The organism is Dethiosulfatarculus sandiegensis (assembly GCF_000931935.2).
GTDB classification, from domain to species: domain Bacteria; phylum Desulfobacterota; class Desulfarculia; order Desulfarculales; family Desulfarculaceae; genus Dethiosulfatarculus; species Dethiosulfatarculus sandiegensis.
The window spans coordinates 115,344-230,686 of the sequence record NZ_AZAC01000001.1; the positions used below are offsets into that span (position 1 = coordinate 115,344).

Sequence of the window (115,343 nt, forward strand, 5' to 3'; positions counted from 1 at the left end):
ATACCCTACTAATTCCAGTATACCGCAATGTTGAAGGCCGCGCCTTTAATCGCAGCTTATCCCCTTACGACCAGGATTTATTATTCATCAAAATAATGTTCCACTTTCCAGACACCCGGCTCAATAACGGTTTTGGTGTATTTACCCAGTTTGGCAAAAACGGCCAGCATGGATTTGTTCCTGCCGAAGCTGATGGCCCAGAACCCCTTGATGCCCTTGGTCAGGGCATATTCAGCCAGGTGGGACTGCAACACCGTTCCCAGGCCCTGACCGGCGTAATCTTCATGCACAGTGTAGGCAACCTCGGCCAGGTCCCTTTCCTCCTCACGGTCATAGCGACCCACCCCCACTATTCTTTCCGCGCCTATGGGCCCGGTCGTGGCCACCAGGGCCATTTTACGGTCATAGTCCAGGTTAACCATGCCCTGGGCGCTGGCGTGTGGCATGGCCCTCACCGGGCGGAAATAGCGGTTGTACACGGTCTCTTCGGAATGGGAATAGAAGAACCTCTGTAAAAGCACCTCATCGGTGGGCTTGATAGGCCTGATCTGAACCTCGGAACCGTCCTTCAAGGTGGCGGTGGTTTCCATGAATTCGGGATAAAGGTGCTGGTTCGCTTCTATGAGGATCTGATCGGGATAGACATAGGCCTTTTCCTTGGCCTGCTCCAGGAGCTCTGCCCTGAAACGGGGGTGGGCAATACTGATGAGCGCCATGGTTCTTTCCCGAATGGATTTTCCATGCAGATAGGCAACCCCGTATTCAGTCACCACGTAGTGAACATCGCCCCTGGTGGCTATGATACTGGCGCCTTCGGCCAGCTTGTGCACAATGCGGCTTGCCGTTCCGTCTTTGGTGGTGGAAGGCAACACTATGATGGGCCTGCCGCTTTTGCTCATGGCGGCCCCGCGCAGAAAGTCCAGCCTGCCGCCGATGCCGGAATAAAATCTCATGCCTTCGGATTCACTGGATACCTGGCCGGTCAGATCCACTTCCATGGCGCTGCCGATGCTGGTGAGGTTATCGTTTTTGGCGATTTCCTTGGGATCATAGACCTGGGAACTGGGTAAAAACAGAAAATTCGGGTTCAGATCTACAAAGTCATAGACTTTTTTGCTGCCCACACAAAAAGTGCAGACCGCCCTGCCGGGGAAATGGGTTTTTTTCTGGCAGGTGATGACTCCTTTTTCCACCAGTTCGATTATATTGTCGGTTATGGCCTCGGTATGCAGGCCCAGGTCTTTTTTCCCCTCGAGGTGTTTTAAAATTTCATTGGGCAGGTGCCCGTAGCCCACATGCAGGGTGTCCCCGTCCCGGACAAGTTTGGCGGCCTCTTCGGCTATTTTTTGACCCACTTCGCTAGTCTGGGGAAAGCGGTATTCCAAAAGGGGTTCGTCATGCTCCACAAAGGCGTCTATTTTGCTCACAGGCAGGTAGGTGTTGCCCATGGTGCGGGGCATGTAACGGTTCACCTGGGCAATAACGTAATCTGCGTTTATGGCAGCGGAACGGGCCACATCCACACCAATGCCCAGAGACACCCAGCCGTGTTTGTCCGGTGGGCTCACTTGAATCAGGGCCACATCCAGGTGCATATAGCCCAGGGCAAAGAGCTCTTCCACCTCGTGCATGAAAAGAGGGGTGTAGTCCGCCCTGGCCTGGGTCACTGCCTCACGGGTGTTTGGACCGATGAAAAGGGCGTTGTGGCGGAACCTGCGGTCAAAGCGGCTTTCAGTGAAATCGGCCCTTCCCAGGGTTACAAAGTGCAGGAGTTCCACGTCATGAAGCTCGTCTGCCCGGTTCATGAGGCCCTTCACCAGGGCGAGCGGCTCTGCGCAGGCAGTGCCCACAAACACCCTTTGACCTCGCTTAACCCTTTTGAGGGCCCTTTTCAGCGGCATGACCCTTTGTTCGTACAGTTTCAGCGGATCCACCTTCCACCTCCGTTATAGGCCTGATTATCAATGTATCATCTGTGAGTCTTTCTTCCAAACCGGGATTGGGTCATGTTTTTCTTAAAAAATTGTAACTAGCTAAAAAATAATCTATTTTTCAAAGGTTGGCCGGTATGGGGGGCGTAATCTCGAGAGGTGGTCGGAGCAAGCTTCCCGAAGCGGTCCGGAAGAACACCAAAAAATGACAGGGCGTTTTTGGGCTCTCGGAATGAAATATTTTTTTATATTCAAATAAATTGATAGGGTCTGTTGTTCTATAAGGAATATTAATGACATATCCCTCAATTTACCCCTAAAAGCTGGAAAAATCAGGACCTTGGCCGGGATGCAAAGCTTGAGTTCATAGTCTTCCGAAGAGTGACAGGACAGACGGTGGCCTGTAAGAAAAACGCAGGATAAATCGTTGATTATTCCAGGCCTTGCCCAAGGCCTGCTTGTAGTGGGTTGTTAAAACCCGTCTTCTTAGTCACAATGCCAACACAAACAGGCGGTCGGGATGATAACTTGCCCGATCCCTTAAAAGCAGTTTAAAATTGATAATAACCAAGCTCAAATCACTAAACTGGGTATTGCTATCGTGGATAAACAGAACAAGAGGGCTATTTCCGAAATCTCCTTTGACGGCACACTGCCGGACAAACCGGCCGACCTTTACCGCCTGCACAGGCTTTGCCTGCGCATGTTCGGCATGATGACCAGGGATGTGCCTCTCCAGGCAAATAACCTGGCCGAGGCCGTGTCTTATTCCCTAAGCAAAAAGGAACGAAAAAACCTGGCTCAGCTTTTAGAGGAGGAGTTGCCGGTTTTCATAGCCCTTTACGCCCTTGAGCATCTATCTTCCATGTCCGAGTTCAGCGAAGAGGGACCGGCAGAGTTGATCCGCTCTCTTTTACTGCCTTGCTTTTCCCTGAGCTATCTTGATTTATATGATCAGCACCAGGATCCTTTGAAGCATGTATTGGCCCGGGTGGACTGGTACCTGGACGGTGACAAGGGCGAGCCCCTATCCGCTTTCATTGACTATGCCATTACCTTGGTTGGTGAAAAATTAGGAGATGGTGAACCCCTGCTCAACTACATCAAGGATAATCTCCAGCCGGAGATGGATAAGCGCCTTGAACTTGCTGTTCGCTATGAGTTCGCCCTTGATTCTTAGGGTATAATCCACACATCGTAAGACCTCTGTTGCTGTTTTGCCGCCGGTAAGCTTGGGCGGCGATGGCCCATGGTCCTCTGCATGATGCATGCTTAATTGACGTGAAGCAAAAAAACTCGTAAAATTAAATCTTTATAAGATTGGTCTGATTTAAGGGGCAATAATTTTCATACGAAGATTCGGCCTTTTGCATATGGTTCTTGTTTGAGTTAAGGAGTGACTCCTGTGAAACCCACCATTGCACTAACCCTGGGGGATCCGGCCGGAGTAGGGCCTGAGATTGTAGCCAGAATCTGCCATGATGAGGAAGTCCGCGCGGCTTGCCGCCTTTTGGTTATCGGGCGCTCCATGCTTCTCAGCGCCGGGGCGCTGGCCTGCAATCTGCCTGAACCGGAAGTGGATATGGTGGAGGCCGGCCAAGGTGCGGAGATAAAGCCCGGTTTACCCTCTGCCGCCAGCGGCCGCCAGGCCGGGGCCTTTATCGAAAAGGCTTGCGAATTATGCTTGAACGGGCAGGCCCAGGCTATGGTGACCGCGCCGATAAGCAAAGAAGCCCTGCAAAAGGGCGGTTATGCAGATACGGGTCACACCACCATGCTGGCCAGGCTCACCGGGGTGAAAAGGCCGGTGATGATGTTGGCCGGATCTCACCTCAAAGTGATTCCGGTGACGGTGCATGTGGCAATCAAAGATGTTCCCGGCTTGTTGACCAGGGAGCTGATAATTGAAACCGCCCAGGTCGCCATGGCCGACATAATAAAATTTTTCGGTATCAAAAACCCCAGGCTGGCTGTGGCCGCCCTGAACCCCCACGCCGGGGAACAGGGGCTTTTCGGTGATGAGGAGTCCCGGGTTATTGAGCCTGCGGTTCAGTATCTGAGGGAAAAGGGGATAAATGCCCAGGGTCCTTTTTCGCCGGATACGGTTTTTTTCAGGGCCAGTAAGGGCGAGTTTGATTTTGTGCTGTGCATGTATCACGATCAGGGCCTTATTCCCATGAAGCTGTTGAATTTTTATGACGGTGTCAATGTGACCCTGGGGTTGCCTCTGATTCGCACCAGTGTGGACCACGGCACGGCCTATGATATAGCCGGCACAGGCAAGGCACGGGCGGACAGTCTGAAATCAGCGGTTATGCTGGCCGCTAAAATGGCGAAAAAGGCCTTTCCCGACTGAAAATTTCAAAAAAATCGGTTTTTGCACCCCGGCATGTGGATTTCCCACTACCGGGGTTTGCTTATTTGAAGTTGGGTGTATACTATACATGTATTGAGTTTGGTCTCTTAGGGCACAGTCCTGGTAAGCAGGTATATTTAGTTGCCATAAGATGTTTTTTTCGGCTGATTGATACACCCGGCCCAGGTGGTTATTTGGGGCGTAGTCCGCTTCCGGTTTTGAACTTCAGGCGCCGGTGGAAGAAAGAAAATCAAAAGACGATGCTTAAAGATATAGAGGTTCGTGGAGCCAGGCAACACAATCTGAAAAATATAAACGTGACCATGCCCAGAGACCAGCTGGTGGTGGTCACCGGGCTCTCCGGGTCGGGTAAATCCACCCTGGCCTTTGATACTATCTACGCCGAAGGGCAAAGGCGCTATGTGGAATCACTCTCCGCCTATGCCCGCCAGTTTCTGGAGCGTATGGATAAACCCGAGGTGGAATCCATTGAAGGGCTCTCGCCCGCCATCTCCATAGAACAGAAGACCACCAGCAAGAACCCTCGCTCCACCGTGGCTACGGTAACGGAGATATACGATTATTTAAGGCTGTTGTATGCCAGGGCAGGGACTCCCCATTGCCCCAAATGCGGCAAGGTGATTCGTTCCCGTTCGGCCCAGGAGATAGTGGACCAGCTTATTGCCCTGGGTCAAGGTGTCCGGCTCACTCTGCTGGCTCCGGTGGTTAAATCCAGAAAGGGTGAGCACAAACAGGTATTCGCCCGCCTTATGAAAGACGGCTTTGTACGGGCGAGGGTTGATGGCGAATTGGAGGATCTCTCCGAGCCACCTTCTTTGGAGAAAAACAAAAAGCATAATATAGAAGCGGTGATAGACCGGATCATCATTAAGGAAGGCATCACCAGAAGGCTGACCGACAGTGTTGAGCTGGGCCTCAGCATGGGCGAAGGCATTATTCTGGCCTGGCTGCACGGAAAAGACGGTGAGCCGGATAGAGAAGAGCTTTTCAGTGAGCGCCTGGCCTGTGATGAATGCGGGATCAGCCTGCCGGAGCTGACTCCGCAGATGTTTTCCTTTAACTCCCCTCAAGGGGCCTGTCCTTCCTGCGACGGTTTGGGGCAAAGGATCTTTTTCGATCCCGACCTGGTGGTGCCGGATAGTTCCCTGAGCATAAAGGGGGGAGCCTTGGCGCCATGGCAGAACAGGGATTCCGATTATTACCTGCAGACCCTGGATGCCCTGGCCTCCCATTTAGGTTTCGACCTCACCACACCCTGGCAGGATTTGCCTGATGAGGTGCGGCATCAGCTTTTGTTCGGCACCGAAGACGAGATTGAGTTCAACCTGGACAAGGGCACCAGGGGACACTATTTCAAGCGTCGCTGGGAAGGGTTTGTGCGCCATCTGGAGCGTCGCTACCGGGAGACCACCAGCCAGGTCATACGCGATGATTTGGGCAAGTACATGAATTCCCAGCCATGCCCGACCTGCAAGGGCGCCAGGCTTGTTGCTACTTCCCTGTCCGTGCTGGTGGGCGGCCTGGATATTTACAGCCTCACCCGCATGGCCGTGAGGGACGCTTTGAAATTTTTCGCCGATCTCAAGCTCGGTGAGCGTGAGATGTTGATTGCCGACAAAATTTTAAAAGAAATAAAAGAACGTCTCAGGTTCATGGCCGATGTGGGGTTGGATTATCTGACCCTGGACAGGGCCGCCGGCACCCTTTCCGGTGGAGAGGCCCAGCGCATCCGCTTGGCCACCCAGATAGGCTCCGCCCTGGTGGGTGTGTTGTATGTGTTGGATGAACCCAGCATTGGCCTGCACCAAAGAGACAATATGCGTCTATTGGACACCTTGAAGCGTATGCGCGACCTGGGCAACACGGTTTTGGTGGTGGAGCATGATGAAGACACCATCCGGGCCGCGGATTATGTGGTGGATATGGGGCCCGGAGCAGGCAGGCACGGGGGGGAAGTGGTCTTTGCCGGAACCCCGGCCGAGCTTTTGAAGAGCGAAAAAAGCCTTACCGGTCAATATCTCTCGGGCCGCAGAGGTATTGCCGTTCCGGAGAAACGTCGAAAGGCAAAAAAGGGTTTTATAGAACTCAAGGGATGCAGGGAGCATAACCTGAAAAATGTGGATGTGAAGATTCCCTTGGGACTCTTTACCTGCGTTACCGGAGTGTCAGGCTCCGGCAAATCCACTTTGGTTTTAGACACCCTTTACCGCGCCCTGGCAGCCAGATTGTTCCGCGCCAAGGAAAAACCAGGCGCTCACAGCAGAGTGCTGGGCCTGGAAAAGCTGGACAAGGTGATTGACATTGACCAGTCTCCCATAGGACGCACCCCGCGTTCCAATCCAGCCACTTACACCGGGCTTTTCACCCCCATAAGGGAGCTTTTCGCCCAAGTGCCCGAGGCCAGGGCCAGGGGTTATAAGATGGGGCGTTTTTCCTTTAACGTAAAGGGAGGGCGCTGCCCTGCCTGCGACGGGGACGGCATTATCAAGATAGAGATGCATTTCTTGCCGGATGTTTATGTAAAATGCGAGGTCTGCGGAGGCAGGCGCTATAACAGGGACACCCTTGAGATCACCTACAAGGGCAAGAACATCTCTCAGGTACTGGATATGACCTGCAACCAGGCGCTCAAGTTCTTTGAAAACGTCCCCAAGGTGCGCAATAAGCTGGAAACCCTGGTGGATGTGGGCCTGGGCTATATAAAATTGGGCCAGGCCGCCACCACCCTAAGCGGCGGCGAGGCCCAAAGGGTGAAGTTAAGCAAAGAGCTGGGTAAACGGGCCACGGGCCGCACCCTGTATATTTTGGATGAGCCCACAACCGGCCTTCATTTTGCTGATATTGAAAAGCTCCTGGAGGTATTGAGGCGTCTAGTGGAAAAGGGCAACACCGTGGTTGTTATTGAACATAACCTGGAAGTGATCAAGACTGCGGACCATGTTATTGATCTCGGTCCTGAAGGCGGTGATCAGGGGGGCACAATCGTGGCCCAGGGCACTCCCGAGGAGCTTACCGGGATTGAGGCCAGCTATACGGGCCTTTTTTTGAAGCAGGTTTTGCCTGATTGTAATTAAAGAGCTGTTTGAAAGACCGTTTATTATTTTCAAGAATTGCGTTATTAAAAGTGAACTTAAGCAACTTGTTAATATTATATGTTTTTTCATGACACAGGGATCAGGGACATCTGTGCCTTTAGTGCAGAGCTTTTATTAACATCTGCTACGCTCCAATCTTGGACTTGACAATAAACCAGGGCTTGTATTAATTTTTACCCCTGCCCCGCATAGTTGATATAGTTTTTATGGGTCAAGAAGCCCGGTCGACATCTTCTAAGATGCCGGTCGGGCTTTTATATTTTGAGGTGAAGATGTTTGGGGTGACTACAAAGAAATACGCGTTTCCCTGGGTAATAATCTTAAAAGTAGTTCAGATCGTCTTCATTATACTATTGAGTATTTTTATTTGTAATTCGCTTGATAGCTTGGCAACGGATGGATATGTGACCGAGCTGAATTGGAATGGTAATTATGAAAAAATAAAAGATTCAACAAAGGAAAAGCCGAAAACAGATGACAGCTCTTCTTGGGTAGCCATTTTATTTGTAACCCCGCTTTTTTTACGATTTATCGGTAATTTGTTTTTCCTGGGCAGGTGCTCTATTCAAACAAAAGGTGATAAGAGGGACAAAGATATAGATGGTTACTCATTAATATTGCGATTTTTGGGAGTGGATCTTCCTTGGGTGGCTTATATATTGATAGTCATAGTGCTTGTGTATATTCCAATAAAGCCTTTGTGTGCCAAATTAAATTTTCTGGGATATAGTGCATTTATTATCGGTGTGATTTCAGTGGGCTCAATATTGACTACCGTTGGTTTTTTCTTTGATACAAAAATTAGTACGGGAAGAATGGCTAAGTTTGGGCTGTTGTTTTTTGGACTTGGATCCTTTATAGGCACTGCCAACCTTATGGGTATAGCCTTGATGGTGCATGATCATAAAACCAGATTTAGTTGTAAAGATAATTACTGCCTTGCCATAGTTAAAAATGTTCCGGAAAATTATATCCAAAAAATGGATTCTAGACTGGGGGTCAAGCTTGAAAATGAAAATAATGGACAGACAGGTGCTAAGAGAATAGGTGGGAAAGATGAATCCAACCAAGTAGATTCGAAGGGAAATGCGGAAGAAAGGGCTTTAAATTTTGATGAATCCTACTCCATTTTTTTTCAGGAGAAGAAAAGCGAGGTCATATATTCTAAAGAAAAATATCAAAAAATTTTATATGCTCCATATCAGGAAATGGTATTAAAACCTGAAGATTATTTCAAAGATGATAAAGTTGTGAAATTAAATGCTTTGGCTTTGGCAAAAATAGTTAGGAAAATCCATTACCACTATAGTAAAGGATATCAGGTCAGTCTATATGTCGAGGGAAGGACAGACGATAAGCCTATATCGACTAATGATGCCAATTATTCGAATAATCAGCATTTATCTGAGACAAGAGCCAAGGCCTGTGTAATGAGGATAAGAACCCTGGTAGCTAATTATTGTTTAAATAACCGGAAAAAGAATGATAAGCACTTTATTGATTTTGATCCGATAGTTAGGGATGTTACATATGGAGCAGGCAATGACTATCATGATCTTGGAAAGCAAAAAAAAGAAGGCCAGCATTATCGAAAGGCTGAAATAAAAATAGTGCCTGGAAGAATGCTAACTAAGAATGCAATAGATGATTCACTTAATAAGCAGGGCTTTCCTTTACTAACGGAACAGATAAAATTTTTAGATTACTTTTATTTCTCAATGTATACCATAACTACAACTGGTTATGGTGATATGGCTCCGGTTTCACCCTGGTCCAAATTTATAACGGTTTTTCTGAATATTTACGAATTGATTTATATCGTGATTTTTTTCAATGTGCTTTTGAGCCTTACTAAACAAGCTCCATCTCCTGAATTTAAGGAGATCAAAGATGAGACTGATAAGCGCATTAATCGGTTATTAGATAAAATAGATAGGTTGGCTAGATATAGGAGGGTTGCGGGAAGACAGCAGCATCGACGCTCCCCTGATGAGACTGTTTCCATATCACAAGAAGGAGAAGAGTCGGTTACTGTCAAGCAGCACGAATAAGTACCCTCAGATTTGGGTCCCCAAATCTATGGATTTATAGATTTGAATAGCTATATGAGGTTGATGCATAGCCGACGAACGGCTATGCATCAACCTCATACATTTTTTTATAGCACCCCCGGATTAAATCAGGCGCTGGTTATATGGTAAGCCAGATTGTCTAATTTAACCGTAAAGTCCACATTTTCCACCTTGCAAGTAGGCGGAACCTGTAGTTGAGTGGGAGCGAAATTCAGGATTCCCGCAATGGGAACCTGTTGGAAACGATTGGCAATATCCTGAGCCCGATCAGGAGGTGTGCAGATAACCCCTATCTCGGCGCCGGTTTGGCGGCAAATCTCTTCCAGTTCGTCCACATGATGTATCATAAGCCCGGTGGCCAGCTTGTGGCCGACTTTGATGGGGTCTACATCAAAGGCGCAGGTGAATATGTAGCCCTGCTGGGTGAAGTTTTCATGGGCCACCAAGGCGCAACCCAGGTTGCCTGTGCCGACCAGGGCCAGCTTCCATTGGCGGTTAAGCCCAAGGATCTTTTTAATATCAAACAAAAGTTCCTTGACGAAATATCCCACCCCGCGGACCCCGAATTGTCCGAAATAAGCCAGATCCTTACGTATCTGAGCTGGGTTTACTCCGCAGATTTCTGCGAGTTTTTTACTGGAGACCACTGTCTCCGAGCTCTGAGCCAGTTCTTCCAGGGCGCGGGAATAGATGGAAAGACGGCTGATGGTGGCTGCTGGTATCTTAAGGAACTTCATATTCGGCCTCGGCTTTTGTGCGCTCAAGCACATGCACGACCATGAGAAGGCCGGGTCCCCCTACGGGTGACCCGGCCATTCCAACGTAACTACATACCCAGGAACTTGGCTACAGGCTCTGCCATGGGATAGGCGTAAAGCAGGATCAGGCTGACGACCAGCGAGTAAATACAAAGAGACTCGATCATGGCCAGACCGATCAGCATGGTCACGGTGATTTTACCAGAGGCCTCGGGGTTTCTGGCGGTGCCTTCCACCGCACCCTTGACCGCGATGCCCTGGGCGATGCCGGTGAAGGAAGCTGCGATGCCCAGACCGAAACCGGCGGCGGTAACGGTGGCGGCGAACAGCTTGGCGGCTTCGGTCATGGCGCCGGGATCAGCGGCCATGGCCACAGCGCTCAGCCCCAGTACGAACAGGCCGGTCAGAGCTGCGGTCAACGAGAATTTTTTCATTGCTAATTCCTCCTAAAACGTTTCTCTTAGTGCCTTCTTCCAAGTATTTAGTGTGCCTTAAGCAACTTGAAATTAATTTTCGATCAGTGAGCCTCTTCAATGGCTCCGGCGATATAGAGCATGGTCAGCAGGCTGAAGATAAAGGCCTGTACAAAGCTGGTGAAGATTCCCAGGAACATCATCGGTAAAGGCGCAAAGAACATACCGGCCAGCATGAACAGAATCGCAACCACCAGGTCTTCGCCAAGGATGTTTCCGAACAAACGGAAGGTCAGACTGAGCACCCTGGCGAAGTGACCGATGATCTCGATCGGTAACATGATCGGCGCAATGGCCCACATGGGACCGGTGAAATGCTTGATGTATTTAAAGCCATGCTCCTTGACGCCGATGGCCTGGGTCACAATGAAGACCACAATAGCCATGGAAAGGGGCGTATTCACATTGGAAGTGGGAGCGTAGAGCCCGGGCACCAATCCGGACCAGTTCATGATCAGGATATAAAGGAAAAGGGTGGCCACCAGAGGAATATAGGGCCTGCCTTCCTCTCCCATGACATCGATGGCGAAATCCTCATACCCGCCGATAACGGCTTCCATGAAGTTTTGTCCGCCTGAGGGGATCATTTTAACGGTGCCAACCGCGAGTTTGGCTGTCACGCACAAAAGCAACGCGACAAAGGCGGAATATGTGATCTGGGGATAATGATGCGCGAATTCACCCAATCCCACGAAATCCAGAAGCCACGGTAAGATTAGAAACGGGTGTTCCATGCTTTAATAGGCCTCCTTATAAAGCCTGCGCGCCTTAACGGCACCGAAGATAATGACCGACACAACCACCACCGAGAGCCCCACCAGAAGACCCAGCGGCTCCACCAGTTCCTGGCTGACCAGAATCCAGAGGCTGAGCGCGGTCGCTATGAACCTCAGATAATACTTGAACAGGACAACGCCCATGGCGCCTTTAGTGTCGCGAGGCAAAAAGGCCTTGCACAGGGTTTTTTCCAGCAGACGGAAGTTAATGACCGCAACCACTCCCCCCACCACCACGCTGATGGCGCTTAGCAGGGGTGCTACGAAAAAGGCTCCCAGGGAGACCACGGAAAATACCGTCAGGTTTGTGATCCAAAGGTCGCGGACAATGCCCGCCTCCCGAGGGGCCAGTCGTGTGGAGTTGCCTGCCAACCGATTTGCCTCACAAAAATTTCGCCCTTTTGGCGATTATATACAAGTTCCGGAATCCGGCTATGATGCCCACCCCCAAGCCAATGAAAAAACCCCAGGGTGCAGTGCCGAATTTTTTGTCAATCCAATACCCTACGCCAAGGCCCAAAACTATTGCCAGCACCATGGCCAGCCCCATGGAGCTGACCCTGGCCAGGAGTTTAAGGTTTTCCCTTGTCTGGTCATTTATAAAACGGCCCAACTGGGTTGCCTCGTAAAAATTGAGATAAAGCCGTGGGAAACGGCCACCCAAATCTCTGGTGAAATGCACCGGCGAACCTAGTATCCATCACACCCTTGAGGTCCTGAAATAATCCCCTTAGCCGAGTGGGGCATTTCCGGTCAATCCCTGGTTGTGCCTTCAATCACATGGGTTCTGGACATAGCTAACATGACGCACTAAGGGAGTCAAGATTTTTTGAACCAGGATCTCTCACAAAGGCGCAAGCTCAGTCTTATTTATAGATAACCGGCGTAGGTGACAAGTCAAAAATGCATTTATCCGCCAAATGAAGTTTTTTCCCCGGAGCCAACGCTCCGGGGTTGAAATGACGATCAGGACGTGATCTCTTCCAGGGCCTGGTTGCAGACTCCCAGAATCTGGTCAATATCGTCTTCCTGGTGAGCCAGGGAGACAAATGTGGCCTCAAAGGGGCTGGGAGCCATGTAGACTCCTTTGGCCAAAAGGGCGCGATAATACCGGGCAAACAGCTCTGTATCGCTTTTGGCGGCCGATGCGTAGTCTGTTACCGGGCCTTTTTGGAAAAAGACGGTGAACATGGAGCCCACCCGGTTGCCGGTGTGATCCAGGCCTTTTTCTTCAAAAAGCTCCAGCATGCCGCTAAACAGCCGGGCGGCTTTCTCTTCCAGCTGGTCATAGACCCCGTAACCCTGCAGAAGTTCAAGGACAGCCAGTCCGGCGGCAGTGGCCAGGGGATTTCCCGAAAGGGTGCCGGCCTGATACACGGGTCCGCAGGGGGCAATTTGGCTCATGATGTCTTTTTTGCCGCCATAGGCCGCCACAGGCAGGCCGCCGCCTATAATTTTGCCCAAGCAGGTCAGGTCCGGAGTGATTCCGAAGTGTTCCTGCGCACCGCCCAAGGCCAGACGGAAACCGGTGATCACCTCGTCAAATATCAGGATGGTCCCGTATTTGTCGCACAGGGCGCGCAGCCCCTCCAGGAAGCCGGGAGCCGGCGGGACCACACCCATGTTCCCCGCAACCGGTTCGACGATCACGGCCGCGATTTCCCGGGAGTGCTGCTCAAAGGCCTGGGTTATGGCATCCAGATCATTATAGGGCAGGTTGAGGGTCAGACTGGTCATCTCCTCCGGAACGCCCGGAGATGAAGGTATGCCGAGGGTGATCAGCCCGGATCCTGCGGCGACCAATAACCCGTCCGAATGGCCGTGATAGCAGCCCTCGAACTTGATGATTTTATTTCTGCCGGTGGCTCCCCTGGCCAGCCTGATTGCGCTCATGGTGGCCTCGGTGCCCGAGCTTACCAGGCGGACCTGTTCCAGACTGGGAACCGATGCGCACAGTTTTTCGGCAAACTCCACTTCCGCCTGGGTGGAAGCTCCAAAGCTGGTGCCTTTTTCAGCCGCTTTGGTCACCGCCTCCACCACTTCGGGGTGAGCGTGCCCTAAGATCAAGGGGCCCCAGGAACCCACGCAATCAATATACTTGTTGCCATCCACATCCATGACCCGGCAACCCTGGGCGCTTTTGATAAAAGGAGGTGTGAGCCCCACCGAGGCCATGGCCCTGACAGGGCTGTTCACCCCGCCCGGAATAACTTTTTGGGCCCGCGTCCAAAGCTCTTGGGAGCGGATGTTGGTCATGAGTCGTCTCCTGCTAGAATTTGTTATGCGCCCGTAGCCTTCTGGTCAGGTCGGCTAAGGTGTACTCAGCTTTCAAAATAACTCATTGATGTCTTTTTAAGTTCTTTTTTGGAGAATAAAAGGGCGTAGTCTTCTGCACAGACGGCCTTTGCCATCTCCTTAACCAGCTCCAGGCACTCTTCCTTACTGCGGCCGTGGACCATGGTGTAGAGATTATAGGGGAAATCCTCCGGATTTGGGGTCTCCCTTTCATAGCAATGACTCACAAAGCGGTAGGCAGCCAGCTTTTCTCCCGTTTCTTCTGTTTTATCGGGTTTTATCTGCCAGGCAACCATTACATTGGCGCTGAAACCGGATTGCTGGTGGCGCAGGGTTGCACCAAAGCGGCGCATGATTCCCTTATCCGAGAGATCCCTGATGCGCTCGACCACCTGGGCTTCGCTCAGCCCCAGCTTCTTGGCCATGGCGGCAAAAGGCCTGGGGGTCAGTTCAAGATCACCCTGCAGGCGGGCGATTATTTTTTTATCTATTTCGGCGATCACGTACGCCTCCTTTTCGATCCTGAATTCTAGGGGTGGAACTCTGATCCTGTCAAGCTATCCCTAGGGGCCGAGCCAGTAAAATTCCGCTTCTGCGGCCCGGCAATGGTTTTAAGAGACTCTTTGCTGCGCTTGTGAAAAAAACCTTGAGATTGTCTGGGGTTCAATGCCTGGGAATCACAAGCTTCTGGCCGGGATGCACCAAAGATCCCCTAATTTGGTTGGCCCTTTTCAGGGATTGCAATCTCACCCCGTTCTGACGGGCAATGGACGAGAGGGTCTCGCCAGACTTCACCACCCAGGTTCCTCTGGAAGGCCTTTTCTCCCCCTTTAAACGGGGGATCCGGGCCTTGAGTCCGGCTCCTTTTCCCTTGGGCACCCGGATGGTGTGAGTGCCCGGCGGCAGCAGATAGCGCCTCATCGCCGGGTTAAGGCTTTTCAGTGCCCGCACCGTGGAGCCCGTGGCCAGGGCCAGGGTGCGCAGGTGCAGGGTGCGTTTAAGCCTCAACACCACCTTGTCCGACGGGATCGGTTTATACAGGCGGTTTTCCCCCAGGGTGTAGCCGTAACGGGAAGGGTCTGTGAGCACTGCCTTAACCGCCAGTATGCGGTAGACATAGCGCATGGTTTCATCGGGCAGGTAAAGGTGAAAATAATCCTTTACACCCTGTTCCTTTATTTCTCTTCTCACCCTGGCTTCTCCGCAGTTGTAGGCCGCCATGGCCAGAGGCCAGGAGTGAAATTCATCGTGTAGGTCTTTAAGGTAGGCCAGAGCCGCGGTGGTGGCTCTCTCCGGGTCCAGGCGATAGTCGAACCAGCGGTTCTTGGTAAGTCCGTAACGCTTGCCTGTGCCTGCTATGAACTGCCAGAGCCCCAAAGCTCCGGCCGGGCTTCTGGCTTTTCTTATCAAGGCGCTTTCAGCCACAGCCAGATACTTAAGGTCATCGGGCATGCCCTTGGCCAAAAGTCTCCTGCTTATATAGGGGAAATAACGCGAAGCCCTTTTCATCCACATCACCACCTGAGCCTGGTCATGGACCGAGATATTGAATTCACGGTCCATTTGTTCTGCCACAAAGGGTAGTTCCAAGGGGACTTTGTGACCGCAGAGAGTCATTTTTTTGGGGGGGGCGGGAAGATAGCGTTGGGGCGGCACCGGTGCGGAGACAGAGGATTTGGATGCTTCGCTTTTTACGGCGGAGGAGGCGGCCCATGCCTCGGGCCAAAGGATATTCCCGGTAAAGGGTGGGCCGGCGCCTAGGAGCAGGGTCAGAAAAAAGGCTGTCCATGCCAGTAAATAGTGTTGTGTGCGGTTCATCTAGGCCGGCTCCTGTTTGAAATGGTCAAAACCTGTGAGACTGATTTCCCTTGTCTCCCCTTGAGGCAGTTCCAGGAAAACCCCGTTCTCCTGCGTTATCTCCCCCACTTGGGTTATGGCAAGCCCGGGCTCCGCCTTTTGGGCTTTTTCTTTTATTTCAACTAGATTACCAGGTGGGCAGGTGAAGAGCAGCTCAAAATCCTCCCCACCGGTAAGGGCCCAGTCCAGGGGATCTTGAGCCGCCTGGGCGGCCAGCCCTCTGGTGATCTGCGCCATGGGTATGTGGTCTGACCAGACCGAGGCGCCAACTCCGGAGGCCCTGCACAGACGGGCCAGGTCTGTGGCCAGGCCGTCTGATATATCCATCATGGAGTTGACCAGGCCGTTTTGGGCCAGAGTCAGGCCCAGATTCACCCTTGGCAAGGGGCGCAAGTGGGCGGCTATGGCCTTTTGGGCCGTGGAGTCATGGGGCGAGCCTCCATTTTGCAGCCAGAAGAGTCCGGCCCTGGAGGCGCCCAGATTGCCGCTGACGCATATTGCGTCGCCCTTTTGGGCGGTTGCGCGCAGAATCGGTTCATAGCCCTTACAATAGCCTATGAGACAGATGTTCAGGGTGACCATGGGAGAGCGCACCGTATCCCCTCCGGCCAGGATAAGGCCGTGGTCTTGCCCCAGACGGTTCAAACCCTGTAAGAGTTCCTGCACAAATTTCCTGGCGGGGCTTTTCGGCAGGCCGAGAGAGAGAAAGGCAAAGGCGGGTTTGGCCCCCATTGCACCCAGATCGCTTAAGTTTGCCGCCATGGCCCTTAGCCCCAGGTCATGGGGTGTTATGTAGGCAAGGTCAAAATGGACCTTTTCCACTAAAAGGTCTGTGGTGACACAGGCCTTGCCCAAACCGGGCTCCAGCACCGCGGCGTCGTCTCCTATGCCCATGGAAAGGCCCGGGGCCTGTTTGGCCGAGGCGGCTCCCACCATGGCGATAATCTGTTCTTCGGTCAAGGTTTCCGAGGTGTTGGAATTGGAGAGCGCCAAAGGGGTGAACTCCTTTCGGGAGTGGATGAAAAAGGCCGGGGCTTAAAAGACCGTCAGGCAGGCCGGACAGCGGGCCGGCCCGCTGTCCGGCACAGGCTTATTTGCGCTCGTCAGAGGCATACAGGTAGTTCAGCAGCGCCGGATCATATTCAAAAAGTTCTTCTGCGCTGAAGAAACGGGCCACTTCGGCCTTGCCGTTTTCCACAGAATCGCTGGCATGGACCAGGTTGGCCTGCATGCTCATGCCAAAGTCGCCCCTGATGGTGCCGGGATCGGCATTCCTGCTGTTGGTCACACCGCAGAGCTTTCTGCACACATCCACGGCCTCCAGGCCCTCAAGGCACATGGCGATGACCGGGGTGCGGCTCATGAACTCGGTGATGGTGGGGAAGAAGGGCTTATCCACCAAATGGCTGTAGTGCTCTTTCAACAGGGCGTCGGTAAGGGCGATCATCTTGATGCCCGCGATCTTAAGGCCTTTTTGCTCAAAACGTTTCAGAACCGTGCCGGCCAGGCCGCGGCTGATGGCATCGGGTTTGATAAGTATAAGGGTGCGTTCCACGATATTTCCTTTCAATACATTTAAATAATAAGATTTACCGAACCTTGCACGTCCGGTGTTTGACTTTGATCAAAGGGGCCCGGTCCGCTTCGGCCCGGAGGCCCAGGCGTGAATTTTGACAAAATAATTGGGTAATCACAAGTGGTTTGCCTTGTAAAATCTCCGTTACCGCCACAGGGAGTCGACAATACAGTCGGCAGGCGGGCAAAAACGGTCGGTATTCCCCTTTCAAAACTGTTGGGTTAATTACTCCATGAGGACAAGGGGCTTGTCAAGGAGACTGCTTGCCCGGTCATGGGCGGCAAGATAGACTGATTTCTATATCCTTGCCGAATCATTTAAAGACAAGGTGAAAAAACTATGAAACTGTATAGGTGGTTTTTGGTTTTGGTTGCCCTGATCCTCCTGTGGAGCCTGGGGTGGCTGCCTCTGCCCCCTTGAATCGCCACAGTATGCCAGGCGCCCGGGTAGGCGCCTTGGGCCGTATAACCTCATTATGTCGTTTAACAGTTAACTTCCGGGGGAGATTACAGCATGGCAATGGTCAAGTTAAGGATTATGGTGGATCGTTTTCAGGCCGATATCTGGGAACAGGCCCTGGCAAGCGAAAATATCCCCTACCAGATGAAGGGCCTGGAGATGGATGTGTTTGGCGGCACATCCGGACTGGCCAAGGGATACGGGGTTCTTTATGTGGATGAAAGGTCTTATGAACAGGCCAAGGAGCTGGATAAGGGGCTTATGGATCAGCTTCCCTTAAACGGCAGCGCCGGGCGTCTGGTAAGAATGATAGACCACACCCTGCTTGATCCCGCCGCCGGTATGAAGCGCCTGGACGAGTTTTTGGAGCAGGCGCTCGGTATGAGCTGCGCTTCGGTCTGCGTGTTGCCCTGGATGGTTAAATACGCGGATTCCAGGTTAAGGGATTCGGACGTGGGCGTGGGCACGGTGGTGGATTTCCCCCTGGGCGGGGAGACGGCCATGGGCAAAAAGGCCGGGGCGCTCAGGGCCATGCGGGAAGGGGCCACGGAGGTTGATGTGGTTCTGAACCGTGGGCTTGCTCTGCACGGAGAGCTGGATCAGGCTGTGGAAGAGATTCTGGATACAGCCGAGGCTGTCCCGGATCTGGTGGTCAAGGTCATCCTGGAAATCAGGGAATTGGGGCTGGACCTTTCCCGCCGGGCGGCAGAGGCCTTTATCAATACCGGCGTGGATTATCTCAAGACCGGAACCGGTTTTTACGGCTCAACCTCGGTTGAACAGGTGAAGCTTCTAAAAGAAGCGGTCGGGGATCAAATGGGCATCAAGGCTGCCGGCGGCATCCGCACCCTTGATCAGGCCCTGGACCTGGCAGAGGCCGGGGCCGACCGCCTGGGCACCAGCAAGGGGCATGAAATCTGGCTGGAGGTTACGGGGAGTTGAGTCCGGGTAAACTCATGGTGATCGGCCTGGACGGGGTGGGGCTGGACCTGGCCCGTCACTTGGCCGATAAAGGCGTGATGCCGAATCTGCGCGGGCTGATGGCGCAAGGCAAGACCTTTGGCTGTGCTTCTCCCTTGCCCGAGGTCTCTCCGGTCTGCTGGACCAGTATGTTCAGCGGGACCGGTCCCGGCGTTCACGGTATATTCGGCTTTGCCGAGCACAAACCAGGCACCTATGATCTGAAACCCGTTGATTCCTCCATGGTCAGGGCCCCGAGAATTTGGCAGGATATGCACATAAGGAACCAAAGTTCCGTGGTCTTGAACGTGCCCCTGACCTATCCGGCCGAAGAGGTTAAAGGTGTTATGGTAAGCGGTTTTGTGACCCCGGATCTAAGGCGCGGGGTGCGTCCGCTTTTGCTTTTGCCGTCTTTGGTGCAAAAAGACTATCGCCCGGAGGCTGACCTGGATATGGCCTCTGAAAATCCGGTTGAACTGGCTCGGGACCTGGAGAAAGCCCTTTCCGTGCGCCTGGCTGTCTTTGAAGAGATGATGGCCAGGGAATGGGATCTTTTTGTGGGAGTGGTCACAGACACCGACCGGGTCAACCATTTTATGTGGCCCGCCCTGTTTGACCAAGCGCATCCCCTTTCTGAAAATGCCCTGGGCCTTTATGCCCTGGTGGATGCTTTTCTGGGCCGGGTTTGGCAAAGGGTCAGGGGGAGGGTAGAGTCAGGCGAACTCAGTTTGATGATCTTAGCGGATCACGGCTTTGGGCCGGTAAAGTCAGAGGTTTATTTAAACGCCTGGTTGCGGGAAAAGGGATACCTCAAGATAGCCGGTGAGCCGGGTAATGAGGTTATCCTGCCTGAAACCCTGGCCCTGGCCCTGGACCCGGGCCGGATTTACCTGCACACGGCTTCCCGGTTTCCCAATGGAAAGCTGGTTCCGGGGGCCTATGCGGATTCTCTTTTGGCTGAGATCGCAAAGGGGCTTAAGGAGCTTTGTCACGGCTCCTTTGGCAGACAGGAGCCGGTGGTGGAGGCGGTGCATTGGGGCAGGGAGTTGTTTTCAGGGCCATACGCCCATATGGGACCTGATCTGGCGGCAGTGGGGGCCAGGGGGTATTCCCTGCGGGCCGGACTGGATAAACCAGAGGTTTTCGGGCTGAGTCACATAACAGGCACCCACCGCCCCCATGATGCTTTGGCCCTGGTTCTGGGACGTGATATCAGCGGCCGACCGCCGACTGAGGTGGCCGGGTTGCATGGTTTGATGAAACAGGCCCTGGGCATGGCGGATTCCGGGACTTTTGAAACTTAAAACCTGTCGGGGGAGAATATGAAAAAGGGCCGTCTTGGTCTGGGTGTGGTTCTCGCGCTTTTGGGGCTGGCCCTTTTGTGGGGCTCCTCAAACGCGGTGATAAAGGTGGGGGGCAGGGAAATGTCCCCTCTTTTCATGGCCGGAATGAGGTCTGTGCTGGCCTCTTTTTGCCTGTGGATCTGGCTCAAGCTCAAGGGCATATCCCTGTTTCCAAGCCTTGTCATAGTGGGACACGGCATAATGGTGGGTTTTTTGTTTGGCCTGGAGTTTGGTCTGGTTTACAAGGCCCTGGAGCAGATCATGGCCTCCCGGGCCTATATCCTCACCTACACCGCTCCCTTTTTCGTGGCCCTGGGCGCGCATTTTTTCCTTAAGGACGACCGTCTGGACCTGATCAAGGTATTGGGGCTGATGCTGGCTTTTGTGGGGGTGGTGGTGCTTTTTCTGGGTGATCTTTCCGGTTTCGCCCTGGCTGTATTGCCCGGTGATTTTTTGGCCCTGGCCGCCGCGGCCTCCTGGGCCGCCACCACGGTGTATCTGAAACGCTTTTTAGTCGGCAAGGTAGAGCCCTTGCGCACCCTGTTTTACCAGGTTTTCTTTTCAATCCCCTTTTTACTCGGCATGAGCCTTTTATGGGAAGACCCCATGGTAACGGACCTGACCTGGGTGGGGGTCGGCTCCCTTTTGTTCCAGGGAGTGGTGATAGCCTTTTTGAGTTACCTGGCTTGGTTTGAGCTGGTTCATCGCCATCCGGTGAGCCTTTTACACGCCTTTTCTTTTTTGACTCCCATCTGCGGAGTTTTTCTTTCGGGCTGGCTTTTCATGGGTGAGCCCATTGGCTACCAGACGATTCTGGCCCTGGGCCTGGTGGCAGGCGGCCTGGCCCTTATCAACCGAGGCCCAAGGGTAAAACCCGGTGTCGACGCCTCTGTTGTAAATACCGGTGATTTGCCAGCCAAGGGGCGCAGAGGTTAAAATTTAGCTTGCCACCTGCCCGGCCCAGGTTTGGCCGGGCAATATAAAATCAAGGAAGACCCCGGTTCTTGCCTTTCAGGCCCGGGGATGCCGATAAATTTACGAGGAAAGAGGAGACTATGCTGGACCCGGCCGCGCCGAGCGCCTTGGATCTGACGAATTTTTCCACTTATATTCAGTCTTGTGTGGATTTGGCCAATCAAAGGCTTACAAACACCCAAACCCCTGAGGAGGCGGCGGGGCTTGAGGATGAGCTCAACTCCTATCCCAGGTTGAATATGCTTTCCGAGCCCAGGGATATTTTTGTGGTGGATGAAAGCTCCGTGGGTGAAGAGGAAAAGAAAACAGCGGTCAGCGCCCTGTTAAACGGCGAGGTGCTTTTGGAGCATACCTGCGCCGGTGAGGCGACCCGCCTGGGTCTGGGAACCAAATACCTGATAAATCCGTTGAAAGACCTGACATCAGAGGTGATGGAGCGGCTCTTGCCCCGGGGAGCGGACTGCCCGGTGAGGCCCGGGGATCTGCATGACATGAGCCTGGGGCGCAGACACATGCTTCAGCTTACCTGGGATCTTTCCGCCCTGGCCCGGATAAACAGCCTTGATCCCGATGAGGTTTTGAAAAAACAAAAACTCCTGGTGATTGTGAATGAGGCGGCCGGGGAAAAGGTTTTGGAGGATTTTCAGGAGGCGGCTTATTACGGTTTTGAGCGGGAAAAAGTTTTCTTCATGGTTCAGAAGTCGTTCCACGGCCTGAGCCGCGGGGACCAGGGCTGGTTCTATGATGATCACAGCCCCAAGCGCTTGCACAATCACGGCCAGATGTTCATGCAGACCACCATGGATCATCAGTTGTTCAGGTTGGATGAAAAAGGCTCCCCCAAAACCCTGCCCTGGGCCGAATACCAGGAGGTTCTCTCCGGTTGCATTGACAAGGTGTCCTTTAATATCGAGGATTTGGACTACCTTGACACCTCTTTGGACCTGACCGGCCTGGCCGCGGCCCTTAAGCTGGCCGAAGAAGGGGTGGGCATGATCATGGAGGTGGTGGCCAATAACCCCGCCAACCCCCAAAAGGGCGGCCTTTGCGCCTGGGACGCGGGCCTGGACCGAAACGTGATGATAGAGTCATTTCAATTGGCGGGCCTGCCCAATTCCGAGATCAAGTTTCTCAATAAAAACATAAATCACTACCCCAACCCGCTCACCGCCGCCAAGGCGGCCAGGGAAAAGGGCCTGGCCATGTCCATGACCGTAAAGGGCGGATTCTTGTATTTCCAGCCGGTGCAGGGGGACGTTAATTTCCTGGTGCCGACCGCCTATGTGCGCCGGGCCAAACTGAACCCCATAAGCTCCTGGAAATCCGGGGCCAACACCATTGACGCACTCAAGGCCATGGCCGCACAGGAGGCCAGGCCCGGCTTTATGGCCTGGGCCAGGGACTTGTTGGGCCTGGGGGTGTAGTTGCCCGCAAAAGAAAACCATAACGGCCTTACTGTGGATGTGGCAGTGGCCAGGCCCCTTTGGCAGCCCTTGAGCTATATGGTCGGCCCTGAGCTGGCAAAGCTGATTCGCCCCCTCACCAGGCTTGTGGTGCCGGTGAGGGGCAAAAACGTGCTTGGCTTTGCCTTGAGCCGTCCGGAAGAACGTTCAACCAAGGGGTTGAAACCCATAAAGGACGTGTTGGACGATCCCCGGAACGGTTCAGCCTGGCCCGAGGGGCTTCTACGTTTTTTCCAAAGGGCTTCAGCCTATTACCAGACTCCTTTGGGCCAGGTTCTGGCCTGGGCTCTGCCTGCCGGGCTCGGCGGGCTGGGCAAGGCTTCCGGATCTTCTCCCAGGGCAAAGGAAGAGGTGGTGATAAGCCTGCGCCAGGGCAGGGAAGAGGATTTACCCCGAAAAAACACCCAGGCCGCTCAGTTGCTGGAAAAAATTGGCCAGGCTGATTCCCTGGCTTTGTCCGAGCTGCGCAGTGAGTTTCCCCGGGTCTCCCAACTGGCCCGCCAACTGGAGCAAAGGGGCTGGGCCGTCTTGAGTCACCGGCTGGTGGTGAAGGATCTATGCGGAAGGGAGTTGTTCCCCGAGCCCAGGCCGGAGAAATTGACCGAGGAACAGGCCAATGCCTTGGACCGCCTGGAACCAGCCGTCAAGGCTGCTGAATTTAAATCTTTTCTGATCCACGGGGTTACCGGCAGCGGTAAGACGGAGTTGTATCTGCGGGCAGTTGAGGCTGCCTTGGAAAAGGGCAGGCAGGCCCTGGTTCTGACCCCTGAGATAGGGCTTTGTTTAAGGTTGGAGGGCCTTTTCAGGGCCAGGCTGGGTCAGGGCAATGTGGCTGTGTTGCATTCCGGCCTCACTCCGGCCGCTCGCAGGGGACAGTGGATGGCGATCAGTTCGGGACGGGTCAAGGTGGTGGTCGGGGCCAGGAGCGCTGTTTTTGCCCCGCTTTCGGATCCGGGTGTGATCTGCGTGGATGAGGAACAGGACGAGGCCTATAAACAGGAAGACCGCATGGGCTACCACGCCAGGGATCTGGCCCTGTTGCGGGGCCAGGAACAGAAATGCCCGGTTGTTCTCGGTACGGCCACGCCCGCGGTGGTGACCAGGCATCGCGCCCAGTCCGGAGCCATGGAGCTGATAAGCCTTAAGAAAAGAGTTAAGGATGTTCCTTTGCCCGCCATGCAGGTGGTGGATATGCGCAAGGCGGGCGTGCTGGCCGGGGGATTTTTAAGCCCGGTGCTCTATGCCACCCTAAAAAAAACCGTGGCTAAAAATGGGCAGGTGCTTTTGTTTTTAAACCGCAGGGGGTTTGCTCCCGCCCTGATCTGCCAGGACTGCGGTAAACCGTTGGGCTGCCCTCATTGCTCCTTGAGCCTTACCTATCACAGGCAGTCCAATTCCCTTAAATGCCATACCTGCGGCTTTCAGCGCTCGGTGCCTGAAAAGTGCCCCCAGTGCGGGGCGGGAATCGAGGCCTTTAAGCCCATAGGCCTGGGAACCGAGTCCGTAGCCCGGAAATTGGCGGAGATGGAGCCTGACCTGCGTCTGGCCCGCCTGGATACCGATACCGCAGGCGATCACCGAAAACTCTCCAAAATGCTCAAATTGATTTTGGATCATGAAGTGGATGTGGTGATCGGCACCCAGATGATCAGCAAAGGCCATCATTTTCCGGATCTTAAGCTGGTGGGAGTGCTCATGGCGGACCAGGCCTTGAGCCTGCCTGATTTCAGGGCCGCTGAAAGGGCCTACACCCTTTTGAGCCAGGTGGCGGGCAGGGCCGGCAGGGAAGGCGGTGGGGGCAAGGTGATTGTCCAGACCTATGACCCTGAGCATCACGCCCTGGTCGGGGCCCTGAACCATGAGCCCGATTGGTTTTACGAGACGGAGATCGCAGAGAGAAAGGCCCTTAATTACCCGCCCTTCACCCGCTTGGTAAGTTTAAGGCTGGAAGGGGAAAAAGAAGAGCGGGTGGCAAAGGCCGCTGGGTTTTTGGCGGGGCATCTCAGAAAGGCCCAGGCCCGGCTGGAGCCCGGCGCAATGGTTTTGGGGCCTGCGCCCGCCCCGGTGGTCAAGGTGCAGGACAGGTTCCGCTATCTGCTTTTGCTCAAGGCCTTAAGCGCAGGCGGTGCGGCCAGGATAATGAGGCTGGCTCTGCACAATACGGGTCCATTGCCTTTTGGCGTGCGCCTCAGGGTGGATGTGGACCCGGTGAACCTGCTTTAAGAACTTGGCGGAAGTCCCTGTTAAGAGGTTTTCGATCAGGACCCGATTAAAAGCCTGTACCAGGTTCCCGAGGGGTCGCTCATTACCATCTTAACCGTAATGGCCAGTGAAATTACTATGATCAAAGGCCTGATCAGTTTGGCGCCGTGGTTCACCACCAGGTTGGAACCAAGTCTGGCCCCCAGGAATTGACCACAGGCCATGACCAAGCCCAGCCCCCAGACCACTGTCCCGCCCGCGATGAAAAGGGCCAGGGCGGAAAGGTTGCTGACCAAGTTCAGGATTTTGGAGTGGGCCGTGGCCTGCGTCAGGTTAAGCCCCAGAAACCAGACATAGGCCAGGGCGAAAAATGAGCCTGATCCAGGCCCGAAAAAGCCGTCGTAAAAGCCCAGGCCCGCCCCTGCGGTCAGGGCAAAGGCCCGGTGGCTGATCCGCCGACGAGCCTCCACTTCACCGGCTCTAGGCGAAAAAATGAAAAAAAGCGCTGTCATGACCAGCAAAACCGGGATAAGGTCGGCCAGAAAGCGGGCACGACTCACCTGTACTAAAACAGCGCCCAAAGCCGAGCCCAGGAAGGTGCAGAAAATGGCCTCCTTCATTTGACTGAGGTCTGCCTGGCCTTTTTTAAGGTAGTTGAAAGAAGAGCTGAAGGTGCCAAAGGTGCCTTGCAGTTTGGTGGTGCCCAGGGCCTGGGCCGGAGACATGCCGGTCCAGAGCAGGGCGGGCAGGGCCAGAAGGCCTCCTCCACCGGCTATGGAGTCCACAAAACCGGCGGCCGTGGCCACCAAAAACAGGAAAACAGCGGTTTCCCAGGTAAAGAATTCCAATTGCTCAGCTCCTGCGGGACAAGGGTGCTTCCGCCCGCACGTCAGGGTGCCTGAAGAGTGCCAAAATCAGGGGATGCGGGTAACCGGAACAGGTTTTTTAAAGACAGTCTATGTGGGTGAGAGAAAGATTTCCAGCTTATAATTTTTAAGGGGTTCCATATAAACCATGTCCATGCTTTTACGGACTTTTTTACATATATCAGGGATTGGGGCCAAGCGGGAATTGATGCTGTGGCAGGCAGGCATAAACACCTGGCGGGATTTTATGCAAAAGGGGCCGGAGCTTTTGTCGCCGCGTATTTTCGGCCTGGGTAAACCAGTGATAAAAAGATCCCTGGCCGCACTGGCAAGCCCCGCCGGGTTGAGCGAACTGGCCAAAATGATCCCCGCCAGGGAGCAATGGCGTTTTTATCCCCATTTTGCGAAAGTTGTTTTTTTGGATATAGAAACCGGTTTTAATGCCCTGGAATGGGGAGGTATCACTGTGGTGGGGCTTTATGACGGCAACAAGGTGGAGCAGTTCATAAGCGGCCGTAACCTGAATGAGGTTCGGCACGCCCTGCGCGGTTATGATATTGTCTGCACCTTCAGCGGCACCAGTTTTGATCTGCCGGTTTTGAAAAAGGTTTTCTCTGATATTTATCTGCCGCCGGCCCACATTGATTTGAGGTGGGTCTTGAAAAGGCTGGGTTACACCGGCGGGCTTAAGCGCATAGAAAAGGAATTTGGTCTGGACAGGCCCGCTGATGTCCGGGATATGGACGGCCTGGAGGCGGTGAGGCTGTGGCAGGCCCATGAAAAGGGCGACCCAGATGCCCTGGCCTTGCTCTGCGAATACAATGCCTGTGATATCCTGAATTTAAAACCTTTGCTCGAGTTCAGCGTGAGTGAGCTGGAAAAAAGGCTTATGGCAAGGGCCGGTCTGACAGGCTAAACTGCCAATACGTTGTTAAACAACAGGTTTTACTTAATTGCATATTATTTCATCTTTTGGGTCAAGCGGCCAAAAGGCGGATTTTCATGGAGGAGATAAATTGGATTTGATTCAGGGTGTTAAAGTCAAGGAGCTTAAGGTCATACCTGATGAGCGCGGCCGCCTGATGGAGATGCTGAGGGTTGACGACGAAATCTTCGCCGGTTTTGGCCAGGTTTACCTGACCACAACCAACCCAGGTGTGGTCAAGGCATGGCATTTACACAAACAGCAGACCGACAATGTGGTCTGCGTGGCCGGTATGATCAGGCTTGGGCTTTATGACGATCGCAAGGACTCCCCGACTTTTGGTATGGTGAACCAGTTTTTCATGGGGGTGCACAAGCCCCTTTTGGTGCAGATCCCCGCCTTTGTCTATCACGGCTGGAAATGCGTAAGCCAAGAGGAAGCCTTGATCGTAAATACGGTTACTAAACCATATAACCCCGAAAATCCTGATGAATTCAGGTTGGATCCCCATGATAATCATATTCCCTTAAACTGGGAGCGTAAAGACGGGTAAAGGCTGCCCGGCCTTTACACTCCAATTGGCCTTGGTCAAAAGTGGCGGGACACGGCAGGGGGTGCGTTTTTCTTGAGCATTGGCTTTGTTTGTATTGGCGGACCGCACCGCAGGCCTGCTGACGCTCCCTTTGCCTTTCCGATAAAAAACCGATGCAGGACAGGTTGTTTGACTTTGCCTGCCCCGCCGGGATACATAGGAGTCAGTAAAAGCCCAGGTAAAAGGAAAAGACATGAAATCTGATTGCTTGCACTTCACAGGCAGCCAAAATAAACGGTTGGGGAGGTATGCTTACAAACTCAGCCTGCTTCTTTTTTTGTGCCTTTTTCTTGCAACCGCCTGCAATTCCTCCAAGCCCCCTCAAGATTCCAAGACTCGGGCTTTTGTGCGCCATATCCAGAATGTTTACCAAAAAGCCTCTGAAAAACTGGCTTCTCCCCTGGCGGACCGGGACAGGGGGCGGGTTATACTGGCCTTGGCCGACATTTTTAGGAATCAGGCTGGTTCTGAGGCCTCCTTTCAGTTCAGCCTGGGGGTGGTGGATGAAAAGGGGCGGGTTATTGCTTCTCGCGTGCCCTCGCCTGATGAACCCTCTGGAATTTGCGGAAAAGGGCTGAATCAGGATTACAGTAAATACAAGGTTTTTAGCAAGGCCCTTTCTGGAGGCAGGCTCAGCACGGGCAGGCTTTATATTGAAAACGCCTCCTTTTTCGTGGTCTGCGGGCCTGTAAAGGAAAAGGGCAAGGTTGTGGGGGCCTTGGGCATCATGATAAACGTAGAGTTGGCCAGTGAAAGATCCGGAGTTTCGGTCGAGGAACTTCTTGAAATAAATATGAATTTCTGAAGACAAGGCAAGAGGCGTGAAGCTGGAGACCTCCCAACTGGAAACAGAGATCCAAACCACTTCCCAAGGCGGTTTGAACTGGCGACTCAGAGGCTGCCTGGACCTGACCACCATGGAAAAGGCCCTGACAGGTTTTGATCGCCTGATAGAGGAACACCACCCCTCGTCCATATCAATTGATTGCCGGGATCTCTCCTATCTGGACAGCGCCGGGGCCATGACCCTTTTAATGCTGGAGCAAAAGGCCGGGAAAAAAGCTATAAGCGTTTCCCTTGAATATTTAAGCCCCGACGCAGCCGCGCTCAAATCTCTTATTGAACTGGATCAGGTGGAGAAAACCGCCTTAAAGCCGGTGGCCAAATCCGCGGGGTTTGTGGAAAACCTGGGCCGGGCCACCCTTGACCTCAAGAGCGATCTGGCTCAATCCGTTTCCTTTTTAGGCGAGTTTTTTATCAGTATCGGCAAGATATTCAAAAGGCCCGGGCTTCTGCGTTTGGGAGATGTGGCCTTTTACATGGAGCAGGTGGGGGTTAACGGGCTGCCCATAATAGGTCTGATCGGCTTTCTTTTGGGTATGATCATGGCCTTTATGTCTTCTTTGCAGCTTAAGGACTTCGGGGCCAATATCTATGTGGCCTCCCTGGTCGCCGTGGCCATGGTCCGCGAGCTGGGGCCGATAATGACAGCTATTTTGGTGGCCGGACGTTCCGGGTCTTCTTTTGCCGCCGAGATAGGCACCATGAAGGTGAACGAGGAGGTGGACGCATTATCGGTGATGGGATTTGATCCCATGATTTTCCTGGCCATGCCCAAGGTGCTGGCAGCGATAATCATGGTGCCTATTCTTACGGTGTACGCCAATATCATGGCCATCATAGGAGGGCTTTTGGTGGGCGTAATCGGCCTTGACCTGACTGCCTATGCCTATTTGAATCAAACAATCAGCAGCCTTGACCCCTTTTGGATCGGCAGCGGAATAGTAAAATCCGGTGTATTCGCCCTGATTATCTCCGGAGTGGGATGTCAGCAGGGATTTTTGGTAAGGGGAGGGGCCCAGTCGGTGGGGCAGGCCACCACCAAAGCGGTTGTGGCCGCCATGTTTTTGATAATTGTGGCTGATTCGGCTTTTGCCGTGATTTTGCATTATGTGGAGTGAATGTGCCTGATTCTTCGGCTCAAAACCAGGTTCTCATGGAAAGGTCCATAATAAAAGTAAAGGGACTTACTGCCAGATTTGGTGAGAGCACCATTTTGCAAAATGTCAGCTTTGAGGTGGAGAAGGGTGAGATTGTGATCATAGCCGGGGGCAGCGGCTGTGGAAAATCAACCCTGGTGAGGCATATGATAGGCATTCATCAGCCCGCCGCCGGCAGCGTGGTTATAGCCGGAGTGGACGTGGTGAACGCATCGAGCCGGGATCTCTCTTATTTCAGGCGCAATATCGGGGTGTTGTTCCAGTCCGGGGCCCTTTTGGGGTCATACACCATCTTGGAGAACGTAATGCTGCCCTTGCAGGAGTTCTCCGGGCTCAGCCTGGAAAATGTTGAACAGGTGGCCAGGCTTAAGCTCTCTTTAGTGGGGCTTTCAGGCTATGGCAATCACCTGCCGTCAGAGGTTTCCGGCGGTATGCTCAAAAGGGCCGGTTTGGCCAGGGCCATGGTCCTGGACCCCAAGGTGCTGTTTTTTGACGAGCCCTCGGCGGGCTTGGACCCCATAACCTCGGCAGAACTGGATCGCCTGCTCTTGAGCATCAATCAGGGCCTGGGCACCACCATGGTTGTGATCACCCATGAACTGCCTAGTATCTTCAACCTTGCGCACAGGGTTATTATGTTGGATAAGGAGCCCAAGGGAATCATAGCCATCGGCAGCCCGGTTGAGCTGCGGGACAAGTCAAAAGATCCCAGGGTGATTAATTTCTTTCGCCGCGAACCTCTGGGACAGGAGTAAAAGGCATGCCTAAAAAGGCGTCTTCCTTTAAAGTGGGCCTGTTTGTTTTGCTGGGTCTGGCGTTAATGCTGGGCGGTATGTTTTTTCTTGGAATTTCCAGGTATTTTGACCGTTCTCCCTATTATTCCACTTTTTTTAACGAATCGGTCCAGGGGCTTTCCCGGGATTCGGTGGTGAAATACCTGGGTGTTTCGGTGGGCCGGGTGGTTGAGATAAGGGTGGCCCCGGATTATGAGTTGATCGAGGTGGTCATGGAGGTTAAGTTCGCCGGAGATCCCAGTCAGGAACTGGTGGCCCAGTTAAAGGCCGTGGGCATAACCGGGCTTTCCTTTGTGGAGCTGACCCGTCGCCAGCCGGGCGACGCAGATGAATCGCCTGTGATCAATTTTGCGGCCGAGTATCCGATTATCCCTTCCAAGCCTTCGGAAACAGCAAGGATTTTTTCCAGTCTTGAATCCATAACCAGCCAATTGCGCAAGATTAATTTTGCCGAAATGGCAACCACTGTTCAGGATATTTTAGACGCGACCAAGGAGATGGTCACTGATAAGCGTCTGGCCAAGAGCCTGGAACACATGGAAAAGGCTGCCGACAACCTGGAAAAGATCAGTACGGAAGCCAAACGCCAGCTCATGGAGTTCAAGGGCGGAAGACTGGGCAAGGATTTGAGGGCGCTCAGCAAGGACGCCAGGGATATGGTGGCCAAGGGCCGGGAGCTGATCGCGACTGTTGAAAATGAAGTCAAGTCCATGAAACTGGGTGCGACCAGCGAACAGGTGCGGAATCTGGTGGACAAGGATGTCAGGCGCATGATCAACACCCTGGATCAGGACAGCCAGGAGTTGATGAATCAGCTTATCAATACCAGCCAGGGACTTGAACAGGCGGCCAACGAGCTTAACCAATTGTTGCGCAGGCTCAAACAGAGTCCTTCTCAGGCCATTTTGGGTAAACCGGTTCCGCCAAGGGTGATCAAGTAACAGAAAGGCTGCTGAATTATGAACTTAGTGAAACAGAAAAAAAATGGCCTTTTATGTCTTGGTCTGGTCCTTTTGTTTTTTTGCGGGGGGTGCTTGGGCTCTCAGGCCCCGATAATGGTTCGTCAATGGTCCTTGGAGTACGATCCCCCGGCCAAGCCCGGTGATGTGAATCCCCTGGCAGACCAGACTATCTCCCTTAAGCGCTTTACCGCCAGCATGGATTTCATTACCGATGACATGGTCTATCGCCCGGATGATTATGAAAGGGGGGTTTATCCCTACAACCGTTGGCGGGTGCGCCCGGCGGAGATGGTGGGGGATATGCTTCTGCGCGATATCAAGGCCGCAGATATGTTCAAGGCGGCCTTTGGACCGGAAAGGGCCGATGATGCCAGGTTTGTGTTGGAAGGCGGAGTGAGCCGCTTTTTGGAGGTGGACGCAAAGGAAAACTGGCAGGCAGAGCTTGAGCTGAGCCTGACCCTTTTGGACAGGCAGGAAAAGCACCTGCCCCAGAGAATTCTTTTTCAAAAACAATATGAGGCCATGATCCCCATAAAGGAAAAAGGCGCTGCCGGCCTGGCCAAGGCCATGAGTCTGGCCATGAGTCGAATCTCGGAAAAGGTGCTGGTTGATCTCAAGCTGGCCTGCGAAAAGGCGGTCTTGAAAAAACAGGAAGATTAAGCAGAGAGCACCCCTAAAATCGGAGATTTTTGGGGACCGGGGTGGTGGGGTGTTGAATTGCGAGGTTTACTCGAGCCGAGGGATTCGAGGCAATTGGCGGCAGAGAAAGTCCGATTTGTTCAGTAAAAAAAGCCCCGGCCGGGGTTTGAATTCCGGCCGGGGCTTTTATTCACCGCGATTCAATGAAAAGGGATCAAAATTCTTCAAAGCCGTCAAGAGTGTCGGTCTGGAAAAATTCGTCTTCCATCATGTTTGATGCCTGTGATTTTTGGGCGACAGCGGCGTTTTTCACCGGCTGCCTGGACTGGGGAGCGGGCAAGGGCCTTCGGGCGGCAGGTGAAGAGTCCTGTTTGGCCCCCTGTTCCCTTACCTTGAACTGGCTGATCTGGTTGCGCAGGTTTTCAGCCGCACTGGCCATCTCCTCGGCCGCGCTGGCGGATTCTTCCACCAAAGCGGCGTTTTGCTGAACGCCTTCGTCCATCTGAGCCACGGCCCGGTTCACCTCTTCAATACCCTGGGCCTGTTCCTGGCTGCTGGCGGCCATTTCGCCTATGGTGCGGGCCACTCCCTGGACATTGGTGATGATTTCCTTCAAAAGCTCCCCGCTCTCATTGACCAGCTCATTGCCCAAGTCCACCTTGCTTACGCTGTCTGAGATGAGATGCTGAATTTCCTTGGCCGCAGTTGCCGAGCGCCCGGCCAGGTTGCGCACTTCACCGGCCACCACGGCAAAGCCGCGCCCGGCCTCTCCCGCCCGGGCCGCCTCAACTGCCGCGTTAAGGGCCAGCAGGTTGGTCTGGAAGGCTATTTCATTTACCACGTTAATGATTTCTGCGATTTTGTGGCTGCTCTCGGTCACGGCCTTCATGGCTTCAGTGGTGCGGGCCACACTCTCCCCACCGTTTTTGGCCATCTCGGAAGTCTGGTCGGCCAGGCGGCTGGCGTCTTCGGCATTGGCGGCATTTGTCTTGACCAGGCTGGTCAGTTCCTCCATGGCGCTGGCTGTTTCCTCCACGGCGCTGGCTTGCTGTTGGGTGCGGTCGTTTAAGTCCTGGTTGCCCTGGCTGATCTCACCGGCTGAGCCGCCGACCACCTCTGAGCTGAGTTTTACTTCGGAGATAATATCATGCAGCTTGACCAAAAAGCCGTTGAACTCACCGGCCAGCTCGCCTATTTCATCACGGGAGTTGACCTTGATGCGCTTTGTAAGGTCCCCCTTACCTTGGGCAATATCCTTCAGGCGTTCCAATACTTCCCTAAGCGGTCCGCTGATGGCCTTGGCAATGAGATAGCTGATCAAAAATCCCAGGATGACGCTGATTACGGAGACTGCGAGAATTATCGTAAGTATGCGGTCATTTTCCGCCTGCAACCTGGGGCCAAGCTCATCCTGTTCCGCTTTTACCGACTGTTGGATTTGAACCAGAAGATCAACAACCGCCGGTCCCAGGCGGTCCAGTTTCTGGTTATAAACCCGGTTTGATTCCCGGGTCAGATCAAGCAGATTTTTCACCCCTTCCGTATAAACCCGGCGGTCGGCCTGGATGGAACTCATGATTTGTTTTTGTTGTGCGTCTATAAGATGCTGATTCAGGCTGGTCAGGCTGTCGGCCAGGCTTGCCAGTGCGGATTCCATTTTTTCGGCATCTGCCTGGTCACTGGTTTTCAGGAAGGTGAGAGCCGCATGCCTGGCCAGCAAAAGATGCCTTAGGGCAAGTCCGGAATTAACAGAGGCCGCAGTGTTGTTTCTTTCTTCTGAAATGCGCAGGAGCCGGGCCAGATTTTGGTCCAGGAGAGCGCCTTTGGGGACCAGCACCTCTGCCAGGAGTTTTTCTCGTTTGACTGTCAGGTCAACAATCTTGTCAAAACTGGACTCATATTGTTTAACATGTTTCCTTACCTGATCTAAAAGGGCTCTTCTTTGTTTGCTGCCGGTTTTTTGTTCATAGCTGTCCAGATAATCATGCATCTTTTTAATATAGGCCGCGAATTCCTCTTGATCCTTTATTTGGCCCTTGAGGACAAAATCCTTGACCTGCATGCGCACCATGAGCACGTCAGTTTCCAAAGAACCAGCCAGGTTGGTCTCCAGGGCCAGGGACCGATAGGTTCTGAAACCTTGGGAAGAACTGTTAAGTGCATACCAGCTGACCGTAGCCACGGTTATGAGCAATATTAAAACCAGGCTGAAACCAAGCAGGGTTTTGGTTCCCAACCGCATGTTCCGGAACATCTTTTTTCTCCAGGTATAAATAAAACCAAATCGCGAGTCTTAACCTGATCCTAAAAATCAGTATAAATCAGAAAGGCTGCGAATCCTATTATGATCCCTCTTATTAGTTAGTCAACCTGTCAATTAATTTGTCGAATATGCCAATTTCCTGCCCTGTATTTCAGATCTGCATCAACTTGTACACTTTTATTGCAAAGCTTTTCCAGCGGGCGGCAATGAGCTATTATAGTTTCCAAATCCGTATTTTTACGGGACTGTATATTCCGGATATTCTCCCTTGAGTTAGCGCCTTCTATGCAAAGAAAACATGTTTTTTGGCGAGGGGCGGCTGGAATACTTTTGTTCCTGGGAGTGGTTTCCATGGGTCTTAACGGCATAATCGATTCTTTTGTTTTTTTCCCGGACAAACAATTGATAGGTACACCCAATGACCTGGAGATGGATTATCGGAATTTGTGGATAACTGTGGAAAAGGAAAAAATAATTCATGCCTGGTGGGTGCCCGCTCCGGATCCGGGGGCCGTGGTTTTGTTTTGTCATGGAAACGCGGGCAATATCTCTCACCGTCTGGATAACCTGGCGGGGCTTTATCGCCTGGGGCTGAGTGTGCTTATTTTCGATTACAGAGGCTATGGCAAGAGCCGTGGATCGGCAAGCGAAGAGGCCTTATACGCAGATGCGCGGGCGGCCTGCGCCAGGGCCGGGGAGTTGGCTCGACAGGCCGCGGTTCCCCTGGTGGTTTTCGGCAGGTCCCTCGGCGGGGCGGCGGCAGTCGGACTGGTGGAAGAACCGGGAATTTCCGGAATGATATTGGAATCCACCTTTACCAATTTAGCCGACATGGCCAAGGTGCAATACCATTTGCCCTGGACCGGCTCATGGTTGGCCGGACGATTCAACTCCCTGGACAGAATCAAAAACGCCAGAACGCCCCTACTGTTCATTCACGGAAATCAGGACTATATTGTACCCTTTGAACTGGGGAAGAGGCTTTTTCAGGCAGCCCCTGAACCCAAAGAGTTCATTGCCATTGAAGGAGCCGGTCACAATGACACCATAGAAACGGCAGGTCAGGCTTACTATGAGAAACTTGCCCAATTTATAAACAGCTTGAAAATGGTTGAATCATGAATTCCGCTGCCAAGGAAACACAATACCGGGCAGGACGCAGGGTGGTCCTGGTCGGGGCCTGGGTTAACCTGTTTTTGATTTTTGCCAAATTCCTGGCCGGTCATTTTGGCAACAGCCAGGCCCTGATAGCAGACGCAGTACATTCATTTTCTGATTTATTCACTGATTTCGCAGTTATAATCGGCCTCAAGCTGGGCAAGGCCCCGCCGGATAAGGTTCACCATTTTGGTCACGGCAGGCTGGAGACCCTCATTTCGGCTTTAGTCGGCCTGGCCCTGATAATAGTAGCTGGATTCATGGGCTGGGATGCGGCGGATAACGCCTGGCACGGAGTTTCCTGCAATCCCACCTGGCTGGCGATTGTGGCGGCCTTGGCCTCCCTGGTGGCCAAGGAGGCTTTGTTTCAATACACCATGATTCAGGGCAAACGGACCAACAGCCCGGCCTTAAAGGCAAACGCCTGGCATCACCGCACCGACGCCATGTCTTCGCTGGCCGTAATGGTGGGGGTGACGGCAGCCTGGTGGAAGCCGGAATGGGCGGTTCTCGATGCCTATGCGGCCCTGGTGGTTTCAGTCTTAATTTTTGCCGCCGGGGTGGGCGTAATCTGGGATGCGGTAAAGGAATTCACCGACTCGGCTCCGGATCAAAAGACCCAAAACGAAATTTTGGATTGCGCCTTGAGGGTCCCGGGTGTGGAGCGGGTGCATGATTTAAGGGTGCGCACCACTGGGGGGCGCCTTATTATGGAGCTGCACGTAGTGGTTGACGGTGAAATCAGCGTAAGACAGGGGCATGATATTGCCAATGAGGTGGAAAAATGCCTGTTGGCCGAGGTTCCCCGCATGGAAAGGGCCCTTATCCATGTGGACCCTGCTAAGGGGAAACCGGACAAGCCCCTTTAAGCCTCCTTGTGAGCCCGGCAGGAGGGTGATATCCTTGCCCGCAGGCAGGCAATAAGGAAAAGAAGTGACATATTACCCGGCATTTTTGGATTTGAGCGAACGTCTGGTGCTCCTGGTGGGGGCGGGGCAGGTGGCCGCCCGTAAACTGAGCGCCTTATTGGAGGCTGGAGCCAGGGTCCGTCTGGTGGCTCCGGAGCTGCATCCAAAGACCGGAAAGCTTTTAAACGATCGGGTTGAATTACTTGTTCGGCCTTTTATGGATGCCGACCTTTTGGGGGTGAGCCTGGTCATAGCCGCCACTGACAATGAGGCGGTGAATCAAAAGGTGGCTCATCTGGCCAAGGATAAAGGGCTGTTTGTAAATGTGATCAAAAGCCCTGAGCTGGGTGATTTCCAGGTCCCCGCGGCTTTGAGGCGGGGCAGCCTGACTATAGCGGTGAGCACCGGAGGGGCGTCGCCTGCGGCGGCCCGAAGGCTGCGTAAAGAACTCTCGGAAAGCTATGGCCCTGAATGGGAGCCTTATCTTTTATTATTGTCCAGGCTGAGAAAACGGATTACGGAAAAAGGGTTGTCTGCGGAAAAAAACCGGCCCCTGTTTTACCGGCTGGTGGAGTCCGATCTTCTAACTCTGGTAAAAAAGCGGAGCGCCCCTGAAGTGGACGTTCTTTTGAACGATATTTTGGGACCGGGATTCAGTCTGGCCGATTTGGAGTTGGCCGATCTGTTTAATTAGGGCGTGGTCTCCAATAAAGCCGCTTGAGCGGGTCAGGCACGGAGTTTTAAAACGAAACTGCCGACATAGAATCTGCGGGATTTTGCCGCGTTTCGGTTCATCCAAGGAACACTTGAAAAGGCAGGAGGATTGAATTGAGCACCTGGCTTCATTGGGCCACCCTGGCGCTTTACCTGGCGGGAACGGGAATATATCTTTCTTTTCTGCTTTGGCAAAAGCCACGCCTTGCCGATCTGGGCAAAGTGGTTCTTTGGCTGGGCTTTTCCCTGCATACTCTGGGCCTGGGCGCGGCCTGGCTGGATCTGGGCGCCTTTCCGGCCCTGAACTTGAGGCAGGCCCTGGATGTTTTCGCCTGGGCCGTAATGGGGGGCGGACTTTTAATCAACCTGCGAACTCAGGTGTTGATTCTGGGGGCTTTTACCGCGCCACTCGCCGCGATCATGCTTTCCGCGGCTTCGGTTATGCCTCAAATGGCCGGGCCGACTTCGCCTTTAATGAAAAGCCTGTGGGTGGTCTCTCATGTCCTGACCATGTTGGCCGGGTATGGGCTTTACACCCTTAATTTTTTAGGCAGCGTGCTTTATCTGGTCCAGGACGGCATGATCAGGAAAAAACATCTCGGACCGGCTTTTCGCAGGCTGCCTTCTTTGAGCAGGTTGGATAATTTAAACGCCGCCACCTTGATGGGCGGTTTTATCCTTTTCACCCTGGGCATGACCTTTGGGGTGGTCTATGGCCATCTTGCCTTGGGCACCTATTGGCAATGGGACCCCAAGGAGGCCTGGACCCTGGCCACCTGGTTTTTATACGCCGCCCTCACCCACACCAGACTGGTGCAGGGATGGCGGGGCAGACGGGGGGCCTGGTTCGCGGTTCTTGCCTATGGGGTTTTGCTTTTCACTTTTTTGGGGGGAGGGCTTTTGTTCTCCAGCTACCATAGCTTTGAAGGTCTGCAGCAGTTGAAGGGGGTGCCCCGGTGAACCTCTTATTGGTGGGGGTGAATCATAAAACCGCTCCGGTGAAGGTGCGGGAATGCCTGGCCCCGGAACCGGAAAAAGTGCCGGATATGGTGACGGACGCCCTTATGCTCCCCGGGGTGAACGAGGCGCTTTTGGTCTCCACCTGTAACCGGGTTGAGATGCTGGTGGCCTGCGATTGTCTGCAAGACACAGAAGATAACCTTTGTGCATGGCTCACCAACGGCAAGGGTCTGGACAGCCGTAAACTAGTCAAATCCCTTTATCTGCATAAAGACCAGGAGGCGGTGCGTCACCTTTTCCGGGTGGCAAGCAGCCTGGACTCAATGGTCATAGGCGAACCCCAGATTCTGGGTCAGATCAAAGACGCCTATCGCATCGCCTCAGAGGCCGGAACCACCCGCACAGTCCTTAATCGGCTGATGCACAAGACTTTTCATGTAGCCAAAAGGGTGCGCACCGAGACCCTGATCGGCGGCGCGGCGGTTAGCGTGTCCTATGCCGCTGTGGAGTTGGCCAAAAAAATATTTGATGAACTGACCGGCCTCAACGCCCTTTTAATCGGCGCGGGAGAGATGGCCGAACTGGCGGCCGAGCACCTTTTGGCCCAAGGGGTGGCTTCTGTGACCGTGGCCAACCGAACCCTGGAAAGGGCCATGGAGCTGGCCCGCAACCTGGGGGGAGGCAAGGCCTATCGTTTGGACGACCTGCCTCTGATCTTAGGTGAGGTTGATATTGTGATCACCTCCACCGGCTCGCCGGTGCCGGTTATCACCCCCGAGCTGGCTAAAAAGGCGGTGCGTCAGCGCAAGGGGAACCCCCTGTTTTTCATTGATATAGCCGTGCCCAGGGATGTGGACCCCAAAGTTGGTGGCTTTGACGGCTGTTTTATCTTTGATATAGATGATTTGAGTCAAGTGGTCCAGGGTAACCTGCGCATCAGGCTAAAAGAGGCCCAAAAGGCGGAGTATATTGTGGACCAGGAGGTGGTGAAGTTCAACCATTGGCTGAGTTCACTGGACGTGGTGCCCACCATAACCGACCTTACAGCAAAAGCCGAAGATATAAGGCAGACTGAACTGGCCAGAACATTAAAGGATCTTAAGGGGTTGAGTCCAGAGGATTCCGAAGCCCTGGAACGTCTCACCCGTTCATTGGTGAAAAAGCTCATACACGATCCTATATTATTCCTCAAGGAACAGGCTCACGAGAAAAAGCCCGAAACCAAAAAAGAGCATACAGCCCTGTTCCGCCGCATTTTTTATTTGGGTGAAAAATAAAAAACCATTTTCCCAGTTTTTTAAAGCAGTTGGAAAGCGAATTGTCTGTTCCTGCCTCACTTGGAAAGCCGGGAGAAGGAGATACAAGCTATGCGTATGAAAAAGGCTGTTTTCTGGCTGGTAATGGCAGTGATTCTGGCTGCCGCGCCGGCTTTGGCCAAGCCTGAAAGGCATAAACTTCCTTCCGGCCTCACCATCATCACCGAGGAGAACCACGAAGCCCCGGTGGTGAGTTTTCAGGTCTGGGTGCGGGCCGGGGCGGCTTTTGAGAGAACCCATGAATACGGCATCACCCATCTTATAGAGCATATGATCTTCAAGGGCAGCCCCAAGGACCCCAAGGGGGAAATGGCCGGCAAGATAGAGGCTCTGGGCGGACAGGTGAATGCCTACACCACCTTGGACCACACTAATTATCATGCCACGGCGGCCAGCCGCTTTGCTCCCCAGGTGTTGGAACTTTTAGCCGATGCCGTGGTGAACGCCAATTTTGATGAAGGCGAGTTGGCCAGGGAAAAAGAGGTGGTGATCGAAGAGATTCGCATGAATCAGGATGATCCGGCCCGCCGCCGTTTTAAAAAGGCGCTGGCGGCTTCTTTTGGGGATCATCCCTATGGCAGACCGGTTTTGGGAACCGTGGATTCGGTCAAGGCCATTTCCCGTCAGGATATACTTGAATACAGAAAACGCTGGTACCGCGCACCCAATGTGGTGGTGGTGGCAGTGGGGGATTTTAAAACCCGGACCATCCTGCCGTTATTGGAAAAGGCCTTTAAAAACCTGCCCCAAGGTCCCAGTCCCGATTTCAAACTGCCGCCGGTGACCTTGCCCCAGGGCCCCCGCCTGGAGCTGATGAAGGAAAAGGTGCGTCAGGCGTCGGTGATTTTGACCTGGCGCATTCCGGGCATGCCCTCTCCCAAGGTTTTTCCCCTGGATGTTACCGCCTCCGTACTGGGTGAAGGTGAGACCAGCCGGCTTTACGCCAAGGTAAAGGAGAAATTGGGCCTGGTCGACGGGGTTTCCTCCTTTGCCTATACCCTACGCGGTCAGGGTGTATTCATGATCATTGCAAGCATGAGTCCTGACAAGGTGGATCAGGCGCTGCCCGCCCTTTTAAAAGAGACCTATTCTCTTTTGAAAAGGCCGCCGAGCGGGGAAGAGCTTAAGATCGCCAATGTAAACCTGTCGGCTTCTTTTGTAAGAGACCGTCAGACCATGGACGGACAGGCCAACACCTTGGGATACTTTGAAATGTTCTGGGGCGGTTATGAAAAGGCCGCCACTTACCTGGAAAAATTCAAAGATGTTGCACCTGAAAACGTGGATTTGGTGGTCCGGGATTACTTTGACGCAGATGGGCTCATGGTTTTGGTCCAGAGCCCTGTGATCAAGGGCCTGCCTGATAAGGCCCGGCTTTCCGAGATGGTTAAAAAGGCCAGGCAAGAGGCCATAAAAGCAGAGGACCTCCCGGACAAGGTTGAAAAATTCACTTTAAAGAACGGGCTCACCCTGGTTGTTCAGCCCCGCCGGGCAATTCCCCTGGTTTCGTTCGACCTGGCCACCTTTGGGGGCCAGGCCCTGGATACCAAAAAAACCGCAGGGCTTTATCAGCTTTGGTCCCGCACCCTTACCAGGGGAACCGAAAACCACACCTACTGGGAACTGACCCGGGAACTGGAATCCATGGCCGGGAGCCTATCGGCTTTCAGCGGTAAGAGCACCTGCGGAGTTTCCGGTTCTTTTCTTTCTGCAGACTGGGCTCGGGGACTGGGGCTTTTGGCCGAGGTCTGGCAGCGGCCCATTTTCCCGGAAAAAGAGCTGAATAAGGCCAAGGCTGAGCAACGGGCAGCTCTGCGCGCCCAGTTGGATTCACCTCCGGGCCGCACCTTTATGGCTTTCAGGAAACTGTTTTACGGAGACCATCCCTATGGGTTGAACCGCCTGGGCACCCAGGAGACCCTGGCCGGATTCACCAGTGCCGATCTTAAAAAGGCCCATGAAAGGGTAAACGGTCTGGACGGGGCGGTTCTCACTGTGGTGGGGGATGTTGATCCGTCCGAGGTCCTGGCCAGGGTGCGCCGCCTGCTCGGCGGCAAGACAAAAAAAGCGCCTCAACTGAATTTGGCCTCACCCAAGCCTCACAACAAGCCTGCCCATGAGGAACTGGCCGATCCCAAGGCCAAGCAGACCCAGATAGTCGTGGGCTTTGCCGCGCCTTCGGCCACAGATCCCAAACGACATGAAGCTGCGCTCTTGCAGGCTATTCTGGGCGGTATGGGCGGCAGGTTATTCAGGGATTTAAGGGACATACAATCCTTAGCCTATACAGTGCAACCATTTTATTCCGATAGTTTGAAGGCGGGTGTTTTTGGGGTCTATATGGCCGTGGGTGCCGGTAAAGAAGAACAGGCCATGGCGGGATTGCATAAAAAACTTGTTGAAATCGCACAAAATCCGCCGACTGACCAGGAAGTAAAAAGGGCCAAGGCCTATATTCTGGGAGCCAGGGATATTGGCTTGCAGACCAATATGGCCCTGGCCGGGACCATGGCGATTGATGAGCTTTTGGGGCTGGGTTTTGATTATTACAAGAAAATGCCCCGGGAGCTGATGGCTATCAACGCTAAAGATATTAGTGACGCAGCCCGTAAGATCCTTGACTTTAATCAGTTGGTCAAGGTGACAATGGGACGAAATTCTCAGAAATAGAAGATTAAATCCCTGAGCCCTGGGCTTGTGGTTATGGGGGGCCAGGCAACCGTGACAGGTAGAACCTCAGGAGGAAATTGTGAAGACAAATAACCTGTTAGACAGGCAGGATTGCTTTTTGGTGGTGGTGGACGCACAGGAAAGGCTGATGCCCGCTATTTCCGAAAAACAGGCCATCACCGACAACTTGGACCGGTTGGTGAAGTTCGCCGGCATTGTGGGGATGCCGGTAATTTTTACAGAACAGCAGAAATTGGGCTCCACTCTCCAGCCTTTGTTGGACATCAATTCGGAACCACAGGTGGTGAGCAAGATAACTTTTGATTGCTTTGCCTGCCCCGAGTTTGCGGAAAAGGTCAGTGCCCTGGGTAAAAAAACCATGTTGCTGGCCGGCGTGGAGTCTCATATCTGCGTTGCCCAGACCGCATTGAGCGCCTTGGCTGATTATAAGGTGCATGTCATCTCTGATGCGGTGGGGTCCAGGGCACCGGCCAATCGCCAGGTCGCTCTTGATCGCCTGGCCAGGGCCGGAGCGGTTATATCAAGCACTGAGATGGCCATGTATGAGATATTGGGCCGCGCCGGAACAGACGAGTTTAAAAAGGTGCTGCCCCTGGTCAAGTAAGGGCTTATTTGCCTCTTTGAAGCTCAGTCAATCCGGGCGAGCCAAGTGGCAAGATATATTAAACTTGGTTTAATAAAATAATGGGATCAGCTCCGGCCGATCCCATTATTTTATAAAGTGTATTTCATTTGTACTACTCTGAAATTAAAAACTTTTTAGAGTAAGAGGCCTTGCCTTGCCCTGATTTTTAAAAAAGTTCAGGTGATTGGTTTTACTCTAAATAGGGCGAAGTTAAATTATGAAGCTTGGTTTCATATGCTTAAAAGGGCAGGAGGCCAACTGCAAAGGAGAAAGGTCCCTATTCTTGTTTTAAATTTGCTATGGTGTTTTTTTACGATTTAAATAATGGCTAAAGGTTGAGACTCGAAAAAACAGGGACCAAGGCATGCTCTCAAAGATTGGAAATCAAGGTTTGGCCGGTAATTCTGAAGTGAAATTGTTGCTCGGGCTGAAATTCCAGTTTTGGGTTTGTCTGGTGTTCCTCCTGTGTTTTGGCCTTGAGGCTGCGGCTGAAACCAAGCCTGATCAGGGTTTGATATCCCCTGATAAAGAGGCGGTTGTCCTGAGTCGGGCTTCCTCTGAGCCTGCCCCCACCAAGAAGGTTGATTACAGCTTTTTCAAGAGCTCTGAGATGGCCTTCACCTGCTTGATGCCCGAGAACTGGCAAACCCGTAAGATGGGAAACGGCGACCTTTTGATTTTGCCGGAGGCCTCGGAAAACGGGTTGAAATTTTCCATCAAGATCAGGCTGCAAAAAATAAAAGGCCAGGGGCGGCCAGCTCTTAAACGAAAGATTGAAGATTCCGGCAAGCAGTTTCTCAGGGCTCCCAAGGGCCAAATATTAAAAGAAAATAAAACCATGATCGCCGGTAAGGAAGCCCCCTATCTGGTGGCCGCCTATCGGGCCCTGGACAAACAGGGTCAAACCAGGGTCTTTGCCCATGCTTTGGTGGCTTTTTTGCGCCAAGACCGCATCATGCAGATTGATTATTTTGCCCCCTATCGGGTCTACCAGGAAAAATTGCCTTATTTCCAGGGTGTTCTGGATTCGCTTCGTTTGTTGCCCCTGAAGCCTTAAGGTTTTTTTGCGGCCAGCCATTCGGCTCTTTTGCGAGCGGCCCGGCTGTCCTCGGCCGAGGGAGCCAATTCGGCGTATTTAAGATAAGAGCGGGCGGCTTTTTTATAGTCTTTTTGCTTTTCACAGGCTACTGCCAGGTTTTTGTAGGCCAGGGCATAACCTGGATCAACCTGAATAGCCCTTTCATAGGCTGCTATGGCCTGTTCTATTTTTTCCTGCTTACGCCTTATCAGTCCCAGGTTGTTCCAGAGCTTGGCATTGCCCTGGTCGTTAAAGGCGGCCCGGGCGAAGAGGGCTTCCGCCTTGGCCAGGTTCCCTTTTTTGTAGAATTCCATAGCCTGGGCCACGTATTTCTCAGAAATTTCCGTTGGGGTCGGCTCCCTTGACTTAGGCGGCTCAGAGACGTTTTCTTGGGTGTTCAGGGGGGCAGCCTTGGTTGATTGCTCTGGCTGATCTGTATTTTTTGGTGAAACGGAGCCTTTTGCCTCTACGTTTTCCTGGCGTTGCTTATTGGTCGGCGAATTTCCCGAAGAAGCGGCCTCAATTGCACTGGGGTCAAAATCAGCAGGCAGGGAAAAGGGAGAATCAACCTGGGGCAGTTGTTCGCCATATACAGAATCAACAGGCGGAAAAACCATGAGGAAAAGGAAAAAAGATAAGCATAAATAGTTAATTGTCTGCTTGGTTAAAGGTAGGTTAAAGGTCTTCAAACAAAGCGATCGGGGCATTTGGGGTTCCTTTGCCAAAATACATGAAACATTTTGCCTGTTGATAAGGCGTTCCTATGAATAATGCATACCCTGCCCCACAAATCAAAGAGTTTTTAAGACAAAATTTCCTATACTCCGGTTTAAAGGAGGTTCATAGTTGTACAACCAAGGCATTACCTGCATTTATGGGGGCCCGGCGAGAGGGGCGGCTCTTAGGTTATGATTTTTTGAATAAGATGCGTATTTCTAATTAGTTTTCAAGATTACGCTCTGCCGGGCGACTCCCGGCAAAGTCCAGGGGGACAGGTAAGAAAAAAGGCAGACTGTGCTTTGGCGCACAGTCTGCCATGATTAACCCGGACCCAAGGCTCAGCCCAGGCTTTCCTGTTCTCTTTGGGCCTGCTGGTAGTTCTGCACCGCTTTTAAAGCCCGATCAGCTTCTTTGGCGGTTGTACTGCCCTTGGCAGCCCTTTTGCGGGCCAAGCTAAAGGCTGATTCAGCCTTTTTTAGCTGCTCCATCTGCATGGCGCAATATCCGGCCATGAGACTGTATTTTCCCTTGGGGTCTTTCAGCTTGGCTGCGGCCATGAAGGAATCGTAGGCCTGTTTATATTTTTTTCTTTGTAAAAGAATTCTGCCGATCAAGGCCATTCTTTTGTGAGTGGGGGCTGCCAGGTAGGCTTTTTGGGCAGTTGCCAAAGCCTTTTCATGGTAATTGCCCTGTAGATAAACACTTGTCAGGGTGTCCAGTTGCTTGGCCGTGGGTTTGGGGCCAAAGGCCTTCTCATAATAGCAGGCCGCCTTTAAAGGAACATTGGCAGCTCGGTAAAGACCGGCAAGGTTGCGCCAGCCTGCCTTTTGGGGTGGTTTCAGCCGATAGGCCACCTCCAGGGCGGCGGCCGCCTTATCCTGCTTTTTCAGACTAAGCTGAAGGCTGGCCAACAGACGCCAAAGCATTTCGTCTTGGGGAGCCATGGCCAAAAGTCTCTCCACAACCGGTTTGGCCTTTTTGGGCTTTTTGAGTTCCATGTAAACCCTGGCCAGGGCGGTCAGCCATGCTTTTTTAGGCTTGGCCCTTTGACTTAACTTTTCCAGAAGAGCTATGGACTTTTCCGGCTTTTTGGCGGAAAGGTAAAAAACCGCAGCCTCATAAAGAAGTTCCGGTTGTTCGGGTTTTATCCAGTGATGGGCCTTTAAGGCCAGCTCGGCAGCCTTTACGGGGTTGCCTTTTTCATACATAACCGCAGCAAGGTTGCGCAGGCCGGGTCCGTGGCAGGGCCGTAACTGCACGGTTTTTTGGAAATCGGCTGCCGCCCGGTCTATTTTTTTGAGCTGATAGCAAAGTACGCCGCGCATAAAGAAAAATTGGTAATGGCCTTTATCGGGATGATCCGAGGCGTATTTGTCCAATTGAGCCAAGGCCTTTTTTTGTTCGCCTTTTTCCAGCAACTGGTGGGCCTTGTGCATTACGCGGTGCATGCTTCTGGGCAGGCGTGGCTCAGGTCCGCATTTTTCAGCGGCCAGGGCCGGGGAGAGTAAGAGAATTCCGCAGACCCAAAGCGAGCACAGGGTGATCAGCGATTTTTTCATTTTTATCTCTCCAACTTGAACCTGATTGTAGTTTCAACCCAGGTTTCCACCGGCTCGCCTTCCTTCATCCCTGGCTTAAACCTCCAGCGGCTCACAGTTTTTAAGACCGCATCTTCGAAGATACCGGACGGTTTGGCGTTAACCACCTCCAGGTGGTTAACCTTGCCTTTGAGGTCAACCAAAAACCTGATAGTCACCGCACCTTCAAGCCCGCGTCTGCGGGCCAGATAGGGATAGGGCGGGGGAATGCGGGCCGTTACCAAAGGGGCCCGATCCACATCACCCATCTCGAAACGGCTGGGGCCCAGGGCAGGTATGGCCACCCCGGTGGTGAGCTTGGGGTTGATCTCCAAGTCCAGTTGCGGAGTCTCCAGGCGAACCTGGGGCGTCTGCATGGGAGCCATGTTCAGCTTTTTAAGCTTCATTTTGGGCGGCTCTTTTTTGGGCGGTGGAGGCTTTTCCTCTTCTATGGGCGGAGGTGTGGGGCGCACAGGTAAGAAGGCGGTCAAAAGGTCTTCTTTGGGGCCTTTTTGCAGACCAGCCGTGTGTATCAATAGCGGAGCCAGGCAGAAAATGGCGAGGTTCAGGGCCAAGGCCAGGATAAAGGCCCCGGTCTTGCCGATTCTGCCCAGCATTTTTACAGCGGAAGGGCTCATTGAGCGGACCTCTTGGCAGCCACGGCCACATCCTTGGCCCCGGCCAGCCTGCATTGGTCAAGCACCCGAATTAATTTGCCGGTGTGGCTTTTTTTGTCCGCCACGATCATCACGGCGCCCTCCGGGTCTTCGGCCAGAAAACGTTCCACCAGGCCCCTGACCGAGCGCAAGTCAACCTTACGGTGATCGATATATATATTACCTGCCTGATTCACCCCGACCATCATGGCGCCTTTTTGTCTGGCCGCGGCGGTTGCTGCCTGGGGCCTTTGCACCTCAACCCCTGATTCTCTTACAAAACTGGTGGTGACCATAAAGAAAATCAGCAGGATGAAGACCATGTCGATCAAGGGCGCCATGTCAATGGTGGGCTCATCGCCGTTACCGTTTCCTGCGACCCCGCCCAAGCGTCCTCTTAAGCGTAGCATTTATAGGCCTCCTTGCTTTTCAACCAGCGGGTCACCGCCTGCTGGAAGGAGACAAGCTGCATTTGGTTTTTTTTGATCTGCCTGCGCAGGGCATGGCCAGCCAACAGGCCCGGAATGGCAACCAAGAGTCCGGTCTGGGTGGTGATGAGGGCCTCGCTTATTCCCGAGGCCATGGCCTGGGCATTGCCGGTTCCGAAAATGCGGATTACGTCAAAGGTCTGGATCATGCCGCTGACTGTGCCCAACAGCCCCAAAAGGGGGGCTATGACAGATAAAATGATGATGGAGGTCAAATATCGCCACATGGTGGGCATTTGCCTTTTTATGGACACCTCCCACAGTAGAAGATCCGCTTTTTGGTCTCCGGTCCGCAGGGTCAGAAAATGTTTCAAGGCCCGCCCCCTGGGACCGCCGTTGGTCGGCGGCTTCTCACCCGAGGAAAGGCAGAAGCGGGCTGTATTTATGTCCGTATTGTCCCTTTTGATGCGAAGCACCCAGCTCAGCTTAAGGATGATGAGAGTCCAGAGCCAGATGGACACCGCCATCAAGGGGAACATCACCGGCCCTCCGGCCAGGATGAAATCCAGGGCTGTTTCCAGGGCTTGGTTCATGCTTTTTCCCCTTGCCTGATAAGGGCCGCAGACAAAGAAACCGCTTTTTCTTCCATGTCTCCGGCTATGCGCTGGGCTCTCCTGCCAAGGAGACCTGCGGCAACCAAAACCGGAATGGCCACCATCAGACCCAACTGGGTGGTCACCAGGGCCTCGCTGATGCCTCCGGCCATGAGCCTGGGGTCGCCGGTTCCAAAGACGGTGATAACCTGGAAGGTCTTGATCATACCGGTGACTGTACCCAAAAGTCCCAGAAGGGGGGCCACCGCGGCCAGCACCTTAAGTGGGGTGATGAAACGCTCCAGGCGGGGCAGCTCTCTGAGCATGGCCTCGCTGAGTCCGTTTTCAATAACTTCGCCCGAGCATTCACGCAGGCTCAGTCCGGCCTTTATCACATTGCTGGTCGGCCTGCCGCTTTGGGCGTCGGCCACCTTGTATGCCTCATCCATGTCTCCGGCCAGCACCAGGTCGTTGACCTTGGACATCAAGGCGTCTGTGTTGGAGCGGACCCTTTGCAGGAAAATAAGTCTTTCTATAATCAACAGCACCGCAATCGCACCCACTAGAAGTATGGGCCAGATCAAGTAGCCGCCGCTTTGCACCTGCTCCCAGAAGGTCACCCTGCGCGCCAGCTGACGCAAGGCTGCGCCGCCGCTGATGTCCATGGGGGCCATGGCCGTTTTGCCGTCAAAATAATCGGTAAGTTCGTTTTCCAGAAACCAGTCCGGTTCTCCGCTGGTGGCCAGAAGGCTGCCGGTGCCCGGTCCAAGGGTGAGGTAGCCCATTTCCTGCCCGTTTCTGTACAGGGCGCAGAAACCGCCGAGCCTTACCACTCCTGCCTGGGCTTCCTCTCCTTTGCGGTTGACTATCTTGGTTTCCCGTTCCTTAACCTCCGCAGAGCTTTTCATCTCTGTGAAGTAGTGGGCCACCAGCCTGGTGATGTCATCCAGGCCCGGAAAACGGCTTTTATTTAAGTAGGCCCTGAGGTCTCCCAGCCGCTCTGGGTACTCGGCAGTGATGGGGGAGCGCTCAAATTGGGCCAGAAGATCCCTGGCCGCGGCCCTTACGTGCCCGGCGAGTTCATTTAAGTCGCCGCTGGACTCCTCCACCTTGAGGCTTAACTCAGCCTTTTTGCGGCTTGTTTCGGCCAGGTCCTCGGTGGCCTTCTGAAGCCTTGCCTTTTCCCGGGTCAGGTTTTGCTTGAGCTCAGCCAACTTGTTTTTCAGGTCTGCCTTTTTATGGGCAATATCCTTTTGGGTTACTTCTTTTTCCTGGGCTGCGTTTTGCAGGTCTTTGGCCACATCCCGGCTTACCTTGGGGTAGTTTTCAGCCTGAGCCAGGGAAAAGGCCGCAAAGCAAAGGCAGACTGCGAGGATTAATTTTTTCATTTGGCCACCTCACCCTCTGAAACCTGCCCGGAGGCAGAGCTCTTGGCTGGTTGGCCCACCGGCACTTTGACCAGGCTTACAACCCTTCTGCGGTCCGCAATGTCGGCAGCCTGGATAAGGCCGCGAATATTGCCTTCTACCGGTTCAAAGGATTGGGTTTTTTTGTCAAAGGTCCAGGCACTGTGACCATCGGCGCTCAAGGCGAAAAGCCCCAGGCGACCGAGGCGCAACATCCTGACCCTCTTCAATTTGTCATTCACCCTGATTTCACCTTCTTCGGTTTCCACAGTGGATCCATATCTGGCTTCAATGGCCAGGGCCTCCAAAAGGCGTCTGGTCTTGTCCGCCAAACTGGCATCGTAATCATTTAAGTTGTCGCTGAGTGAAGCCAGCCTTTGAGCACGTTCTTCTTTTAAAAACGGCAGGTCCTGGGCCACAAATTCCTGCAGATTGGCATAAGTGGCGTCCAGATATGGTTCCAGTTCAGCCCGGATGCGGTCCATTTCATCAAGTCGTCTTTGCAACTCGGCCACCTTGGCCTGTTGACCCCTTAAGTAGGCCTCGGTTTTTTTTCTTTCCCTGGTTACTGTCTTAAGCTCGTTTTCCAGCTGTTCCACCTGGTCCATGAGCTCTGCTTCCTGACCTGCAAAATGGTCTATCTTCTTTTGGGCTTGCTGGCGCAGGCCAACCGCCTTTTCCGCCTGGTTCTTAACTACAGAAGCCTTGGGAAGTGGTTGCGGTTTTGTCTCGGGCTTTTTTTGGGCCAGGCTCGCCGTAGCTGTCATTGTCAGAAGAGCAGATAATGTGATGCCCCAACAAACAAGTGCCCGGAATCGGTGAAAAGTTAGCATATTATAACTCTTTTTGTTTGTATTAATATGAATGAGCAAAAAAACAGCCCACCACCATATCCCTGGCTGGGGGACTGCACCCATTTTTCTCTGATCGCCCCAGAGACCCTTCTGGAGATTCATCTCCACGCCGAATTCCACGTCAGCATGGGAAAGGTCAATGTTACCGGCAGGTATTCTGGCTTCCGGATCTTCCTACTAACCGCGCCTTCCCACATTCCCGATGGGCTTGCAGTGGCGACCAGCTTGGCCAGGATGGCTACAAACCTGGTCTGGTCATCAAGGCCTTCAGGCCTTGTTTGCTGCGGTTTTCGTTCCCGGTTACAGCGGCGGGACCGCGACGGAATTTCACCGTCTTCCCTTTACTGCCCCTACAGGGCACCGGCTATTGAAATATGCAGTTTTTGGCATGGGATGTCAAGCCGTGGAAAGTGCTTAAGTGCTAAATGTTTGTAATAAATGATTGCTAGGTGAGAATTTGCTCTTTAAAATAGGGTAAAAGTTGCTTTGGGTCGTTTGTACGGATGGGGTGCCGAATTAACCGCACACGGCCTTATTCTTTGATTATTAAAAGTAAAAAGTAGATTCTTACTCTCCCGGTAAAGGCTTGGATCTTTTTTTACCGAGGTTGCAATTGCCCTGGCTCAAGGCAGCCTGCCAGGAACCCTTCGGGAAAAAATATCCAGAAAAAGGCCAGGGTACATACTGGAAAATGCCTTGAATCCTCGGGGAGTGTGAAAATAGGTTCCCAAAAATCCATAATAGCTTAGGGAATTTTGAGAACCTATTGATTGGCTCAAGAAAAAACCGACATTGTGGACTCGTTTCTGAGTCCATGCCGGAAATATTATTTTATTATTAACAGCCACGGTTGCGCACCTGATCGTATTATGAATAAAAAAAATATCCTACTTAAATGCCTGTTGGCCTCACTCTGCTGTATTTGGGCGTTTTTACCCTGGGGTGATTCATACGCCGCACCCAACAAAGATACGGATTTGAGAGGCCGTGCCGAAGATCTCTATGAAAAAAGGGACGATCCGCAAAACGCCCAGAAGGCGATCGAATCGTATCGAAAGATTGTCTCCGAAAACCCCCAAGATGAGAAGGCCGCCTGCCGTCTGGCCCAATTACTGGTTTGGGATGGGGCTCTCTCCTCGGATGAAAAGGCCATTGCCTGTTATAAGGAAGCCGCTTCCCTTTCGGAAAAGGTGTTGAAGCAGAACCCGAAAAGTACGGGCGGGCTGTATTGGCTTGGCGTGTCTTATGGCTTGTGGGCCTCCACGGCAGGCCCTATCAAAAGCATCTCTTTGGTGGGAGAAGTCAAGTCTGTGATGGAGCGCCTGGCCGAACTTGATCCCTCCTATGAAGGCGGAGGAGCTTATCGGGTATTGGGAAGGCTCTATAATAAATTGCCCTTTTTCCTGGGAGGCGACGATGCAAAGGCTGAGGAGCTTTTGCGCAAGGCCGTGTCAATGGGTCCCAGGTATTGGCTGAATCATCTTTACCTTGCCGATTTGTTGCAAAAGTGCGGGCGGGAAAAAGAAGCGCGGCAACTGGTTACCCAAGTGCGGGACACCAAGGCCGCTGAACCCGGCCTGGAGCCTGAGACCAGGCTTTGGAAGGATCTGGCCGGGAAATATTTGCGAGGCGAGGCCGACCCGGACGACAGCCTGGCCGACACTTCCTGCACCGCCACCAAGCCTGGAGATGGCCAATAACTTTTCTTCAGGTTCTTGAGATGTTTTCTGGCAGGAAAATTAAAGACGGATGCCTTTGGGGGGGAGGGGCTGCGCTGCTTCTTTTGATACCTATATAGTTACTGCCATGAATCGGATTGAAATTAAATAACCGCATTTTCCCGGTTAATTATCTTATGCCGAGAGGTGTGGGTTCGGGGAACTATTGTTTACCTTGGTGTGACTTTTCAAGCTTTTTTGTTCCTTTTAAAAAAAGAACATTTCTTTATACGCTATCTCTTAGCTTGGTTTTTAATGGAAAACACGCCTTGCTCCATGAGAAGGCCGCCTGATTTCCTTGCCTGACAAATGCATAGAAGTGATGATTTGTATATAGTTCTTCGCTGATAATTCAGGCAGGTAATGGAACGTATTATTTTTTGCCTAATTAAAAAGGCCGGAGGAACGTCTCCTCCGGCCTTGCCTTATCTTCCGCCTGGGGCGGAAATAATCAGAACTTGTAGGAGAAGGAAACACCAAACAGGTTAGCGTCTCCGTCCTCAAATTCAGAGGCCAGCACACCGTCTGCGACCTGACGGGAAGCAACGGTGCGGTCTTTTTGCATTAAGTAGGAGTAGTTGACGTCAATGGCCAGGTTATCGGTGACCATGAAGCCCGCGCCGACACCAAAGATGTTTCTGTCGCTGGTGGGCAGCAGGTAGTCGGCCAATGAGCCGTCAATGGGGGATTCATCGTATACGTAATTTGCCCGCAGAGCCAGCCAGTCAAGCGCCTTGTATTCAACGCCAAACTGGAAGCGCCACACGTCGCTCCAGTTCTTTTCACTGGTCTTGGAGGGCAGGCCGATGGCGCGCAGGTTCTGGAACTCAACCGTCAGGGCGTCGTAGGAACTCCACATGGTGTGGATGGCGCTCACACCCAGGTTCCATTTCTCGGTGGGTTTGTAGTTCACGCCGACCAGGATCTGGGCGGGTAAATCTATGGTGCCGGTGACGTCTGAGAACTGGAACAGGTTGTTGCCGAAGATGGCTTTGACCAGGGGAGCGCGTTCATACTGAGAACTACCGGTTACCTTCTGGTGAACCTCGCTGCGATAGGTCAAACCAAAACCCAGGTTTTTCTTGGGCATCCAGCTTAAGGAGATGTTGTACCCGTAACCCTTGCTGTCGCCTTCAAGTTTCTGGTTGACATCCATGGCGTTGGTACGGGGGTCGTTGACCGTGGGAGGAATGATCCCGGCTGCGATCGGCCCGGTATTGCCGGTGGCATAGAGATATTTGGTGGCGTCTATGGTCTGGCTCAGCTTGAGGTCAAAATACATGAACTCAAGTCCACCGGCGATGGCCAGCTGGTCATTGATCTTGAAGGAGAAGACCGGAGTCACGCTGAATGATTCGATCTGCGCCAGGTAGCTGTTGTAACGGCCGGGCCAATTTTTCTCATATTCCGCGGCCAGACCGAAACGGCTGAACATACCCAAGCCGAAATAGACCTGCTTGAAAAGCGGGGTCGATACATAGGCGTGGGGAACTAGGTGGTATTTTTCATCCATGGCAGTGGTGGTCCTGCCCCTGTCATACATGTTTGTAGTCTTGACATCCGCCGAGGGGTTGACCACACAAACACCCACCTTGGCCTGAACCCGGTCCAACCAGGCAATGGCGGCGGGGTTGACTGACAGGGCCTCGGGTCCTTCGGGCATACCCACCACTGCGCCGCCCATACCCATGGCGCGGTTATCCCACTCATAAAGGCCAAAGCCTGCGGCATAACCTGTTGTGGCGGCAAAACACATCAGGCCGGCCACAAATAATGCGGCCAATATGCGTTTGATACCTTTGCTCATTTCTCCCTCTCTCCTTTCAGTTCCCAATAGAGCCTGTTCCTTCCCCGCCTTATTTGAAGGTTTGATTGCTTGGATAATTTTTAGTCAGGATTTTTACAAGGTTCACCCCTGCGTAAGATTTGCACAAGGAACCTGGTTTGGTCAAGAAATCTTTGCCGGAATAACTATTCAGTTTCTGAATAATCTCTTCGAGTTGACGCGTTTTGGCAATGCGTAAAGTTTAGGACGCAGACTGTTGATTGGTAGATTAAGCCGCTGGCTTAATAGACTTATAAGTCAACATTATAAGGGGTTGATAAGGGTAATCAAGGTTAGTTGTGTGGCAATGAGATGAATTTTTTCCAGCTGAAAATATGTATTCTTATACAGAAAAGAGGTGTGAAATCAATTATGATTTAATCTACCTTTTCGGGAATGGAATTTCTTTGGCTTCCCGTGGCTTAGCGTTGAAAGGGGTTTTTGGTATACTTCCGGCCATTACGGGCTTTTCCCAAAAGGGTTTTGTTTGCCGAAAAGCAGTGTTTGTAAGAGAAACCAACCTGCCGTTACGGGCTGGCTGGCGATACCGGCGTCAAGGTTGTCTTGCCGGGCCCGAACAGGTGTTAAAGGCCCCGGCATAAAAGGAGCTGATCAGATGCGGATTGGGATAATGCTCCGCCATATCCAGGAAAAGGGCGGTATAGTCACCTATACGCAGAATATGCTGAAGGGTTTCCTGGCCGATTCCAATCAGCACCATTTTGCCCTGATATATGCATCGGACCAGATGTTGGGAACCTATGCCGAAGACCCCAGGGTGAGCGAACATGTTCTCAGCGGGAAAAACCGTTTTGCCTGGGATCACCTTTCCGTGCCCCGCCTGGCCAATAGCCTGGACTTGGATATCATCTACAATCCCAAACTCAGTGTGCCGCTTTGGGCCAGGCAGAAAAGAATCCTTACCCTGCGGCCTGAGCAGTTTGTACATCCCGAGTTGTTCCCCTTTGTGGACAGGCAGTATTTCAAGCTTTTCATGCCCCTTTACTGCCGGGCTGCGGCCCGCATACTGGCGCCGGCCGAGAGTTCAAGGCTGGACATCATCAATTTTGTGGGCGCAGACCCGAAAAAAGTGGTGACAGTGCATGAAGGGGCTGGGGATCATTTTTTCGAGCCCGCGCCAACCCGGGAGGTTCTGGAGGAGGTGAGGCGGAAATACCAGCTGCCTGAAAAGTACATCCTTTTTGTGGGGGGCCTTACACCACTTAAGAATTTTGAGCGCCTGGTGGAGGCTTTTTCCAGGGTTCAGCCAAAACACAAGATTCCCTTGGTGGTGGTTGGCTTCAAGCGCTGGAAATTCGATCAGGACCTGGCTTTTGCGGAAAAAAACCCGGCTGCCGCCCATATTCATTTCCCCGGCTTTGTGGATGACCTGGATATGCCCCATATCTACCGCATGGCCCAGACGCTTTTCTTCCCCAGTATCTATGAAGGATTCGGTATTCCGGTCTGCGAGGGCTTTGCCACCGGTTGCCCGGTGATTGCCTCCAGCCAGGGGGCCAGCCCCGAGGTTGCCGGGGGGGCTGCTCTTTTGGTGGATCCCCTGGACGTGGAGGACATGACCCGGGGATTGGACCGCATGCTTTCAGACTTGGAGGTCAGGGAAGAATACCGGCAAAAGGGCTATGAGCGGTCCGGTTATTTCCGTTTTTCCAGGGCCGCCCGCCAGACCCTGGAGGTCTTTGAGCAGGCCCTGGCGGATTAAGGATTGCCGCCCGCTTATTTGTTATTGGGCTCATCCTGTAATTCCTGAATTTTAAAAAGCCGGGCCTGATACTTGCGGTTAAGCGGGTCCAGGGAAACGGCCTTTTTCAGGTCCGCCTCGGCTCGCTTCGGTTTGTTCAGTTTGATTAGGGGAAAGCTGCGGTTGAAATAAGCAGCGGCGTAGTCTGGGTCCAGCTCTATAGCCTTATTGAAATCCTTTAGGGAATCCTTGTAGCGTTTAAGCTGGTAATTTAGTATGCCCCGGTTGTAAAGGGCTTGGGTGAAGTTGGGGCTGGCGGAGATGGCTCGATTATAGTCTCCGGCGGCCTTGCCCACGTTTCCCTTGTCCAGATAGGCATTTGCCCGGTTGTTGTAGGCAATCGCCAGGTTGTCGGGCGAGAGTCTGCCGGAGTTGATGGCCCTGGTGAAACGCTTTATGGCTTCGTCGTAGCGCCCGCTTTGATTCATGGCCAGCCCGCTGGCAATGTCGTCCAAGGCCAGGTGGGCGGCCAAGTCGTCAAAGGCGTTTTCAGTGGCCGCGGCACAGCTGCCAAAAGAAAAGACCACCGCGCAAATCAGGGCCGCAATAATAAACGGCTTCTTTTTGATCATGTTCCTTGAGCGCACCTGAAAGGGATCTGATCCGGCCTTGTCTCAGGCGGACTTGAAGTTTTCTTCGATTTCCAAATCCTGATCCTGGTCCGGTTCCTCTTCTTGCCCCGGGTTTTCGGGTACGTAGCAAAGGCCCTCGTCCGTTACCTTGATAACCCCGGCGGAAACCAGCGCCTTTAATGCCTTGGGGCGGTAATCCCTGACCCCCATCTGCAAAAGGTTTTTTTTCCCGAAATCTATCTCGATAGCCGTTTCCGGAGAGACCGCGCCTTTTTCTTTCATGCCGTTCACGATTTTTTCGGCTGCGGCCCGGTATTTTCTGGCCATGAAGAACTGGGTCAGGAAAAAGACCCCTATCAAAAAAACTATGGATACTATAATTTGTGTTGTCTCATTCATAATGGGCCAACTCTACCACAATCCGGGCGTTTTTGTTACTCATCAAGTCCCTTCAAACCGAGCTTAAAAAATACCCAGGCCGCAACCCGCGGCCATGGCTCCGCCCAACTCAAAACAGGCCTTCAGGTCTTCTGCACCGGGCTCGCCCTTTATGATCACCGGGGCGGCCACCTTTTTAAAAGGATAACCCAGGCAGATGCGCTCAATGGAAAGCGCCGCCTGGGCGCCGTCGTTTCCGGCGGAGATGAAAAGGGCATAGGGTTTTTTAAAGATTTCTTGGTGTTTTCTGGCATCCTCATAGGTGCGGTCAAAAAAATCTTTTATAATTCCGGCCATATAACCAAAGTACTCGGGAGATCCTATCAAAATGCCGTCGCAATGAAGCAGATCTTCAAGTCCGGCTTGGGAAGCATGCTTGGCCAGGCAGACCGCGCCCTCAATGGAGCGCACCCCCCTGGCCGTTTCTTCAGCCAGGCGGGCGGTTTTGCCGGATTGAGAGTGGTGAATGACAAGTATGCGGCTCATGGGGTTTGCTCCCTTTGCGGTAACGGGAAAACGGGCCGAACCACCATAACATTTTTGTGAACTCCGGGGAAATTGTCGGATTTCGAGGACCCGACAATAATTTGCACTTAAAAAGACCAAAGTCTCGCGGTAGTATGGAAAAAGTAATAATATCAAATAATAAACTCATAAAATCCCTGGTGTAAACCTAGATATCTGAATGGGAAAACAAGTTTTTTTCTTGCACTAAAAAAACAACCCGGTTATTACCAGTTGTGACAATAATCACGCATTGCCTGATTGGGTTTACCGGTAATCTAAGATTACCCAAAACCCTCCGCCGGGCCCGGGACCCCAGGCCGGAGGGTTGCAGGGTAGGTGTTTCTAAGCGAAACATATTGATAATAAGGTAAAAAGAGGAAACTGTTTAAAAAAGTCAACCCAAGAAAAAATCATGGAATGGAGGCGCTTTAACCTTTAGGGGCGGAGGCCCGGACATGATTATGTCACGGGCTTGACCGACCTGTCGTCCGGGGTTTTGCGGGGGTAGCGGCCCCAGGCGGAATTCTTGTCCACCCTAAAACCCGGGGAAGGATACCTTATGGCCTTGGCAGACATTCTTAGATCCAAAGACTTCCTGGTGCTGGCCGAAATGGAGACGCCCAAGGGCGTTAATCTCTCGGATTTCGTGGAGAACGCAAGACACATCAAGGGCCGGGTGGATGCGGTCCTGATACCGGACATGGCCTATGCCATCATGCGTCTTTCGGCCATGGCCGGGGCAGTGGTGCTCAAGGAGCAGGGACTTGAGGCCATTGTGCAATTCTCCTGTAGGGATCGAAACAGGCTGGCCCTGCAGGGCGATCTTCTTGGTGCGCAGGTTCTGGGGCTCGGTGCGGTGATGGCCGTGGAGGGACGTCCCATTGAAATGGGCGACCACTTAAAGGCCAAGCCGGTCCATGATCTGGATGTGCCGGGGTTTATGGAGGCTGTGGCGGCCTTGAACCAGGGGCAGGACCTGGGAGGCAAAGAGCTGAATGGAACACCCCGCATCTTGGCGGGGGTGAGGCTGGAACCCTGGGTGGATAAGGCCCAGGCCAAGGTTCGCCTGGCCGAAGCCAAGCAGGCCGTGGACAAGGGTGCGGCCTTTGTAATTACTCCGCCGGTTTTTGACCCGGGAGATTTCGCGTCCTTTATGGAAGAGGCAAAAGAGCTTGGGGTGCCGGTTTTTGCTTCCGTTATGCTCTTGAAATCAGTGGGCATGGCCAGGTATATGAATCAGAACCTTCCCGGGGTGAATATAAGTGAAGATGTGATCAGAAGAATTCGCATGGCCTCGGACCGCACCGGCGAGTGTGTAAAAATTGCCGGAGAAACGGTGGCAGAGCTTAGAAAGGCCTGTCAGGGCGTTCTTTTGGTCACCACCGGCTGGGAAAATCGCATGCCGGAGATTTTGAGCAGCGCGGGCATGTAGCGCGCGGCCGGGGTTTTAGGTAAAAAAAAGAAGATTATTTCAGGGCGGTAAGGGTTTTTTCCCCGCCTAACCCCAGGTTGTGGCTTGACGAAAGCGACAAATGGGGCAATCTTCCCCTTGGGTATGGGGCGTCGGAGATATTGAAGGCGGCTTTGCGTTGTCATGGATTTTTGGCAAATCGCCTGTAAAGTTATAATCCGGAAGGACTTAGGTAATAATTGGCCAAGGGTTTTTCCCTCCAGGGAAAAGACTCCTTTCGGCCGTAATGCAACCGGCTTTTAACAAACGCTCAACACCTGTTACAGTGGAGCGGCCGCAAAAACGCCGGTCGGCCGGCTGGAGCCGTGTCAAGTTTCATCACCTTGACGGGCCCAGGGTGGTTTGTCGTGAACGGAAAGGATGGGGCTATCCCATGTCGAATCAAGAATCAATCGACCGCGCCAACTCGGTCCTCATAGTAGGCGGCGGTATAGCGGGCATAAAGGCTTCGCTGGATCTGGCCGAGACCGGCCGTAAAGTATATGTGGTGGATAAATCACCTGCCTTGGGTGGTTACTTACCTCTGTTGGACCGGCAGTTCCCCACAAATGACTGTCAAATTTGCTATTTGGCCCCGGAACTGGCCAAGAGCGGCCATTCCCTGGATATTGAGGTTCTGCCTCTGACCAAGGTGACCGGCCTTATCGGCGCTCCCGGCGATTTCAAGGTCAGCGTCAAGACCGAACCTCGCTATATCGACCTCAATCGCTGCACCGCCTGCGGTGAATGCTTGAAGGCCGCTCCGGAAGGGGCTGTCTCTTTTACTCCGGGGCTGGATCATCGTGCGCCGACCTGCATGCGTTATCCCCAGGCCGTGCCCATGGCCTATTCCATTAATAAGGATCAGCTCACCGACGACAACAGCTGGACCGAGGTCTGCGAGCAGGATGCCATTGACCTGAATATGCAGCCCGAAGACAAGATCCTGGAAGTGGGCGCGGTGATCGTGGCCACAGGGGCCGAGCTTTTCGACCCCATCAGCCTGCAGGGCATCCTGGGCTATGGCCGCAACCCGGATGTGGTCACAAGCCTTGAATTTGAGCGCATCTTAAGCGCCTCCGGCCCCACCGGCGGTGTCTTCTCCCGCCCCAGCGACGGCAAAAAGCCTAAGAAAATCGGCTGGATTCAGTGTGTAGGCTCCAGGACAACCAAAGAGCCCGGCAAGCCTTACTGCTCCTCCATCTGCTGTATGTTCGCCATGAAAGAGGCGGTCTGGGCCTTGGAGCACTTTGCCGATGATTTGGACGCTACCATTTTCTACATGGATATGCGTCCCATGGGCAAGGACTACGAGCAGTACTACCAGAGGGTCAAAAACGAAAACGGGGTCAACTTTGTGCGTTGCCGCCCCCACACCGTGTTCAGGGATGAAAAGACCGGCGATTCGGTGCTCTCCTACATGGACGAGGACGGCAAGGCCCAGGAAGCCAGGCTGGACATGGTGGTCCTGGCCACCGGATTCCACGCCCCCTGCGACGCCAAGGAACTGGCCGAAAATCTGGGTGTGGAACTCGATCCCTATAACTTCATGGCGGCCCATGACTTTTCACCCGTCTCCACCAGCCGTCCGGGCGTGTATGCCTGCGGTATGGCCCTGGGCCCCCGGGATATCCCGGATTCGGTGATTCAGGGTTCGGCCGCGGCCTGCCAGGCGGCCAAACACTTGAACCCCGCCCCCGGCTTGGTCCCCGAGCAGGATATGCCGCCTGAGCGGGATGTGACCAAAGAAGAGCCCAAGGTCGGCGTTTATATTTGTGATTTCGGGGCCAGCGTAAAGCGTGTGGTGGATTTCAAGGCCCTGGCCGATTATATGGAGAAGATGCCCGAGGTGGCCCATGTGGAAGAAGTCGAACTTCTTTGGACTTCGGCCGGCTTGGACCGCATGACTGAAAGCATCAAGGAAAACGGCATCAACCGGGTGGTTGTGGCAGGTTACAGCCCCAGAAGCCATCTGACCCTGTTTGCCGATAGTGTGCGCAAGGCCGGTTTGAACAAGGCCTACCTGGATATGGCCAATATCCGCGAGCAGGCCGCCTGGGTGCATCAGAATAATCCCGCGGCCGCGACAACCAAGGCCATTGACTTGGTCCGTATGTCTGTGGCCGGTGTGCGGGCCGCCCGTCCCATTTATTCTCATTTCCAGCCTGTTGAGCAGACCGCTTTGGTGGTCGGCGGCGGTGTCTCCGGCATGGCCTCGGCCTTGAGCCTGGCCGAGCAGGGAACCAAGGTCTACCTGGTTGAAAAATCCAAGGAGTTGGGCGGCATGGCCAGGAAGCTGGCCCGCAGCTTAGACGGCAGCCCGGTGCCTCCCCAGGTGGAGGAAATGGTTAAAAAGGTCGAGGCCAGTGACAAGATCGAGGTCATCAAAGAGGCTTTGATCGTGGATCACCAGGGTGAGATGGGAGCCTTTAAGACCTCCATCCAGTCCGGTCCGGCCATGTACTACCAGGAGGTTGAACACGGTGTAACCGTGATCGCCACCGGTGCTTCCGAGTACAAGCCCACTGAATATCTCTATGGCCAGGACCAGAGGGTTCTGACCCAGCTGGAGCTGGAAAAACGCCTGTCCGACGGTGAAACCGATGATCTGAACACCGTTGTCATGATTCAGTGCGTGGGGTCCAGGAACGAAACCAACCCGGCCTGCGGCAGGGTCTGCTGCCGTTCCGCGGTCAAGAACGCCTTGTGGCTCAAGGAGCAGAAGCCAGGCTCCAGGCTGGTTGTGCTTTACCGCGACATGCGCATGCCCTACACTGCCGAGGAATCCTATCGTGCGGCCCGTGAAAAGGGCGTCTTGTTTGTGCGTTATAATCCGGAAGACCTTCCCCAGGTGCGTCAGGATGACGGCGATCTTAAACTGCGCTTTACCGATCCGGTTCTGGGCAGGCCCATTGAGATGGCCACCGACGCCCTGGTGCTCTCCGTGCCCCAGGTGGCGGTGGACGAGGAGACCGAGGAGCTTGCCTCCATCTTCCGCCTGCAGCGCAGTGAAACCGGTTTCCTTATGGAACAGCATGCCAAGTATCTGCCTGTGGACTCTCCGGTTCCCGGACTGTTCCTGGCCGGTTCCGCCTTGGCTCCCAAGTCCCTGAACGAGGCTGTGACCCAGGGTCAGGCGGCCGCCGGTCGTGCGCTTGCCATCCTGGCCCAGGAGAAACAGGCAGTGGAAGGCGGCGTGGCCAAGGTCATGATCGAACGTTGCGCGGCCTGCCTGGTCTGCGTGCGCGCCTGCCCCTTTGAGGTGCCTTTTATCAATGCGGACGGTTTTTCGGAGATCGACCCGGCCAAGTGCCAGGGATGCGGCATCTGCGCCTCAGTCTGCCCGGCCAAGGCCATTCACCTGCAGGGCTACTATGACGAGCAGATAATGGATCGCACTGACGCCCTTTTGGAAGGAGTACTGTAATGGCTGCCTTTGAGCCCATTGTGGTGGCATTTGCCTGCCACTACTGCGCCTATACAGCGGCGGATATGGCCGGAACCATGCGGCTGGAGTATCCCGCTAACGTAAATATCATAAAAGTCCCCTGCACCGGCAAGGTGGACACCATTCATATCATGCGCGCCCTGCAGAAAGGGGCCGACGGTGTGCTGGTGGCCGGTTGCCTGGTGGGGGATTGTCACTTTAAAAACGGCAACGTGCAAGCCAACAACCGTGTCACTTACGTCCAGGAGCTCCTGAAGGATATCGGGATTGAAAGCGAGCGGGTTGAGATGGTGCATATGAGCGCCGGGCAGGGTAGGCAGTTTGCCGAAATCGCCACGGAGTTCACCGAGAAAATTCGCCAGTTGGGTCCCAATCCCATAAAGGAAGGTTCCAAAAAGGCTGCGGCCTAGGGGGAAGCTGAACATGATCACTGCTGTTAGAAAGCCGATAGAAGAGATCATGGACTATGTTGCCCCATTCAACAAGATTCTGTTGATTGGATGCAATGAGTGCGTGACCGTGTGCTACGCCGGTGGCCGTAAGGAGGTGGGGATTCTCGCCTCGGCCTTGAGCATGGCCTTTTTGAAGCAGGGCAAGAAACTTGAAATCGACGAACTGACCCTGGAGCGCCAGTGCGACCCTGAGTACGTCGAAGAAATTGCCAAAAATATTGATAAATACGATGCCGTCTGTTCCATGGCCTGCGGGTGCGGCGTGCAGACCATCAGCGGCCGCTACAAGGACATGCCGGTTTTCCCCATGGTGAACACCACCTTTATGGGCGCCAGCGAGAGCCAGGGCATCTGGGCTGAGCGCTGCCAGGGCTGCGGCGACTGCGTGTTGGGATACACCGGAGGAATCTGTCCGGTTTCAAGGTGCAGTAAAAAATTGTTCAATGGTCCTTGCGGTGGTTCCGACCACGGCAAGTGTGAAATTTCAGAAGATGTGGATTGCGCCTGGCAGCTCATTTGGGACAGGCTGGTCGCCCTGGGCCGTACTGATCTGTACAAAAAGCTTATGGAGCCCAAGGATTGGCGTCCGGCCGGCGGCGGTGGCCCGCGTAAGATAGTGAGGGAGGACTTGTTCTCATGAAAAGTGACAGCAGACTGGAAAAAGTCCTGGAGGCCGGTCATTTTGCGGTTACCGGAGAGTTGGGTCCGCCTCGCGGTTGCGACATAGAGGTGGTGCACAAAAAAGCCGGCTATCTCAAAGGCATAGTTGACGCGGTCAATATCACCGACAACCAGACCGCCATGGTGCGCATGTCTTCCTGGGCCACATCTTTGATTGCCAAGGAAATGGGACTGGAGCCCAACTACCAGATGGTCTGCAGGGACAGGAACCGCCTGGCCATGCAGTCCGACATCCTGGGTGCGGCCGCCTTGGGCATCAACACCATGCTCTGCCTTTCCGGCGACCATCCCAAGTTCGGCGACCATCCCGAGGCCCATGGAGTCTTTGATATTGACTCCGTTCAGCTTCTTTCCATGGTCAAAAAAATGCGGGACGAAGAGAAATTCCTGGGCGGCGCAGATCTGAAGGGCTCTCCCAAGATGTTTATCGGTGCGGCGGCCAACCCCTTTGGAGATCCCTTCGAATTGAGGGTGTTCCGCCTGGCTAAAAAGGTTGCCGCCGGAGCGGACTTTATCCAGACCCAGTGTATCTACAACATGGATAAGTTCCGTGAGTACATGAAGATGGCAGTGGATATGGGCTTGACTGAAAAAACCGCTGTTTTGGCGGGTGTCACCCCCTTGAAATCCGCCCCCATGGCCCGTTACATGGCCAACAAGGTTCCCGGTATGGATGTTCCGGATGATGTGGTGAAACGCATTTCCGGAGTGCCCAAGGAAAACGCGGCTGACGAAGGCATCAAGATGCTCTGTGAGCAGATTGAAGAGTTCAAGGAAATTCCTGGAGTGAAGGGCGTGCATATCATGGCCATCGAGTGGGAGCACAAGATGCCTGAAATTATGGAGCGCTCCGGGCTTTTGCCCCGCCCAGAAGTTTAGAGAGTCGCCATAAGCCGGCAAAGAAAAAGTCCTACTCACTAACCAAGGAGGAGACAATGGCCGATGCCAAGTACGTCCTTATTGTGGACGATGATCCTGATCTGGTGGAGACAGTAGCCATTAATCTGGAGGCCAAGGGTTACAGAGTGGGCAAAGCTTATGACGGGGTGGAGGCCTTTGAGAGCATCAAGGCAGAGAAGCCCGACCTTTTGGTCTTGGACGTCATGATGCCGCGCAAAAACGGCTATGAACTCTGCGAGGAACTGAAACAGGATTCAAACTACAAAAATATTCCCGTCGTGATGTTGACCGCAGTGGGTTCGGCAGTGAACTCAACTACCTATACACATCAGGATGGTATGCAGCTTTTGGCCGATGAATATTTGGCCAAACCGGTTGATATGGGCAAGCTGGCCGAGATGGTCGGAGACTTGATCGGCTGAAAGCCTTTTATCACCCCATCTGCGACCCGAAAAATTTAAGGCCCGGAACGGTTCGCCCTTTTTGAGGGCGGGCCGTTCCGGCCCCTTATGTTTATGGGTGTTTTTGGCGGACTTACAAACAGGCCGCCCCAAGGATTAAAAGACTACCGACTAAGTATTTGAAAAACCGAAGGGTTTTTCAAATTAAGACTTGTCAGGTCCGCATGCCGCCTATAAGTCGCGGCATGCGGCGCATACCGCCTGCAGTAAAAGGTAAATGCTTTTTGATTTACCTTTAAGGAGGTTAGTGTCTTTTGACATGTGGGGCCAGATGATAAGCGGGTTAAAACAATGCGGGGGCTTGCATCTTTTAAGGTGGCCGCGTGATCCAAGTTACGCCCTTGCCGAACTCTTGGCCGATCTGGCCGCCCATCACATCAATATCGTTTTTGCCACCACGGCCTTTGACTCTTCATCATCCCAACAAGTTATTTTAGCCGTTCCTGCCCAGGCCGGGCCCTTGGCCCTTAAACTCGCTGCATTAAGGGCCCAGATGCTGGGGCTCAAAAGGCCTGTTTTGGAACGGGATGCCACCGCCTTGAACCTTTACCCCAGGGGGCGGGGACTCATGCTTCCGGCCAGGATCTGGCAGGTTTTAAAAAAGAAAAACGTCTTTCCCTTGGGGCTGGGCACCTCTCTGGCCGCCCTTACCCTGGTTTTACAGGAAGAACACTTGATGGAGGCCTTGGACACCTTGCCCCTGGCCCTGGGCCTGCCCAGCGGGGCTTCTCCGTCTGACGCAGGGCTTGAAAGCCCGTTGCCCGGGAAAGATAAAACAACCCCATCGCCCGAGATAAGCACCAGGTATGCGGAAAAACCCATAATGGTGTATCACCTCGACCCGGAGACCGGAACCGCACTCCTCTCAGGGATCTGTGAAGAACCTTTGGATGCCTTTGCCTGTGTAAAAGGGGAGCTGACGGCCAGGACGGTGTTTTTCAGCGGATTCAAGGATAACGGTTGTTTCCGCTTTTTGGCCTGCGCTCCTTTTCAGGATCTGCATCTTCTGCAAAATGAGTTTAAGGATTCAGGCCTTTTGCCCGAGGAAAATCCCCAACCTGTTTCCCTGTTTCACCTGCAAGGGCCCCATTTCGGGGACAGGCCGGGAATTGCATCCACTGCCTTTGCCGCCCTGGAGCAGGTGGGGGTGCGGCCCCTGGCTTTTGCCGCAGTAATGCATTCTTTATTTTTGTTTATAAATCCGCAAAAAACATCCCATGCCCTTAAAGGGCTCTCCCATTATTTTTGCACTCCTTGAGAGAAAAGCATGACTGATGCCTTAAAATATCCTGTGCCTTCGGAAGCGGAATTTTATTTAAGTGTCTTTCAGTGTTTTCCATTTCCCACAGTAGTGCTTAAACCGGACATGCTGATCTGGGAAGTCAATACCAGCTTTTTAAAACGCTTTGGCATTGACCGAGAAGACGCGGTGGGCAAGCCCTGCTATGAGGTTTTCCACGGCAGGACCACTCCGTGCCCGGAGAGCTACTGCAATTTCAGACAGGCTTTTAACAGCGGGCTTGAATGCTGTATTTTGCATGAGTCAAAGGACAGGCTGGGCAAACCAATGATGGAAGAGGTGCGTCTTACTCCTTTGCTTGACAAAAAGGGGCATGTCTGGGGTGTGCTTGAATCCTTGAATGATGTTACCGAGGCCAAGCGCCTGCATGACATCCAGGTGGAGACCAATGAATTCTTGAACCGCCTTTTGGACTCCCTGGTGGGGGTGGTGGTGGCTGCGGACTTAAAAGGCAAGATTCTTTTTGTGAACAGGAGTGTGGAAAGGGTATTGGGTTTCAAGGTGGAAGAGCTGGTGGGCAAGCCACTTTGGAAGATTTCCACTGACGAAGAACTCAAAAAGGTGCGCAAGACCATGCAGGCCAACCAGGGCAGAGCCCTTATGATCCGCACCAAGGTGCGCACCAAAAGCGGAGAGGAGATACCGGGGCGCATAAATTCGGCCTTGGTTTACAGGGAAGGTAAACCAGTGGCCACAGTCGGTATTTTTACTGACTTGAGAGAGCAGATGAAAATGGAAGACGAGGTGGCCCAGGCCAGGATGCAGGTTTTGCAGTCAGACAAACTGGCAGGACTGGGGCGCATGGCCGCCGGCATTGCCCATGAACTCAATAATCCCCTGACCGGCATTACCATCATAGCCGAGCTGTTAAAAGAGTCCCTGGACCCTGAGAGCCCTGCTCAGGATGATCTTTCAGGTATATTGGAAGATGCGGAAAGATGCCGCGAAATTGTAAAAGGGCTTCTGGATTACAGCCGCCAGAGCGACTTGAAGGTTAAGAACGTTGATTTGAGCCAGGTGGTGGAGGACGCTTTTAACCTCATAAGGGATGATTCTATTTTTCTGAATGTGGAAGTGATACGCCATTACGCAAGAGAACCGCTTTTAATCCAGGGCGATCCCAAGCTGTTGCGGCAGGTTTTTATCAACCTTCTCATGAACGCGGTTGATGCCATGGAAGGTCACGGAAGGCTCACGGTCACAACCGTAATGGGTCCCGACGGCTGGCGGCATGCGGAAATTTCTGACACCGGTCCCGGGATTTCCATTGATTATGTAAACAAAATATTTGATCCTTTTTTTACGACCAAGTCGGTGGGCAAGGGAACCGGTCTGGGACTCAGCGTTGTATTCGGGGTGCTGGAAAGGCATGGCGGCATGATTTCCGTAAAAGAGACCGGCCCCCAGGGAACCACCTTTTTGGTGCGCTTGCCGCCTGAGGCTCCGGATGAGTTCCTGGCTCTGATCCGGGAGATGGAGCCTGTCATTATGGAAGACGAGGAGATATCGTGACCGCGGAAATCCCCTACCGAATACTCATCGTGGATGATGAAAAGCGTCTGCGCGATGCCTGCCGCAGGGTTTTGGAACCCCAGGGCTTTATTATAACCGATGCCGAGGACGGCTTGGACGGGTTAAAGGCCATTGAAAAAGACCAGCCTGATCTGGCTTTGGTTGACCTGATGATGCCCAACATGGGCGGTATGGAGATGTTGGCCGAAGCGCGTAAAAAGCACCCGAATATGGCCTTTGTGGTGATTACCGGCTATGCCACCCTGGACAAGGCGGTGGAAGCCATGAAACAGGGTGCGGATGATTTTCTGGCCAAACCTTTCAAACCGCAGGATCTCAGGCTGGTGGTGGAAAAGGTGCTGAAAAGGGTTCGCACCTTAAAGGACATGGCCCTGGAAAAGAGCCGCAACCGGGTGTTGGTGGATAGCCTTACCAACGGGGTGCTTCTGGTGGATAAGGAGGGCTTGATTGCGGTGATGAACCCGGCCCTGCGTCGGCTTTCCACCTGGCAGGGGGATGATCCCCAGGGGCTAAGGCCTGACCAGGTGCTGGACTGCCCGGAGGTGAACCGGGCGTTGGATGCGGTCTTAAGCGGGGAAGAGATTGACTCTGACGGGATTACCTGCACGATATCATTAAATAATCAGGGGCCTCCCACCCATCTGCAAGTTACCTGCGCACCTTTCAGGGATGGCCGGGGGGTCCTTTTGGGCGCCATGGCCATTTTTGAGGATGTCACTGCCTGGATAAGCCTGGATCAATTGAAAAATGAATATGTATCCACTGTGGCCCATGAGATAGCCAGTCCCTTAAGCTCGGTATTGAGCCAGTTGCAGACCCTGCAAAGAGGTCTGGCCGGAGAGCTGAATGAGAAACAGACCCACTTGATAGACCGGGCCGCGGCCAGGGTGGGAGGCATAGTAAAGCTTAGCAAGGAGCTCCTGGACCTGGCCAAAATAGAGGCCGGGGCCATGGGCGAAAAGGAAGAGATCAGTTTAGGCGAGCTGATCAGCGAGGCAGTGGATATTGTCTCGGTAAAGGCAGATGAAAAAGAACAGAAATTAAAGGCGGAGATTCCCCCGGATCTGCCTTCTGTTTTGGGAATAAGGCCTGCGGTGCTGGAGGTTTTCATCAACCTGTTGAGCAATGCGGTGCGCTACACCCCGGAAAAGGGAGATATTTCCGTGACCGCCCGAGCCTTGGAAAGCGGGGTGGAGACAGCCGTGAAGGATAACGGATTTGGCATACCGCCGGAAGATCATGAAAAGATTTTTGAGCGTTTTTACAGGGTGAAGGACGCTAACACCCGCATGATCGTGGGAACCGGACTGGGGCTGCCCATAGTGAAAAAGGTGGTGCGGGAGCATGGGGGCAATATTAAACTCGAGAGCGCTCCAGGTGAGGGCAGCACCTTTTATGTTTTTCTTCCCTTTACTTAGGCTCCTGACCGGATAAACCGGCTTCTTTTTGCCCGGAAAAAGTACGGGCAAAACAAGCCAGCTCATTTGTATTTAGCAATTGGTTGAATTCCCGGTAAGTCAAAGCCCGGACAAGAGGCCCCTGCGGGGTCCATACCTGGGGATCGCTGGCCTTGAAAACAACAGCCGAGGGCGCACCCAAGGCCCCGGCCAAGTGACTCACCCCACTGTCTGCTCCCAGGTAAAAACAGGCCCTGTACAGATAACCGGCCAGAGCGGGCAGGGTGGGGTTTTGTTTTATCCTGGCCTTGGTTTGGGCCAGGGCGAGGCGAATCTCCGCCACATAGGCCGGGTCTTCGGCCGGACCCAGGAGGATAAGGCACTCAGGCCAGGTTTTTTCGAGTTCCAAAACGGTTTTCAACACTTCCCCACAGGAAAGGCGCTTTTTTCTGCCCCCGCTCCCCGGGGCCACCACCGGTCTGGGTTGGGGCAGGTTTTGGGGGAGGCAGCAGGGCGGAGCGAGGGCCTTGGTGGCGAGCCCTTTTTCTTTTAAGGCTTTTATCTGGAAAATAGAGCTGTTCTGTGGCCGGCCAAGTTCTGGACGGGTGGTTATGCGCCAGCACTCTTGGGGCATGACAGTATTTAGATGTTGTTCCAGTTCCGATCGGGGGTTTTGGGAAAAAATAACCGCCAAGTCATAATTTTTTAAAAAGGCATCTGTGGCTGAATGAGGCTTGGATAGAAAAAGGGGGGCAAATCTGCCGGATTCGCGATCCATGATACATTCAGGAGCAAGGATCAGCCTGGCCCAGGATGGGTTGCCGAACAAACCTAGTCTTTTAGTGGTGCAGGCCAGGCGCAGCATGCCCAGGGCGGGCCAGCTGGTTATAAAGTCGCCTAATGCTCCAAAGTGAAATACTAAAATTGATTTAAACCTGGCCATGGCCCGTTACCTTGAAACTCAATCCAAATACAGGATGAACCCTGCAAATGTAATGAGAGATAAGCGATCCTGCGATGCGGGTTTTTACTTGCGTGTTGCAATCTTGCCGACTAAAGGTATCTCCCAGCCTGTGCCTAACTTAAAAGCTGACGCTTAGCACCCCACAGGTTATATTGAATGGTGCTTTAGCGGTGTTTTGTCAACCCATTCCTGTTCAGGGGATTTGAGCTTCATGAATTCATATCTCCTTAGCTTTCACCCCGCCCTGGAAGGGGATGAGAACCGGCTTTTGGACCCGGCACTGTCCCTGGGCCCTCTGGAAGAAAGATTGGTGGCAAATGCCGGGGTCGTGATATTGCCCCAAGTCTGTAGGCAGGATCTTTATTGCCTGGTCAAAAAATACCAGAAACCCTGTTTTCCCCGGCCCGGCCTGCAAATGCACCTGGACGGCAAGGTGGGCAATGCCGCCCTTTTTACGGCCCTTGATTTACCCCACCCTTTAACCTTGATCTTTTCCTCCTTGGATGAGGCGGTTAAACACTGGCAAAAAGGAGGGGTCATCGGGGCCGGTCTGACTCCCCCCCTGCTGGCCAAGGGCGCAGGCGGAGGAGAAGGCACCAATGTTTTTCTGGTGGGGTCGGTCCGGGAGCTTGAGGGCTTGAAAAATCGCCTGGACACCAGATGCGGCCATGGCCCTGATGGAATGGTGCTTCAGCAGTACGTTGAATGCGGGGCCAGGGATATAAGGGTGGTCTTTATTGGCGAGGTGCTGGATTGTTTTTGGCGGGTGGGCAAGCAAGGCGAATTCAGGTCCAACTTGAGCCAGGGGGGCAGGGTGGACCGGGTTTCTGAGCCGGGATGCCTGGCCAAGGCAACCGGGCTGGCCAAAAGGCTCAGGCAGAGGACAGGGCTGGACCTGGCCGCCGTGGACCTGATTTTGGACCCGGATCAGAACCCCCTGCTTTTGGAAATAAATCCCTACTTCGGACGCAAGGCCCTGGGCGGAGGGAATAGTTATTTAAGGCTTTTGCTTCAAGGCGCCAGGAACTGGCTTGAAAAACAGGGTGTGGAGCCCGAACGCCTTAATCTGGCCTGCTAGGTAACCACTTGAAAACCCCGGTTTAAAATTCAATGCCCTTTCTGGCATCCTGGCCCTGGTTGTAAGGGTGTTTTCTCATTACAAATTCAGTGGCATAGTCAGCCTGTTCCAGTATTTCCGCCGGTGTGTCCGCTCCCGAGAGAACCAGTTCGCATCTGCCCCGGCAAAGAGAAATAAGTTCAAGAACGTGCCTGGGCTCCAGGATACTGAAAAGAAGGGTGTTGAGGATTTCATCCAGGATAAGCACGTCGCAGCCGGCCTGAACGGCATCTCGGGCCATTTCGAGGGCCTTGCGGGCATGCTCTATATGCACAGGTCCGGGCCCGCTTTTACTGATAAAGGGATGCTTGCCCGGGCACTGGTAGCTTATGTTGGGCAACAGGGCGAAACTGTTGGTTTCGCTTGAACCGCCCTCTTTCATGAACTGGACCCAATGCACCTTGTAGCCTGCGCCTGCCGCTCTCACCGCAAGGCCGACGCACCTGGAGGTTTTACCCACACCCTGCCCATAGCAAAGATGAACCAGACCCGTTCCTTTGATGCTTTTTCCTTGATCGCCTTTTTCCGGGTACAGGTTCATTTCCATCTTTTTTGCTTTCCCCCTTGTTCGGGCATGTGAATGTTGTGAATTCTTAGCAAATACAAACTGCCGGCGCGTCCCCTTGGAGTCAGCGCACCACCAGGCAGGAGCAGGGAGCGTTGCGGCTTACCCTTTCAGCCACGGAGCCCAAAACATAGAGCCCCACTCCCTCGAGTCCCTCCGAGCCCAGTATCACAAGGTCGTTTTCATTTTTTTTGATGTGTTCCAGTATCTCCACCATGGGATGGCCCCGCCTGAGAGCCAGGTTGAATTCATAGCCGCAGGCTTTGGGGCGATAATTCTCTTCCACAAAATCAGTGATTCTTTGAGCGATCTCCGGAAACGGGGTTTTTTTATGGGGCTTGATATGGTTCCCCGGCAAAAGAGGAGTATTAGGGACTACAACATGTAAAAGAGTCAGGCGCGCATCTTCCCTTTGGGCCAGGGCCAAAGCCTTGTCAAAGGCCGTCTCGGACCGTCCGGAAAAGTCTGTGCAGCAAAGGATATTGCCGAATATTGTCACTTTTTCGCCTCTTTCCTTTTTTTATGGCGCCAGAAAAACTTGGTCTTGGAACTTTTTGGCCAAATCCAGTTTCAGGGCCTCGATTTCCCTCTCATCTTCACTCTCTACCATAAGTTGTCCCTTGGAACCCACCACAAGTTTCGCCCGGGCCCGGATAATTTTCGCCACTTGCGAGGGTTCTACAGTCCACCATCCCCTTGTCCGCATTAAAAGTTCCTCACCTTTAAGCCTTCTGGGGGTGACCAAGTCTATTTTTCTGAACCAGGCCTCCCAGCCCACCTGGGCCGGAGCTATCAGCACCGGGGAGACCGGGTCGTGATATATGCGGCAACGGCCAAAAAGTCTGAGTCTTATCATTTGATCACCTTTCCCGGGAGCGTGTGGGACAATCAGACCATGAATTCCCCTCTTTGGAGGAAGTAAGTGGGCCTGTAAATTTGCATGATTTCAAGGAGACGATTGGCCCTTTCCGGAAGCCCTCTTGAGAACGCGTTCCAGTAAATCCTGCATGGGCCCGGCTTCCGGAGGCAGGCTCGCAGCCGGATCAATGCCTTCGGCCAGGAGGGCCTGCTTAAGGCACAGAAGATAGAGCGCCGAGGCTTGGTCTGGCTCCCGCGCCTGCCCCCGTTCCAGGGCCATCGGCCAGGCCCTTTCAAACCAGTCCCTGGCCCGGAACCTGATCCGGTCCAGACTCTGCATCCAGGGGTCAATGCCTGCCTGGGAGAGAAAGGCTTCCTGGGCCTGTTCCAGGGCTGCGAAAATAAAGCGCATGGCCCTGACCTGCGGATCGCGGCCCCAATCGTCTGAAAAGGGCATAAGAGTTCCTCCTCGGGCAAGATGAAGGTATGTTTGTAATAGCACGAGTCCCGGGGCCGTGGAAAGCTCTGTGGGGTCAGGCCTGGATGACCTTTTCGTAAATATTCAGCATTTTGGGAATGATATTTTGTAGTTGATACTTAGACAGGACATTTTTCCGCCCCCACTCGCCCAGTTGGGCGGAAAGGGCGGGATTTTGGCTCAATTGATCCGCAGCATCGGCCAGGCCCTTTGCATCTCCGGGTTTTACCAATAAACCGTTTTTCCCATTTATCAGCCAGTCCGGGACCCCGCCTATATTCGAGGCCACAACCGGTTTGCCCATGGCCAGGGCCTCCACCCCCACAATGCCAAAGGGTTCGGCCCACAGGCTCGGCAGCCAGAGGGAAACCGCATTGCGCAAAAGGTTCTGCAGGCTATTGGGGCTTTGCCAAGGCTTTATGATCAGGTTTTCCGGTTCCTTTTGGGCGCTTTTTTGCAGAACTCCCTGTAAAGGCCCTGCTCCGGCCACTATTAACGGTAAGGGATTTTTTAATAACTTCCTGGCCTTGACAGCCACGTCAATACCTTTTTGCCTGACCATCCTGCCGGCCAGCAGATGGTGTCCGCCTCTGGTCTTGTTCAGGGCCGGGGTGGATTTATTTATAAAAGGCGGCACAACATGGGGATCGGGAAAGGCCCCGCCCGATTTTATCCATGATTTCCTGAGTTCACGGGCCATGTACCTGCTCAGCACTATAATCGCCTTCATGCCCCTGGCCGCCTGGAGACGTTTTTGGGTCAATTCGAGCATTTTGGAGCCGTAATCCAGGTCTTCCAGGCAGGTCAGGCAGTCAGGGCCCATGGGCTCAAAGCAGAGGGTGAGGTTTTTTTTAAGCTTTCCCCTGCCGGGGCAGAAAAGGCGATGATCCTGCACCGTCAACACTGCCTTTTGGGTGGCGGCCACGGCTTTCAGCAGGCAGGGGTCCATGATGTTTTGCATATGTATGATATCGGGATTAAATTGCCAGACCAGCTTTTCGAGCCTCCTCAAGGCTCCTTGTTTTCCCCGTCTGTTCAAACCGCTCCGGTTCAGCCCTTTTAACCGGCAATATGAACCCAACCGGCCTTTTGCCGGGCCTTGGAGGGTGCCGTCGTCCCTGCCCACTGCCAGAAGCGTTCTATACCGCAGCTTAAGCTCAGGTATGAGAGCCAGAAGATGCTGGTCTGCTCCACCTCTGGCACTGAGCCGGTCCGCCAGGATTAACAAACGCCGCTCAGGTTGCATATCATAGTCTTTCTGGGGGGGAAAGGCCTTTCGGAACGCTTAACCTGTTCAGATATAAGGTGAAGTGAAACGGTCCTGGCAAGGCCTGTTTTTTCAGGTAAGCTTTGCCTCCGCGGTAGACGAACATGAAAGACTATTTTTTTTAAAGTTATTTAAAAACAAATAGTTAATTGGTTTTTGTTGTTTTCTGCCATAGCGTCCGTCTAACTTCTGTCGTGCCCCGAGTCATTGATCGGAGGATTAATCCCGAGCCTCTGACACTTGTTGCCCGGCAGGCCAAACCATACCACATGTGGAACCCGCCCGGATTCACAATCTGGACAAAACCCGGCAAGCATAAGGATAAAACCCAAAAGGTCACGCTTATCCAGCCAGTTAATCCCTATATGAAAAAAAAGGGTTGACGCTACCATATATTGTGTCTAAAAATAGAAACCGTACTACATGTATGGCAAACCATGTAACCCAATCCTAAGCAGACCTAAAGGGTTTTCCCCTTTGCAGATAATCCACGGAAATGGGTGAAGAAGGTTCCCTGACGGGAGCCTGCTCCAATTCCGGTTGAGGGAGAAGAGATGACCAAACTTAAGCTCATGGAAAACAAAGAGCGTCCCGCCTCTGAGGCTGAAACCACTGATATGGCTCTTTTCGTCCGCACCAGCGACGAAGAGATGGATGGGTGGGACCGCGGACGAATTGCCGAAACCCTGGTCCGGGAGACTCTTTTGGATACCGATACCGCAGATGCCATTGCGGCCGAGATCGAGCAGATCATCGGCCAGTCCGGCATCCAGATGGTGACGGCTCCCCTTATCCGTGAGATGGTCAACTCAAAGCTGATCGAGCGCGGTCTGGAGAGTGAGCGTCTGCGCCACACCAGGCTCGGCGTGCCGCTTTATGATGTGGACACCATGATCCGCATGCCCAACAAGGAGAACGCCAACGTTCCCCACGGGCCCGAGGCCACCAACCTCACCTTGGCCGAGTCCATTAAAAAGGAATATGCCCTGATTAATGTCTTCAAGCCCGAAGTGGGCGACGCCCACATGCGCGGGGATATTCACCTACACGATCTGGGCTTTGTAGACCGGCCTTACTGCTCTGGCCAAAGTCTTGAATATATAAAGAAATTTGGCCTCAACCTGCCTAACAGCCTGGCCTTGGCCAAACCGGCCAAGCATCCCGAGGTGCTCTTGGCCCACATGGTCAAGTTTGCCGCGGCGCTTCAGTCCAACTTTGCCGGAGCCATTGGCTGGGATGCGGTGAACCTGTTCTTTGCGCCCTACCTTGAGGGCTTGAGCGACGATGAGATCAAGCAGCTGGCCCAGATCATGATCTTCGAGTTCAGTCAGCAGGCCGTGGCCAGGGGCGGTCAGGCCATTTTCACCGATATAAACCTCTATTGGGAAGTCCCCAAGCACTTTGAAAACGTGCCCGCCATTGGCCCCAACGGAGAATACACCGGCAAGACCTATGCCGAGTATGAGAAAGAGGCCCAGCGCTTTGTATGGAAGCTGTTTGAGGTCTACAAAGAGGGCGACGGCGCGGGCAGGCCTTTCTTCTTCCCCAAACCCCTGGTGCATATAACCGAGAAGTTCTTCCAGACCGAAGGGCACATGGATTTCCTGCACCACATTTGCGACGTGGCCAGTGACAAGGGCAACACCTACTTTGTCTTTGATCGTGGCGAGACCGCCAAGATCAGCGAATGCTGCCGTCTTTCCTTTAAGCTGGAAAAGAGCGACTTGGAAGACGCGGTGACTCCCTGGAAGATGCGTTACAGCGCCTTGCAAAACGTGACCGTGAATCTGCCCAGGGTGGCCTACGAGGCGGCCGGTGATGACACCAGGCTTTTCAAGGTTCTGCGGGACAGGCTGGCCCTGGCCATTGAGGCCCATATCCAGAAAAGGGCCTTTATCCAGGAATTGCTTTCCCACGGCGCTACAGGCCCTCTGGCCCTTCTGGCCATGAAACTCGACGGCCAGGAATACCTGCGCATGCACAGGGTGACCTATTTGGTGGGCATGGTGGGCTTAAACGAGATGATCAAGGAGCATATGGGCCAGGAGCTGCACGAGTCGGAAGACGCCATGCGTTTCGGCCTCAAGGTGATCGCCCATATGAAGCTTCTCTGCGACCATTATTCCAAGCGTCACGGCATGCATTTTGTGCTGGAGCAGACCCCGGCCGAATCAACTGCCTACCGCTTTGCCAAACTGGACCTCAAGACCTTCCCCGAGAAGGCCAAACACAATGTCAAGGGCGACATTTTCAACGGTGAGGTCTACTACACCAACTCCACCCTGTTCAACGTGGGCTCCAACACAAACCCCATAGAGAGGGTCAAGCTGGAGGGACGCTTCCATCCCCTTATCGAGGCCGGTTCCATCACCCATGTCTGGCTTGGGGAACAGTCTCCTTCCAAGGAGTCTCTGGCCAATTTTGTGATCAAGATCTTCAGGGACACCAAAAACGATCAGGTGGCGTTCAGCCCCGAGTTTTCCTGCTGCCGGGCCTGCGGACACAATGAGCGGGGCCTCAAGGAAGTATGCAGCCAGTGCGGTTCCGAGGACCTGGAGCTCATAACCCGTATAACCGGTTATTTCACCAAGATCTCCTCTTGGAACAAGGGCAAACTGGGTGAGCTGAAAGACCGCTACAGAAACGACGGCCTTTTCCAGCCCGCTTCCACGGCCAAGGCCGGTTAAGCATACAAAAGAGGCGGGGAGGATCCTTAGCCCCAAGGGGGAAGGCCTTTGGCGCTTTGAAAAAGCAAATTAATTAATCAGGCCGCTTTGTAAAGACGGCTCAAGGCAAATAAAGAATCAAGAGAGGGTAGTTATGACTCTTTTTACCAAGCCTGCATGCGATAAATGCCACTATATAACCGACAAATTCGATCTCAAGTCCCTGGGCGTCATTGAAGAGGTGCTGGCCCCGGACAATGCGGACGCTCTGGCCACTTTGGCCTGGCATGAGCTGGTGGAGGTGGCGGAAAAGGAACTGCCCATCCTGGTTTTGGATGATGAATCCCATATCACCGGCGCCATTAAGATCAAATCCTATCTCAAGCGGATGGCCAATGCCTGAAACCCGGATTAAATCGCCTTTGAAAAAGGCGGGGAAAAATCATTCCCTGCCCGAGATCAAAGGATTCATAGAGACCAGTTTCCTGGATTGGAAAGGTTTTATATCTTCTGTCCTGTTTTTACCGGGCTGCAACTTCGCGTGCCCGTTTTGCCATAATTTTCAGTTGGTAAGCGACCCCGCCTCTGTGGCCACCCTGCCTGTGGACTGGGTCTTGGAAAGGCTGGGGCCCTTTGCCGGCTGGATTGACGGGGTGGTTATAACCGGCGGGGAGCCCACCTTGCATCCGGGCCTGCCTTTGTTTATCGAGAAGTTCAGGCAGGCGGGCTTTAAAATAAAGCTGGATACCAACGGCACCAATCCGGCCATGGTGAAACAACTGGTGGCCGACAAAATGGTGGATCTGGTGGCCATGGATATAAAGGCCCCCACGGATCAACTTTCCTACCGCAGGGCGGCGGGCAAGGTGGTGGACCTGGAGAAGGTCCTGGAGACCATGGCGTTTTTAAAAAGCGGGGCCTGTGCTCATGAGTTTCGTTCGACCATCTGGCCTGCCTGGCACGGGGTCAAGGAATTGGCTGAGATGGCCGACCAGCTGCAAGGTTGCCAGGCCTGGAGCCTGCAGGCATTGAACCCCGAAACCGCCTGGAATCCCGAGGCGTTGGGCATGGGGAAACCCTATACTGCCGAGCAGATAGCGGATCTGCAAAGAGAGCTGGCCGACCCGGTCTGTAAAAAAGAAATGAAATGACAAAAACAATTCAAAATAAACCGCCAAGGCTGCGGGCCGCTTGTTTGGGGCGGTCCGCGGCCCAGAGCCTCCCCGGCTGGAGATGCCAGTGGCCGGTCTGAGGCTACTGGTTTTTGAGGACGGGGCCGGGATTTGCCTTTATGTGCGCCTGGCCTCCGCTCATCGCATCCTGGTGGATTGCCGTCGCCGTTCTTCTTATCTTTCTTTAAAATTTTTACGTGACTTGGGGGAGTTGGGGCCCTTGACACCTTTAAGTCAGTATTTGCGGCCCTTATGCTGCCCCCCTTGCCTGGATAGCTGGCTCAAGGCGGTTAACCTTTTACGGGGGCTGGTTTTCCGTCCCGGCGGCTCCTGGATAATCTGGCAGCCCATGCCTTCGTCGGGTCCGGGTTTTCGTTTAAAGGCCAAGGTCTATTCCAGAACCAGGATGCCCGATCCCAGGGGAATCGGCGAGTTGCCGCCTTTGCTGGTTTTGGGCCTCAATGCGGCTCAGATCCGGGATTTGGGCGGCCCTCCCGGGGCCTGGGCGGCCAACTCCTCGTTGGCCCTTAAGTTTTGCCGGTCCGGTGAGGAAGGATTGTTGCTCGGCGGGGATTTGAGGCCTACGGCCTGGCAAACCCTCTTGACTGATCGGGAAATAAAGGGGCTTTTGGCTGGAACTTCATTTTTTGCCGCAGGCTGCCCTGAAAGGGGTTACGACCTGGCCCGCAGTTTGAAAATGGCGGCCTTGCCCTGGCTGGTCCTGGGGTCATTGGGCCAGAAGGCTTCCTGGCTCAGCCCGGGGCAGTGCCGGTCCTGTTTTGAAACCCCGAAGGTGGGAGCCATGGTAATAGATGTTGACGATGCCGGAGAGCTGGATGTGCAGGCCTGGCCCTGGGAAGAAAACCATCTGGTTTACAAAGGACTGGCCAGGCCTCTCGAAGACCCTGCTCTGCCTGCGCCCTGGCCGGTCTTGAAGGCCCTGGGCAATATAACCGGGACCTCTTTCAGCTGGGCCTGATACGGTTTCCCCCGGATTTGTTTTCTACTTCACCAGTCTTGCTGAAACTCTAATTTTTCCAGTAGATAGAGCAGCTCACCGGCATTTGCGAGAACATGGTCGGCCCCGGATTGCTCAAGTTCGGCCAAGCTTATGCGCCCTGTGGCCACGCCGACCGATCCGGCGTGGGCGGCTTGAGCGGATTTGATATCCATTGGGTGGTCGCCGATGACCAGGGTTTGGTCTGTTTTAAGTCCCAGCTCCTTGGCCGCCTGTTCTATGTGGCCGGGATGGGGCTTGGTCCGAATGGCCAGGTCCCTGGGGATGAATGAATCACAATGGCTTTTTATTTCAGGGAAAACAGTGCGAATGGCTGCATCGCAGTTTCTGGAGACTATGGCCAGTCCAAGGCTTTTCCGCCTGAGCCTGGCAAGAAGGTCAAGGGTGAAGGGAAAGAGAGCCCCTTTTTCAGCCGCCCGGATTTCTGCTGCCTGGATAATATCCAACGCCTTGTTTTTAAATCCATTCCCCAAAGAGCTGGAGACGATTTGCACCGCTTCCAAAAGGTAGCCATCAGGCCAGGGGTCCACATACCCCATCTGCGCCGCCGTTTGCCTCACCCGCTCGCTGATAACGCTGAAATCGATATTCAGTTCAGCCAGGGTGCCGTCGAAATCGAAAATAAGACCTTTAATATACATGTTTGCTGTTTATCGCTTTTTTCTATTTTTGTCAGGCTGTTGCCATGAGATTGGCAAGGAAGCGCCCGCCTGCCGTCTCATGGGAACTTGCAAATTAACAGTCATAACTATATCATCCGGGCACTATGTTTAAACACGGGTTTGAAAGAATTGACTGGGGATTGCTTGATTATAAGGAAACTCTGGGGCGCATGCTGGCCAGGCATGGCGCAAGGGTCGAGCAAAAAGTTTGTGATGCTTTGATCTGTGTTGAACATCCCAAGGTCTTCACCTTGGGGAAAAAGGGGGGACGAGAAAATGTCCTCCTGACGGATGATCAACTGAGGGAGCGGGGATATTCCCTGCACCAGGTTGACAGAGCGGGAAATGTGACTTTTCATGGCCCGGGCCAGGCAGTCATATACCTGGTGGTGGGACTTAAAGAAAGGCGGATGAGTGTTAAGGCGCTGGTAAAGGCGGTGGAGGACAGTCTTTGCCAGGTATGCGCCCATTATGGAATCAACGCAAAAGGAAACCCTGAAAAACCCGGCGCATGGGTTGGTGACAGTAAAATTGGGGCCATAGGCATGGCCATACCAAAAAAAGTTACAACCCACGGGCTTGCGTTTAATGCTAATATCGATCTGTCGGACTTCGATTTGATCAGGCCCTGCGGCCTGGACGCAAGGACTACAAGCGTAGCGGAACAATTGGGTAAAACAATTGATTTGGGCAATTGTTTTGACCTGTTATATGATTCACTAGCTGAAAATCTGCATCAGGCGGAAGATACTATCTCCCATGTGCCTTTAGAAAAATAATTGACTTAATTTTTTTCGAATGGCAGGGTGTGGTTGGCGGCTTGTGAAATTGTCTAATTAATTTCCGGGTTGTATCAGTGAATTCGTTCATGATATGAATTCACATCTCAGGAGGCTTTTTCCCTTTGAGGGGTATTTACGGGACAAAAGCCTGTTGTATTTCATAACACCTGACCCATCGGGAGGTAGCGATGAGGAAAACGAGGTTAGCGGTAATAGCCATGTTGCTTGCCGCATTCATTTTGGTGCCAGCTGCGGGTGCTTTAGCCGCCGACACAGCTTCGGAATCTGCCACTCTGGTCACCGACCAGATGCCTGGCAAGATCAAGGCAGCAATTGAGAAAAGCCTTGGGGATGAGAAGCTGGCCGCCAAGACCAAGGCGGTGATCGACCCTAAAAAAGAAGCCGGTTATCTGGGAATCCCCGGGGCTCCTTCACCGACATGGTGGTATGGTCTTCTGTGGGCGATCTGGGTCGGCTGGATCTTCTCCACGGTCGGCGCTTTCGGCGGAATCATGGCTGGTGTGGGACACATCACCATCTTCGGGCTGGCTGATTATGCCAAGGAATTCGGCAAGGGGCACCCGGTCAACAAGGCCATCACAGACTCCATCCGCGTGTCAAACCAGTGGTTGGTTGGTCTTTCCGGCCTGATTTCAAGTATTAACTACTACAAGATGGGCCGTTTGGTGCTGCCTTTGGGCGCCTGCCTGGCCATCGGTGGTGTGGGTGGATCCTGGATGGTGCCTGAACTCACCGCCGGTAAGATCTCCCTGAAGGCCTACATCGGCTACTTCGGCATCATCGTCTTCATCCTTGGTGGTTTCTTGATTTACGAGATGAGCCCCAAGGGTCAGGCCGGTAAAAAAGCTGCCAAGGCTGCCGCCGCGGCCTTTGAAAAAGCCACCAAAGAGGGCAACGCCGCTGAGCAGGGCGTCAAGATCGTGGAAGGCAACCAGACCTTCATGTGGATCGCCCTGGTTCTGGTCGTGGCCAGCGCCTTGTGGTTCAACCTGATCAAAACACCCATGTGGGTCGCCTACATACTGGCCATCGCCGGTTGGTCCATGACCTTCTTGATGGGCACTATTCGCTTCACCTTCTTTGGTGTCGAGTTTAAGTTCAAGGCCTTCATCCCGATGATCGGCGGTCTGTTCATTGCGGCCATCGCCTCCTTCCTGGGTATCGGCGGCGGCTTCTTGTTCGTGCCTTTCCTGACCTCCGTGGCCGGTCTGCCCATGTTCCTGGTGGCCGGCACCTCTGCGCTTTGCGTGTTGGTCGGTATGATCGTCTCCATCTTCTCCTACATGGTCGGCAAGGGCGTCGTCGTGCAGTGGAGCCTGGTGGGCGCAGAGCTGATCGGTATCTTCATCGGTTCCATGATCGGTCCCCGCACCTCCAAGTTCATCCCCGACAAATGGCTGAAGATCATCTTTATCGTCTTGGCCTTCTACGTCGGTATCCGCTACACCTCCAAGGGCTTCCTGGGCTACAGCCTTGTGCCCCCATTCTAGGGAGTTGAGCGCTCGGGGTGCAATTTGACCCTGAGACCGGTATAAAAGCGGAGAGTGGCTTTTAGCAGGCCACTCTCCGCTTATTTTTTTGTGGTTGTTTTTTATCACCAAAGGTTGCCTTTTGATTTGGGCGGCCGGCATGGCAAAGAGATATCATGGACCCTGTTCTTTGGCTGATGCGTTGGGCTGATCCGGTTCTTATTGCTCCTTACAGATGGTTTGATGATCCCGCCTGGGCGCTTTGGACAGGCACCGCCATTCTGACGGTTTGGTGCACCTTGATAGGTGAGCTGACTATGGGGGTGGCGTTGCGCCTCAACTGGAAATTTGTGCGCAAGAGAACCAGCGAGATGGTCAGGAGGCACAACCAGTCGGTGAATGCCTTAAGGGCGGGCGATAAAGAGCTCTACTCGGGTTTTAACAAACTGGCCAATGAGGCCTTTGGCAAAAGTTTTTTTCAGAACCTGGCCATGGGCATGGGTTCGCTCTGGCCTATATTCTTTGCGGCGGCCTGGCTGCAAGAGCGTTTTCTGGATGTGGAGTTTCCGGTGCCCGGCACTCCCTGGTACATGCCCTGGACCGGGGCTTTTGCCATGCTCTATATTCTTATCCGTATAACTTTCGCCAAATACCTTAAAAAAAGGTTGCCCTTTTTTAAACAGACCTACCGGCTTACCAAGCTTATGGCTCCCAAAAGGCGCATGGATCTTTTGCGCCCTGAAAAATTAAGGGAAAAAAATCCGGAGCCAGGCCTGAAATCCGAAGAAAAAAAGATGACAAAAGAAACTTCCAGGTAAGGTAGGGCTTGACGCCTGACAGGGGCCTTGTTAAAGTCCTACATGTGTGAATATACGCGCAGTGGCCGACAGGTTGGGGAACCGGTCGGCGGACATACAGCGCAGATATCACACAACCGCTGTGCCGGTCGGGAAACGGGGCGCGCCTGTCCGACTCGGTGAGCGAGGTGAAAAGGCATGGGGATGTCTTTTCACATTTTTAGAAAGGGAAAAAGGAGAAAAGGTAATGAAGAAATTTTTTGTCCTGATGCTGGCCTTGGCCGCATTGGTCGCCATGAGCGTTCCCGCCATGGCCGCCGAAGCCCCGGCCCCCAGCATCGTACTCGGCGCCCGTGTTAACCAGACTCTCGGTTACCAGGGCAAGAGCGAAGAGCTCACCAAAAACGGTAAAGACGATATTACCGGTTCCTTCACCGATCTGGTGGGGAACAGCTACTTCCGCGCTAAATTCACCAGCGCCGACAAAAAAGTCGGTGTGATGACCGAAATCGGCCTGAAATCCTCTGTTGGCCTGCGTCATGCTTACGGCTGGTACAAGATCGGCAACTGCAAGCTTCTGGCTGGTCAGACCGACAACTGGATTGGTGCTCCCTACTGGGGCGTTCACAAATTGAACGCCGCTCCCGGCGATGACTTGCTGGGTTGGGGTAAAATGTGGGCCCCCCGTCGTCCTCAGGTCCAGTTGACCTGGGAGTCCGGTTCCTACGGCGTACAGGTAGCCCTGGAACAGGCCGAAAGTGTGGACGCCGGTTCTTTTGTGGATGTGTACAACACCATCCCCCGCGCCACCGTGGCTTTCCAGTATAAATCCGATGTGTTCTCCACCACTCCCGGCTTCAACTTCGTGCAGTACAACATGGAGGGCTTGAGTGGCGGTGCTGATGACAGCTTCAACGTGTGGGCTTTCATCCTGCCCGTGAAGATCCAGGCCGGCGCTTTCAGACTGTTGGCTGAAGGTCACTACGGCGTGAACGTGGACTTCGGTTACTCCGGATATCCCAGCATGGCCCGCATGGTCATGAAGGCTAACGGCGATTACGAAGACACCACCAACTACGGCGGCTTCCTTGAGGCCTCCTACAAGATCAACGCCCTGCGCGTTGCCTTTGGTTTCGGTTACGAGTACTTCAGCAACGACGAGTGGAAAGACACCTTGGGCTGCAAGGAAGACAACTTCTCCCGTCAGCTGTTCTACGTGTCCTTACCTTACAAGGTGCATCGTAACTTCATCGTTTACCCTGAGTTCAACTACCTGAACCATGGCGACAATCCTTCGACTGGTGATGATCAGGGTAACGAGTGGGTGATCGGTGTGCTGTTCCGCTTCATCTTCTAGTAAGCGGACAAGCAGACTTTAGCATCTGCTTCTAAAGGCGCCCCAATAGGGAGCCGGGTTTAAGAACCCGGCTCCCCTTTTTTTGTGCCGATTAAAGGTATTATGCTTGCGAAAACAAAAAATATGATCCCTGCTTTTAGGCTAAGTAACCCATGACTTATAAGTTTTCCCTTGGGAAAACCTTACAGCCTCATTAGACAATAAACCTTGACCTGTTGCTTAAAGTTCCCCTTGGTTGCGGGGCCAGTAGTAAGTAAAAAATTTCTGGATTTATATTTTATTAGTTAATATGGGTGATTTCGCTCACTAGACTGTAAAAATGGGCTGAGAAAAATTAGTGTGCATTTAACAAAATTCTCTAAGTTAAACCGAGAGGATGCTCCTTAACGGTTAGAGTTGAATAAATTTTTTGCCCAAACGGCAGGTTAAGATTGGTTTGTTGCCCTTCCATATAAAGATCATGTTAATTACATATTACGAAAGAGTACTTTTTGTAAGGCTATATAAGCTTAGCTAATAGTGATAACTATGTATAATTACAAGAAATATATTTGATTGCTCAGCTGAAAAGTATTTAGGAAAAAATTTATAATCTACTAGTTCGACCGTTAATATGGTTTAAATGGTATTTTAAATGCAGCTATAAAGTGATGAGTAGTTAGCTATAGGCAAAAGTTAAACAAAAAAACCTGCTAACTATTAATTTGAATATCGGGTAAATTAATAGATATTTATTTGCCAATCTTTTTCCGTAATGAAAATAACTATTATAAGCCAAAGAAATAAGCAAATTTTTATTTTGAAAAATAGTTAGACTTTAGAATATAGAAATTACTAGCAAGTTAGTTCTTTAAAAGGAGCTTTATTTTTTAGTTGCAAAGGTTGACGTTTCATCAATCGCCATGCTATACGTGTCGTCTAATAAGGTGCTTTTGTAAATACAAGCATTAATTTTCCATCGACAGGGCGGGGTTCCGGGTGTTCCCTCAACAACTGGTGGAGTCTCTTGAAGAAGTATTCGATCTTAGAGTGCTCCGGGGTTATCAAAAAGGAGCGTATGGTCTGAGTTGCTTCTTTAACATCATGAATAAGGGGAGAATTAGGGAAATGAAAAAATTCTTTGTGTCGGCGCTCGCCTTGGCCGCTTTGGTCGCCATGAGCGCCCCCGTAATGGCCGCTGAGGCCCCCGCCCCCAGCATCGTGCTGGGCGCCCGTGTAAACCAGACCTTTGGTTACCAGAATAAGAGCAAAGAGCTCACCACCAATGAGCAGGACAACATCACCAAGTCCTTCGTGGACCTGCAGGGCAACAGCTACTTCCGCGCCAAATTCACCAGCGCTGACAAAAAAGTGGGTGTGCACACCGAGATCGGTCTGAAATCCACCGTCGGTATGCGTCACGTGTACGGCTGGTACAAAATGGGCAACTGCAAGTTCTTGGCTGGTAACACCGATAACTGGGCCGGTGCTCCTTACTGGAACTACCACAAAGCCAGCGCCGCTCCCGGCGGAGACCTGCTGGGCTGGGGTAAATTGTGGGCCCCCCGTCGTCCCCAGGTGCAGATGACCTGGAGCTCCGGCAACTTCGGCCTGCAGTTCGCTTTGGAAAAAGCCGCTCACGTGACCTTTGTCGGCACCGACGTCTACAACAAGATCCCCCGCGCCACCTTGGGCTTCCAGTTCAAGACCGCCAGCTTCTCCACCACCCCGTCCCTCAACTTTGCTCGTTACGACTGGGAAGGCGGCCCGGCTGGTACAGATGAGAACGTAGAAGCCTGGGCCTTTATCCTGCCCGTGCAGGTTAACGCCGGCGCCTTCAAAGTCATCGCCGAGCTGCACTATGCCAGCAACCCGGCCATCGGCTGGTCCGGTTACGACGGCACCCTGGGTCCCCTGCTGAAGCACGATGGTTCCTTCGAAGCTACCACCAACTACGGTGGTTATGTCGACGCCTCTTACAAGGTCGGCGCCCTGCGCATCGCCTTGGGCTTCGGCTATGAGCACTTCACCAACGACGCTTGGAAAGACTACGGCTTCAAGGATGATAGCTTCAGCCGTCAGCTCTTCTACCTGTCCTTGCCCTACACAGTGCACAAAAACTTCATCATGTATCCTGAGTTCAACTACCTGAACCATGGCGACTACCCTTCGACCGGTGATGATCAGGGTAATGAGTGGGTGATCGGTGTGCTGTTCCGCTTCATCTTCTAGTAAGCGGACAAGCAGACTTTAGCATCTGCTTCTAGAGGCGCCCCAATAGGGAGCCGGGTTCTTAACCCGGCTCCCTATTTTTGTGCTGACTAAAGGTATGATACTTGTGAAAACAAAAAATATGGTCCGTGCTTTTTGCTTAAGTAGCCCTTAATTTATAAGTTTTTCCCTTGGGAAAACCTTACAGCGTCATTAGACAATAAACAGCGACCTGTTGTTTACAATTCCCCTTGGTTGCGGGACCAGCAATAAGTAGAAAGTTTCTAGATTTATATTTTATTAGTTAATATGAGTGGTTTCGTTCAATAGATTGTAAAAATGGGCTCAGAATAATTGGTATGCATTTAACAAAATTTTCTGAGTTAAACCGAGAGGATGCTCCCTACCGGTTAGAGTTGCATAAATTTTTTTCCAAACGGCAGGTTAAGATTGGTTTGCCACTCTTCCCCGCAAAGACAATGTTTATTACATCTTAAGATCGAGTCCTTTAAAAGGGGAAAGATAAGGTCAGTTAATTTCACTAACTATTTATAATTAAATAGAATTTCGTTATCTATTTTCTGAAAATATTTAGAAGCTGAAATATAATCTACTAATCCGACTGCTTATAAGATTTATGTTGTTTGTTGAGTATGGCTATAAAGTGAGGAATAAATAGCTATACACTGGAAGTTAAAGAAGTGAAGTGGCTGCTTACTAATTTGAACAACAGGTAAGCTAATAGATATTAATTTACCTGTTATTTTTTTGTGTAATAAAAAAAAGATTATAAGCCAAAGAAATAAGCAAATTTTTATTTTGAAGAATAGTTAGACTTAAAGGAAAAAGTAATTACTAGTAAGTTAGTCGTTCAAGAGGGGATTATATTTTTTAAGTGTAAAGGTTGACGTTTTGTCAATCGCCATGCTATACATATCACCTGATGATGTACTTTTGTAACTACAATCATTAATTTTCCACCGACAGGGCGGGGTTCTGGGTGCTCCCTCAACAACTGGTGGAGTCTCTTGAAGAAGTATTCGATTTTAGTGCTCCGGGGTTATCAAAAAGGAGCATATGGTCTGAGTTGCTTCTTTAACATCATGAATAAGGGGAGAATTAGGGAAATGAAAAAATTCTTTGTGTTGGCGCTCGCCTTGGCCGCTTTGGTCGCCATGAGCGCCCCCGTAATGGCCGCTGAGGCCCCCGCCCCCAGCATCGTGCTGGGCGCCCGTGTAAACCAGACCTTTGGTTACCAGAATAAGAGCAAAGAGCTCACCACCAATGGTCAGGACGACATCACCAAGTCCTTCGTGGACCTGCAGGGCAACAGCTACTTCCGCGCCAAATTCACCAGCGCTGACAAAAAAGTGGGTGTGCACACCGAAATCGGTCTGAAATCCACCGTCGGTATGCGTCACGTGTACGGCTGGTACAAAATGGGCAACTGCAAGTTCTTGGCTGGTAACACCGACAACTGGGCCGGTGCTCCTTACTGGAACTACCACAAAGCCAACGCCGCTCCCGGTGGAGATCTGCTTGGCTGGGGTAAAATGTGGGCCCCCCGTCGTCCCCAGGTGCAGTTGACCTGGAGCTCCGGCAACTTCGGCCTGCAGTTCGCTTTGGAAAAAGCCGCTGAAGTAGACGTGCCCTTCGCCGACGTCTACAACAAGATCCCCCGCGCCACCTTGGGCTTCCAGTTCAAGACCGCCAGTTTCTCCACCACTCCGTCCGTCAACTTTGCTCGTTACGACTGGGAAGGCGGCCCGATTGGTATAGATGAGAACGTCGAAGCCTGGGCCTTTATCCTGCCCGTGCAGGTTAACGCCGGCGCCTTCAAAGTCATCGCCGAGCTGCACTATGCCAGCAACCCGGGCGTGGGCTGGTCCGGTTACTCTGCTGACCTGGGTCCCCAGCTGAAGGACGATGGTTCCTTCGAAGCTACCACCAACTACGGTGGTTATGTCGACGCCTCTTACAAGGTCGGCGCCCTGCGCATCGCCTTGGGCTTCGGCTATGAGCACTTCGCCAACGACGCTTGGAAAGACTACGGCTTCAAGGAAGACAGCTTCAGCCGTCAGCTTTTCTACCTGTCCTTGCCCTACACAGTGCACAAAAACTTCATCATGTATCCTGAGTTCAACTACTTGAACCATGGCGACAGCCCCGTCGACGGCGACGATCAGGGCAACGAATGGGTGCTGGGCATCCTGTTCCGCTTCATTTTCTAAGAAGCGTCGCTTAGATACATAAAAGCACCCAATAGGGGTCAGAGCCTAGCTCTGACCCCTATTTTTATGTTGGTTTTGTTTTTATGTCATATTTTGTCTTTTGTAATCTTTAATGTATAGAATCAAAAATGAAATAATTAGCTTTAATGAATGATTGATTTGACATCCTTATGCTTCATGATTGAACTGATAATTAAGATGGAATAATTAGAAGAAGCAAATGTTAATGTTTAAGCGAAGCTGATCATAAAAATTTTAATTAAAGACTTAATTTATTAATATTACATTTAAATTGTAAAAATCCTTTTTGTAAAATGTAAACTTAAAATTATACAAAACGTCAAATTCTGTCTTCTTTTATGGTTTAAAATCAATTATTGACAAAATTGAATCTATAAATTAACTAGTTTGATTAATTAGAGCCGTTTAGTTGGGATGGTTCTGGGTGCTCCATCAAAAAAGATCAAATTTGATTTGAGGCGGTTTTTAGGAAACGATTCGGCTGAGACTCATTTCTTGAGCCTATTCAATCAGGGGGAGGAAAAGGTATGGAAAAAAATTATTACGGAGTTGGCTTTAGCTGCCTTATTGGCCATGAGGGCGCCTGTTTTGGCTGCTGAAGCTCTTGCGCCCAGTGTTATACTCGGTGCTCGCGTCAACCAGACCATTGGTTGGCAGAATGAAAGCCATGAACTTACCAACAATGGTCAGGATGATGCGACCAAGTCCTTTGTTGACCTGCCCGGAAACAGCTATTTCCGGGGGAAATTCACCAGCGCAGATAAAAAAGTCGGTGTGCATGTTGGGATCGACCTGAAATCCAATGTTGCTAGGCGTCCTGTGTACGGTTGGTACAAGGTTGGCAATTGCAAACTGTTGGCCGGTAATACGGACAACTGGCATGGTGCTCCCTACTGGAACTATCAGAAATTAAATGCAGCTCCTGGAGGAGGCTTGTTAGGCTGGGTTAAACTGTGGCCCCACGTCGCCCCAGGTTCAGCTGACCTGTAGCTCCGACAATTTCGGTGTGCAGGTTGCCCTGGAAAAAGCCGCTGCCGTGAATACGGTTTACTGGGCTTTCCGGTTTCTGCATTATTTTGAATATCCCGCCAATATGACCTTTGCCGGTGCAGGCGTGGATGTGTTCCAGACTGTGCCCAGGTTGTCTCTTTCCTTGCAGTATAAAACGGGCGATTTTTCCACCACACCTTCTTTCGGTTATGCCAAATACGATACCGAAGGTGTACCGAGTTTTATTGAGGACAGTTTTGAAGCCTGGGCTTTTATTCTACCTGTAAAGATCGTGGCTGAAGCCTTTACAGTTCAGGGTGAAGTACACTACGCCATGAACCCTGGTGTGGGCTATTCAGGTTATCCGGAAAAAAGTGGTTTGTGCCTATTTAGCTTTAAATCCTTCTCTGAATATGAAGACACCACCAACTGGGGTGGTTATATAGATGCTTCTTATAGCTTTGGCGCCCTGCGTGTGGCCGTTGGTTTCGGGTATGAATATTTTGAAAACGACGCGTTGAAAGACCCCTGGGGCTGCAAGGAAGACAACTTCAACAGGAAGCTGTTCTATATTGTCTTACCATACAAGATGCATATGAATTTGGCCCTGTACCCTGAATTCAACTACCTGGATCATGGTGAGATTACCATCAACGTTGAAGACCAGGGTAACGAATGGGTGCTGGACATCCTGTTTAGATTTGTCTTCTAATTTATCAGATATATAAAAAGCACCCAAAAGGGGCCGGGTTACTCCGGCCCCTTAGCTTGCTGACAAAGTCCTCCTGGACTTTGTCAGATGCCAGTTGGCAAAAACGTGGTTTTGCCAACTGGCTCGAATTACGCGCCTTATGAAAGGCTCGCAATTCGGCGGGCCGTCCATGGCCCGCGTTCAGGCTGTTTGTCAACAGCCTGAGGGGCCGGGTTACTCCGGCCCCTTTACTATTTTCATCGTGGTTGGATCGCTTATCTGCTGAGTGTGGCTCTTTTAAAGCCCCCTTTCACATTTGTTGAAAAGAATCTAATTGCTCCTCTCTGTTTGATAATTTGGTTTGAGAACTCTATCTGGATAATTCTCCCAACTCCATATAGGGGATGGTGAGCTGCCTGGACTTCACTATTTTGAAGATAAAAGCTTTTGAATTGTCAGGAGGGAAAATAATGTTATTTCAATATATTGGCAAGATATTGCCTGAGGAGAGCTCCAAATATGCTTATCTGCCTTGCCTATAAGGTGCTCAGCCGCATTACCTGCTTAATTGTTCAAACCTTTTAACTTCCCGTGCTTATCACATTTAAATAACATGGAAAATTAAAAAAAATCTTTTGAACCATATAATTTAGACTTGCGATCTAGACATTTTTAATGCTAGATTGAATCAATATGTATTCCAGGCTTTCAGGGATAACTGGGAGCGGGGTGCGCCCTGTTATTCAACGAAAGGGCGTCCCTGAGGATTATTTGGGGAAATACATCCTCTTAGGGCGCTATTTAAATGACTGGAAAGGGGTAAAGGAGAGAATAGGGAAATGAAAAAATTATTGGTTTTGACCTTGGCCTTGGCCATGGTCGCTTTTGCCATTCCGGCCATGGCGGCCGAGGCCCCGGGACCCAGCGTTGTGTTGGGCGCCCGTGTTAACCAGACTATTGGCTGGCAGAACGCTACTAAAGAACTGACCGCCAATGGAACTGACGATATTACGAGCTCTTTCGTTGAGCTGCCCGGCAACAGCTATTGGCGCGCAAAATTCACCAGCGCGGATAAAAAAGTCGGTGTCCATGTGGAAATCGGCCTGAAGTCCTCGGTGGGGATGCGTCATGTTTACGGCTGGTACAAAATGGGCAACTGCAAGCTCCTCGCCGGTAACACTGATAACTGGCACGGCGCGGCTTACTGGAACTACCACAAGTTGGACGCAGCGCCCGGCGGCGATGTGCTCGGCTGGGGTAAACTTTGGGCCCCCCGTCGTCCTCAAGTTCAGTTGACTTGGCAATCCGGTAACTTTGGTTTGCAGTTCGCATTGGAGAGCGGCGCCAGTGTGAGCGCCTTGACTAGTGGAGTGGATGTTTACCAGACATTCCCCAGGGCCTCCATTTCGATGCAGTTCAAGACCGGTGGCTTCTCAATGACACCTTCCTTTGGCTACTCCCGCTATGATTTTGAGGGCTATCCCAGCGGCGTCGATGACAGCTTTGCTGCTTGGGCTATCATCCTGCCCGCCAAAATCACTGCCGGCGCCTTTACTGTGATAGGTGAGCTCCACTATTCAGCCAACCCGGGTGTCGGCTATTCCGGCTACCCGAGCATGTCCGGCTATAACGTTTTCAGCTTCAAGGCTAACGGCGACTTTGAAGACACCAATAACTGGGGTGGCTACATCGACGCTTCTTACAAGGTCGGCGCCCTGCGCATCGCCTTTGGCTTTGGCTATGAGTACTTTGAGAACGACGAATGGAAGAAGACCTGGGGATTCCGGGAAGACAACTTCTCCAGGCAGTTGTTCTACATCTCCCTGCCTTACCAGGTTCACAAGAACCTGACTCTGTATCCTGAGTTCAACTACTTGAACCATGGCGACAACCCGGTTTCGGGTGACGATGCGGGTAATGAGTGGGTGCTCGGCATCCTGTTCCGCTTCGTGTTCTAAGGTTAGGGTAAATTAAAGGCACCCCGTAAGGGGCCAGGGCTTAAAGCCCCGGCCCCTTTAATTTTTGTCATTTTCTTTCTTTGCCTGGAATTAATTACATTTGCGCTTGCCTGCTTATGATAAGGCCGGGAAGTAGCCGCAGCCCAAAATGCTAAATTCTTATAATTTTCACAATTCCAACCGCTTGACGAAATACAACTCTATGTCAAATAGGATCGGCCAAGCTCCGTGGGGGCTTTTTCTGCAAGCTGGTTGTTTTACGTCTGTATGAGATTTAAAAGTGCAGCTCTGGGCCGCTTCTGGCCTTCTTGGGGAAAAAAGGCAAGAATTAAAAATGCTATTCATGAATGTATAAAGAGGAAGCGGTTTTCTCAGGAATTTTGGGGTGGGCACAAAAAAAGAAAATAATTTAATGCGGCAAAATTGCAGTTTTTGACATGTATCATGATTACAGGGGCAGAATTTACATTTAGTGTATTTAAGTTGTGTAAAAAATATGGAAAGTAAAATAAATCCAATTTTCCTTTAAAAATAGCGAAAAAAGCGTCTTGAAAAAAGCGGTTTGCAAATTGGAGGGGAAAGTCATATGTTTTAGACCCTAGTCAAACAAGGCAGCGATTGCCTCCCAAGCAATGGTGGGTAAGAGCACTTGACATCAGCCTGGTTTTGAGCTAGGCCTGATTAATCCGTTAATCCCTTAAAATGACCAAGGATTAATAGAGCCTTGGATTTTTGTTTTAATGGGACACTTATTCTGTACAGGCCGGATAGATAATGCACTATTCGGAGGAACAGTCCGGGAGGAATGAAGATGAAGATTCTGATCTCTGATCCTTTGCACGAAGACGGGATTGAACTATTCAAATCTGAAGGCTTTGAGGTTGAAGTTAACACCGGCCTGTCACCGGATGAACTGCATAAGGTTATAAAGGGAGTGGACGGGCTGGTCATCAGGAGCGCCACCAAGGTGGATAAGGCCCTATTGGACGCAGCCGACAACTTGAAAGTGGTTGGCCGTGCCGGAACCGGCCTGGACAATGTTGATATTCCGGAAGCCACCAAACACGATGTGATTGTGATGAATACACCGGGGCAAAACTCAAATGCAGCAGCCGAGTTGGCTTTGGGCCATATCTTTGCCCTTTCCAGAAATATCGCTCGCGGTCATCAAGGACTGAAAAGCGGAAAATGGGAGAAGAAACAACTTCGGGGCAGAGAGGTGAAAGGCAAGACCCTCGGTATCGTGGGTCTGGGTAATATCGGTGCGATTTTGGCTGAATTGGGAGCAGGGGTAAAGATGAGGGTGATCGGTTTTGATCCCTATCTGGACGCTGAAGCCATAAAGGCCAGGGGCGCTGAGCCGGTTTCATTTGATGATTTGGTCAAGGAAGCGGATTATATCTCTATCCACGTGCCGAAAACCAAGGAAACAACCGGCCTGTTTAACGCAGACACCTTCAAAAAGATGAAGAATTCCGCTTTTGTAGTGAATTGCGCCCGCGGCGGAATCATTAACGAAGAAGCCCTGTGCGATGCCTTGGATGCCGAAGAGCTGGCCGGTGCGGCTCTGGATGTCTATGAGGTTGAACCAGTGCCTGCCGAGGCCAGAATTCTTTGCGCCGATGGGGTCTGCTGCACTCCTCACTTGGGAGCCAGCACCTATGAGGCTCAGGTGAATGTGGCAGTGGCCGTGGCCAGACAGATAAGCGGCTATTTAAAGGGCGGGGAACCCGAGTTTGCGGTTAATGCTCCTAAATAACACTTTGTAGATAATATGGTTTTAAAGGCCCGGCCCCTATGGGAGACCGGGCCTTTACTTGCCAATATAATTTTTCTTGATTTTTTTCAAATGCCCCTTGGATGCGACTCTGGTCTTCTCAGGGGGGCTCTCTATTAGGCGGAGTTCCAATCTGCATCTCCCAAAAGGTATTATTTGCCGAAAGAGTTCATCCGTGGCCCCAAAATTTTTGGTTTTAAGGACATGCAGAAAATCAAAAGCATTTTGAAGGGGTTTTCAAAGACTCAAGCCTTGTTTTGTTGCCAGTCTGGGCCATACAAATTATAGTAGGAATAACTGTTTATACTTTGGATTTTATAGTGCGAGGCTTGTAGAAAAAGGGGATTCAAATGACTGAAGACAAGACAGAACAAAGCCGCCGGGAAGCAGAAGAGGCCAGGGCGAAAAAGGCCAAGGACGATGCGGAAAAGGCATCTCAAAAAATGGGGGACTCCGTCTTCCCTCCGGTTGATTTCAGTAGTTTTGTTCTTTCCTTAAGCCACGCAGCCATGATGCATCTGGGGCAAATACCGGATCCCCAGACCGGCGAGACCCAGACCAATGTGGGCTTTGCCAGGCACACCATAGATACCATTGCCATGTTGCAGGAAAAGACCAAAGGCAATCTGGAGTCGGATGAAAAGCAGTTGCTGGACAATATACTTACGGAACTGCGCCTGGCTTTTGTGCGGTTGGCCAAGTAAGACTCTGCCGGCAGGCACAAGGGGGGTGTGCCGGGCAGGGCTTCTCCGGCCTTTCGTTCTTTTGGCCTTTCTAGTTCATTTGTGCCTTTTGCCTCTCGCGGAGGCAGGCAACAGAAAAATATGTCCGGACAACTTTTCACAACTGGCAGTTCAAGCAGCTCCCGCCGTGGTTAACATCTGTGTGACCGAAAGCGATATGAGAAGGGGCCCGTCCGGCCTTTGGCCATGGGACCCTGGGGAGGAGCCACCTGAAGAAAACGATCCCCCGCCTGATTTTTACAAATTTTTTGAAAAGTTGTGGCCAAAATCCAGTCCGGACGAGTTAAAGGATTTAGATCCTCTTCTTAGATCAGTGGGGTCTGGGGTGATAGTGGATGCGAGTGGATTAGTGCTCACCGTTAATCGGGATCTGCCTGTTTCAGGCCAAATCTGGGTGCGGATAAAGGGAAATAAGCCTCTGCCCGCCAGGCTGATTGGTAGTGATCAGGAGACAGATCTTGCCTTACTCAAGCTGAAAGGAAAGCATAATTTCTTCCGGCTCTCTCTCGGAAACTGTGAAACATTAAAACCCGGGGATTGGGTGCTGGCTTGTGGCAATCCGTCCGGCCTTGGTTTTTCCATGACCGCCGGTATTGTCAGCGCCAAGGGGCGTTCCTTGCCGGGAAAACAATTTGCCGAATATATCCAAACTGATGCCAAGATCTCCCGCCAATTTAGAGGAGGTCCGCTTTTAAACCTCAAGGGTGAGGTGGTCGGTATAAATATAGTCCCCGAGGATGGAAACACAGATGCCGGTTTTGCGGTAAGCTCCAAGTTGGCGGTGGATGTCATCAACCAGTTAAAAAGTTCCGGAAAAGTGGTCAGGGGCTGGCTCGGGCTTTCTGTGGAGGCCCTGACTCCCGAGCGCTCCAAACGTTTGGGGGGGGCTGAGAAAATGGGTGTCCTGGTCAAACAGGTCGCACCGGACAGCCCGGCTCAAAGAGCAGGCCTTAGTAAAGGGGATGTTATTCTCAGATATCAGGGATGCCCTATAAATAAACCCAAGGATCTGATTCAAAGAGTGGCTGCAAGTAAAAAAGGCAGCCAGGTGACTGTAACCTGTCTACGCGACAAAAAAGAGGTTGATTTTATAATAAGGATATCGGCCAGGCCAGATTCAGGCCGGGCCGCTCCGCCCCCTGGTTATGCAGAAAATCTGTTGGGAGTCAAACTTGTCGGGGTTACCAGGGAGTTAAAGGATAAGTTCAGCCTTCCGGTTGAATACGGCCTTATGGTGGTGGAGCTGGATGCTGGTGGACCGGCCGGCCGGGCGGGTCTTTTAAGGGGTGATATAATCTGCGAAGCCTCCCGCCTGAAAATAACCGGTCTGCCCGATTTGCAAAAGATTCTCAAGGGCCTGAAACCAGGCCGGGGGCTTATGCTGAAGGTTAATCGGGGTGATAAGTTTTTTGATACGGCTTTGGACCTGCCTTGACCGCATGTCGAGCGCCAATCCGGGATAGAAAAAATGAAGTTGGATATATTCGCACCAGCCAAGGTGAACCTGTTTTTATCAATAACCGGTAAACGCGCCGATGGTTACCATGAACTGGTAACCGTAATGCAGCCGCTCAGTATCGGGGATAACCTGACTATTGATACGGATTCAAAGGAGTTGTCCTTTGCTTGCAATCAAAAAGAACTGGCAGGCGAGGATAACCTGGTGGTCAGGGCGGCCAGGGCCTGGTCCCGGGCCAGCGGGATAAAACTCACTGCGCGGTTTTACCTCCAAAAAAACACCCCTGTGGCGGCCGGGCTGGGAGGCGGCTCTTCAGATGCCGCCGCTTGCCTGGTAGGGCTTAATTCTCTTCATAACATGCCGCTTTCATCCCAAGAGCTGGCCGCTCTGGCTGTGAAACTCGGTGCGGACGTGCCTTTTTTTCTGGCCGGAGCCCCTGCAATCTGTTCCGGGATCGGTGAAAAGGTCAGCTTACTTGCAGATTTTCCGGAATTGCATTACGTTTTGCTTAATCCCGGTTATCCGGTTTCAACCCAGGTGATTTACAAGAAATATGATTTGTCATGGACAAAACCGAAAATACGCAATAGAATTGGCCTCTCTCCACACAAGGGTCAATCTTGGGCGAACTTTTTGTTCAATGACTTGGAGAGGGTCACACTTAAAGAACACCCCGGTTTGGCCGATATTAAGCAGGCAATACTTGCTTCCGGAGCCCGGGGATGCTTGATAAGTGGTAGCGGACCCACTGTATTTGGGGTATATCCTGGGAAAGAGGAAGCTTGTCGTGCTGCAAACCGACTCAGGGAGATGAACCTGGGTTGGGTAGCGGCGTGCAAAGGGCTGCCCGGCTAGCCAAAACCATCGGCATTCTCTATTAAGTGGAGAAGACAGGTGGAGGGCCGCTATGGAGGTCACCGAGGTCAAGGTCTTTCCCGTGGATGAGGAAAGGCTCAAAGGATATGCCACAATAACCTTTGATAAGTGTTTTGTGATCCGGGACCTAAAAATTATCAACGGTAATAGTGGCTTGTTTGTGGCCATGCCGAGCAAGAAGCGGAAAGACGGTACGTATCAGGACGTGGCCCATCCCCTGAACAGTGATACCCGCCGTATGATAGAAGACAAGGTCCTCAACGAATATCAACGCCTTGTCAAGGCGTAAATATCCGGACCAGTTTCCTGGCCCGGGTTTAAAATGCAGAAATTAGTCTTGCTGGGGTGTCGTCAAGTGGTAAGACACGGGTCTTTGGAACCCGCATTCGCAGGTTCGAATCCTGCCACCCCAGCCAATCTTTTTTAGCTGCAGGGCGTGAGGCACCATGTTTGATAAGCTAAAGGTCTTTACAGGAAATAGTAACCCCCTTCTGGCCGATGAAATCTGCCATTATCTGCACCTTCCGGTGAGCCAGGCCATGGTCCGCCGCTTCTCTGACGGAGAGATCTTCGTGGAGATAGCTGAGAATGTGCGAGGGGCCGATTGTTATGTAATCCAGTCCACCAGCCCTCCTGTGAATGACCACCTGATGGAACTTTTGATAATGGTCGATGCCATGAAAAGGGCCAGCGCCAAGCGCATTACCGCTGTGGTTCCCTATTACGGGTATGCCCGGCAGGACCGCAAGGTGGCCCCAAGGGTTCCCATCTCCGCCAAGTTGGTGGCGGATCTCTTCACCACAGCCGGAGCCAACAGGGTATTGGCCATGGACCTGCACGCCGGTCAGATCGGCGGGTTTTTTAACGTGCCGGTTGACCATCTGTTTGCCGCTCCTGTGGTTCTTGATTATCTTCGCAAAAATTTAAGGGGCGAGGCGGTTATCGTCAGCCCAGATGCCGGCGGAGTGGAAAGGGCCAGGGCCATCGCCACCAGGCTGCAGGCCGGTTTGGCGATTATCGACAAGCGTCGTGAAAAGGCGAATGTTGCCCAGGCCATGAACATCATCGGTGATGTTCATGGAAAGCTGGCTGTTATCCTAGATGATATGATTGACACTGCCGGAACCCTGACCGAAGCGGCTCGCGCTCTAATGGAGCATGGGGCTAAAGAGGTTTGGGCCTGCGCCACACACGCGGTGCTCTCCGGTCCGGCCATGACCCGCATTACGGAATCTCCCATTTCTAAGGTGGTGGTGACCAATACGATTCCCCTGACGGAGGAAGCGGGCAAGTCTGAAAAAATCATTAGCCTTTCCGTGGCCCGCCTTTTAGGTGAAGCCATCCGCCGCATTCATATGGAGGATTCAGTGAGTTCTCTATTCGTATAGGCCTTCTTTTGCAGGCCGTATGAAAGTATTTGCCTTTTGTGAAATTTTGCATTATGTTTTCGATGTCCGGTGAGCATAAGTGATCCGGAAGGAGGCCGTTTGTTATGGAACAATTCCCTCTGTCGGTGACCCGCCGCGAGGTCACTGGAAAAGGTGCGTGCCGCCGGTTGCGTGTACAAGGCATGATCCCTGCCGTTGTCTACGGCAAGGGCCTTGACCCTGAAAACCTGGCCGTACCCCGTCCCGCCTTGGAGGCCTTGCTGCGTAAAGCGTCGGGTACCATGGCTTATCTCAGCCTGCAAATCGAGGGCGAATCCCCCCGCGCCGCTTTGTTGCAGGAACTGCAGACCGACTATCTTGGCAGCAAGCCGGTCCACCTGGATCTCTATGAGATCAAACCCGATCAGGAGATCACGGTGGAAACCCATCTGGAATTTGATGGTGAAGCCCCTGGTGCAAACCTGGGCGGCATCGTCACCTTTGCCGAGCATTCCGTTATGATCAAAGGTAATGCCGACAGTATTCCGGACAAGCTTGTGGTGGATCTGAGTTCTTTGAACTTGGGTGAATCCATCAGTGCGTCTGACCTGAACTTGCCCGAAGGCGTTTCCTTTGCGGTTCAGGAGGACTTCCTGGTGGTGAGCTGCGTTGAGCCCACTGAAGCCGCCGAGGAGACAGAGGAAGAAGAGGGCGAGGAAACCGAGGAAGGCGAAGCCGCCTCCGAGGCTTCCGAGTAATAAACATTGGATAAGGACTTTGGTCCTCCCTCCAGCCCAGTGTTGGTGCTGGGTCTGGGAAACCCGGGTGCCGGGTACGATGGTACTCGGCACAACCTGGGCTATGACGTTGTCGCCGAATTTGCGCGTCGCCATGGGGTGCAATTAAGCAAAGGCGGCCTAAGGCAACGTAAGTTCAGGTCGCTTTGGGGGAGGCAAAGGGTATTGGGGCGGCCGGTTATACTGGCGCAGCCTCAAACATTCATGAACCTTAGCGGTGAGGCGGCTGCCGCCATCACGGGATTCTTTGAGCTTACTCCCGATCAGGTTATCTGCGTACATGATGACCTGGACCTTGACCTGGGCCGGGTGAAGATCGCCCGCAAGGGATCGGCCGCGGGGCATAACGGGATCAAGTCCCTGATAAAACATCTGAGTACTGACCATTTTTGCAGACTCAAGGTTGGAATCGGACGACCACGTTACAGCGAGCCCATAGAACAATACGTGCTGAACAGCTTCTATGCTGATCAGCGCGATTTAGTTAGTAAGGTTATCGGCAGAGCTGCCGATTGCCTGGAAGTGATGCTGGCTAAAGGTATTCAACTGGCAATGCAGGAGTTCCACCGCATGGAGGGAGAGGGGTAAATGACATCTTGGACCATCATTGCGCCGTTTTTGGCCATTATTGGGCTGATTTTCGCATTCGCTATCTATAATTATGTGAAAAAACAGCCAAACGGAAACGCCCTGATGCAGAAGCTGGAAGGGCAGATCCACGAGGGAGCCATGGCATTCCTTAGAAAGGAATACTCGGTTCTCTCTATCTTTATTGTTATTGTTTTTGCGTTGCTCGCCTTTGGAATCGGTTGGCAGACCGCGGTTGCTTTTGTTACCGGCGCTCTTTGCTCAATGCTGGCCGGTTTCTCCGGGATGACCGCCGCCACCCGCGGCAACTCCCGCACCGCCGAGGCCGCCACCAAATTCGGTCAGGCCAAGGCTTTGAACGTATCCTACTTCAGCGGCGCCGTTATGGGGCTTTCAGTCGCCAGCCTGGGTCTTCTGGGTGTTGGCATCTGGTTCTATATCTTTGGCGGCTCCCCTGAGACAGCCAAATACATCAACGGCTTTGCCATGGGCGCAAGTTCCATTGCGCTCTTCGCCCGCGTGGGCGGCGGCATCTACACCAAGGCCGCCGACGTCGGCGCCGACCTGGTGGGTAAAGTCGAAGCCGGAATCCCTGAGGACGACCCCAGGAACCCCGGCGTCATCGCTGACAACGTTGGTGACAACGTTGGTGACATCGCCGGTATGGGTGCTGACATCTTTGAGTCCTATGTAGGCTCGGTCATCGCCACAATCGCCATTGGCGCCACCGCCGGCGCCGCCCTGATTGCCCAGGTCGGCCTGCCCGACGGCGAAGCCTCCAAACTGGCCATGATGGCCTGCCCGCTTCTGGTGGTCATGGCCGGCCTCGTGGCTTCCTTCTTTGGCGTTTTCTCCATCAAAATTTTTGAAAAGGGCGATCCCGCCGGAGCCCTGCGTTACACCTCTTGGGTGGCCGCAGTTATCTTCGCCGTATTGTCCTATATCATCGTGAAGCAGCTCGGCATGAACACCGGTCCCTGGTGGGCTATTGTCAGCGGTCTGCTCTGCGGCATCGCCATCGGCCTGTTGGCTGAGTACTACACCAGTGGTCCTCCGGTCCGTTACATTGCCGAGAACAGCGAAACCGGTTCCGCCACGGTTATCATCAGCGGCCTCGCCGTTGGTATGCGTTCCACCTACCTGCCCATCCTCGGCATCTGCGTGGCAACCTATATTGGCTACAAGGTGAGCGGCATATACGGCATCGGCCTCAGCGCTGTTGGTATGCTGGCTACAGTCGGCGCCACCATGACCGTGGACGCTTACGGCCCCATCGCCGATAACGCCGGTGGTATCAGCGAGATGGCCGGTCTCGGACCTGAGACCAGGAAAATCACCGACTCCTTGGACGCTTTGGGCAACACCACAGCCGCCATTGGTAAAGGCTTTGCCATTGGTTCCGCCGCCTTGACCGCCCTGGCCTTGTTCGTGGCCTTTACCCAGGCCGCCAACCTTGAGGTTATCAACATCACCGATCCCATGGTGGTCATCGGTGTCTTGATCGGCGCCATCGTTCCCATGCTGGCAGCTGCCATGACCATGACTTCGGTCGGTGAAGCAGCCTTCCAGATGGTGGAAGAGATTCGTCGTCAGTTCAAGGAAATCCCCGGCTTGCTGGAAGGCAAAGAGGGAGTGGACCCGGACAGCGCCACCTGCGTGGCCATCGCCACCGCCGCGGCCATCAAGAAAATGATGGCTCCCGGCCTGTTGGCTGTTCTGACCCCTGTGGCCGTGGGCTTCATCTTTGGACCCCGCGCCTTGGGCGGAACTCTGCTCGGCGCGACTGTCATGGGCGCTTTCATGGCCCTGTTCATGAGTAACGGCGGCGGCGCCTGGGATAACGCCAAAAAGTATATTGAGGAAGGTCATCATGGCGGCAAGGGTTCCGACAACCACAAGGCTGCCGTGGTCGGCGATACAGTTGGCGACCCCTTCAAGGATACCAGCGGACCGGCCATGAACATCCTCATCAAGCTTATGAGCGTGGTGAGCCTGGTTCTGGCCCCGGTTTTGGCCGGATTCAGCGGCTTGCTCTAATAAGCCACTGTTGAATTAAAATAAAAATTGGGGGCGGTTTCAGGCCGCCCCCAATTTTTTTACCCTCCCACGCCAGGGCCTGTTCTCCGCCGCAACCCGGCTTGTTAATTCCACCTTTTAAGTTACAATTTATAAATATTAGTTATTTCAGTTGCTTGAAAGTGGCTGATCCTCTTAAATATTGACATGAAATTGTAAGCTGGTAATATACTGATCTAGCTTAATTAATTATCTTCCTCCCAACTAACCATGCCAGGAGATCCCATGTTCAAGGTGGGGCAGTTAGCTGTCTACCCAGCACACGGTGTCGGGTCCATAGAGGCCGTCGAGACTCGTGAAATTGGTGGTTTGCAGCAGCAGTTTTACATACTTCGCGTTCTTGAGAACGATATGATCATAATGATCCCAACTTCCAATGCCGAATCGGTTGGATTGCGGCCTGTTATATCAAGTGAGGAAGTCGAGAGAGTTTACGATATGCTGCAGGAAAGGGATGTGGTTATAGAAAACCAGCCCTGGAACCGTCGCTATCGTGACTATATGAAAAAGATAAAGACAGGTTCGGTCTTTGATGTTGCCGAAGTCCTGCGTGACCTTTTTGTCTTGCAGGAGGGCAAGGAACTTTCCTTTGGGGAAAGGAAAATGATGGATACCGCCAGAAGCCTTCTGGTTAAGGAGATATCCATAGCGCGCCATGCAAGTGAAGAAGAGATTGAAAGTGAGATGGACCGGTTTTTTACCGACTGATCCAAGGCTACCGGCTTTAAAGGGCTTGAGCTGAAGAAATCCGTGAAATCTTCAAACGGTAAAACCAGTTAAAAACTCTCCTTTCCACTTCCGGCTGAATCAGACCCATTATGGAAAAAAGGCATTTTTCGGTAACGCCTGCAGAGGACGGCCAGAGGCTGGACTTGGTGGTTCAATCGTTTTTAGGCCCGGATTATTCCCGGGCCCAGGTGCAACGGTTGTTGCGCCAGGGAATGGTCACAATTGAAGGAAATCCTGCCAAGGCCGCTCAAAAGGTCAAACAGCGGCAGGACATCAAGGTGGTTCTCCCGGATCCGGTCAAAATAGACCTTGTGCCGGTGCCCATGGAGCTTGAGATCCTTTATGAGGATCAGCACTTGGTGGTTGTCAATAAACCTGCCGGATTGGTGGTGCATCCGGCTCCGGGGAATTATGAAAACACCCTGGTTCACGGGCTTTTGGCCCATTGCGGAGATTTAGCCGGAGTAGGCGGAGAATTAAGGCCCGGAATTGTACACCGCCTGGACAAGGACACGACAGGCGCACTGGTTGCAGCCAAGAATGATCAAACCCACAGGGGGTTGGCGGCCGCCTTTGCGGCCGGGCGTATAAAAAAAGAATACCTGGCCCTGCTCTGCGGTTACCCTCCTTTCGAAGGGCTTAATCAAAAAGGCATCGGCAGACATCCGGTTCATCGTAAAAAGATGTCCAGCAAGGGGCCGAACCTTAAGCCGGCCAAAACAACCTGGCGCGTAACCAGGAGGTTTAAGGCGGGTTACAGTCTGGCCAGGGTGAGAATAAAAACCGGACGCACTCATCAGATCAGGGTTCATTTCAGTGAAATGGGTTTTCCTGTGGCCGGTGATCCGGTCTACGGCAGGAAAAAAAATCCAAACGATCCCATTGGCCAGGCAGTTAAAAAGGCTGGACGCCAATTCCTACATGCAGTAAATCTGGTCTTCACTCACCCGATAACCCGCGAAAAAATAGATCTCACCGCGGGCCTGCCCCCTGATTTCAGGGCGGTATTGAGAATGCTGGAGCAGGTTGACGATGCTTAAGGTCGGGCTTACCGGCGGAATAGCCACCGGAAAATCCACAGTGGCGGCAATGTTGATTGAATTGGGCGCCCCTGTGGTGGATTCCGATATCTTGGCCCGGGAAGCTGTGGCCAAGGGGTCGGAGGGCCTAAGGGAAGTAAGACGGGTTTTTGGAGACAAGGTCCTGGATGAAGAACAAAACCTGGATCGAAGGGCCATGAGGGAGCTTATTTTTCAGGACCCCGGAGCCAGGGAAAGACTGAACAGTATCGTGCATCCCCGGGTGGCCGCTTTGATTGACCGTCAGGTTGACGAATTGGAGCGAATTGGCCGCCAGGTGGTTTTTGTGGATGTGCCTCTCCTATATGAAGTGGGCTGGGAAGACCTGATGGACGTGGTTGTCCTGGTCTATGTCCCGGCCGAGGTCCAGTTGCGGAGACTAATGAAAAGGGATCAGGTTGAGAGGGATCAGGCGGTCAATGCCCTTAAAGCTCAGCTCCCCATAGAACAAAAGCTGAAAAAGGCGCAATTTTTAGTTGACAACCAGGGAAGCTTAGAAGAAACTCGGGAGCAGGTGGTTGCTTTGTGGGCTAGACTACAATCCCAGCTATGCGGCCACCGCCAGCCGGGAAACAGCGAACCCACTCGAAAATAATTCAAATGCGTCGCTGCCAGAGGTGCGGAGGCCGGTGGCGGTTGCGTGTGTGTGGTTTTAGCTTGGTATCTCTCCTCCAATTAGCTTAAGGTCCCTGCGAATCCTTAAATCCGATCAGAAACTAACCATAAACGGACGTGGACTACGCTCCGCTTTTGGATAATCAGCCTGCCAGCGGCGCTTGGCCCGGGGCCGGCAATTCCATAGAATTATAAAAGACAAGGCGAAAGATGGAAGCCAACAACAAAACTGTTCGTGGCGAAAAAAAGAGTACAAAGGCAAGCAAAAAGCCGCTGCCGATTGATGGTGGCAGCATGAACATTGTGGAGCTTAAAGAAAAGCCCATTGCCGAACTCACCGCCCTGGCCAAGGATCTTAATATCGAAGGAGCCGCGGGGCTGAGACGTCAGGAGCTGATTTTTTCATTGCTCACCGCTCAGGCCGCGCGTAACGGGGCCATCTACGGCGAGGGTGTTTTGGAGATCCTTCCCGATGGATTCGGCTTCCTGAGAGCTCCGGACTACAACTATCTGCCCGGACCCGACGACATTTACGTGTCTCCTTCTCAGATTCGCAGGTTCACCCTGCGTACGGGCGATACGGTAAGCGGCCAGATCAGGCCACCCAAAGAGGGTGAGCGTTATTTTGCCCTGCTCAAGGTGGAAAAGATCAACATGGAGCCGCCGGAGGCTGCCAGGGATAAGATCCTTTTCGACAACCTTGTCCCCCTCTACCCGGAAGAGCGCATCGAGCTGGAGATTGAAGGCAAGCCGAAAAACTACTCCGCCAGGGTGATGGACCTGATGACCCCGGTGGGAAAAGGTCAGCGCGGGTTGATCGTTTCCGCACCCCGTACAGGCAAGACCATGCTCCTGCAAAATATTGCCAACTCCATTTCAGCCAATCATCCCGAAATCACCCTTATTGTTCTTTTGATCGACGAGCGTCCTGAAGAAGTTACAGACATGCAGCGTTCAGTGGACGGCGAGGTCATAAGCTCCACCTTTGACGAGCCGGCTCAAAGGCACGTGCAGGTGGCTGAGATGGTGATCGAAAAGGCCAAGCGCCTGGTAGAGCACAAAAGAGACGTGGTGATTCTTCTGGACAGCATCACCCGTCTGGCCAGGGCCTACAACACCGTGGTGCCCCCCAGCGGCAAGATCCTCTCCGGTGGTGTGGATTCCAATGCGCTTCACAGGCCCAAACGCTTCTTTGGCGCGGCCAGAAACATAGAAGACGGCGGCTCCCTCACCATTATCGCAACCGCCCTGGTTGAAACCGGTTCCCGCATGGACGAAGTTATATTTGAAGAGTTCAAGGGTACTGGTAACATGGATATTCACCTTGATCGAAAAGTTTCAGACAAGCGGGTGTTCCCGGCCATGGATATCAACCGTTCGGGCACCAGAAAAGAAGAGCTTTTGATGGAGGAGGGAGACTTGAACAGGGTGCGGATTTTAAGGCGCCTTTTGAGTCCTCTCACCGCTGTGGATGCCATGGAGTTCTTGTTGGAGAAGATGCAAGGAACCAAGACCAATGCGGAATTTTTGGCTTCCATGAACAGATAGCAACTTTGGGTCAAGCTGCCTTTTAACTGACCGCCAAGGGATGTTTTTTCTCCCGCGGCAATATCAGTGCGTAAAGGTGGCTTGCAAATTACTCATAAGCATATAAAATACCTAGGTTGTACTTACGACCTTTTGTGGAGATATTCAGATGAAACAGGGTATCCATCCCGAATACAAAGAAGTGATCGCGCGTTGCGCGTGCGGCAATGAGTTCAAAACCAGTTCCACCAAGGATGAAGTCCGGGTGGAGATCTGCTCCCAGTGCCATCCTTTTTTCACCGGTAAACAGAAACTGGTGGACACCGCTGGTAGGGTAGAGCGTTTCTATAAGAAATATGCTCACCTGGAACAGTATAAAGCCAAGGCTGACCAGATGGAAGCCGAACGTATGGCTCAGGCCGAGGCCAAAGCCAAAAAGCTGGCCGAAGCTGAGAATCAGGGCTAAGGGCTTTATACTTAGGAGAGCGGATGAATCCCCAGCCGGTAGGCGGACAGGCCGTTATTGAAGGGGTCATGATGAAGGCCCCTAAACGGCTCTGTGTTGCGGTGCGTAAGCCGTCGGGCGAAATTTTGGTTAAGAATGAACCGTTTCGCCCTTTGGCTGAAGGTATGCCGTTTCTAGGTTACCCCTTTTTAAGAGGACCTGTAGTACTGGGAGAGACCTTGGTTCTGGGAATGCGGGCCCTCTCTTTTTCCGCCCAGGAAGCCCTGGAAGAAGAAGACGGGGAAATGGGCCCCTGGACCATGGCCCTCACCATGACGCTTGCCCTGTTGGCGGGGTTGGGCCTTTTTGTGGCCGTGCCGCACCTTATATCCCTTTGGTTGGGCAGTCTTTCGGCTTTCGGCTTTGATGTGGAAAGCGTGTGGTTCCATATCACAGACGGTGCAATAAAAATGGGCCTGTTTGTCGGCTATATTTGGCTGATCTCGCGAATGAGTGAGATTAAACGGGTCTTCATGTATCACGGCGCAGAGCACAAGTCCATCCATTGCCTGGAAGCGGGCCTACCTTTGGAAGTGGAAAACGCCAAGGGTTTCTCCTGCTTGCATCCAAGGTGCGGGACCGCCTTTTTACTGGTCGTGCTTTTGCTCTCCATCATGTGCTTTACCCTGGTTTTTCCCTTTTTGCCCAGGATGGCCGAGGCGGGCTGGCTTAATCAGGTGCTTCAGATTCTTTTAAAAATTTTTCTGATGCTGCCTATTGCCGGTTTATCTTATGAGGTTATCCGTAAAGCGGGAAAACATATGGGCAAGGGGATCTGGGGTGTGCTTTTATGGCCGGGGCTGCAGATGCAGCGTCTGACCACCAACGAGCCCACAGACGACCAGCTTGAGATCGCCTTGGAGGCCCTTAAGGCCGCCACCGGCACGCCGGACAGTGACGCCGCCAGCACCTGCGTCCTTTAACTCATCAACATATTTGAGAATTGTACACATGAGCTTAAGTGATTTATTGCTCAGAAAACTGGACGAGGTCGAGGAACGTTACCAGGCCTTGGAAAACCGTTTGGCCGAGCCCGAAGTTTTGGCGGACCAGGAAGTCTACCAAAAGACCGCCAAGGAACATTCGGACCTTTCTTCCCTGGTCGATGCCTATCGCACCTACCAGGAGGTCAGCGAACAGTTGGTTGAGAATCGGGAGCTCATGAAAGATGACGACCCTGAGATGGCCGAATTGGCACAGGTCGAAGTTGAAGAGCAGGAAGCCCAACGTATAGAGCTGGAAGATAAAATCCAAATTCTTCTGTTGCCCAAAGATCCCAATGACGACAAAAACGTCATTCTTGAGATCAGGGCTGGCACCGGTGGTGATGAGGCCGCCTTGTTTGCTGCCGACCTCTTGCGTATGTATTTACGTTTTGGCGAACGCAACAACTGGAAGACCGAGATCATGAGCGAGCATGTGACCGCAGGCGGCGGTTTTAAGGAAGTTTGCGTCATGATTTCCGGTAAGGGCGCCTACAGCAAGCTTAAGTACGAATCCGGTGTCCACAGGGTTCAGAGGGTTCCGGTCACCGAAAGTCAGGGCAGGATTCACACCTCTGCCGTTACGGTGGCGGTGTTGCCTGAGGCCGAGGACGTGGAAGTGGATATCAAGCCGGACGATATCAGGCTTGATGTTTTCCGTGCCTCCGGTCCCGGCGGTCAGCATGTGAATAAGACCGAATCCGCGGTCAGACTCACCCATTTGCCCACCGGGCTGGTCGTCAGTTGCCAGGATGAGAAAAGCCAGATCAAAAATAAGGCCAAGGCCATGAAAGTGCTCAAGGCCCGGCTTTTAGACAAAATGACCCAGGAACAGCATGACGACCAGGCTGCGGCCCGTAAAAGCCAGGTAGGGTCCGGTGACCGCTCCGAGCGGATTCGCACCTACAACTTTCCCCAGGGCCGGGTCAGCGACCATCGCATCAACCTGACCTTATATCAATTGGAAAACATCCTGGACGGAGAGATGTCCGACCTGCTCCCGCCCTTGGCCGCTCATTTCCAGGCTGAAGCCCTTAAAGAGGCCACTACGTTTTAATATAGGCGCTCCCGGTCGGTTTCACCGGGAGCCTCGCCCAAACAAGCACCTTTTAAAATAGTGGGCAGGGTCTTTTCGGGGTATTTTTAAGACATCGGAATCTTCTTTTGCCGGAGAGACTTGAGCAGAAGTGACCACTAATTCCAAACCTCAATCCTGGACTATAACCGGGCTCACATCCTGGGCCACGGACTATCTTGCCAAATATAAAGTGGAATCCCCCAGGCTTTCAGCCGAGTTGATGCTGGCCAAAGTGCTCAACTGTCAAAGGGTGGATCTGTATCTGCGTTTTGACCAGCCTCTTACAGAGGCGGAGCTGGCCGGATTCAAGGCCCTTCTGTTACGCCGCCGCATCCACGAACCCATGGCCTATATTCTGGGGCAAAGGGAATTTTACGGCCTTGAATTCAAAGTGGGGCCAGGGGTTTTGATCCCCCGGCCCGAGACTGAGCACCTGGTTGAAAAGGCCTTGGAATGTCTGGAAGGCGTTCCCGCCCCGCAAATTTTGGATCTCTGCACCGGAAGCGGCGCTGTAGCCCTGGCCTTGGCCTCTGAAGTCGAAAACGCCACGGTCTTGGGGGTGGATCTTTCCCCAGAGGCCTTGGAATACGCCCAGTTGAATGCCGGTGAATTTGGTTTTACAGACAGAGTCTCTTTTTTGAAAGGAGACCTTTTCCAGCCGGTCGACCCGGGGCAGGGATTTTTTGAATTGATCACAGCCAATCCGCCTTATGTCAGCGAAAGGGAATGGCAGGAATTGTCTCCCCAGGTGCGGGACTATGAACCTCGCCTGGCCCTGGCCGCTGAAAGACATGGGTTGGCTGTAATTGAGCGTATAATTAAGGGAGCGGCCACATTCTTACGCCCCCAGGGATGGCTGCTTATTGAGATGGGTCAGGGACAGGCTGAAAAGGCCCTGGCCCTCTGCAGAACCTCAGGCGCTTATGAAAGCTCGGAAACTGTGAATGATCTCGCCGGCATCCCCAGGGTGTTGGCCTGCCAGAGGAAAGACTATGGATAAGCTGGTAGTGCAAGGTGGAGTGCCCCTGGTTGGCAGGGTGAAGATAAGTGGGGCCAAAAATGCCACTTTGCCCCTTATGTGCGCCACATTGTTAAGCAAGGGAAGAAACCGCCTGCGTAATGTACCCAAATTGGCGGATGTGGGAACCATGGGCCGCCTTTTGGCCACTCTGGGGGTAACGGTTACCAAAAAAAACGATGAATTGGTGCTTGATACAGTAGGTGCAGAGGGTTACGAATGCCCTTATAAACTCGTGAAGACCATGAGGGCTTCGGTGTTGGCCCTGGGCCCGCTTGTGGCAGCCAGAGGCAAGGCCAGGGTCTCCCTGCCCGGGGGATGCGCCATAGGCGCAAGACCCATTGATCAGCACCTGAAGGCTTTGGCCGCCATGGGGGCCAAGATCGACCTGGAGAGCGGCTATGTCATGGCCACTGCCAAGAGGCTCAAAGGGGCTGAGATCACCATGGACATGGTAACCGTCACCGGGACCGAAAATATCCTGATGGCAGCCTGTCTGGCCAAGGGGACCACCATAATCAGAAATGCCGCCAGAGAGCCTGAAGTCGTGGATCTGGCCCGCGCCTTGAACGCCGCCGGAGCCCGCATTCAGGGCGCAGGCACCGCCACTTTGGAGATTAAGGGCGTGGATGAGATGGCCCCTCTGGATCATGCGGTGATGGCCGACCGTATTGAAGCGGGGACCTATATGGTGGCTGCGGCCATAACCAAAGGGGAGCTGACCCTCAAAGACGCGCCCATGGAGCATCTGACCAGCGTGGTCGGAAAGCTGAAAGAAGCGGGTGTCAGGTTCCAGCGTACGGCCCAGGGAGTTGTGGTCAGCGCCCGCAGGGCCCCCAAGCCGGTTAGTGTTATAACAGGCCCCTACCCGGGGTTCCCCACGGATATGCAGGCTCAGTTCATGGCCTTTATGACCATGAGTAACGGAAGTGCGGTGGTGCAGGAAACAATTTTTGAAAATCGCATGATGCACACTGCTGAACTGAAGCGGATGGGCGCTAGTGTAGAGGTTACCGGGTCTACAGCCGTGGTGCGTGGAGTGCGCAACCTTACCGGAGCTCCGGTTATGGCCACGGATCTGAGGGCATCCGCCTGCTTGGTTCTGGCGGCCCTGGCGGCAGAAGGAGAAACCCACGTGAGCCGAGTGTATCACCTTGACCGGGGATATGAGCGTATAGACCAGAAATTGACAACTGTGGGTGCACGTATCAGAAGAGAGTCGGAATAAGGCATAATGTAATCAGACCGCTGGCAAAGCCAACTGGGCTTGGTCAGATCCCGGTTGGTGAAAGCCGGGACTTTGGCGACCTCCTTCACTTTTAACGATTGCTAAATAACATTAATTCAGTGGGATAGTATATGCGGCGTGGGCCGTGACCCGCTTTTCGGGCTGTTTTCGACAGCCTCACAAGTATTAAGCCGTAAAGGAGCCGGCCATGGACGAAGCAGCAAGAGTTTCTTCCGGTATAGAAGAACTAGACCGCCTTTTAGATGGTTTTTACCTGGGTGACAATGTCATTTGGTATGACGATGCCGGTTCCCTGGCCTGGGTTTTCTGCCAAAACCTGGTGGTAAATTCCCAACGCAATAAACGGCCTTTGATATACGTTTGCTTTGACCGCTCGCCTAAGAATCTGCTTGCCAAGTTGGGGCCTTTGACCAGCAACCCTCATCTTACCATCATGGATTGTTTTACCTGGGGTAAGGGCGCGGGCAGTGACGTGTTTTTGCAATTTTACCGGGAGATGCCCACGGATTTAAGTTGCCGCCTGGTCTTGGTGGAAAACCCGACCGACCCGGAGGCCTTTCAAAAAGCCCTTTATGATCTGCATGGCCAGATGGAAGGGGATGTGCGGTTTGTATTTGAAAGCCTCACCGGCATGCAGGAGGTCTGGGGAGGGGAAGAGCAGATAATCAAGCTTTATTCCCATGCCTGCCCCCGTCTTTATGAGTTGATGACCCTTGCCTATTGGGTGATGGAAAAAAAGGCTCATTCAGAAAAATTAAAGGCCCAGATCAATCAGATCGCCCAGGTTGTAATAGATCTTTCCATAAAAAGAGGCACCACCAGCCTTTCGGTGTTAAAGGCCGAAGGCAGGCCGGATGCAGTGCTTTACAAACCCCAGGTATATTGGACCAGGGGAATTGAGGTGCTCCTGGACAACCAGGGGGGGGCAAGTCCTCTGGCTTTGGGTACGGAAATAAAGAACCTAAGGGCCAAACGAGGGCTCAGCCAATCCGAACTTGCCAGAATGATAGGGGTTACGGCCAGCAATATAAGCCAGGTGGAGAGCAACCTCATTCATCCTTCCATACCCGCCTTGATCAAGATAGCCGAGATGTTAGGGGTTGAGGTGGGCTATTTCTTCAGGTCTCACTACGGATTGGGCGGAGAGGTGGTTTTCTCCTCCAATGAAGCCAAAGAAATCCATTTGGCCGAAGCGCCTGGCGATATTTTACAGGCCAAGGCTCTTTTGCCGCCGCGAATTGGGGCCAAGGCCAAACCATATTTTCTGAATTTCCGGCCGGGAAAACGCTTGATGAGCCATTTTTTGCACCATAACGGTGCTGAGTTGGGCTATGTGCTGGAAGGGGAGCTGGAATTCATTATAAACGGCGTGGTGCAGTTCGCCCAAGCGGGAGACACTCTTTACTTTACCACTGAAAAACCTACTGCCTGGAATAACCCAGGTCTTGATGAGGCCAAGATTTTTTGGTTGGAAATAGACTGATTTTGTAAAAATTGCTAAACTTGCCTTGTTTTGTAGATGTCATTTTGGGGTGTTTTGCCCTGAAATGACATTTTTTTTAAGTAAAAATCAAAAAAATTAAACCTTACTAATAGCCTGAACTCTTGCAGGAAAAGATACTTCAGAAACCGAGAATATTCGGCAATATTGCCGCAATTATGTTCTTAAAGGACCTTTTAGTATGTTGGATGATTTTAAGGGAAAAAACTGAAAAAATAAGAAATAGTTTTTATAATCAGTTAGTTATAGGAAAAACGCGTCTACGGTGGGGTGACTTGACAAAAGGGAAGAAAAAAAGGATAAAGGCAACAGTTGCCATTAAGTAAGACTTTAGCTGAAGCTTGCCGATTAAGACAATTTCAGGCGAGCTTTTCATATAGATCAAGGAGGTCACCATGAATCTGCACCGGCCCAATGCCAACGAAGCACTTCAGACCAAAAATCGGTCCAGAAGCGTTGCACCCCAATCAGGCATCTGCTCTCGCTGTGTGGATGGCTGCAAGGGTAATTGCGACATGTTCAACGCAACCTTCCGTTCCCGTGAATTGCTTTATCCCACCCCCTTTGGTGAGATAACCGCTGGTGCAGACAAAGACTATCCGGTTGACTATTCGCATTTGCAGATTCTTGGTTACGCCATGGGCGCAGAGGGGATGGAGGCAGATCCGGACAAGGCCACCTTCCCGGCGGTCAGCACTGAGACCTCCTATGGTGTGGCTGAGAAGGTCAAGATGAAAATCCCCATGTTCACCGGCGCTTTGGGTTCCACCGAGATCGCCAGGAAGAACTGGGAACACTTTGCAGTTGGCGCCGCCATAACCGGCATCAGCCTGGTCTGTGGTGAAAACGTCTGCGGTATTGACCCCGGCCTGGAGTTAAATGATAAAGGCAAGGTGATCGAGTCTCCGGATATGCGCCGCAGGGTGGAGAGTTACCGTAGATTCCACGAGGGCTATGGGGACATCATGGTCCAGCTCAATGTGGAAGACACCCGTTTGGGCGTGGCCGAGTATGTAATCGAAAAACTCGGCGTGGAGACGATCGAGCTGAAATGGGGCCAGGGCGCTAAATGCATAGGCGGCGAGATCAAGGTTCATGACCTTAATCGCGCTTTAGAGCTTAAAAAGCGGGGCTACATCGTTACTCCGGACCCGGAGAGCGCGGCTATACAGGAAGCCTTCAAAGCCGGGGCCATAAAGGAGTTCGAGCGCCATTCCCGCCTGGGTTTTGTGGACCAGGAAAGTTTCATGGCCGAGGTTGAGCGTCTGCGCAGCCTGGGCGCCAAGCGCATTACCTTGAAGACCGGCGCTTATCCCATGCGTGAGCTGGCTATGGCCATCCGTTGGAGTTCCGATGCCAAGATAGACCTTTTGACCATTGACGGCGCTCCCGGCGGAACCGGCATGAGCCCCTGGCGTATGATGTGCGAATGGGGCGTGCCCGCTATTTATCTGCACTCCATGGCCCTCGAGTTGTGCCAGCGCCTGGACGCCATGGGCGCCTGGGTGCCGGATATCGCCTTTGCCGGAGGTTTCTCCAGTGAAGATCATATCTTCAAGGCTCTATCCCTTGGCGCTCCCTACACCAAGGCGGTTTGCATGGGCCGCGCCCTTATGATCCCCGGCATGGTGGGCAAGAACATCGAACGTTGGATGAAGGGCGAAGACGGCGGCCTGCCGAGCACGGTTTCCAAGTATGGCGCAAGCAAAGAAGAGATTTTTGTCTGCTACGAAGAGTTGCGCGATAGATTCGGTAAAGACATTGATCAGATTCCCCTGGGAGCTGTGGGCATTTACTCTGCCGGTGAAAAATTAAGGGTTGGTCTGCAGCAGCTCATGGCCGGGGCCCGTAAATGGAATGTCTCCCATATGTCCAGGAAAGACCTGGCTTGCCTGACTGACGAATGCGTCAAGGTCACCAAGTTGCCTTTCATCATGGATGCCTACAGGGAAGAGGCTTTGGCCATCGTGGGAGCAATTAGTAATGGTAAAAAAAGCGAAGTAGCTTAAATAGTTTATAAATTGCCGGGCCGCCTAGGGGTGGTCCGGCTTAGATTCAAAACCAGATGAACTGTTCAGCCTCTTCTGGGAAGAGGATAGGGACAGTTCGTTCTTTTTTTGGGCTCAAAATAACGGCCTTCTAGTGGTATTATTCAATTAAGTGGAACTTATTCAAACACCGGACTTTCGAAAAGAGGAGGTCCTGAAATGCCGCTTGATTATACCGAGATTACCATTGGCCCACCTGGTAAGGTGATCGATCGTCTCACCCGCCGCATCGGCGAACTTAACTTCAATTCCAAGAATATCCGTATAGGCATCACCAGATGCCCTTCCGAAACTTTTGATTCCCTTAACGGTAAATTAAAATGGGCGGCCATGAAGTTGGTCTACGCCACCAGCTCCTCCAGTCAGGCGGTTCAGGTGGGGCAGATGCTGCGTTCCTGGGATGCCAAATTATATGTTGACACAAAAGAGGTTACTCCTGATTTAGGTCCCAATCAGGCTTATTACGCCTTTGTGGTTATCCGTTAAGATTCTCCTCTTTATAAAATACGAGCGTCAGACAAGGCCGGAGATATTTTCTTCGGCCTTTTGTTTTTTTAGGGAATATTAAACCTAAACTACTTTCGCCAATACCTGGTTTGCCTCTTAAAAAGAGCATTAATGGATAAAATTGGGGAATAGGTCTGTTTTTTTTAAAAAGAAATACTTTTTAGTGCCCAGTTTTTGCGGTTTTTGAAAAAAGAAAAAATCTATAAAAGTGGTGTGTATTCGATAATGTCGAAGCAAGTTTGTTTTCTGCTAAATTAATACCGGATAGTTATAGGAGCAAATATCCTGCTTGATGCATAATTTTAGGGCGTATTTTTTGAAAAAACGAGAATATTGATGAAAAAATTAGTAAAAGCTACAAATGTACGAGCAAAATATACGTCAGTATGTGTAGTCTTAGAAGTTGGAAGGGTAGGTTCGGTTTAATTGACAGTATAATGATTTGCGATATTCTTTCGAATAAAAATCAGATTTATTGACTTTATTATTAGTAATGGTGTATATGTCGAAATAGATACGAGAAAGGATTTTTTGTGGCCAATCAGTCCATACAACGCGCAGCGCATATTCTCTCTTTGTTCAGTTATTCCCAGGCCAGGCTAAGGGTCAGCGATATTGCCAAGGAGCTGGGTCTACCTTTGGGTACGGTTCACGGACTGGTGAGTTCTTTGGAAGAAGTGGGGTTTCTGGCCCAGGCCCCGAACAGCCGGAAATACACTCTGGGCCTGAAACTCCATGAACTTGGGGCCATTCAGACCGCGACCATGGATATCAATCAAAAGGCTTCCATGCCAGTGGGCTACTTGGCCAGGGAGACCGATCTGGTGGGCCGGGTTGGTGTCCTTGAGCGTGATGCCATTGTGGTCACCTTAAGCACTCAGCCTTTGGAAGGTGGCTCCGCCGCTCGTCCCGTGGTCCCGGTTTATTGCTCTTCGCTTGGCCGGGCCATTTTGGCGCATCTACCTGAAGAAGAAGTCCAAGAATACTTAAACCATGTGGAATTGGTACAATATACAAGTAAGACCATAGTCGATGAAAAGGCCTTGTGGACTGAGCTCAGGCTGAGCAGAGAACGGGGGTATGCCGTTACCAGCCAGGAGCTTCTGATGCATCTGGCCAGTATCGGAGCTCCTATCTGGGCCCCTGGCTGCAAGGTTGTTGGCGCGGTCAGCTTGAATGGTCCGCCCCATTTGCTGAATGGGGAGAAGCATGAGGAATACGCCCAAATGGTTATGGACACCGCGGGCGAAATATCCAGCTTTATGGGGCACCACATGGAACCCCGGTTCAAGGGAGCCGCTCCAAAGCCCTCTGCCAGGAAATAAAGCCTTTAAAAAAAGGGCTCTTAACCGGCATATCACCAGGCTTGCCTTGATCGGTCTAACTGGGTTTAACTCAATTGGCAAGGCAGGAAAAAGTGAGTCTATACAATCTGGAAAAAATCTTTGAACCCACTTCCATAGCCGTGGTGGGTGCAAGTGACCGTCCGGGCAGCATCGGGCGTTCGCTTCTGGAGAATCTTAAGGCCGGCGGTTTCGCCGGCCGGGTTTATCCCATAAATCCCAAAAAAAATGAAATTCTGGGCCAAAAAGCCTATCCCAACCTCTCGGCTGTGGGCGAGCCCATTGACCTTGCGGTTATTGTGATAGCCATCAAGTTTGCGCCGATGGTGGTTGAGGAATGCGCAAGATTAGGCATCGGCGGGGTGATTATCATCAGCGGAGGCGGCAAGGAGGCCGGTGAAGAGGGAGAGCGCATTGAAGTCG

The 115,343-nt window shown here is 52.6% G+C and carries 102 protein-coding genes, 1 tRNA gene, 1 pseudogene and 1 riboswitch (1 of these 105 only partly in view); of the genes and pseudogenes, 73 read left to right on the forward strand and 31 right to left on the reverse strand.

Features of this window, described 5'->3' with window-relative positions; all coding sequences use genetic code 11:
• Positions 1–80: 80 nt before the first annotated feature.
• Positions 81–1,934 (reverse strand): GNAT family N-acetyltransferase, encoded by a 1,854-nt coding sequence (locus X474_RS00545; RefSeq protein ID WP_052514683.1) that lies wholly within the window; start codon positions 1,932–1,934, stop codon positions 81–83.
• A 598-nt stretch (positions 1,935–2,532) separates the two neighbouring features.
• Between X474_RS00545 and X474_RS00550 the strand changes: the two genes are divergently transcribed.
• The 4 genes from X474_RS00550 (at position 2,533) to X474_RS00565 (ending at position 9,454) form a co-directional block, all read left to right on the forward strand.
• Entirely contained in the window at positions 2,533–3,111 is a 579-nt protein-coding gene (locus X474_RS00550) for a hypothetical protein (RefSeq protein ID WP_044346104.1), read from the forward strand.
• Between the two features lie 225 nt (positions 3,112–3,336).
• A complete protein-coding gene (gene pdxA / locus X474_RS00555; RefSeq protein ID WP_082464059.1) occupies positions 3,337–4,287 on the forward strand; it encodes a 4-hydroxythreonine-4-phosphate dehydrogenase PdxA in 951 nt (316 codons plus the stop codon).
• A 260-nt stretch (positions 4,288–4,547) separates the two neighbouring features.
• On the forward strand, positions 4,548–7,382 hold the full coding sequence (gene uvrA / locus X474_RS00560; RefSeq protein ID WP_044346106.1) for an excinuclease ABC subunit UvrA: 2,835 nt from the start codon (positions 4,548–4,550) through the stop codon (positions 7,380–7,382).
• A gap of 302 nt (positions 7,383–7,684) precedes the next feature.
• Positions 7,685–9,454 carry a potassium channel family protein gene (locus X474_RS00565; protein WP_197281904.1) on the forward strand — a complete coding sequence of 590 codons (1,770 nt, stop codon included), beginning with the start codon at positions 7,685–7,687 and terminating at the stop codon, positions 9,452–9,454.
• 128 nt (positions 9,455–9,582) lie between these two features.
• Here the strand turns inward: X474_RS00565 and X474_RS00570 are convergent, their stop codons facing one another.
• The 10 genes from X474_RS00570 to ndk form a co-directional block, all read right to left on the reverse strand.
• A complete protein-coding gene (locus X474_RS00570) occupies positions 9,583–10,212 on the reverse strand; it encodes a redox-sensing transcriptional repressor Rex (RefSeq protein WP_044346108.1) in 630 nt (209 codons plus the stop codon).
• Between the two features lie 89 nt (positions 10,213–10,301).
• A complete protein-coding gene (gene atpE, locus X474_RS00575) occupies positions 10,302–10,667 on the reverse strand; it encodes an ATP synthase F0 subunit C (RefSeq protein ID WP_044346109.1) in 366 nt (121 codons plus the stop codon).
• Positions 10,668–10,750: 83 nt separating this feature from the next.
• Entirely contained in the window at positions 10,751–11,440 is a 690-nt protein-coding gene (atpB, locus tag X474_RS00580) for a F0F1 ATP synthase subunit A (RefSeq protein ID WP_044346110.1), read from the reverse strand.
• A 3-nt stretch (positions 11,441–11,443) separates the two neighbouring features.
• Entirely contained in the window at positions 11,444–11,854 is a 411-nt protein-coding gene (locus tag X474_RS00585) for an ATP synthase subunit I (protein WP_052514685.1), read from the reverse strand.
• A gap of 10 nt (positions 11,855–11,864) precedes the next feature.
• Positions 11,865–12,164, reverse strand: a complete 300-nt coding sequence (locus tag X474_RS00590; RefSeq protein ID WP_197281905.1) for an AtpZ/AtpI family protein — start codon at positions 12,162–12,164, stop codon at positions 11,865–11,867.
• Positions 12,165–12,448: 284 nt separating this feature from the next.
• The gene (gene hemL / locus X474_RS00595) at positions 12,449–13,738 is read right to left on the reverse strand and encodes a glutamate-1-semialdehyde 2,1-aminomutase (protein ID WP_044346111.1); all 1,290 of its coding nucleotides are present in this window, start codon (positions 13,736–13,738) and stop codon (positions 12,449–12,451) included.
• 65 nt (positions 13,739–13,803) lie between these two features.
• On the reverse strand, positions 13,804–14,280 hold the full coding sequence (ahbB, locus tag X474_RS00600; protein ID WP_044346112.1) for a siroheme decarboxylase subunit beta: 477 nt from the start codon (positions 14,278–14,280) through the stop codon (positions 13,804–13,806).
• 160 nt (positions 14,281–14,440) lie between these two features.
• A complete protein-coding gene (locus X474_RS00605; protein WP_052514687.1) occupies positions 14,441–15,595 on the reverse strand; it encodes a lytic transglycosylase domain-containing protein in 1,155 nt (384 codons plus the stop codon).
• Positions 15,596–16,627: a thiamine-phosphate kinase gene (thiL, locus tag X474_RS00610; RefSeq protein ID WP_052514690.1), complete on the reverse strand. Its 1,032-nt coding sequence runs from the start codon at positions 16,625–16,627 to the stop codon at positions 15,596–15,598.
• A gap of 97 nt (positions 16,628–16,724) precedes the next feature.
• Entirely contained in the window at positions 16,725–17,192 is a 468-nt protein-coding gene (gene ndk / locus X474_RS00615) for a nucleoside-diphosphate kinase (RefSeq protein WP_197281918.1), read from the reverse strand.
• 531 nt (positions 17,193–17,723) lie between these two features.
• Between ndk and deoC the strand changes: the two genes are divergently transcribed.
• The 5 genes from deoC (at position 17,724) to priA (ending at position 24,633) form a co-directional block, all read left to right on the forward strand.
• The gene (gene deoC, locus X474_RS00620) at positions 17,724–18,611 is read left to right on the forward strand and encodes a deoxyribose-phosphate aldolase (RefSeq protein ID WP_082464061.1); all 888 of its coding nucleotides are present in this window, start codon (positions 17,724–17,726) and stop codon (positions 18,609–18,611) included.
• Complete coding sequence (locus X474_RS00625) at positions 18,608–19,933, forward strand: alkaline phosphatase family protein (protein WP_052514692.1); 1,326 nt, start codon at positions 18,608–18,610, stop codon at positions 19,931–19,933. The genes deoC and X474_RS00625 overlap by 4 nt, the downstream gene beginning before the upstream one ends.
• Positions 19,934–19,951: 18 nt before the next feature.
• Positions 19,952–20,908, forward strand: coding sequence for a DMT family transporter (locus tag X474_RS00630; protein ID WP_052514694.1), 957 nt, complete (start codon positions 19,952–19,954; stop codon positions 20,906–20,908).
• A 119-nt stretch (positions 20,909–21,027) separates the two neighbouring features.
• The gene (locus tag X474_RS00635) at positions 21,028–22,371 is read left to right on the forward strand and encodes a hypothetical protein (protein ID WP_044346114.1); all 1,344 of its coding nucleotides are present in this window, start codon (positions 21,028–21,030) and stop codon (positions 22,369–22,371) included.
• Entirely contained in the window at positions 22,372–24,633 is a 2,262-nt protein-coding gene (priA, locus tag X474_RS00640; RefSeq protein WP_044346115.1) for a replication restart helicase PriA, read from the forward strand.
• Between the two features lie 35 nt (positions 24,634–24,668).
• Here priA and X474_RS00645 read toward each other — a convergent pair whose 3' ends face one another.
• Positions 24,669–25,460, reverse strand: a complete 792-nt coding sequence (locus X474_RS00645; protein ID WP_044346116.1) for a TSUP family transporter — start codon at positions 25,458–25,460, stop codon at positions 24,669–24,671.
• Between the two features lie 226 nt (positions 25,461–25,686).
• Here X474_RS00645 and X474_RS00650 point away from each other — a divergent pair, with 226 nt between their 5' ends.
• From X474_RS00650 to X474_RS00680, 7 genes are all read left to right on the forward strand, one after another.
• The gene (locus X474_RS00650; protein ID WP_197281906.1) at positions 25,687–26,394 is read left to right on the forward strand and encodes a ribonuclease H-like domain-containing protein; all 708 of its coding nucleotides are present in this window, start codon (positions 25,687–25,689) and stop codon (positions 26,392–26,394) included.
• A 106-nt stretch (positions 26,395–26,500) separates the two neighbouring features.
• Entirely contained in the window at positions 26,501–26,956 is a 456-nt protein-coding gene (locus X474_RS00655) for a dTDP-4-dehydrorhamnose 3,5-epimerase family protein (protein WP_044346335.1), read from the forward strand.
• Between the two features lie 232 nt (positions 26,957–27,188).
• Entirely contained in the window at positions 27,189–27,800 is a 612-nt protein-coding gene (locus X474_RS00660; RefSeq protein ID WP_044346117.1) for a PDC sensor domain-containing protein, read from the forward strand.
• 16 nt (positions 27,801–27,816) lie between these two features.
• Positions 27,817–28,956, forward strand: coding sequence for an ABC transporter permease (locus X474_RS00665; RefSeq protein ID WP_197281908.1), 1,140 nt, complete (start codon positions 27,817–27,819; stop codon positions 28,954–28,956).
• 2 nt (positions 28,957–28,958) lie between these two features.
• Positions 28,959–29,750, forward strand: a complete 792-nt coding sequence (locus tag X474_RS00670; protein ID WP_231688271.1) for an ABC transporter ATP-binding protein — start codon at positions 28,959–28,961, stop codon at positions 29,748–29,750.
• Between the two features lie 5 nt (positions 29,751–29,755).
• Positions 29,756–30,730: an MlaD family protein gene (locus X474_RS00675; protein WP_044346118.1), complete on the forward strand. Its 975-nt coding sequence runs from the start codon at positions 29,756–29,758 to the stop codon at positions 30,728–30,730.
• A 114-nt stretch (positions 30,731–30,844) separates the two neighbouring features.
• Entirely contained in the window at positions 30,845–31,411 is a 567-nt protein-coding gene (locus X474_RS00680) for an ABC-type transport auxiliary lipoprotein family protein (RefSeq protein ID WP_197281909.1), read from the forward strand.
• A gap of 193 nt (positions 31,412–31,604) precedes the next feature.
• Here X474_RS00680 and X474_RS00685 read toward each other — a convergent pair whose 3' ends face one another.
• The gene (locus X474_RS00685) at positions 31,605–33,644 is read right to left on the reverse strand and encodes a HAMP domain-containing methyl-accepting chemotaxis protein (protein WP_044346120.1); all 2,040 of its coding nucleotides are present in this window, start codon (positions 33,642–33,644) and stop codon (positions 31,605–31,607) included.
• A gap of 294 nt (positions 33,645–33,938) precedes the next feature.
• Here X474_RS00685 and X474_RS00690 point away from each other — a divergent pair, with 294 nt between their 5' ends.
• The 8 genes from X474_RS00690 to X474_RS00725 all read left to right on the forward strand — a co-directional run bounded on the left by X474_RS00690 (position 33,939) and on the right by X474_RS00725 (position 43,082).
• Entirely contained in the window at positions 33,939–34,775 is an 837-nt protein-coding gene (locus tag X474_RS00690) for an alpha/beta hydrolase (protein WP_052514698.1), read from the forward strand.
• Positions 34,772–35,680, forward strand: a complete 909-nt coding sequence (locus X474_RS00695; protein WP_044346121.1) for a cation diffusion facilitator family transporter — start codon at positions 34,772–34,774, stop codon at positions 35,678–35,680. Before X474_RS00690 ends, X474_RS00695 begins: the two co-directional genes overlap by 4 nt.
• Before the next feature lie 64 nt (positions 35,681–35,744).
• Complete coding sequence (locus X474_RS00700; protein WP_044346122.1) at positions 35,745–36,413, forward strand: precorrin-2 dehydrogenase/sirohydrochlorin ferrochelatase family protein; 669 nt, start codon at positions 35,745–35,747, stop codon at positions 36,411–36,413.
• Positions 36,414–36,547: 134 nt separating this feature from the next.
• Positions 36,548–37,393, forward strand: a complete 846-nt coding sequence (ccsA, locus tag X474_RS00705; RefSeq protein WP_044346123.1) for a cytochrome c biogenesis protein CcsA — start codon at positions 36,548–36,550, stop codon at positions 37,391–37,393.
• Positions 37,390–38,670 (forward strand): glutamyl-tRNA reductase, encoded by a 1,281-nt coding sequence (gene hemA / locus X474_RS00710; protein WP_044346124.1) that lies wholly within the window; start codon positions 37,390–37,392, stop codon positions 38,668–38,670. The genes ccsA and hemA overlap by 4 nt, the downstream gene beginning before the upstream one ends.
• A 90-nt stretch (positions 38,671–38,760) precedes the next feature.
• On the forward strand, positions 38,761–41,379 hold the full coding sequence (locus tag X474_RS00715; protein ID WP_044346125.1) for a M16 family metallopeptidase: 2,619 nt from the start codon (positions 38,761–38,763) through the stop codon (positions 41,377–41,379).
• 79 nt (positions 41,380–41,458) lie between these two features.
• Positions 41,459–42,004 (forward strand): isochorismatase family protein, encoded by a 546-nt coding sequence (locus tag X474_RS00720; protein ID WP_052514700.1) that lies wholly within the window; start codon positions 41,459–41,461, stop codon positions 42,002–42,004.
• Positions 42,005–42,389: 385 nt separating this feature from the next.
• Positions 42,390–43,082 carry a hypothetical protein gene (locus tag X474_RS00725; protein WP_044346126.1) on the forward strand — a complete coding sequence of 231 codons (693 nt, stop codon included), beginning with the start codon at positions 42,390–42,392 and terminating at the stop codon, positions 43,080–43,082.
• On the opposite strand, the gene X474_RS00730 is transcribed toward X474_RS00725, so the two are convergent.
• The 7 genes from X474_RS00730 to X474_RS00760 form a co-directional block, all read right to left on the reverse strand.
• Positions 43,079–43,810: a tetratricopeptide repeat protein gene (locus X474_RS00730; protein ID WP_052514702.1), complete on the reverse strand. Its 732-nt coding sequence runs from the start codon at positions 43,808–43,810 to the stop codon at positions 43,079–43,081. The two genes, X474_RS00725 and X474_RS00730, sit on opposite strands and share 4 nt — an antisense overlap.
• A 351-nt stretch (positions 43,811–44,161) precedes the next feature.
• Positions 44,162–45,382: a tetratricopeptide repeat protein gene (locus tag X474_RS00735; RefSeq protein ID WP_044346127.1), complete on the reverse strand. Its 1,221-nt coding sequence runs from the start codon at positions 45,380–45,382 to the stop codon at positions 44,162–44,164.
• A gap of 2 nt (positions 45,383–45,384) precedes the next feature.
• The gene (locus X474_RS00740) at positions 45,385–46,038 is read right to left on the reverse strand and encodes an energy transducer TonB (RefSeq protein WP_052514704.1); all 654 of its coding nucleotides are present in this window, start codon (positions 46,036–46,038) and stop codon (positions 45,385–45,387) included.
• Entirely contained in the window at positions 46,035–46,466 is a 432-nt protein-coding gene (locus X474_RS00745) for an ExbD/TolR family protein (protein ID WP_044346128.1), read from the reverse strand. The genes X474_RS00740 and X474_RS00745 overlap by 4 nt, the downstream gene beginning before the upstream one ends.
• On the reverse strand, positions 46,454–47,077 hold the full coding sequence (locus tag X474_RS00750; protein ID WP_044346129.1) for a MotA/TolQ/ExbB proton channel family protein: 624 nt from the start codon (positions 47,075–47,077) through the stop codon (positions 46,454–46,456). Before X474_RS00750 ends, X474_RS00745 begins: the two co-directional genes overlap by 13 nt.
• Positions 47,074–48,465: a MotA/TolQ/ExbB proton channel family protein gene (locus X474_RS00755; protein WP_044346130.1), complete on the reverse strand. Its 1,392-nt coding sequence runs from the start codon at positions 48,463–48,465 to the stop codon at positions 47,074–47,076. The genes X474_RS00750 and X474_RS00755 overlap by 4 nt, the downstream gene beginning before the upstream one ends.
• Positions 48,462–49,250 (reverse strand): DUF3450 domain-containing protein, encoded by a 789-nt coding sequence (locus X474_RS00760; protein ID WP_044346131.1) that lies wholly within the window; start codon positions 49,248–49,250, stop codon positions 48,462–48,464. Before X474_RS00760 ends, X474_RS00755 begins: the two co-directional genes overlap by 4 nt.
• A 217-nt stretch (positions 49,251–49,467) precedes the next feature.
• A riboswitch (cobalamin riboswitch) is annotated at positions 49,468–49,715 on the reverse strand.
• Between the two features lie 491 nt (positions 49,716–50,206).
• On the opposite strand from X474_RS00760, the gene X474_RS00765 reads away from it, so the two are divergent.
• Positions 50,207–51,037 (forward strand): tetratricopeptide repeat protein, encoded by an 831-nt coding sequence (locus X474_RS00765; protein WP_052514706.1) that lies wholly within the window; start codon positions 50,207–50,209, stop codon positions 51,035–51,037.
• A gap of 469 nt (positions 51,038–51,506) precedes the next feature.
• Here X474_RS00765 and X474_RS00770 read toward each other — a convergent pair whose 3' ends face one another.
• Positions 51,507–52,862 carry an OmpP1/FadL family transporter gene (locus tag X474_RS00770; RefSeq protein ID WP_044346132.1) on the reverse strand — a complete coding sequence of 452 codons (1,356 nt, stop codon included), beginning with the start codon at positions 52,860–52,862 and terminating at the stop codon, positions 51,507–51,509.
• Positions 52,863–53,496: 634 nt separating this feature from the next.
• On the opposite strand from X474_RS00770, the gene X474_RS00780 reads away from it, so the two are divergent.
• On the forward strand, positions 53,497–54,603 hold the full coding sequence (locus X474_RS00780; RefSeq protein ID WP_052514708.1) for a glycosyltransferase family 4 protein: 1,107 nt from the start codon (positions 53,497–53,499) through the stop codon (positions 54,601–54,603).
• Between the two features lie 14 nt (positions 54,604–54,617).
• Here X474_RS00780 and X474_RS00785 read toward each other — a convergent pair whose 3' ends face one another.
• From X474_RS00785 to X474_RS00795, 3 genes are all read right to left on the reverse strand, one after another.
• Positions 54,618–55,214 (reverse strand): tetratricopeptide repeat protein, encoded by a 597-nt coding sequence (locus X474_RS00785; protein WP_044346134.1) that lies wholly within the window; start codon positions 55,212–55,214, stop codon positions 54,618–54,620.
• A 42-nt stretch (positions 55,215–55,256) separates the two neighbouring features.
• Complete coding sequence (locus X474_RS00790) at positions 55,257–55,613, reverse strand: hypothetical protein (protein ID WP_044346135.1); 357 nt, start codon at positions 55,611–55,613, stop codon at positions 55,257–55,259.
• Between the two features lie 63 nt (positions 55,614–55,676).
• Positions 55,677–56,138 (reverse strand): flavodoxin family protein, encoded by a 462-nt coding sequence (locus X474_RS00795; RefSeq protein ID WP_044346136.1) that lies wholly within the window; start codon positions 56,136–56,138, stop codon positions 55,677–55,679.
• A 547-nt stretch (positions 56,139–56,685) separates the two neighbouring features.
• Between X474_RS00795 and X474_RS00800 the strand changes: the two genes are divergently transcribed.
• The 9 genes from X474_RS00800 to X474_RS00840 all read left to right on the forward strand — a co-directional run bounded on the left by X474_RS00800 (position 56,686) and on the right by X474_RS00840 (position 67,802).
• Complete coding sequence (locus tag X474_RS00800; RefSeq protein WP_156360559.1) at positions 56,686–57,591, forward strand: methylenetetrahydrofolate reductase; 906 nt, start codon at positions 56,686–56,688, stop codon at positions 57,589–57,591.
• A 412-nt stretch (positions 57,592–58,003) separates the two neighbouring features.
• Complete coding sequence (locus X474_RS00805; RefSeq protein WP_044346346.1) at positions 58,004–61,036, forward strand: FAD-dependent oxidoreductase; 3,033 nt, start codon at positions 58,004–58,006, stop codon at positions 61,034–61,036.
• On the forward strand, positions 61,036–61,467 hold the full coding sequence (locus X474_RS00810) for a hydrogenase iron-sulfur subunit (RefSeq protein WP_044346138.1): 432 nt from the start codon (positions 61,036–61,038) through the stop codon (positions 61,465–61,467). Before X474_RS00805 ends, X474_RS00810 begins: the two co-directional genes overlap by 1 nt.
• Positions 61,468–61,480: 13 nt before the next feature.
• Positions 61,481–62,149, forward strand: a complete 669-nt coding sequence (locus X474_RS00815) for a methylenetetrahydrofolate reductase C-terminal domain-containing protein (protein WP_044346139.1) — start codon at positions 61,481–61,483, stop codon at positions 62,147–62,149.
• Complete coding sequence (locus X474_RS00820; protein WP_044346140.1) at positions 62,146–63,069, forward strand: methylenetetrahydrofolate reductase; 924 nt, start codon at positions 62,146–62,148, stop codon at positions 63,067–63,069. Before X474_RS00815 ends, X474_RS00820 begins: the two co-directional genes overlap by 4 nt.
• 56 nt (positions 63,070–63,125) lie before the next feature.
• Entirely contained in the window at positions 63,126–63,512 is a 387-nt protein-coding gene (locus tag X474_RS00825; protein WP_044346141.1) for a response regulator transcription factor, read from the forward strand.
• Between the two features lie 286 nt (positions 63,513–63,798).
• Positions 63,799–64,809 carry an ACT domain-containing protein gene (locus X474_RS00830; RefSeq protein WP_156360560.1) on the forward strand — a complete coding sequence of 337 codons (1,011 nt, stop codon included), beginning with the start codon at positions 63,799–63,801 and terminating at the stop codon, positions 64,807–64,809.
• Positions 64,810–64,818: 9 nt separating this feature from the next.
• Positions 64,819–66,363, forward strand: coding sequence for a PAS domain-containing sensor histidine kinase (locus X474_RS00835; protein ID WP_044346143.1), 1,545 nt, complete (start codon positions 64,819–64,821; stop codon positions 66,361–66,363).
• Entirely contained in the window at positions 66,360–67,802 is a 1,443-nt protein-coding gene (locus tag X474_RS00840) for an ATP-binding protein (RefSeq protein ID WP_082464063.1), read from the forward strand. The genes X474_RS00835 and X474_RS00840 overlap by 4 nt, the downstream gene beginning before the upstream one ends.
• On the opposite strand, the gene X474_RS00845 is transcribed toward X474_RS00840, so the two are convergent.
• Positions 67,795–68,724 (reverse strand): glycosyltransferase family 9 protein, encoded by a 930-nt coding sequence (locus X474_RS00845; protein ID WP_044346145.1) that lies wholly within the window; start codon positions 68,722–68,724, stop codon positions 67,795–67,797. The genes X474_RS00840 and X474_RS00845 overlap by 8 nt on opposite strands.
• Positions 68,725–68,956: 232 nt before the next feature.
• Here X474_RS00845 and X474_RS00850 point away from each other — a divergent pair, with 232 nt between their 5' ends.
• Positions 68,957–69,823, forward strand: a complete 867-nt coding sequence (locus tag X474_RS00850; RefSeq protein WP_052514712.1) for an ATP-grasp domain-containing protein — start codon at positions 68,957–68,959, stop codon at positions 69,821–69,823.
• A 22-nt stretch (positions 69,824–69,845) separates the two neighbouring features.
• Here the strand turns inward: X474_RS00850 and X474_RS00855 are convergent, their stop codons facing one another.
• The 5 genes from X474_RS00855 to X474_RS00875 all read right to left on the reverse strand — a co-directional run bounded on the left by X474_RS00855 (position 69,846) and on the right by X474_RS00875 (position 73,009).
• The gene (locus X474_RS00855; RefSeq protein ID WP_052514714.1) at positions 69,846–70,409 is read right to left on the reverse strand and encodes a cob(I)yrinic acid a,c-diamide adenosyltransferase; all 564 of its coding nucleotides are present in this window, start codon (positions 70,407–70,409) and stop codon (positions 69,846–69,848) included.
• Between the two features lie 82 nt (positions 70,410–70,491).
• Entirely contained in the window at positions 70,492–70,926 is a 435-nt protein-coding gene (locus X474_RS00860) for a universal stress protein (protein ID WP_044346146.1), read from the reverse strand.
• A gap of 21 nt (positions 70,927–70,947) precedes the next feature.
• Entirely contained in the window at positions 70,948–71,283 is a 336-nt protein-coding gene (locus X474_RS00865) for a hypothetical protein (protein ID WP_044346147.1), read from the reverse strand.
• Positions 71,284–71,373: 90 nt separating this feature from the next.
• Positions 71,374–71,742, reverse strand: a complete 369-nt coding sequence (locus X474_RS00870) for a hypothetical protein (RefSeq protein WP_044346148.1) — start codon at positions 71,740–71,742, stop codon at positions 71,374–71,376.
• 76 nt (positions 71,743–71,818) lie between these two features.
• Complete coding sequence (locus X474_RS00875; RefSeq protein WP_044346149.1) at positions 71,819–73,009, reverse strand: glycosyltransferase family 4 protein; 1,191 nt, start codon at positions 73,007–73,009, stop codon at positions 71,819–71,821.
• Positions 73,010–73,584: 575 nt separating this feature from the next.
• Between X474_RS00875 and nrdD the strand changes: the two genes are divergently transcribed.
• From nrdD to X474_RS00895, 4 genes are all read left to right on the forward strand, one after another.
• Positions 73,585–75,717: an anaerobic ribonucleoside-triphosphate reductase gene (nrdD, locus tag X474_RS00880; protein WP_044346150.1), complete on the forward strand. Its 2,133-nt coding sequence runs from the start codon at positions 73,585–73,587 to the stop codon at positions 75,715–75,717.
• A 133-nt stretch (positions 75,718–75,850) separates the two neighbouring features.
• Entirely contained in the window at positions 75,851–76,099 is a 249-nt protein-coding gene (locus X474_RS26395; RefSeq protein WP_044346151.1) for a hypothetical protein, read from the forward strand.
• A complete protein-coding gene (locus tag X474_RS00890; RefSeq protein ID WP_052514716.1) occupies positions 76,092–76,847 on the forward strand; it encodes an anaerobic ribonucleoside-triphosphate reductase activating protein in 756 nt (251 codons plus the stop codon). The genes X474_RS26395 and X474_RS00890 overlap by 8 nt, the downstream gene beginning before the upstream one ends.
• A gap of 88 nt (positions 76,848–76,935) precedes the next feature.
• Positions 76,936–77,847 carry a hypothetical protein gene (locus tag X474_RS00895; RefSeq protein WP_156360561.1) on the forward strand — a complete coding sequence of 304 codons (912 nt, stop codon included), beginning with the start codon at positions 76,936–76,938 and terminating at the stop codon, positions 77,845–77,847.
• Positions 77,848–77,876: 29 nt separating this feature from the next.
• On the opposite strand, the gene X474_RS00900 is transcribed toward X474_RS00895, so the two are convergent.
• Positions 77,877–78,527, reverse strand: coding sequence for an HAD family hydrolase (locus X474_RS00900; RefSeq protein WP_044346153.1), 651 nt, complete (start codon positions 78,525–78,527; stop codon positions 77,877–77,879).
• Positions 78,528–78,688: 161 nt separating this feature from the next.
• On the opposite strand from X474_RS00900, the gene lipB reads away from it, so the two are divergent.
• From lipB to X474_RS01065, 33 genes and pseudogenes are all read left to right on the forward strand, one after another.
• Positions 78,689–79,327: a lipoyl(octanoyl) transferase LipB gene (gene lipB, locus X474_RS00905; protein ID WP_197281910.1), complete on the forward strand. Its 639-nt coding sequence runs from the start codon at positions 78,689–78,691 to the stop codon at positions 79,325–79,327.
• Between the two features lie 221 nt (positions 79,328–79,548).
• Entirely contained in the window at positions 79,549–80,841 is a 1,293-nt protein-coding gene (locus X474_RS00910) for a sulfite exporter TauE/SafE family protein (protein WP_231688272.1), read from the forward strand.
• A 155-nt stretch (positions 80,842–80,996) separates the two neighbouring features.
• On the forward strand, positions 80,997–81,638 hold the full coding sequence (locus X474_RS00915) for a hypothetical protein (RefSeq protein WP_052514720.1): 642 nt from the start codon (positions 80,997–80,999) through the stop codon (positions 81,636–81,638).
• A gap of 226 nt (positions 81,639–81,864) precedes the next feature.
• A complete protein-coding gene (locus X474_RS00920) occupies positions 81,865–82,974 on the forward strand; it encodes a hypothetical protein (protein WP_044346155.1) in 1,110 nt (369 codons plus the stop codon).
• 1,107 nt (positions 82,975–84,081) lie between these two features.
• Positions 84,082–85,185 carry a hypothetical protein gene (locus tag X474_RS00925; protein WP_044346156.1) on the forward strand — a complete coding sequence of 368 codons (1,104 nt, stop codon included), beginning with the start codon at positions 84,082–84,084 and terminating at the stop codon, positions 85,183–85,185.
• 1,106 nt (positions 85,186–86,291) lie between these two features.
• Positions 86,292–87,395: a porin gene (locus tag X474_RS00930; protein ID WP_044346157.1), complete on the forward strand. Its 1,104-nt coding sequence runs from the start codon at positions 86,292–86,294 to the stop codon at positions 87,393–87,395.
• Positions 87,396–87,830: 435 nt separating this feature from the next.
• Complete coding sequence (locus X474_RS00935; RefSeq protein ID WP_044346158.1) at positions 87,831–88,406, forward strand: hypothetical protein; 576 nt, start codon at positions 87,831–87,833, stop codon at positions 88,404–88,406.
• A gap of 16 nt (positions 88,407–88,422) precedes the next feature.
• A complete protein-coding gene (locus X474_RS00940; RefSeq protein WP_044346159.1) occupies positions 88,423–89,118 on the forward strand; it encodes a hypothetical protein in 696 nt (231 codons plus the stop codon).
• A gap of 818 nt (positions 89,119–89,936) precedes the next feature.
• On the forward strand, positions 89,937–91,055 hold the full coding sequence (locus tag X474_RS00945; protein WP_044346160.1) for a porin family protein: 1,119 nt from the start codon (positions 89,937–89,939) through the stop codon (positions 91,053–91,055).
• Positions 91,056–91,866: 811 nt separating this feature from the next.
• Complete coding sequence (locus X474_RS00950) at positions 91,867–92,814, forward strand: hydroxyacid dehydrogenase (RefSeq protein WP_044346161.1); 948 nt, start codon at positions 91,867–91,869, stop codon at positions 92,812–92,814.
• A gap of 368 nt (positions 92,815–93,182) precedes the next feature.
• On the forward strand, positions 93,183–93,536 hold the full coding sequence (locus tag X474_RS00955; RefSeq protein ID WP_197281911.1) for a DUF1844 domain-containing protein: 354 nt from the start codon (positions 93,183–93,185) through the stop codon (positions 93,534–93,536).
• A gap of 364 nt (positions 93,537–93,900) precedes the next feature.
• Positions 93,901–95,010 (forward strand): PDZ domain-containing protein, encoded by a 1,110-nt coding sequence (locus X474_RS00960; RefSeq protein WP_197281912.1) that lies wholly within the window; start codon positions 93,901–93,903, stop codon positions 95,008–95,010.
• Between the two features lie 33 nt (positions 95,011–95,043).
• Positions 95,044–95,889 carry a 4-(cytidine 5'-diphospho)-2-C-methyl-D-erythritol kinase gene (ispE, locus tag X474_RS00965; protein ID WP_044346162.1) on the forward strand — a complete coding sequence of 282 codons (846 nt, stop codon included), beginning with the start codon at positions 95,044–95,046 and terminating at the stop codon, positions 95,887–95,889.
• 52 nt (positions 95,890–95,941) lie between these two features.
• Positions 95,942–96,199, forward strand: a complete 258-nt coding sequence (gene spoVG / locus X474_RS00970; RefSeq protein ID WP_044346163.1) for a septation regulator SpoVG — start codon at positions 95,942–95,944, stop codon at positions 96,197–96,199.
• 52 nt (positions 96,200–96,251) lie between these two features.
• Positions 96,252–96,326 (forward strand) — tRNA-Gln (locus X474_RS00975).
• Between the two features lie 30 nt (positions 96,327–96,356).
• Positions 96,357–97,298: a ribose-phosphate pyrophosphokinase gene (locus tag X474_RS00980; RefSeq protein WP_044346164.1), complete on the forward strand. Its 942-nt coding sequence runs from the start codon at positions 96,357–96,359 to the stop codon at positions 97,296–97,298.
• A gap of 104 nt (positions 97,299–97,402) precedes the next feature.
• Positions 97,403–98,035 (forward strand): 50S ribosomal protein L25, encoded by a 633-nt coding sequence (locus X474_RS00985; RefSeq protein WP_044346165.1) that lies wholly within the window; start codon positions 97,403–97,405, stop codon positions 98,033–98,035.
• Positions 98,036–98,080: 45 nt separating this feature from the next.
• Positions 98,081–98,662 carry an aminoacyl-tRNA hydrolase gene (pth, locus tag X474_RS00990; protein ID WP_231688274.1) on the forward strand — a complete coding sequence of 194 codons (582 nt, stop codon included), beginning with the start codon at positions 98,081–98,083 and terminating at the stop codon, positions 98,660–98,662.
• Complete coding sequence (locus tag X474_RS00995) at positions 98,663–100,699, forward strand: sodium-translocating pyrophosphatase (protein WP_044346166.1); 2,037 nt, start codon at positions 98,663–98,665, stop codon at positions 100,697–100,699.
• Between the two features lie 264 nt (positions 100,700–100,963).
• Positions 100,964–101,446 carry a CarD family transcriptional regulator gene (locus X474_RS01000; protein ID WP_044346167.1) on the forward strand — a complete coding sequence of 161 codons (483 nt, stop codon included), beginning with the start codon at positions 100,964–100,966 and terminating at the stop codon, positions 101,444–101,446.
• Positions 101,447–101,556: 110 nt separating this feature from the next.
• On the forward strand, positions 101,557–102,507 hold the full coding sequence (locus X474_RS01005; protein WP_044346168.1) for an RluA family pseudouridine synthase: 951 nt from the start codon (positions 101,557–101,559) through the stop codon (positions 102,505–102,507).
• The gene (gene coaE / locus X474_RS01010) at positions 102,500–103,141 is read left to right on the forward strand and encodes a dephospho-CoA kinase (protein ID WP_044346169.1); all 642 of its coding nucleotides are present in this window, start codon (positions 102,500–102,502) and stop codon (positions 103,139–103,141) included. The genes X474_RS01005 and coaE overlap by 8 nt, the downstream gene beginning before the upstream one ends.
• A gap of 230 nt (positions 103,142–103,371) precedes the next feature.
• Positions 103,372–104,709 carry a transcription termination factor Rho gene (rho, locus tag X474_RS01015; protein WP_353743119.1) on the forward strand — a complete coding sequence of 446 codons (1,338 nt, stop codon included), beginning with the start codon at positions 103,372–103,374 and terminating at the stop codon, positions 104,707–104,709.
• Between the two features lie 148 nt (positions 104,710–104,857).
• Positions 104,858–105,070: pseudogene (gene rpmE / locus X474_RS26705) on the forward strand (50S ribosomal protein L31); the annotation flags it as partial.
• 107 nt (positions 105,071–105,177) lie between these two features.
• Entirely contained in the window at positions 105,178–106,116 is a 939-nt protein-coding gene (locus X474_RS01025; protein WP_044346171.1) for a DUF1385 domain-containing protein, read from the forward strand.
• Positions 106,117–106,162: 46 nt separating this feature from the next.
• The gene (prfA, locus tag X474_RS01030) at positions 106,163–107,233 is read left to right on the forward strand and encodes a peptide chain release factor 1 (protein WP_156360568.1); all 1,071 of its coding nucleotides are present in this window, start codon (positions 106,163–106,165) and stop codon (positions 107,231–107,233) included.
• Positions 107,234–107,363: 130 nt separating this feature from the next.
• Positions 107,364–108,254 (forward strand): peptide chain release factor N(5)-glutamine methyltransferase, encoded by an 891-nt coding sequence (prmC, locus tag X474_RS01035; RefSeq protein ID WP_044346173.1) that lies wholly within the window; start codon positions 107,364–107,366, stop codon positions 108,252–108,254.
• Positions 108,247–109,500: a UDP-N-acetylglucosamine 1-carboxyvinyltransferase gene (murA, locus tag X474_RS01040; RefSeq protein WP_044346174.1), complete on the forward strand. Its 1,254-nt coding sequence runs from the start codon at positions 108,247–108,249 to the stop codon at positions 109,498–109,500. Before prmC ends, murA begins: the two co-directional genes overlap by 8 nt.
• Positions 109,501–109,708: 208 nt before the next feature.
• A complete protein-coding gene (locus tag X474_RS01045) occupies positions 109,709–111,004 on the forward strand; it encodes a helix-turn-helix domain-containing protein (protein WP_044346175.1) in 1,296 nt (431 codons plus the stop codon).
• Positions 111,005–111,417: 413 nt separating this feature from the next.
• The gene (locus X474_RS01050; protein ID WP_044346176.1) at positions 111,418–113,031 is read left to right on the forward strand and encodes an FMN-binding glutamate synthase family protein; all 1,614 of its coding nucleotides are present in this window, start codon (positions 111,418–111,420) and stop codon (positions 113,029–113,031) included.
• Between the two features lie 198 nt (positions 113,032–113,229).
• Positions 113,230–113,556: a hypothetical protein gene (locus X474_RS01055; protein ID WP_044346177.1), complete on the forward strand. Its 327-nt coding sequence runs from the start codon at positions 113,230–113,232 to the stop codon at positions 113,554–113,556.
• A gap of 554 nt (positions 113,557–114,110) precedes the next feature.
• Positions 114,111–114,902: an IclR family transcriptional regulator gene (locus X474_RS01060; protein ID WP_044346178.1), complete on the forward strand. Its 792-nt coding sequence runs from the start codon at positions 114,111–114,113 to the stop codon at positions 114,900–114,902.
• A gap of 92 nt (positions 114,903–114,994) precedes the next feature.
• Positions 114,995–115,343, forward strand: partial view of a bifunctional acetate--CoA ligase family protein/GNAT family N-acetyltransferase gene (locus tag X474_RS01065; RefSeq protein WP_044346179.1) — the 5' portion only. The gene runs 2,315 nt beyond the window's last position; 349 of the gene's 2,664 nt are visible here — the first part of the coding sequence; the start codon lies at positions 114,995–114,997; its stop codon lies off the right edge, out of view.

Bases quoted from the DNA above. Each gene is read 5' to 3' on its own strand.
- uvrA (WP_044346106.1), top strand. From the start codon at position 4,548: ATGCTTAAAGATATAGAGGTTCGTGGAGCCAGGCAACACAATCTGAAA.
- X474_RS00570 (WP_044346108.1), bottom strand. From the start codon at position 10,212: ATGAAGTTCCTTAAGATACCAGCAGCCACCATCAGCCGTCTTTCCATC.
- atpE (WP_044346109.1), bottom strand. From the start codon at position 10,667: ATGAAAAAATTCTCGTTGACCGCAGCTCTGACCGGCCTGTTCGTACTG.
- atpB (WP_044346110.1), bottom strand. From the start codon at position 11,440: ATGGAACACCCGTTTCTAATCTTACCGTGGCTTCTGGATTTCGTGGGA.
- hemL (WP_044346111.1), bottom strand. From the start codon at position 13,738: ATGACCAACATCCGCTCCCAAGAGCTTTGGACGCGGGCCCAAAAAGTT.
- X474_RS00605 (WP_052514687.1), bottom strand. From the start codon at position 15,595: ATGAACCGCACACAACACTATTTACTGGCATGGACAGCCTTTTTTCTG.
- deoC (WP_082464061.1), top strand. From the start codon at position 17,724: ATGGCAATGGTCAAGTTAAGGATTATGGTGGATCGTTTTCAGGCCGAT.
- X474_RS00630 (WP_052514694.1), top strand. From the start codon at position 19,952: ATGAAAAAGGGCCGTCTTGGTCTGGGTGTGGTTCTCGCGCTTTTGGGG.
- X474_RS00635 (WP_044346114.1), top strand. From the start codon at position 21,028: ATGCTGGACCCGGCCGCGCCGAGCGCCTTGGATCTGACGAATTTTTCC.
- X474_RS00650 (WP_197281906.1), top strand. From the start codon at position 25,687: ATGCTGTGGCAGGCAGGCATAAACACCTGGCGGGATTTTATGCAAAAG.
- X474_RS00660 (WP_044346117.1), top strand. From the start codon at position 27,189: ATGAAATCTGATTGCTTGCACTTCACAGGCAGCCAAAATAAACGGTTG.
- X474_RS00675 (WP_044346118.1), top strand. From the start codon at position 29,756: ATGCCTAAAAAGGCGTCTTCCTTTAAAGTGGGCCTGTTTGTTTTGCTG.
- X474_RS00680 (WP_197281909.1), top strand. From the start codon at position 30,845: ATGGTTCGTCAATGGTCCTTGGAGTACGATCCCCCGGCCAAGCCCGGT.
- X474_RS00685 (WP_044346120.1), bottom strand. From the start codon at position 33,644: ATGTTCCGGAACATGCGGTTGGGAACCAAAACCCTGCTTGGTTTCAGC.
- X474_RS00690 (WP_052514698.1), top strand. From the start codon at position 33,939: ATGCAAAGAAAACATGTTTTTTGGCGAGGGGCGGCTGGAATACTTTTG.
- X474_RS00695 (WP_044346121.1), top strand. From the start codon at position 34,772: ATGAATTCCGCTGCCAAGGAAACACAATACCGGGCAGGACGCAGGGTG.
- X474_RS00715 (WP_044346125.1), top strand. From the start codon at position 38,761: ATGCGTATGAAAAAGGCTGTTTTCTGGCTGGTAATGGCAGTGATTCTG.
- X474_RS00725 (WP_044346126.1), top strand. From the start codon at position 42,390: ATGCTCTCAAAGATTGGAAATCAAGGTTTGGCCGGTAATTCTGAAGTG.
- X474_RS00730 (WP_052514702.1), bottom strand. From the start codon at position 43,810: ATGCCCCGATCGCTTTGTTTGAAGACCTTTAACCTACCTTTAACCAAG.
- X474_RS00735 (WP_044346127.1), bottom strand. From the start codon at position 45,382: ATGAAAAAATCGCTGATCACCCTGTGCTCGCTTTGGGTCTGCGGAATT.
- X474_RS00740 (WP_052514704.1), bottom strand. From the start codon at position 46,038: ATGAGCCCTTCCGCTGTAAAAATGCTGGGCAGAATCGGCAAGACCGGG.
- X474_RS00745 (WP_044346128.1), bottom strand. From the start codon at position 46,466: ATGCTACGCTTAAGAGGACGCTTGGGCGGGGTCGCAGGAAACGGTAAC.
- X474_RS00750 (WP_044346129.1), bottom strand. From the start codon at position 47,077: ATGAACCAAGCCCTGGAAACAGCCCTGGATTTCATCCTGGCCGGAGGG.
- X474_RS00755 (WP_044346130.1), bottom strand. From the start codon at position 48,465: ATGAAAAAATTAATCCTCGCAGTCTGCCTTTGCTTTGCGGCCTTTTCC.
- X474_RS00760 (WP_044346131.1), bottom strand. From the start codon at position 49,250: ATGACAGCTACGGCGAGCCTGGCCCAAAAAAAGCCCGAGACAAAACCG.
- X474_RS00765 (WP_052514706.1), top strand. From the start codon at position 50,207: ATGAATAAAAAAAATATCCTACTTAAATGCCTGTTGGCCTCACTCTGC.
- X474_RS00770 (WP_044346132.1), bottom strand. From the start codon at position 52,862: ATGAGCAAAGGTATCAAACGCATATTGGCCGCATTATTTGTGGCCGGC.
- X474_RS00780 (WP_052514708.1), top strand. From the start codon at position 53,497: ATGCGGATTGGGATAATGCTCCGCCATATCCAGGAAAAGGGCGGTATA.
- X474_RS00785 (WP_044346134.1), bottom strand. From the start codon at position 55,214: ATGATCAAAAAGAAGCCGTTTATTATTGCGGCCCTGATTTGCGCGGTG.
- X474_RS00790 (WP_044346135.1), bottom strand. From the start codon at position 55,613: ATGAATGAGACAACACAAATTATAGTATCCATAGTTTTTTTGATAGGG.
- X474_RS00795 (WP_044346136.1), bottom strand. From the start codon at position 56,138: ATGAGCCGCATACTTGTCATTCACCACTCTCAATCCGGCAAAACCGCC.
- X474_RS00805 (WP_044346346.1), top strand. From the start codon at position 58,004: ATGTCGAATCAAGAATCAATCGACCGCGCCAACTCGGTCCTCATAGTA.
- X474_RS00810 (WP_044346138.1), top strand. From the start codon at position 61,036: ATGGCTGCCTTTGAGCCCATTGTGGTGGCATTTGCCTGCCACTACTGC.
- X474_RS00815 (WP_044346139.1), top strand. From the start codon at position 61,481: ATGATCACTGCTGTTAGAAAGCCGATAGAAGAGATCATGGACTATGTT.
- X474_RS00820 (WP_044346140.1), top strand. From the start codon at position 62,146: ATGAAAAGTGACAGCAGACTGGAAAAAGTCCTGGAGGCCGGTCATTTT.
- X474_RS00825 (WP_044346141.1), top strand. From the start codon at position 63,126: ATGGCCGATGCCAAGTACGTCCTTATTGTGGACGATGATCCTGATCTG.
- X474_RS00835 (WP_044346143.1), top strand. From the start codon at position 64,819: ATGACTGATGCCTTAAAATATCCTGTGCCTTCGGAAGCGGAATTTTAT.
- X474_RS00845 (WP_044346145.1), bottom strand. From the start codon at position 68,724: ATGGCCAGGTTTAAATCAATTTTAGTATTTCACTTTGGAGCATTAGGC.
- X474_RS00850 (WP_052514712.1), top strand. From the start codon at position 68,957: ATGAATTCATATCTCCTTAGCTTTCACCCCGCCCTGGAAGGGGATGAG.
- X474_RS00855 (WP_052514714.1), bottom strand. From the start codon at position 70,409: ATGGAAATGAACCTGTACCCGGAAAAAGGCGATCAAGGAAAAAGCATC.
- X474_RS00865 (WP_044346147.1), bottom strand. From the start codon at position 71,283: ATGATAAGACTCAGACTTTTTGGCCGTTGCCGCATATATCACGACCCG.
- X474_RS00870 (WP_044346148.1), bottom strand. From the start codon at position 71,742: ATGCCCTTTTCAGACGATTGGGGCCGCGATCCGCAGGTCAGGGCCATG.
- X474_RS00875 (WP_044346149.1), bottom strand. From the start codon at position 73,009: ATGCAACCTGAGCGGCGTTTGTTAATCCTGGCGGACCGGCTCAGTGCC.
- nrdD (WP_044346150.1), top strand. From the start codon at position 73,585: ATGACCAAACTTAAGCTCATGGAAAACAAAGAGCGTCCCGCCTCTGAG.
- X474_RS26395 (WP_044346151.1), top strand. From the start codon at position 75,851: ATGACTCTTTTTACCAAGCCTGCATGCGATAAATGCCACTATATAACC.
- X474_RS00890 (WP_052514716.1), top strand. From the start codon at position 76,092: ATGCCTGAAACCCGGATTAAATCGCCTTTGAAAAAGGCGGGGAAAAAT.
- X474_RS00900 (WP_044346153.1), bottom strand. From the start codon at position 78,527: ATGTATATTAAAGGTCTTATTTTCGATTTCGACGGCACCCTGGCTGAA.
- X474_RS00910 (WP_231688272.1), top strand. From the start codon at position 79,549: ATGTTGCTTGCCGCATTCATTTTGGTGCCAGCTGCGGGTGCTTTAGCC.
- X474_RS00915 (WP_052514720.1), top strand. From the start codon at position 80,997: ATGGACCCTGTTCTTTGGCTGATGCGTTGGGCTGATCCGGTTCTTATT.
- X474_RS00920 (WP_044346155.1), top strand. From the start codon at position 81,865: ATGAAGAAATTTTTTGTCCTGATGCTGGCCTTGGCCGCATTGGTCGCC.
- X474_RS00925 (WP_044346156.1), top strand. From the start codon at position 84,082: ATGAAAAAATTCTTTGTGTCGGCGCTCGCCTTGGCCGCTTTGGTCGCC.
- X474_RS00930 (WP_044346157.1), top strand. From the start codon at position 86,292: ATGAAAAAATTCTTTGTGTTGGCGCTCGCCTTGGCCGCTTTGGTCGCC.
- X474_RS00935 (WP_044346158.1), top strand. From the start codon at position 87,831: ATGGTTCTGGGTGCTCCATCAAAAAAGATCAAATTTGATTTGAGGCGG.
- X474_RS00945 (WP_044346160.1), top strand. From the start codon at position 89,937: ATGAAAAAATTATTGGTTTTGACCTTGGCCTTGGCCATGGTCGCTTTT.
- X474_RS00950 (WP_044346161.1), top strand. From the start codon at position 91,867: ATGAAGATTCTGATCTCTGATCCTTTGCACGAAGACGGGATTGAACTA.
- X474_RS00955 (WP_197281911.1), top strand. From the start codon at position 93,183: ATGACTGAAGACAAGACAGAACAAAGCCGCCGGGAAGCAGAAGAGGCC.
- ispE (WP_044346162.1), top strand. From the start codon at position 95,044: ATGAAGTTGGATATATTCGCACCAGCCAAGGTGAACCTGTTTTTATCA.
- spoVG (WP_044346163.1), top strand. From the start codon at position 95,942: ATGGAGGTCACCGAGGTCAAGGTCTTTCCCGTGGATGAGGAAAGGCTC.
- X474_RS00980 (WP_044346164.1), top strand. From the start codon at position 96,357: ATGTTTGATAAGCTAAAGGTCTTTACAGGAAATAGTAACCCCCTTCTG.
- X474_RS00985 (WP_044346165.1), top strand. From the start codon at position 97,403: ATGGAACAATTCCCTCTGTCGGTGACCCGCCGCGAGGTCACTGGAAAA.
- X474_RS00995 (WP_044346166.1), top strand. From the start codon at position 98,663: ATGACATCTTGGACCATCATTGCGCCGTTTTTGGCCATTATTGGGCTG.
- X474_RS01000 (WP_044346167.1), top strand. From the start codon at position 100,964: ATGTTCAAGGTGGGGCAGTTAGCTGTCTACCCAGCACACGGTGTCGGG.
- X474_RS01005 (WP_044346168.1), top strand. From the start codon at position 101,557: ATGGAAAAAAGGCATTTTTCGGTAACGCCTGCAGAGGACGGCCAGAGG.
- coaE (WP_044346169.1), top strand. From the start codon at position 102,500: ATGCTTAAGGTCGGGCTTACCGGCGGAATAGCCACCGGAAAATCCACA.
- rho (WP_353743119.1), top strand. From the start codon at position 103,372: ATGGAAGCCAACAACAAAACTGTTCGTGGCGAAAAAAAGAGTACAAAG.
- X474_RS01025 (WP_044346171.1), top strand. From the start codon at position 105,178: ATGAATCCCCAGCCGGTAGGCGGACAGGCCGTTATTGAAGGGGTCATG.
- murA (WP_044346174.1), top strand. From the start codon at position 108,247: ATGGATAAGCTGGTAGTGCAAGGTGGAGTGCCCCTGGTTGGCAGGGTG.
- X474_RS01045 (WP_044346175.1), top strand. From the start codon at position 109,709: ATGGACGAAGCAGCAAGAGTTTCTTCCGGTATAGAAGAACTAGACCGC.
- X474_RS01050 (WP_044346176.1), top strand. From the start codon at position 111,418: ATGAATCTGCACCGGCCCAATGCCAACGAAGCACTTCAGACCAAAAAT.
- X474_RS01055 (WP_044346177.1), top strand. From the start codon at position 113,230: ATGCCGCTTGATTATACCGAGATTACCATTGGCCCACCTGGTAAGGTG.